The 115,343-nt window shown below is 72.8% G+C and carries 96 protein-coding genes (1 of these 96 running past the window's edge); 64 read left to right on the plus strand and 32 right to left on the minus strand.

What is annotated here, in order from left to right; translation table 11 throughout:
- Window positions 1-33 precede the first annotated feature (33 nt).
- From V1633_RS14205 to V1633_RS14215, 3 genes are all read left to right on the plus strand, one after another.
- A complete protein-coding gene (locus V1633_RS14205; protein ID WP_331215194.1) occupies window positions 34-7,404 on the plus strand; it encodes an amino acid adenylation domain-containing protein in 7,371 nt (2,456 codons plus the stop codon).
- 98 nt (window positions 7,405-7,502) lie between these two features.
- The gene (locus V1633_RS14210) at window positions 7,503-8,435 is read left to right on the plus strand and encodes an ornithine carbamoyltransferase (RefSeq protein WP_331214764.1); all 933 of its coding nucleotides are present in this window, start codon (window positions 7,503-7,505) and stop codon (window positions 8,433-8,435) included.
- 52 nt (window positions 8,436-8,487) lie between these two features.
- Window positions 8,488-9,771, plus strand: coding sequence for an MFS transporter (locus V1633_RS14215; protein WP_331214765.1), 1,284 nt, complete (start codon window positions 8,488-8,490; stop codon window positions 9,769-9,771).
- 67 nt (window positions 9,772-9,838) lie between these two features.
- Here V1633_RS14215 and V1633_RS14220 read toward each other — a convergent pair whose 3' ends face one another.
- From V1633_RS14220 to V1633_RS14230, 3 genes are read right to left on the minus strand one after another with little or no spacing between them, the layout of a single operon-like run.
- Window positions 9,839-10,600, minus strand: coding sequence for a DUF4097 family beta strand repeat-containing protein (locus V1633_RS14220; RefSeq protein WP_331214766.1), 762 nt, complete (start codon window positions 10,598-10,600; stop codon window positions 9,839-9,841).
- Window positions 10,600-11,244, minus strand: a complete 645-nt coding sequence (locus tag V1633_RS14225) for a response regulator transcription factor (RefSeq protein ID WP_331214767.1) — start codon at window positions 11,242-11,244, stop codon at window positions 10,600-10,602. Before V1633_RS14225 ends, V1633_RS14220 begins: the two co-directional genes overlap by 1 nt.
- A complete protein-coding gene (locus V1633_RS14230; RefSeq protein WP_331214768.1) occupies window positions 11,232-12,518 on the minus strand; it encodes a sensor histidine kinase in 1,287 nt (428 codons plus the stop codon). The genes V1633_RS14225 and V1633_RS14230 overlap by 13 nt, the downstream gene beginning before the upstream one ends.
- Window positions 12,519-12,651: 133 nt before the next feature.
- Between V1633_RS14230 and V1633_RS14235 the strand changes: the two genes are divergently transcribed.
- The 8 genes from V1633_RS14235 (at window position 12,652) to V1633_RS14270 (ending at window position 22,517) form a co-directional block, all read left to right on the plus strand.
- Window positions 12,652-14,835 carry an MMPL family transporter gene (locus V1633_RS14235; RefSeq protein WP_331214769.1) on the plus strand — a complete coding sequence of 728 codons (2,184 nt, stop codon included), beginning with the start codon at window positions 12,652-12,654 and terminating at the stop codon, window positions 14,833-14,835.
- Between the two features lie 191 nt (window positions 14,836-15,026).
- On the plus strand, window positions 15,027-15,968 hold the full coding sequence (locus V1633_RS14240; protein WP_331214770.1) for a TauD/TfdA family dioxygenase: 942 nt from the start codon (window positions 15,027-15,029) through the stop codon (window positions 15,966-15,968).
- Window positions 15,969-15,972: 4 nt separating this feature from the next.
- Complete coding sequence (locus V1633_RS14245) at window positions 15,973-17,895, plus strand: acyl-CoA dehydrogenase family protein (protein ID WP_331214771.1); 1,923 nt, start codon at window positions 15,973-15,975, stop codon at window positions 17,893-17,895.
- Window positions 17,892-19,613 carry an acyl-CoA dehydrogenase gene (locus V1633_RS14250; RefSeq protein ID WP_331214772.1) on the plus strand — a complete coding sequence of 574 codons (1,722 nt, stop codon included), beginning with the start codon at window positions 17,892-17,894 and terminating at the stop codon, window positions 19,611-19,613. The genes V1633_RS14245 and V1633_RS14250 overlap by 4 nt, the downstream gene beginning before the upstream one ends.
- 30 nt (window positions 19,614-19,643) lie before the next feature.
- Entirely contained in the window at window positions 19,644-19,907 is a 264-nt protein-coding gene (locus V1633_RS14255; RefSeq protein ID WP_331214773.1) for an acyl carrier protein, read from the plus strand.
- A gap of 329 nt (window positions 19,908-20,236) precedes the next feature.
- Window positions 20,237-21,247, plus strand: coding sequence for a 2,3-diaminopropionate biosynthesis protein SbnA (gene sbnA, locus V1633_RS14260; protein WP_331215195.1), 1,011 nt, complete (start codon window positions 20,237-20,239; stop codon window positions 21,245-21,247).
- Window positions 21,241-22,269, plus strand: coding sequence for a 2,3-diaminopropionate biosynthesis protein SbnB (gene sbnB, locus V1633_RS14265; protein ID WP_331214774.1), 1,029 nt, complete (start codon window positions 21,241-21,243; stop codon window positions 22,267-22,269). Before sbnA ends, sbnB begins: the two co-directional genes overlap by 7 nt.
- A 32-nt stretch (window positions 22,270-22,301) precedes the next feature.
- Window positions 22,302-22,517, plus strand: a complete 216-nt coding sequence (locus tag V1633_RS14270) for an MbtH family protein (protein WP_331214775.1) — start codon at window positions 22,302-22,304, stop codon at window positions 22,515-22,517.
- 148 nt (window positions 22,518-22,665) lie between these two features.
- Here the strand turns inward: V1633_RS14270 and V1633_RS14275 are convergent, their stop codons facing one another.
- Window positions 22,666-24,819, minus strand: coding sequence for an AfsR/SARP family transcriptional regulator (locus tag V1633_RS14275; protein WP_331214776.1), 2,154 nt, complete (start codon window positions 24,817-24,819; stop codon window positions 22,666-22,668).
- A 293-nt stretch (window positions 24,820-25,112) separates the two neighbouring features.
- A complete protein-coding gene (locus V1633_RS14280; RefSeq protein WP_331214777.1) occupies window positions 25,113-26,156 on the minus strand; it encodes a thioesterase II family protein in 1,044 nt (347 codons plus the stop codon).
- 448 nt (window positions 26,157-26,604) lie between these two features.
- Here V1633_RS14280 and V1633_RS14285 point away from each other — a divergent pair, with 448 nt between their 5' ends.
- Genes V1633_RS14285 through V1633_RS14355 form a run of 15 tightly spaced genes read left to right on the plus strand, consistent with a single transcriptional unit; the run spans window position 26,605 to window position 40,917 of the window.
- On the plus strand, window positions 26,605-26,874 hold the full coding sequence (locus tag V1633_RS14285; RefSeq protein WP_331214778.1) for an acyl carrier protein: 270 nt from the start codon (window positions 26,605-26,607) through the stop codon (window positions 26,872-26,874).
- Window positions 26,875-26,903: 29 nt separating this feature from the next.
- Window positions 26,904-28,157 (plus strand): beta-ketoacyl-[acyl-carrier-protein] synthase family protein, encoded by a 1,254-nt coding sequence (locus V1633_RS14290; RefSeq protein WP_331214779.1) that lies wholly within the window; start codon window positions 26,904-26,906, stop codon window positions 28,155-28,157.
- Window positions 28,154-29,320, plus strand: coding sequence for a beta-ketoacyl-[acyl-carrier-protein] synthase family protein (locus tag V1633_RS14295; RefSeq protein ID WP_331214780.1), 1,167 nt, complete (start codon window positions 28,154-28,156; stop codon window positions 29,318-29,320). Before V1633_RS14290 ends, V1633_RS14295 begins: the two co-directional genes overlap by 4 nt.
- Window positions 29,321-30,358: a beta-ketoacyl synthase N-terminal-like domain-containing protein gene (locus tag V1633_RS14300; protein ID WP_331214781.1), complete on the plus strand. Its 1,038-nt coding sequence runs from the start codon at window positions 29,321-29,323 to the stop codon at window positions 30,356-30,358.
- On the plus strand, window positions 30,355-31,113 hold the full coding sequence (locus V1633_RS14305; protein ID WP_331214782.1) for an alpha/beta fold hydrolase: 759 nt from the start codon (window positions 30,355-30,357) through the stop codon (window positions 31,111-31,113). Before V1633_RS14300 ends, V1633_RS14305 begins: the two co-directional genes overlap by 4 nt.
- A 42-nt stretch (window positions 31,114-31,155) precedes the next feature.
- Window positions 31,156-32,115 (plus strand): acyl-CoA thioesterase family protein, encoded by a 960-nt coding sequence (locus tag V1633_RS14310; RefSeq protein WP_331214783.1) that lies wholly within the window; start codon window positions 31,156-31,158, stop codon window positions 32,113-32,115.
- Window positions 32,116-32,119: 4 nt separating this feature from the next.
- Window positions 32,120-33,289 (plus strand): beta-ketoacyl-[acyl-carrier-protein] synthase family protein, encoded by a 1,170-nt coding sequence (locus V1633_RS14315; protein WP_331214784.1) that lies wholly within the window; start codon window positions 32,120-32,122, stop codon window positions 33,287-33,289.
- The gene (locus V1633_RS14320; RefSeq protein WP_331214785.1) at window positions 33,286-34,329 is read left to right on the plus strand and encodes a beta-ketoacyl synthase N-terminal-like domain-containing protein; all 1,044 of its coding nucleotides are present in this window, start codon (window positions 33,286-33,288) and stop codon (window positions 34,327-34,329) included. The genes V1633_RS14315 and V1633_RS14320 overlap by 4 nt, the downstream gene beginning before the upstream one ends.
- Window positions 34,326-35,180, plus strand: a complete 855-nt coding sequence (locus tag V1633_RS14325; protein ID WP_331214786.1) for an SDR family oxidoreductase — start codon at window positions 34,326-34,328, stop codon at window positions 35,178-35,180. Before V1633_RS14320 ends, V1633_RS14325 begins: the two co-directional genes overlap by 4 nt.
- A gap of 55 nt (window positions 35,181-35,235) precedes the next feature.
- Window positions 35,236-36,360 carry a beta-ketoacyl synthase N-terminal-like domain-containing protein gene (locus V1633_RS14330; protein ID WP_331214787.1) on the plus strand — a complete coding sequence of 375 codons (1,125 nt, stop codon included), beginning with the start codon at window positions 35,236-35,238 and terminating at the stop codon, window positions 36,358-36,360.
- The gene (locus V1633_RS14335; protein WP_331214788.1) at window positions 36,357-36,638 is read left to right on the plus strand and encodes an acyl carrier protein; all 282 of its coding nucleotides are present in this window, start codon (window positions 36,357-36,359) and stop codon (window positions 36,636-36,638) included. The genes V1633_RS14330 and V1633_RS14335 overlap by 4 nt, the downstream gene beginning before the upstream one ends.
- 23 nt (window positions 36,639-36,661) lie before the next feature.
- Window positions 36,662-37,576: a 3-hydroxyacyl-ACP dehydratase FabZ family protein gene (locus tag V1633_RS14340; protein WP_331214789.1), complete on the plus strand. Its 915-nt coding sequence runs from the start codon at window positions 36,662-36,664 to the stop codon at window positions 37,574-37,576.
- Window positions 37,577-37,585: 9 nt separating this feature from the next.
- Window positions 37,586-38,377, plus strand: coding sequence for a 3-oxoacyl-ACP reductase FabG (gene fabG / locus V1633_RS14345; protein ID WP_331214790.1), 792 nt, complete (start codon window positions 37,586-37,588; stop codon window positions 38,375-38,377).
- An 18-nt stretch (window positions 38,378-38,395) separates the two neighbouring features.
- A complete protein-coding gene (locus V1633_RS14350; RefSeq protein WP_331214791.1) occupies window positions 38,396-39,106 on the plus strand; it encodes a 2-hydroxychromene-2-carboxylate isomerase in 711 nt (236 codons plus the stop codon).
- 8 nt (window positions 39,107-39,114) lie between these two features.
- Complete coding sequence (locus tag V1633_RS14355; RefSeq protein WP_331214792.1) at window positions 39,115-40,917, plus strand: fatty acyl-AMP ligase; 1,803 nt, start codon at window positions 39,115-39,117, stop codon at window positions 40,915-40,917.
- Here V1633_RS14355 and V1633_RS14360 read toward each other — a convergent pair.
- On the minus strand, window positions 40,895-41,143 hold the full coding sequence (locus V1633_RS14360) for a hypothetical protein (protein ID WP_331214793.1): 249 nt from the start codon (window positions 41,141-41,143) through the stop codon (window positions 40,895-40,897). The two genes, V1633_RS14355 and V1633_RS14360, sit on opposite strands and share 23 nt — an antisense overlap.
- A gap of 463 nt (window positions 41,144-41,606) precedes the next feature.
- Here V1633_RS14360 and V1633_RS14365 point away from each other — a divergent pair, with 463 nt between their 5' ends.
- The 3 genes from V1633_RS14365 to V1633_RS14375 are packed head-to-tail and all read left to right on the plus strand — an operon-like array spanning window position 41,607 to window position 43,250.
- The gene (locus tag V1633_RS14365; RefSeq protein ID WP_331214794.1) at window positions 41,607-42,407 is read left to right on the plus strand and encodes a helix-turn-helix domain-containing protein; all 801 of its coding nucleotides are present in this window, start codon (window positions 41,607-41,609) and stop codon (window positions 42,405-42,407) included.
- Complete coding sequence (locus tag V1633_RS14370; protein ID WP_331214795.1) at window positions 42,398-42,589, plus strand: DUF397 domain-containing protein; 192 nt, start codon at window positions 42,398-42,400, stop codon at window positions 42,587-42,589. Before V1633_RS14365 ends, V1633_RS14370 begins: the two co-directional genes overlap by 10 nt.
- A gap of 31 nt (window positions 42,590-42,620) precedes the next feature.
- Window positions 42,621-43,250, plus strand: a complete 630-nt coding sequence (locus tag V1633_RS14375) for a hypothetical protein (RefSeq protein WP_331214796.1) — start codon at window positions 42,621-42,623, stop codon at window positions 43,248-43,250.
- A 44-nt stretch (window positions 43,251-43,294) separates the two neighbouring features.
- Here the strand turns inward: V1633_RS14375 and V1633_RS14380 are convergent, their stop codons facing one another.
- Entirely contained in the window at window positions 43,295-43,981 is a 687-nt protein-coding gene (locus V1633_RS14380; protein ID WP_331214797.1) for a hypothetical protein, read from the minus strand.
- A gap of 182 nt (window positions 43,982-44,163) precedes the next feature.
- Here V1633_RS14380 and V1633_RS14385 point away from each other — a divergent pair, with 182 nt between their 5' ends.
- The 3 genes from V1633_RS14385 to V1633_RS14395 all read left to right on the plus strand — a co-directional run bounded on the left by V1633_RS14385 (window position 44,164) and on the right by V1633_RS14395 (window position 45,745).
- Complete coding sequence (locus tag V1633_RS14385) at window positions 44,164-44,613, plus strand: Hsp20/alpha crystallin family protein (protein ID WP_331214798.1); 450 nt, start codon at window positions 44,164-44,166, stop codon at window positions 44,611-44,613.
- Window positions 44,614-44,792: 179 nt separating this feature from the next.
- Window positions 44,793-45,221, plus strand: coding sequence for a hypothetical protein (locus V1633_RS14390; RefSeq protein ID WP_331214799.1), 429 nt, complete (start codon window positions 44,793-44,795; stop codon window positions 45,219-45,221).
- On the plus strand, window positions 45,209-45,745 hold the full coding sequence (locus V1633_RS14395; protein WP_331214800.1) for a metallophosphoesterase family protein: 537 nt from the start codon (window positions 45,209-45,211) through the stop codon (window positions 45,743-45,745). Before V1633_RS14390 ends, V1633_RS14395 begins: the two co-directional genes overlap by 13 nt.
- Here the strand turns inward: V1633_RS14395 and V1633_RS14400 are convergent.
- The gene (locus tag V1633_RS14400) at window positions 45,708-46,163 is read right to left on the minus strand and encodes a GNAT family N-acetyltransferase (protein ID WP_331214801.1); all 456 of its coding nucleotides are present in this window, start codon (window positions 46,161-46,163) and stop codon (window positions 45,708-45,710) included. The genes V1633_RS14395 and V1633_RS14400 overlap by 38 nt on opposite strands.
- 141 nt (window positions 46,164-46,304) lie before the next feature.
- Between V1633_RS14400 and sthA the strand changes: the two genes are divergently transcribed.
- Together sthA and V1633_RS14410 are read left to right on the plus strand one after the other, a co-directional pair.
- On the plus strand, window positions 46,305-47,708 hold the full coding sequence (gene sthA / locus V1633_RS14405) for a Si-specific NAD(P)(+) transhydrogenase (protein WP_331214802.1): 1,404 nt from the start codon (window positions 46,305-46,307) through the stop codon (window positions 47,706-47,708).
- Window positions 47,709-47,805: 97 nt separating this feature from the next.
- Window positions 47,806-48,453, plus strand: a complete 648-nt coding sequence (locus V1633_RS14410) for a CHRD domain-containing protein (RefSeq protein ID WP_331214803.1) — start codon at window positions 47,806-47,808, stop codon at window positions 48,451-48,453.
- Window positions 48,454-48,702: 249 nt separating this feature from the next.
- On the opposite strand, the gene V1633_RS14415 is transcribed toward V1633_RS14410, so the two are convergent.
- Window positions 48,703-50,040, minus strand: a complete 1,338-nt coding sequence (locus V1633_RS14415; protein WP_331214804.1) for a glycosyltransferase — start codon at window positions 50,038-50,040, stop codon at window positions 48,703-48,705.
- Window positions 50,041-50,190: 150 nt separating this feature from the next.
- On the opposite strand from V1633_RS14415, the gene V1633_RS14420 reads away from it, so the two are divergent.
- From V1633_RS14420 to hpnH, 9 genes are all read left to right on the plus strand, one after another.
- A complete protein-coding gene (locus tag V1633_RS14420; RefSeq protein WP_331214805.1) occupies window positions 50,191-51,648 on the plus strand; it encodes a glycosyltransferase in 1,458 nt (485 codons plus the stop codon).
- Window positions 51,649-51,663: 15 nt separating this feature from the next.
- On the plus strand, window positions 51,664-52,506 hold the full coding sequence (locus tag V1633_RS14425) for a DMT family transporter (protein ID WP_331214806.1): 843 nt from the start codon (window positions 51,664-51,666) through the stop codon (window positions 52,504-52,506).
- Window positions 52,507-52,725: 219 nt separating this feature from the next.
- Window positions 52,726-53,655, plus strand: coding sequence for a squalene synthase HpnC (hpnC, locus tag V1633_RS14430; protein ID WP_331214807.1), 930 nt, complete (start codon window positions 52,726-52,728; stop codon window positions 53,653-53,655).
- A complete protein-coding gene (gene hpnD / locus V1633_RS14435) occupies window positions 53,652-54,530 on the plus strand; it encodes a presqualene diphosphate synthase HpnD (protein ID WP_331214808.1) in 879 nt (292 codons plus the stop codon). The genes hpnC and hpnD overlap by 4 nt, the downstream gene beginning before the upstream one ends.
- Complete coding sequence (gene hpnE / locus V1633_RS14440; protein WP_331214809.1) at window positions 54,527-55,876, plus strand: hydroxysqualene dehydroxylase HpnE; 1,350 nt, start codon at window positions 54,527-54,529, stop codon at window positions 55,874-55,876. The genes hpnD and hpnE overlap by 4 nt, the downstream gene beginning before the upstream one ends.
- Before the next feature lie 73 nt (window positions 55,877-55,949).
- The gene (locus V1633_RS14445) at window positions 55,950-56,987 is read left to right on the plus strand and encodes a polyprenyl synthetase family protein (RefSeq protein ID WP_331214810.1); all 1,038 of its coding nucleotides are present in this window, start codon (window positions 55,950-55,952) and stop codon (window positions 56,985-56,987) included.
- 1 nt (window position 56,988) lies between these two features.
- Complete coding sequence (shc, locus tag V1633_RS14450) at window positions 56,989-59,175, plus strand: squalene--hopene cyclase (RefSeq protein ID WP_331214811.1); 2,187 nt, start codon at window positions 56,989-56,991, stop codon at window positions 59,173-59,175.
- A complete protein-coding gene (ispH, locus tag V1633_RS14455; protein WP_331214812.1) occupies window positions 59,172-60,686 on the plus strand; it encodes a 4-hydroxy-3-methylbut-2-enyl diphosphate reductase in 1,515 nt (504 codons plus the stop codon). Before shc ends, ispH begins: the two co-directional genes overlap by 4 nt.
- Before the next feature lie 81 nt (window positions 60,687-60,767).
- Window positions 60,768-61,772 carry an adenosyl-hopene transferase HpnH gene (hpnH, locus tag V1633_RS14460; RefSeq protein WP_331214813.1) on the plus strand — a complete coding sequence of 335 codons (1,005 nt, stop codon included), beginning with the start codon at window positions 60,768-60,770 and terminating at the stop codon, window positions 61,770-61,772.
- Window positions 61,773-61,832: 60 nt separating this feature from the next.
- On the opposite strand, the gene V1633_RS14465 is transcribed toward hpnH, so the two are convergent.
- The 3 genes from V1633_RS14465 to V1633_RS14475 form a co-directional block, all read right to left on the minus strand.
- The gene (locus V1633_RS14465; RefSeq protein WP_331214814.1) at window positions 61,833-62,594 is read right to left on the minus strand and encodes an SDR family NAD(P)-dependent oxidoreductase; all 762 of its coding nucleotides are present in this window, start codon (window positions 62,592-62,594) and stop codon (window positions 61,833-61,835) included.
- A 325-nt stretch (window positions 62,595-62,919) separates the two neighbouring features.
- On the minus strand, window positions 62,920-63,768 hold the full coding sequence (locus tag V1633_RS14470) for a helix-turn-helix domain-containing protein (RefSeq protein ID WP_331215196.1): 849 nt from the start codon (window positions 63,766-63,768) through the stop codon (window positions 62,920-62,922).
- A 330-nt stretch (window positions 63,769-64,098) separates the two neighbouring features.
- Window positions 64,099-64,338: a DUF397 domain-containing protein gene (locus tag V1633_RS14475; protein WP_331214815.1), complete on the minus strand. Its 240-nt coding sequence runs from the start codon at window positions 64,336-64,338 to the stop codon at window positions 64,099-64,101.
- A 464-nt stretch (window positions 64,339-64,802) separates the two neighbouring features.
- On the opposite strand from V1633_RS14475, the gene V1633_RS14480 reads away from it, so the two are divergent.
- Both V1633_RS14480 and V1633_RS14485 read left to right on the plus strand, forming a co-directional pair.
- The gene (locus V1633_RS14480; RefSeq protein WP_331214816.1) at window positions 64,803-65,693 is read left to right on the plus strand and encodes a GGDEF domain-containing protein; all 891 of its coding nucleotides are present in this window, start codon (window positions 64,803-64,805) and stop codon (window positions 65,691-65,693) included.
- 1 nt (window position 65,694) lies between these two features.
- Window positions 65,695-65,976 (plus strand): hypothetical protein, encoded by a 282-nt coding sequence (locus V1633_RS14485; protein ID WP_331214817.1) that lies wholly within the window; start codon window positions 65,695-65,697, stop codon window positions 65,974-65,976.
- 60 nt (window positions 65,977-66,036) lie between these two features.
- Here the strand turns inward: V1633_RS14485 and V1633_RS14490 are convergent, their stop codons facing one another.
- Together V1633_RS14490 and V1633_RS14495 are read right to left on the minus strand one after the other, a co-directional pair.
- The gene (locus V1633_RS14490) at window positions 66,037-66,438 is read right to left on the minus strand and encodes a hypothetical protein (RefSeq protein ID WP_331214818.1); all 402 of its coding nucleotides are present in this window, start codon (window positions 66,436-66,438) and stop codon (window positions 66,037-66,039) included.
- Window positions 66,439-66,486: 48 nt separating this feature from the next.
- On the minus strand, window positions 66,487-66,639 hold the full coding sequence (locus V1633_RS14495; RefSeq protein WP_331214819.1) for a hypothetical protein: 153 nt from the start codon (window positions 66,637-66,639) through the stop codon (window positions 66,487-66,489).
- A 138-nt stretch (window positions 66,640-66,777) separates the two neighbouring features.
- Here V1633_RS14495 and V1633_RS14500 point away from each other — a divergent pair, with 138 nt between their 5' ends.
- The 5 genes from V1633_RS14500 (at window position 66,778) to V1633_RS14520 (ending at window position 72,556) form a co-directional block, all read left to right on the plus strand.
- The gene (locus V1633_RS14500) at window positions 66,778-67,767 is read left to right on the plus strand and encodes a hypothetical protein (RefSeq protein ID WP_331214820.1); all 990 of its coding nucleotides are present in this window, start codon (window positions 66,778-66,780) and stop codon (window positions 67,765-67,767) included.
- Window positions 67,768-67,772: 5 nt separating this feature from the next.
- Window positions 67,773-69,359 (plus strand): asparagine synthetase B family protein, encoded by a 1,587-nt coding sequence (locus V1633_RS14505; RefSeq protein ID WP_331214821.1) that lies wholly within the window; start codon window positions 67,773-67,775, stop codon window positions 69,357-69,359.
- Window positions 69,360-69,712: 353 nt separating this feature from the next.
- Window positions 69,713-70,969: a hypothetical protein gene (locus tag V1633_RS14510; protein WP_331214822.1), complete on the plus strand. Its 1,257-nt coding sequence runs from the start codon at window positions 69,713-69,715 to the stop codon at window positions 70,967-70,969.
- A gap of 238 nt (window positions 70,970-71,207) precedes the next feature.
- Window positions 71,208-71,813, plus strand: a complete 606-nt coding sequence (locus V1633_RS14515; RefSeq protein WP_331214823.1) for a response regulator transcription factor — start codon at window positions 71,208-71,210, stop codon at window positions 71,811-71,813.
- A 164-nt stretch (window positions 71,814-71,977) separates the two neighbouring features.
- Window positions 71,978-72,556 carry a response regulator transcription factor gene (locus tag V1633_RS14520; RefSeq protein WP_331214824.1) on the plus strand — a complete coding sequence of 193 codons (579 nt, stop codon included), beginning with the start codon at window positions 71,978-71,980 and terminating at the stop codon, window positions 72,554-72,556.
- Window positions 72,557-72,581: 25 nt separating this feature from the next.
- On the opposite strand, the gene V1633_RS14525 is transcribed toward V1633_RS14520, so the two are convergent.
- The 6 genes from V1633_RS14525 to V1633_RS14550 form a co-directional block, all read right to left on the minus strand.
- Window positions 72,582-74,063: a carbamoyltransferase C-terminal domain-containing protein gene (locus tag V1633_RS14525; RefSeq protein ID WP_331214825.1), complete on the minus strand. Its 1,482-nt coding sequence runs from the start codon at window positions 74,061-74,063 to the stop codon at window positions 72,582-72,584.
- Window positions 74,064-74,133: 70 nt separating this feature from the next.
- Window positions 74,134-75,972 carry an ABC transporter ATP-binding protein gene (locus V1633_RS14530; protein ID WP_331214826.1) on the minus strand — a complete coding sequence of 613 codons (1,839 nt, stop codon included), beginning with the start codon at window positions 75,970-75,972 and terminating at the stop codon, window positions 74,134-74,136.
- Window positions 75,969-77,831, minus strand: a complete 1,863-nt coding sequence (locus V1633_RS14535; protein ID WP_331214827.1) for an ABC transporter ATP-binding protein — start codon at window positions 77,829-77,831, stop codon at window positions 75,969-75,971. Before V1633_RS14535 ends, V1633_RS14530 begins: the two co-directional genes overlap by 4 nt.
- A gap of 75 nt (window positions 77,832-77,906) precedes the next feature.
- Window positions 77,907-78,035, minus strand: coding sequence for a SapB/AmfS family lanthipeptide (locus V1633_RS14540; RefSeq protein WP_101366223.1), 129 nt, complete (start codon window positions 78,033-78,035; stop codon window positions 77,907-77,909).
- Window positions 78,036-78,064: 29 nt separating this feature from the next.
- Entirely contained in the window at window positions 78,065-80,782 is a 2,718-nt protein-coding gene (gene lanKC / locus V1633_RS14545) for a class III lanthionine synthetase LanKC (protein WP_331214828.1), read from the minus strand.
- A gap of 884 nt (window positions 80,783-81,666) precedes the next feature.
- Window positions 81,667-81,873: a hypothetical protein gene (locus V1633_RS14550; RefSeq protein WP_331214829.1), complete on the minus strand. Its 207-nt coding sequence runs from the start codon at window positions 81,871-81,873 to the stop codon at window positions 81,667-81,669.
- 258 nt (window positions 81,874-82,131) lie between these two features.
- Between V1633_RS14550 and V1633_RS14555 the strand changes: the two genes are divergently transcribed.
- From V1633_RS14555 to V1633_RS14570, 4 genes are all read left to right on the plus strand, one after another.
- The gene (locus V1633_RS14555; RefSeq protein WP_331214830.1) at window positions 82,132-82,929 is read left to right on the plus strand and encodes a methyltransferase domain-containing protein; all 798 of its coding nucleotides are present in this window, start codon (window positions 82,132-82,134) and stop codon (window positions 82,927-82,929) included.
- 77 nt (window positions 82,930-83,006) lie between these two features.
- Entirely contained in the window at window positions 83,007-84,014 is a 1,008-nt protein-coding gene (locus V1633_RS14560; RefSeq protein ID WP_331214831.1) for a hypothetical protein, read from the plus strand.
- Window positions 84,014-84,667 (plus strand): hypothetical protein, encoded by a 654-nt coding sequence (locus V1633_RS14565; protein ID WP_331214832.1) that lies wholly within the window; start codon window positions 84,014-84,016, stop codon window positions 84,665-84,667. The genes V1633_RS14560 and V1633_RS14565 overlap by 1 nt, the downstream gene beginning before the upstream one ends.
- A 43-nt stretch (window positions 84,668-84,710) precedes the next feature.
- Window positions 84,711-85,640, plus strand: a complete 930-nt coding sequence (locus V1633_RS14570) for an inositol monophosphatase family protein (RefSeq protein WP_331214833.1) — start codon at window positions 84,711-84,713, stop codon at window positions 85,638-85,640.
- Between the two features lie 31 nt (window positions 85,641-85,671).
- On the opposite strand, the gene V1633_RS14575 is transcribed toward V1633_RS14570, so the two are convergent.
- From V1633_RS14575 to V1633_RS14585, 3 genes are all read right to left on the minus strand, one after another.
- Window positions 85,672-86,100 carry a hypothetical protein gene (locus V1633_RS14575; protein WP_331214834.1) on the minus strand — a complete coding sequence of 143 codons (429 nt, stop codon included), beginning with the start codon at window positions 86,098-86,100 and terminating at the stop codon, window positions 85,672-85,674.
- A gap of 225 nt (window positions 86,101-86,325) precedes the next feature.
- Complete coding sequence (locus tag V1633_RS14580; RefSeq protein WP_331214835.1) at window positions 86,326-88,050, minus strand: alpha/beta hydrolase; 1,725 nt, start codon at window positions 88,048-88,050, stop codon at window positions 86,326-86,328.
- Between the two features lie 144 nt (window positions 88,051-88,194).
- Entirely contained in the window at window positions 88,195-89,547 is a 1,353-nt protein-coding gene (locus V1633_RS14585) for an ArsB/NhaD family transporter (protein ID WP_331214836.1), read from the minus strand.
- Window positions 89,548-89,656: 109 nt separating this feature from the next.
- On the opposite strand from V1633_RS14585, the gene V1633_RS14590 reads away from it, so the two are divergent.
- Window positions 89,657-95,506, plus strand: a complete 5,850-nt coding sequence (locus V1633_RS14590; RefSeq protein ID WP_331214837.1) for a WD40 domain-containing protein — start codon at window positions 89,657-89,659, stop codon at window positions 95,504-95,506.
- Window positions 95,507-95,700: 194 nt separating this feature from the next.
- A complete protein-coding gene (locus V1633_RS14595) occupies window positions 95,701-96,858 on the plus strand; it encodes a glycosyltransferase (protein ID WP_331214838.1) in 1,158 nt (385 codons plus the stop codon).
- 112 nt (window positions 96,859-96,970) lie between these two features.
- Here the strand turns inward: V1633_RS14595 and V1633_RS14600 are convergent, their stop codons facing one another.
- From V1633_RS14600 to V1633_RS14635, 8 genes are all read right to left on the minus strand, one after another.
- Window positions 96,971-98,233 carry a nucleotide sugar dehydrogenase gene (locus V1633_RS14600; RefSeq protein WP_331214839.1) on the minus strand — a complete coding sequence of 421 codons (1,263 nt, stop codon included), beginning with the start codon at window positions 98,231-98,233 and terminating at the stop codon, window positions 96,971-96,973.
- Window positions 98,234-98,408: 175 nt separating this feature from the next.
- Entirely contained in the window at window positions 98,409-99,899 is a 1,491-nt protein-coding gene (locus tag V1633_RS14605) for a serine/threonine-protein kinase (RefSeq protein WP_331214840.1), read from the minus strand.
- A 46-nt stretch (window positions 99,900-99,945) separates the two neighbouring features.
- Window positions 99,946-101,052: an ABC transporter ATP-binding protein gene (locus tag V1633_RS14610; RefSeq protein WP_331214841.1), complete on the minus strand. Its 1,107-nt coding sequence runs from the start codon at window positions 101,050-101,052 to the stop codon at window positions 99,946-99,948.
- Window positions 101,053-101,113: 61 nt separating this feature from the next.
- On the minus strand, window positions 101,114-102,061 hold the full coding sequence (locus V1633_RS14615; protein ID WP_331214842.1) for a carbohydrate ABC transporter permease: 948 nt from the start codon (window positions 102,059-102,061) through the stop codon (window positions 101,114-101,116).
- A complete protein-coding gene (locus tag V1633_RS14620; protein ID WP_331214843.1) occupies window positions 102,058-102,978 on the minus strand; it encodes a carbohydrate ABC transporter permease in 921 nt (306 codons plus the stop codon). The genes V1633_RS14615 and V1633_RS14620 overlap by 4 nt, the downstream gene beginning before the upstream one ends.
- The gene (locus tag V1633_RS14625) at window positions 102,963-104,315 is read right to left on the minus strand and encodes an ABC transporter substrate-binding protein (RefSeq protein ID WP_331214844.1); all 1,353 of its coding nucleotides are present in this window, start codon (window positions 104,313-104,315) and stop codon (window positions 102,963-102,965) included. The genes V1633_RS14620 and V1633_RS14625 overlap by 16 nt, the downstream gene beginning before the upstream one ends.
- A gap of 188 nt (window positions 104,316-104,503) precedes the next feature.
- Complete coding sequence (locus V1633_RS14630) at window positions 104,504-105,397, minus strand: SRPBCC family protein (protein WP_331214845.1); 894 nt, start codon at window positions 105,395-105,397, stop codon at window positions 104,504-104,506.
- On the minus strand, window positions 105,394-105,744 hold the full coding sequence (locus V1633_RS14635; protein ID WP_331214846.1) for an ArsR/SmtB family transcription factor: 351 nt from the start codon (window positions 105,742-105,744) through the stop codon (window positions 105,394-105,396). The genes V1633_RS14630 and V1633_RS14635 overlap by 4 nt, the downstream gene beginning before the upstream one ends.
- Before the next feature lie 183 nt (window positions 105,745-105,927).
- On the opposite strand from V1633_RS14635, the gene egtA reads away from it, so the two are divergent.
- From egtA to V1633_RS14665, 6 genes are all read left to right on the plus strand, one after another.
- Window positions 105,928-107,157, plus strand: coding sequence for an ergothioneine biosynthesis glutamate--cysteine ligase EgtA (egtA, locus tag V1633_RS14640; protein WP_331214847.1), 1,230 nt, complete (start codon window positions 105,928-105,930; stop codon window positions 107,155-107,157).
- The gene (egtB, locus tag V1633_RS14645) at window positions 107,154-108,548 is read left to right on the plus strand and encodes an ergothioneine biosynthesis protein EgtB (protein WP_331214848.1); all 1,395 of its coding nucleotides are present in this window, start codon (window positions 107,154-107,156) and stop codon (window positions 108,546-108,548) included. Before egtA ends, egtB begins: the two co-directional genes overlap by 4 nt.
- Window positions 108,549-109,313: an ergothioneine biosynthesis protein EgtC gene (egtC, locus tag V1633_RS14650; RefSeq protein ID WP_331214849.1), complete on the plus strand. Its 765-nt coding sequence runs from the start codon at window positions 108,549-108,551 to the stop codon at window positions 109,311-109,313.
- On the plus strand, window positions 109,310-110,281 hold the full coding sequence (gene egtD / locus V1633_RS14655) for an L-histidine N(alpha)-methyltransferase (protein WP_331214850.1): 972 nt from the start codon (window positions 109,310-109,312) through the stop codon (window positions 110,279-110,281). Before egtC ends, egtD begins: the two co-directional genes overlap by 4 nt.
- Before the next feature lie 273 nt (window positions 110,282-110,554).
- Window positions 110,555-111,142 carry a TMEM165/GDT1 family protein gene (locus V1633_RS14660; RefSeq protein ID WP_331214851.1) on the plus strand — a complete coding sequence of 196 codons (588 nt, stop codon included), beginning with the start codon at window positions 110,555-110,557 and terminating at the stop codon, window positions 111,140-111,142.
- A 141-nt stretch (window positions 111,143-111,283) separates the two neighbouring features.
- Window positions 111,284-111,496, plus strand: a complete 213-nt coding sequence (locus V1633_RS14665) for a hypothetical protein (RefSeq protein WP_331214852.1) — start codon at window positions 111,284-111,286, stop codon at window positions 111,494-111,496.
- 129 nt (window positions 111,497-111,625) lie between these two features.
- Here the strand turns inward: V1633_RS14665 and nhaA are convergent, their stop codons facing one another.
- A complete protein-coding gene (gene nhaA, locus V1633_RS14670; protein ID WP_331214853.1) occupies window positions 111,626-112,969 on the minus strand; it encodes a Na+/H+ antiporter NhaA in 1,344 nt (447 codons plus the stop codon).
- Window positions 112,970-113,308: 339 nt separating this feature from the next.
- Between nhaA and V1633_RS14675 the strand changes: the two genes are divergently transcribed.
- Both V1633_RS14675 and V1633_RS14680 read left to right on the plus strand, forming a co-directional pair.
- Window positions 113,309-114,787 (plus strand): polysaccharide biosynthesis tyrosine autokinase, encoded by a 1,479-nt coding sequence (locus V1633_RS14675; protein WP_331214854.1) that lies wholly within the window; start codon window positions 113,309-113,311, stop codon window positions 114,785-114,787.
- A gap of 39 nt (window positions 114,788-114,826) precedes the next feature.
- Window positions 114,827-115,343: the beginning of a glycosyltransferase family 4 protein gene (locus V1633_RS14680; protein WP_331214855.1), read on the plus strand. It continues 728 nt past the right edge of the window; the window shows 517 of its 1,245 coding nt (coding positions 1-517); its start codon is at window positions 114,827-114,829; its stop codon lies off the right edge, out of view.

Below are 115,343 nucleotides of genomic sequence, written 5' to 3' on the forward strand. Positions count from 1 at the left end.
ACGGCGCGGGTGCATGAGTTGTTTGAGGCGCAGGTGGTGCGGTCGCCGGGTGCGGTGGCGGTGGTGTGTGGTGGTGTGGAGTTGTCGTATGGGGAGGTGAATGAGCGGGCGAATCGGGTTGCTCATTGGTTGCGTGGTGTGGGTGTGGGGCCGGAGTCTGTGGTGGGGGTGTGTTTGGAGCGTGGTGTTGATCTGGTTCCGGTGTTGTTGGGTGTGTTGAAGTCGGGGGCGGGTTATTTGCCGTTGGATCCGGCGCAGCCTGTGGAGCGTTTGGGTTTCATGGTGGCTGATGCGTCGGTGTCGGTGGTGGTGACGTCGTCGTTGTTGGTGTCGGTGTTGGGTTCGGTGTGGTCGGGTCCGTCGTTGGTGGTGGATCGGGATGTGTCGGTGTTGGCTGGGTTGCCGGTGTCGAATCCGGTGGTTGCGGGTGGGTCTGGTGATTTGATTTATGTGATTTATACGTCTGGTTCGACGGGTCGGCCGAAGGGTGTGTGTCTGTCGCACGCGAATGTGGTGCGGTTGTTGTCGGTGGCGGACAGGTATTACGGGTTTTCGGCTGATGATGTGTGGCCGTTGTTTCATTCGTATGCGTTTGATGTGTCGGTGTGGGAGTTGTGGGGTGCGTTGTTGCATGGGGGCCGGTTGGTGGTGGTGCCGGGTTCGGTGGCGCGTTCTCCTGATGAGTTTGTTGATTTGTTGGTTGAGCATCGGGTGACGGTGTTGAATCAGACGCCGTCGGCGTTTCGGTCGTTGGTGGGGTTGGCGGCTGATGGTGATCGGCGTTTGGATGGGTTGTGTCTGCGGGTGGTGGTGTTTGCGGGTGAGCGGTTGGAGGTTGGTGAGCTGGTTCCGTGGGTGGAGCGGTTCGGGCTTGGTCGGCCTCGTTTGGTGAATATGTATGGGATTACTGAGACGACGGTTCATTCGACGTTTTACGAGTTGTCGGCGGAGGATTTTGTTTCTGGTGCGCCGAATCGTGTGGGTGTGCCGTTGGATGATTTGGCTGTTTATTTGTTGGATGGTTGGGGGCATCCGGTGCCGGTGGGGGTTCCGGGTGAGATTTTTGTTGGTGGTGCGGGGGTTGCTCGGGGTTATTTGAATCGTGCGGGGTTGACGGCGGAGCGGTTTGTGCCGGATCCGTTTGGTGGTTCGGGTCGGTTGTATCGGTCGGGGGATGTGGCGCGGTGGCGGGCTGATGGTGGGTTGGAGTTTTTGGGTCGTGCTGATGATCAGGTGAAGATTCGTGGTTATCGGGTGGAGTTGGGGGAGATCGGGGCGGTGTTGGCGGGGCATCCGGGGGTCCGGGACGCCGTCGTCATCCTCCGCGACGACACCCTGGTGGGCTACTTCCTGCCCGCGACCACCCCGGCGACCGCCGACGCCGACCACCCGGCCGACACCCCACCCGGCAGCGCCGAGCTCGCCGAACACTGCCGGACGGCACTGCCCGAGTACATGGTCCCGTCGGCGTTCGTCGTGCTGGACCGGTTCCCGCTGACGGTGAACGGCAAGTTGGACAAGCGGGCGCTGCCGGCGCCGGACCAGGACGCCCTGCCGACCGGCGAGGTCTACGTGGCGCCGCGTGACGAGGTGGAGGAGCGGGTCGCGGCGATCTGGCGGGAGGTGCTCGGGGTCGAGCGGGTCGGGGTGCACGACAGCTTCTTCGACCTCGGCGGCCACTCGATCCGGGCCGTCGCCCTGGTCGGCGCCCTGCGCGAGGCCGGCTTCCCGGCCGGGGTACGGGACGTGCTGGAGGCCCGCACCGTCGCCCGGCTCGTCGAGGCGCTGGACGGCCGGGACGAGGCGCGGGTCGAACGGGCCGTGGCACCGTTCGACCTGATCTCCGCCACCGACCGGGCGAAGCTGCCGGTCGGGGTGGTCGACGCGTACCCGCTCTCCCAGGTGCAGCTCGGCATGCTGGTGGAGATGCTCGGCGACGCCGAACTGAACCCGTACCACACGGTCAACTCGTTCCGGCTGCGTGACGGGCGGCGGTTCTCCGCCCCGGCGCTGCGGGCCGCCGCCGACCTGGTCGCCGACCGGCACGAACTGCTGCGTACCTCGTTCGACCTGGAGACGTACGCGGTACCGATGCAGCTCGTGCACGCCGACGCGACGATCCCGCTGTCCGTCCGGGACCTGCGTGGGCTGGCGCCGGCCGAGCGGGAGCAGGCGGTCCGCGACTTCACCGAACGGGAGCAGGCCGAACCGTTCACCGTCGGGGACGCCCCGCTGCTGCGGCTGGCCGCGCACGTGGAGAGCGACGAGTCGTGGTGGTTGACCGTCACGGTGTGCCACCCGATCACCGAGGGCTGGAGCCACCGCGCGATGCTGGTCGAGCTGCTCGACGCGTACCAGCGGATCCGCGACGGCCAGGCACCCGAGCCGGTGGAACGGCCGGCGGTGCGGTACGCCGACTTCGTCAACGCCGAACTCCGGTCGATCGACTCGGCGACCGACCGCGACCACTGGCGCGGCATCGTCGAGCGGTACGCCCCGTTCGCGCTGCCCGCCGCCTGGGCCGACCCGGCCGGCCGGGTCAGCGACGGCTACTCGGTCACCGTGGTCTGGGGAGACCTGGACCGGGAGCTGCGCGCCCTGGCCGCCGCGGCCGGTGCGTCGCTGAAGAGCGTGCTGCTCGCCGCCCACCTCAAGGCGCTCAGCCAGCTCACCGACGAGCGGCGGTTCTTCACCGGCCTGGTCTACAGCGCCCGGCCGGAGGTGGCCGGCGCGGACCGGGTCTACGGCATGTACCTCAACAGCCTGCCGTTCGGCTACGACGGCACGGCCGCCACCTGGCGGGAGCTGGTCCGCGACGTCTACGCGCACGAGACCGCATGCTGGCCGTACCGGCGGTTCCCGATGCCGGTGATCCAGCGCGAGTTCGGCGACGGGCGGCGTCTGGTCGACGTCCGTTTCTCCTACCAGGAGGACTTCGAGGCGGTCGACACCGACCTGATCGACGTCGAGAACGGGCTCGGCGACGGCGCCAGCGAGTTCCCACTGGCGGTGGCGGCGGCGGACGGCGGTCTGATCCTCACCACCAACCGCCGGGCGCTCCGCCCGGAGCACGCCGAACGGCTCGCCGGGATCTACCGGGCGGTGCTGGAGGCGATGGCCGCCGACGTCGACGGCGACGCCCGGGCCAGCCAACTGCCGCCCGGCGAACGGGACCGGCTGCTGGTCACCGCCAACCGGACCGATCCGGCACCGGTCCGCCAGGCCGTGCACCAGCTCTTCGAGGAGCGCGTCGCGGCCAGCCCGGACGCCCTCGCGGTCCGCTGCGGCGAGGCACGGCTGACCTACCGGGAACTCGACACGCTGGCCAACCGGTACGCCCGACACCTGCGGGCACTCGGGGTCGGTCCGGAGTCGACGGTCGGGGTGCTGCTCGACCGGGGCCCGGACCTGGTCGCCACCCTGCTCGGGGTCTGGAAAGCCGGTGGCGCGTACGTGCCGCTCGACGCCTCCCACCCGGCCGAGCGACTGCGTTACATGCTGGAGAACGCCGGCGCCCGGCTGGTGGTCACCCAGCAGGCGTACGCCGACCGGTTCACCGTCGGGACGGTGCTGGTCGACCGGGACGCGGCGGCGGTGGCGGCCCACCCGGCCAGCCCGCCCGACGGCACGACCGACCTGGACGGTCTCGCGTACGTCATCTACACCTCCGGGTCCACCGGCCGGCCCAAGGGCGTCCAGGTGCCGCACCGGGGCCTGACCAACCACGTCCAGTGGGCCGCCGCCGAACTCGCCTCCCGGGGCGACCGGGGCGCGCCGCTGTTCTCCTCGATCGCCTTCGACCTGCCGGTGCCGAACCTCTACGCCCCGCTGGTCACCGGCCAGCCGGTGCACCTGATGCCGGCGGACGTGGAACTGGACCGACTCGGTGACTGGCTGGCCGGGGCCGGACCGTTCAGCTTCGTCAAGCTCACCCCCGGCCACCTCGACCTGCTCGCCCACCAGTTGACCGCCGAGCAGGCGTCCGGGCTGGCCGGCGTGCTGGTGGTGGCCGGCGAGGCGTTCACCCGGCAGACCCTGGCCCGGTGGCGCGAACTGGACCCGGACACCCCCCTGATCAACGAGTACGGCCCGACCGAGGCATCGGTCGGCACCTGCGTCCAGCCCGTCACCGGGGCACCCGAGGGTGACGTGGTGCCGATCGGCCGTCCGCTGCCCGGCATGACCATGTACGTGCTGGACCGCTGGCTCCAGCCGGTCCCGGTCGGGGTCCCCGGCGAGCTGTACGTCGGCGGCACCGGTGTCACCCGTGGCTACGCCGACCAACCCGGGCTGACCGCCGAGCGGTTCCTGCCCGACCCGTTCGGACCGGCCGGCGGTCGCCTCTACCGCACCGGTGACCTGGTCCGGACGCTGCCGGACGGCGCGGTCGACTTCCTCGGCCGACTCGACGACCAGGTGAAGATCCGCGGCTACCGGATCGAGCTGGGCGAGATCCAGACGGTGCTGCTGGCGCACCCGGCGGTCCGGGACGCGGTGGTGGTGGCCCGCGAGGTGGTCCGGGACGACACGCCGACCGGTGACCGGCAGCTCGTCGCCTACTGCGTACCGGCCGGGGACGGCGGCGACCTCTCCGCCGGGGTGCTCGCCGAGCACTGCGCCACCCGGCTGCCCGACTACATGGTGCCGGTGGCGTACGTGCCGCTGGAGCAGATCCCGCTGACCGCGAACGGCAAGCTGGACCGGCGGGCGCTGCCCGACCCGGAGTCCACCGGCGCACCCGCCGCCCGGGAGTTCGTCGGACCGCGTACCGACGTCGAACGGACCCTGGCGGAGATCTGGGCGCGGGTGCTCGGCCTGCCCCGGGTCAGCGTGCACGACAAGTTCTTCGAGCTGGGCGGCCACTCCATCCTGATGATCCAGGTGCTCGCCGCGGCCCGGCAGGCCGGCCTGCCGCTCGCGGTGGCCCAGATGTACCAGCACGAGACCGTCGCCGAGCTCGCCGCCGCGGTGGAGGCCGAGACGACACCGGCGGTCGCGGCGGTGACCGAACAGGGACAGGTGACCGGTGAGGTGCCGCTGACCCCGATCCAGCGGCGGTTCCTCGGCCTGCCCGGGGACCCCGACCGGTACGCGCAGGCGGGCCTGCTCGACGTACGGCCGTCGGCCGACGTGGACCGGCTCGCCGAGGCGCTGCGTACCCTCGTCGCCCACCACGACGCCCTGCGGCTGCGGGTCCGTGACGGCGTGGCGGCGATCGGCGCGGACGTGCCGGCTGACCTGCTCACCGTCGTCGACGTCGGGCAGCTGTCCGAGGCGGAGCGGGAGGCGGCGGTCCGGGAGACGGTCGAGCGGGCCGCCGAGGGACACGACGTCGCGGCCGGCCGGCTGGTCCGGGCCACCCTGCTGCGTGGCGGCGGCGACGGCGACCAGCTGCTGCTCGCCGTACACCACCTGGCGGTGGACATCGTCTCGTGGCAGATCCTGGTCGCCGACCTGAACACCGCGTACGCCGGGGAGCCGCTGCCGGCCAAGACGACCTCGGTCCAGCACTGGGCGCGCCGGCTCGCCGAGCACGCCGCCGGGCCCGAGCTGGCCGCCCAGGCGGCGTACTGGCTGAACCGGATGCCGGCACCGGAACCGCCGGTGGACCATCCGGACGGGACGGACCGCGCCGCCGACGCGCGGACCGTCACGGTCACCCTGCCCCGACACCTGACCGCCGCGCTCACCCACCAGGTGCCGGCCGCCGGACAGGTACGCGCCGAGGAGGTCTTCTACGCCGCGCTGGCCACCGCGGTGAGCGGCTGGACCGGCGGCAACCGGGTGCTGCTCGACCTGGAGGGGCACGGCCGGGAGGAGATCTTCCCGGACGTGGACCTGTCCCGGACCGTCGGCTGGTTCACCAGCCTCTACCCGGTCTCCCTCTGGCTGCCGGCCAGCGGCGGTCCGGAGGCCGCCCTGCGGGCCGTCCGTGACCAGCTCCGCGCCGTCCCGGACCGGGGCGTCGGCTACGGCCTGCTCCGCCACCTCAGCCCGGACACCGACCTGGCGGCGACCCTGGCCGAACTGCCCGAGCCGAGGATCCTGGTGAACTACACCGGGCACCGCGCGGTGGGCAGCCAGACCGGTCCGGCCGGTCCGGACGGCGGGCGACCCAGCGCGCCACAGTTCACCCTGCCCGCGCGCCGGCTGGTCAGCGCCCAGGACCCGGACCGGCCGCGGACCCATCCGCTGCAGGTCACCGCCGGTGTGCACGACCACATGCTGACCGTGCACTGGACCTACCCGGGCCGACGCTACGACGAGGCCACCGTCCGGCGGGTCGCCGAACGGACCATCGAGGCGCTGACCGCGTTGATCGGGCAGGCGGTGCCGAAACCGACGAGCGGACCGGTGGTGGCCGGCGACGCGGTCCGGGCCGCCCTCGACGAGTACGCGGTGCCGGGCGCGGCGGTGGCGCTGGTCCGCAACGGTGAACTCGTCTCGGCGGACGGCTACGGCAGCCTGACCGCCGGCGGTGAGGTCCCCACCACCGCGGACACCCTGTTCCAGGTCGGATCGATCAGCAAGCACGTCTGCGCGGTCGGCGCGCTACGGCTGGCCGCCGCCGGGCGGCTGGACCTGGACGCCGACGTCAACCGTTACCTCACCGCCTGGCGGCTGGACGCCCCCGGCCCGGTGACGGTACGCCAGCTGCTCAGCCACGTGGCCGGGCTGACCGTGGTCCGCAACAGCGGCCAGCTGCGCGGGGAACCCGGGCCGAGCCTGCTCGACCTGCTCAGCGGTCGGCCGCCGGCGACCACGCCGGCGGTCCGGGGCGAACTGCCGCCGGGCAGCCAGTTCCGCAAGAGCAACGGGCACTACTGGGTGCTGGAGCAGTTGCTGACCGACCTGACCGGGCAGCCGTTCGCCGAACTGATGCGCGAGCTGGTGTTCGCCCCGCTCGGCATGGACGGCACCAGCTTCGACCAGGCGTTCCCCGAGACGTCGGGCCGGCCGGTGGCGGTCGGACACGACGAGCGGGGCACGCCGGTGCCGGGCGGCTGGCGGGTCAAGCCGGTGCTCGCCTCGACCGGGCTCTGGGCCACCGCACCGGACCTGGCCCGGCTGCTCGTCGCGGTCCGCCGGGCGTACCTCGGTGAGGGGGACCTGCTGCCGCGGCCTTACGCCGAGCAGCTGCTGACCGCGATCCACCGGGACGCGCTCTACGGGCTCGGCACCTCGGTCGACGACACCGGTCGGGAGGTCGAGTTCGGACACGTCGGCGAGTCGGTCGGTTATCGCGCGATGATGCTGGGGCGGGTGCGCAGCGGCACCGGTTTCGTGGTGCTCACCAACGCGGACTCCGGCAAGGAGGTGCACAAGGTCGTCGCGCTCGGCGTCGGCCAGCAGGACGGGCAGCAGTTCGGCGTCGGCCAGGGCCGCACCGAACTGGGCTACTGACCGGGGGCCGGGCGACCGGGGCCCGGCCACCGGAAGACCACCGAGCCGGTCCACCGGGCCGCGCGGGAATCCGAGAGATCGGTCGGACGGGAGACACCGTGACACGTCATCTCATTTCCATCAGCGACCTGACCGACGACGACCTGCACGCCATCGTGCGGCGGGGGGCCGAACTGAGCGCCGGGACGGCAGAACCGTCCCGGGCGCTCGCCGGCCGGATCGTCGGCATCTACTTCCGGCGTACCTCCACCCGGACCAGGACCGCCTTCTCCAGCGGGGCGCTGCGACTCGGCGGGCAGATCATCGCGTACGGGCCGGACGACCTGCAGATCCGGACCGGTGAGACGGTGGAGGACACCGGACGGGTCTTCGCCGGCATGCTCGACCTGCTGGTGGCCCGGACCGCGGACAGCCCGAGCGAACTGCGCGCGTACGCCGGGCACGGCCGGATGTCGGTGGTGAACGCGATGACGTCCGACGAGCACCCCACCCAGGCGTTGACCGACCTGACCACCATGCTCGTCCACTTCGGACGGCTGGAGGGACTGCGGGTCCGGTACGTCGGCGAGGGCAACAACACCGCGACCGCGCTCGCGCTGGCCCTGACCCGGATTCCCGACACCGAACTCGACCTGCGCACCCCGCCCGGGTACGGACTGCCGGCCGGGCACCTGCGGGCCGCGTCCGACCAGGCCCGGCGGTACGGCGCCCGGATCACCGAACGGCACGACATGGCGGAGCTGAGCGACGGGGTGGACGTGGTCTACACCACCCGGTGGCAGACCACCGGCAGCAGCAAGGCCGACCCGGACTGGCGGCAGGTCTTCGCGCCGTTCCAGGTCGACGACGCGGTGCTCGCGGCCAGCCCGAAGGCGGTGTTCATGCACGACCTCCCGGCGCACCGGGGCGAGGAGGTGACCGCCTCGGTGCTGGACGGCCCGGCGAGCATCGCGTTCGGCCAGGCGGAGAACAAGATGCACAGCGCGATGGCGGTGCTGGAGTGGTGCGCTACCGGAGGGCGGGCCCGGTGAGCGGAGCGCGTGCGCGTGGCGGATCCCCGGGCACCGGCCGGAGGTGGCCACGGTGACCTCGTCGGTCGCGGCCGGTTCGGCGGCACGCCCGGAGCCCGGCGCCGAACCGCCGCTGCGGCGCAACCGGGACTTCCTGCTGCTCTGGGCGGGTGCGGGCTTCGCCGTCCTGGGGGCGCGGATCACCGCGATCGCGTACCCGCTGCTGATCCTCTGGCACACCGGCTCGATCACCGGGGCCGGACTGGTCAGCACCGCCGCCCTGCTGCCGATGCTGCTGGTGCAGTTGCCGGCCGGCCTGCTGGTGGACCGCTGGGACCGGCGTCGGTTGATGATCGTCGCGGACGCCGGCTGCGTACTGGTCACCGCCACGGTCGCCGTGGCGGTCTGGGCCGGCGCGGTCTGGGTCTGGCACCTGGTGGCGGTCGCCTTCGTCCAGTCGAGTCTCGCCATCGTGCACCAGTTGGCGGAGCGTTCGGCGGTCCGGCACCTGGTCACCCCCGGTCAGCTGCCCACCGCGCTGAGTCAGAACGAGGCGCGGCAGCGCGGCGCGATGCTGCTCGGCCGGCCGGCCGGTGGTGCCCTGTTCGAGCTGGTCCGCTGGGCGCCCTTCCTGGCCACCACGCTGGCCCACCTGGTCTCGCTGGTGTCGCTGCTGCTGATCCGTCGGCCGTTCCAGTCCACCGCGCCGGCCGGCGTTCCGGGCGCCGCCCGCACCCTTCGGGCCGACCTCGTCGAGGGGATCGGCTGGGTGTGGCGGCGACGCTTCCTGCGTACCGTGATGATCTTCATCGCGATCAGCAACATCCCGTTCGAGGGGCTGGCGCTGGCGGTGATGTACGTGGTCAAGCAGGACGGCGGTTCGAGCACCGTGGTCGGCCTGCTGGCCGGGGTGAGCGGGGTGGGTGGCCTGCTCGGCGCACTCGGCGGTACCTGGTGGCTGCGCCGGCTGGACCTGCGGGCGGTGGTGGTCGGCGGCCTGGCCGGCTGGGCACTGGTCATGCCGGCGATGGCGTTCACCCGCGACGTCTGGGCACTCGGGGTCCTGTTCGCGGCGATGAGCTACATCGGCGGGGTGTTCAACGTGGCCGGCGGGATCTACCTGGTCCGGATCACTCCGGACGCGCTGATGGGCCGGGTCGGCGCGGTGGCGACGCTGCTCGGCTCGGGCACCAACTTCCTCGGCCCGCTGCTCGCCGGCTACCTGCTCGCCGCGCTGCCGGTCGCCACCGCCGTCCTGGCGCTCAGCGGGGTGATGGTGGTGCTGGTCGCGGTCGCGCTGGTCAGCCCGGCGGTCCGGTCCGTGGTCGACACCCCGGAGGGCCGCCGCCTGAGCTGACCGCACCGGTGGACCGCCGCGGCATCGGCCGCGCGGGACCGGGCGGGGCGGCGGCCCGGTGGCCGGCTCAGCCGCCGGTGTAGGCCACCCGGACGTTGCCGTTGCCGGCCTGCGCGTCGATCCGGCGTGGCGCGGTCGGATCCTCCCGCACGGTCACCGTCCGGGTGCCGGACTCCGCGCTGGCGTGCAGGTTGTAGCCGTCCGGCGGCGGCACGGCGATGGTGATCGCGCCCGAGTCGGCCCGGGCCAGCACCGTGGTCGGTGGTGTCGCGAAGCGCAGCGCCACGTCACCGGAGCCGGACCGGGCCTCCACCCGGGCCGAGTGCAGGTCCGCCCCGTCGACCCGGCCGGAGCGGGCGTGCAGCCGAAGCTCGCCGGCGACGTTCTCCACCCGTACGTCGCCGTTGCGGCTCCGCAGATCCAGCGACCCGGTCACGTCCCGGACCGAGACGGTCCCGGAACCCGTCCGCACCGTCACCACCACCTCCGGCGGCACCGCGATCCGGTACGCCACCGCGCAGCCGGGCAGGCGTGGCCGGGTACCACAGTCGGCGGTGACCAGCAGACGGCCGTCGGTGTGCTGCTGCCGGACCACCGGCCGGCCGTACGACCAGGTGAGCCGTTGCTCGACGGTGGCCTGCCCGGGCGGCCCGGCGGTCACCTCGGCGCTGCCGTTGCCCAGTTCGACGGCGAGTTCGGTGAACGTCCCCTGGTACGCGGCCCGCTCGGTGACCGTCTGCCGGGCCAGCCAGGACCAGGCCGACACCCCGCCGGCCAGTACGGTGACCGCGGCCAGGGTGTGGCCGACCGGCCGCCAGAACCCGGCCATCACGCCTCCCGCAGGAAGTGCAGCACGGCGAGCACCCGCCGGTGGTCGGCGTCGGCGCTGCCCAGCCCGAGTTTGGCGAAGATGCTGTTGACGTGTTTCGCCACCGTGCTCTCGCTGACCACCAGCGCGGCGGCGATTCCGCCGTTGGACCGCCCCTGCGCCATCAACGCCAGCACCTCGGACTCCCGCTGGGTCAGCCGCTCCAACGGGTTGGCCCGGGACCGGATCAGGATCTGCGAGACCACCTCGGGATCCAGTACGGTGCCGCCGGCGGCCACCTGCCGCAGCGTGGCCAGGAACTCGGCGACGTCGGCCACCCGGTCCTTCAGCAGGTAGCCCACCCCGCGGGTCGGCCCGGAGAGCAGTTCGGCGGCGTACCGCTCCTCGACGTACTGGGAGAGTACGACCACGGCGGTCTCCGGAAACCGGGCGCGTACCGCCAGCGCGGCCCGCAGTCCCTCGTCGACGAAGGTCGGTGGCATCCGGACGTCCACCACGGCCAGGTCGGGTCGCTGGTCGGCGACCGTGGCGAGCAGTCCCTCGGCGTCGCCGCTCGCGCCCACCACGGTCTCCCCGGCCGACTGTAGCAGCCGGACCAGGCCCTCGCGGAGCAGGACCGAGTCCTCGGCGATCACGACCCGCATGGCAACTCCACAGTGATCCGCGTACCGCCGCCGAGCGGGCTGGTGATGTCCAGGGTGCCGTCCACCGAGCCGACCCGTTGGGCCAGGCCGTGCAGACCGGTGCCGATGCCGGGTCGGGCGCCGCCACGGCCGTCGTCGGTGATCTCCAGGTGCAGCCGGGCGGCACGCCGCTCCGCGGTGATCACCACACCGGTCGCCCCGGCGTGCCGGGCCGCGTTGGTCAGCGCCTCGGCCACCACGAAGTACGCGACCGCGCCGATCGCCGGCGGCGGCCGGTCCGGCAGGTCGACCCGGAGCCGTACCGGGACCGGTGCGCTCGCGGCCAGGCCGGAGAGCGCCGCGTCGAGTCCCCGGGCGTCGAGCACCGCCGGATGCAGGCCACGGACCAGCCGACGCAGTTCGGCGAGGGCGAGCTTGGCGTCCTCGTGCGCGCGGACGATCTCGGTGTGCACCGACTCCGGGACTCCGGCCGTCTCCTGGCGCAGCATGCCGAGGTTCATCGCCAGCGCGGTGAGTCGCTGCTGGGCGCCGTCGTGCAGGTCCCGCTCGATCCGGCGGCGTTCGGCGTCGGCGGCGTCCACCAGGGCGTCCCGGCTGGCGGTGAGCGCCTCGACCCGACGGCTCAGCCGCTCGGCCCGGCTCGGTCCGAGCAGCGCGGTGGCGGCCCGGGTGTCCAGGGCGACCAGTTGGGCCGCCAGCCAGCGCACGGTGAGGCAGCTGACCAGCCCGACACCGGTCAAGGCGACCAGGATCGCCGGCTCGCGTGGGCTGAGCCCGAGCACGTTGCGCTCCGGCAGCGTCCAGGCGTACGCCCAGACGGTGGTCAGGCAGAGGCCGACCGCCCAGCCGAGGGCACAGACCAGGAAGCTGACCGGGGCGAGGACGGCGGCGCCGAGGTGGTAGCAGAGCTGCCGCCAGGTGGTGGCGGCCCGGGTCTCGGCGAGCACCCGGCCGAGCCAGGTGGGCGCGGCGTACCGGTCGGCACGGGGCGGCACCGTCACGCCGAGGCATTCCGCGAACCGGGCCCGGTGCCACCGGGTGAACAGCCGGACGCAGGCCAGCAGCGCACCGAGCGTGGGCAGTCCGAACAGCGGCAGCACCAGCAGGGCGGGCGCGCTCAGGACGGCGATCGGCAGCCCGGCCGCCAGGTGGGCGGTGCCGCGCCAGGCGGCGTACCAGCCCTCGGCGCGCAGCGCGGCCCGGAGCAGGCCGGCGGGCCGGGCGGCGTACGGGCGGGCGGCCGGCCCGGTCGGGACGTAGCTGTCCGGAACCACCTGACCACCATAGGCAGTCCGGCCCGGGGTGACCATCCGGTCAGGACCCGGGCCGGTATGGAACCTGGTACCCAGAAGAAGACGGATACCGCCGTTACCGACTTCCGGCGTTTCGACCGGAAAACTCGACCACATGGTGGCACGCATAGGACGTTTCTGTTACGAGCACCGACGGCTGGTGCTGATCGGTTGGTTGGTGGTGATCGTGGCCGGCGGGGTGGCCGCCGGTCCGGTGCTCACCAAGGTGGGGTCGACCCGGGCCGTCCAGGGCACGGAGTCCGACGACGCACAGCACGTGCTGCGCGCCGAGGCCGCCCACGGCCTGCGGATTGTGACGCTGGTCGACGGGATCGACCCGGACGACGGCGCCGGCGCCGCCGCGCTGGCCCGGGCCAGCGCCGACGTGGCCGGACGACCCGACGTGACCGGGGTGGACACGCCGGTGGCGGCCCGGGACGGCGACGGCGCCAAACTGGTGGTCACCCTGGACCGGTTCGAGCGCGCCGACCGGGAGGCCGAAACGGCCGCGCTGGAGGCGGTACAGGAGCGGTTCCGCCAGCTCGAGGCGGAACTGCCGGGGGCCACGGTCCGGTTCGGCGGCGCGGATCTCGTGCCGCGGCAGGCCGGCGGCGCCTCGCAGACCGATCTCACCCGGGCCGAGATCCTCGCCCTGGGGCTGACCCTGATCGTGCTGATCCTCATCTTCCGGGGCTTCGCCGCCGGCAGCGTGCCGGTGATCGCCACGATCGCCACGATGACCGGTGCGCTGATCGTCGTGCTGGCCTTCTCCTACGTCGTCGACCTGGACAACACCGTGCTCAGCGTGGTGTCACTGCTCGGGCTCGGCCTCTCCATCGACTACGGGCTGCTGCTGGTCTCCCGGTACCGGGAGGAACTGGCGGTCGGTCTGACACCGCCCGAGGCGCTCGCCCGGACCTGGGCGACGGCCGGGCGTACGGTGGCCTTCAGCGGCCTGACCATCGTCTTCGCGCTGGCCGGTCTGCTGCTGTTCGACATGCCCCGGCTGCAGGCGATGGGCGCGGCCGGCATCTCCGCCGCGCTGCTGGCGATGTTCTCCGCGCTCACCCTGACCGCGGCACTGCTGCGGGTGTTCCGTCGGTTCGTCAAGCCGTCCCGGCGGGCGCTGCGCCTCACCGCGCTGGCGGCCGAGCGCGGCCAGTCCCGCGACGAGGTGGAACGGGGCTTCTTCAGCCGGGTGGCCCGGCTCGCCCAGCGCCGTCCCCGGCTGATCGTCCTCGTCGTCACCGTGTTGCTGCTGATCGCCGCGCTGCCGGTGCTGACCCTGTCCAGCCGGCTGCCGCAGCTCGCCGGCCTGCCCCGCACGATCGAGTCGGTGCAGGTGGCGGACGAGCTGAGCGCCCGGTACGGCGAGAGCACCTTCCCGGCCGTGCGGGTGCTGGCCCGGACCGACCCGGCCACCCTGGAGTCCTGGGCGCAGCGGTGGCGTACCGATCCGCTGGTCTCCCGGGTCGCCCCGGCCGAGGCGGAGGGGCCGAACCTGGCCAGCGTGGCGATCGACGTGTACGGCGACAACCAGTCCGACGCGGCGCGTGATCTGGCCCTGCGGATCCGGGCGGACCGGCCGCCGGGCGTACAGAGCTGGGTCGGTGGTGACGCGGCGATCCTGCACGACCTGATGGTCCGGATCGAGGCCGGGCTGCCCCGGGCGATCGGGCTGACCGTGCTGGTGATGGTGCTGCTGCTGTTCCTGATGACCGGCTCGCTGCTGGTGCCGCTGAAGGCGGTGCTGATGAACGTGCTCTCGCTGGCCGCGACGTACGGGGTGCTGACCGCGGTGTTCCAGCACGGCTGGCTCGCCGGTCCACTGGACACCCTCACCATCGGCGGCCTGACCCCGTACCTGATGGTCACGGTGTTCGCGTTCGCGTTCGGGTTCTCGATGGACTACGAGGTCTTCCTGCTCGGCCGGATCAAGGAGTACGTCGACGCCGGGCAGGACACCGACACCGCGGTCCGGCACGGGCTGCAGCGTACCGGCGGGGTGGTGACCGCGGCGGCGCTGCTCATGATGATCGTGTTCGCGTGTTTCGGTGCCGCCCAGGTCGGCGACATCGAGCAGATCGGGGTGGGCCTGTTCGTCGCCATCCTGATCGACGCGACCATCGTGCGCTGCCTGCTGGTGCCGGCGACGATGACCCTGCTCGGCCGCTGGAACTGGTGGGCGCCGGGGCCGCTGCGCCGGCTGCACCAGCGGGCCGGGATCCGGGAGGGCGAGGCGGCGGTCCCGGCCGGGCACCGGGACGCCGCGCTGACCGGCCCGGCCACCGGTCGGTAGTTGCGGAGCCGCCCGGCCACCCGTCCGTGATCCCCCGCACGGACGCGGTGGCCGGGCCTGCTCCCGGCGAATGTGCCGGTCGACCCGGTGTTGCACCTGGACAGGGAGGTATAGCCCGGGTATAGGAGCGGTCCGCATGCTGCCTCCAGCGTCATCGGCGCGTCGTGTCGTCTGGCGGAGAGGGGCAGAGCATGGCTGGCGTGGACACCTGGGCTCCACTGGAGATTCACCCGTTCGACGTCGCGGCGGAGCCGACCGCGGAGGGGTTGCGCGGTTTCCTCTCCGACACGGCGAAGGTCGACGAGCTGCTGGTAAACGAGAAGGCGCTGGTGTTCCGCGGTTTCGGGATCACCGAGCAGACCCTCGACCCGGTGCTGGACCTGGCGCTGCCGAACCGGCTGGCGTACGTGCACGGCAACACCCCGCGCACCAAGGTGGGCGACAACGTCTACACCTCCACCGAGTACCCGGCCGAGTTCACCATCTCGATGCACAACGAACTGTCGTACGCGCACACCTGGCCGGCCCGGCTGATGTTCTTCTGCCAGCTGGCCGCGACCACCGGCGGGGCCACCCCGGTGGTGGACGGGGCCCGCTGGCTGGCGGCGCTGGACCCGCAGGTGCGGGCGGCGTTCGCGGACGGGGTCTGCTACCGGCAGAACCTGCACGGCGGCCGGGGCTTCGGCAAGAGCTGGCAGGACACCTTCGAGACGAACCGGCGCGACGAGGTGGAGAGTTTCCTCGCCCCGACCGGAGCGACCTGGGAGTGGCGGTCGGACGGCAGCCTGCGGATCAGTCAGCTCCGTCCGTCGACGATCCGGCATCCGGTGACCGGGGTCGAGGTCTGGTTCAACCAGTCGGACCAGTGGCATCCGGCGTCGCTGGGTGAGGACACCGCGTCGGCGCTGGCCCAGATCCTGCCCGAGGACGAGCTGCCGCAGTACGTCACCTTCGCCGACGGCACCCCGATCCCGCCCGAGTACGTCATCCAGGTGCGCGACCGGGGCCTGGAGGTGGCGGTCAACGTGGACTGGCGCTCCGGCGACCTGCTCCTGATCGACAACATCCTGGTCGGGCACGGCCGGCGGCCGTTCACGGGCGCGCGGCGGGTGCTCGTGGCGATGTCGGACTGAGCCGGTGCCCGCCATCGACGTGCGGTCCGACGCTCCGGTGTCCCGCGACGAAACGCTGTCGCGGGACCGCCGGCGCGGCCCCGACAACCACCACGCCGGCATGGACCGGCTGGAGCGGGCGCTCGGGGATCCCCGCGACCCGGCCGGGATCTTCTCCTACGCGGGGGCGGTGGCCCTGGACGAGCGGAGCGAGTTCCCGGACCGGGCCTGCCGCCGGCTGGACGAACTGGGTGTGCCCCGCAGCTACGTACCGGCCGTGTTCGGCGGCGACCAGGTCGACTCCGAGCAGCTCCTGCAGGTGATCAGGGTGTTGTCCCGGCGGGACCTGACCCTGACCATCGCGCACTGCAAGACCTATCTGGGCGCGGTCTCGGTGTGGCTCGCCGGCACGTCCGAGCAGGCCCGCCGGCTCGCCGGCGAGGTGTCCCGGGGCGGGGTGGTGTCGTTCGCGCTCACCGAGCGGGCGCACGGCAGCGACCTGCTCGCCGGGGAGGTGTCCGCGACCCTCGAGGAGGGCGGCTACCGGGTCGACGGCGAGAAGTGGCTGATCAACAACGCCACCCGGGCACGCTGGATCTGCCTGCTCGCCCGCACCGACCCGAAGGGCGGGGCGCGCGGCTTCAGCCTGCTCCTGGTCGACAAGGAGGCGCTGCCGGCCGGTGCGTACCGGTGTCTGCCGGACGCGCTGACGCACGGGGTGCGCGGCGCGAACATCAGCGGCATCGGGTTCCACGACGCCCGGGTGCCGGCGGACGCGGTGGTCGGCCCGCCCGGCGCCGGCCTGGAGATCGCGCTCAAGAGCTTCCAGATCACCCGTACGCTCTGCGCCGGCATGTCGCTGGGACTGGCCGACCGGGCACTGCGGATCGCCACCGGCTTCGCGGCCGGGCACCGGCTGTACGGCCGTCCGCTGATCGAGCTTCCGCACGCCGGTCGCACCCTCGCCGAGGCGTACGCCGACGGGTTCGTGGCGGAGGCGACCGCGCTGGTCTCGACCCGGGGCATCCAGGCGCTGCCCGGGGAGCTGAGTGTCGCCTCCGCGGTGGTGAAGTACCTGGTCCCGACCCGGACCGACCGGACCGTCACCGAGCTGGGCCAGGTCCTCGGCGCCCGCGCCATGCTCACCGAGGACTTCGCCGACGGCGGCTTCCAGAAGACCCAGCGGGACCACCGGATCGTCGGCATCTTCGACGGCAACACCATGGTCAACCTGAATGCCGTGATCAACCAGCTGCCGCAGCTGGCCCGCCGGTACGCCAGCGGCACGGTCGACGGCGGGCTGGTCGCCGCCGCCACGCTCGACGCCGAACTGCCCACGCTGGATCCGGCGCGGCTGGCCCTCACCTCGCGTACCGGGTGCAGTCTGGTGCAGGGTCTGCCGGCGCTGCTCGACGAGGTGGCCGCCGACGCCGCGGTGCCGGACGGACTGCTCGGACAGCTCAAGCAGGTACGCGGCATCGTCGACGAGTTGCACGATCGGATCGGTGCGTACCGGCCGGCCGCCCGGCAGGTGCCGGCGGAGGCGTTCGAGCTGGCCCAGCGGTACGCGACCTGCTACGCCGTCGCCGCCTGCCTGCGGCTGTGGTGGCACAACCGGTCGACGGTCGGCGGCCCGACGGCCGGGCTGTGGGCCGACGCGCTCTGGCTCCGGGCGGCGCTGGCCCGGCTCCTCGACGACCTGGCGCCGGACCTGGACCGCCAGTTCGCCGACGCCGAGCTGTACGACCGGCTGTTGCCGTGGCTGCGCGCCCAGCACCGCGACCACCAGCTCTTCTCGGTGCTGCCCTGCCGCCTCGGCGAGGCCGCCGGTGAACACCCGGGGGAGGGCGTCGGTCGGCGGCTCGGCGCGGGCACCGGTCACCGGACCGGTGCCGGCCCGGGCGACGACCCGCACGCCGGCACCGGAGCCGGGGAGGTCACGCCGTGACGCGGCTGCTCGACCCGGCGCGGCAGCGGCCGGCCGGGTCCGACCTGGAACTGCTGCTCGGCGACCCGTGGGACGTCGACAACCCGCTCGGGCACGCCGCACTGGTCGCCGCCGACGAGCGCGGTGAACTCTCCGGTCCGGGGGAGCGGGCCCTGCACGACCACGGGCTGAACGCGGAGTTCGTGCCGGCGGCGCTGGGCGGTCGGTTCACCGGTGCCGACCGGCTGATGCGTCGGCTCCGCGCGGTGTTCCGGCGGGACAGCGCACTCGCCATCGGGTACGGGCTGACCAGCCTGATCGCGTCGGTTCCGGTGTGGACCGCGGGTCGGCCGGAACAGCGGGACCGGCTCGCCGGGCTGCTGCTGGCCGGCGGTCGGGCGGCGGCCTGCTACACCGAACTGCCGCACGGCACGGACTTCGGCCGGGCCGAGTTCGCCGCCCGGGCGGAGGCCGGCCGGCTGGTGCTGAACGGGCGCAAGGACCTGGTCAACAACGTCGGCCGGGCGGACATGTTGCTGCTGTTCGCCCGCACCGACGCCCGCCCCGGTAGCCGCAGCCACTCACACCTGCTGCTGGACCGGTCGGACCTGCCGCCGGACCGGGTCAGCTTCGGGCCCCGGTACCCCACCTCCGGGGTCCCTGGCTGTCAGCTCGGCGGGGTGGCTTTCGTCGACTGCCCGGTCACCCCGGACGCCCTGCTCGGCGAGGCGGGGACCGGCATCGAGACCGTGCTGCGCGGGTTCCAGGTGACCCGCAGCGTGCTGCCCGGCATGGTGGTCGGCTCACTGGACACCATGCTGCGCACGGTGACCCGGTTCGCGCTGGACCGTCGGCTCTACGGCGGTTCGGTGGCCGACCTGCCGCAGACCCAGGCCGTGCTGGGCGGGGCCTTCGCCGACCTGCTGGTCGCCGACTGCCTGGCCACGGTGGCCGCCCGGGCGCTGCACGTGCTGCCGGAACAGGCGCCGGTACTCGCCCCGGCGGTCAAGTACCTGGTGCCGAAGCTGCTCCAGGACGCGGCGTACCAGCTCTCGGTGGTGCTCGGTGCGCGGGGTTACCTGCGCGAGGGCGACTACGCGATCTTCCAGAAGCACCTGCGTGACCTGCCGGTGGTGACCCTGGCCCACGCCAGCTCCGCGGTCTGCCTGTCGTCGATCATCCCGTCCCTGCCGGTACTGGCCCGACAGGGCTGGGGCGTACCGGGTGAGGTTCCGGACCGGCTGTACCGGTTGGACGCGGCGCTGCCTCCGCTCGACTTCGCCGGCCTCGGGCTCGCCGCCCGCCGCGACGACGTCTGCGCCGAACTGCTCACCGCGCATCGTGAGCTGGCCGGAGCGGCGGAACTGCACCGGCTGACCGGGGTGTTCGTCGCCGAGTTGGGTCGGCTGCGCGAGCGCGCCCTGGCCCTGCCGCCCAGGGAACGTACGGTCACCGCCGGCCGGCCGAGCTTCACGCTCGCCGCCCGGTACACCGTGGTGCTGGGCGCCGCCGCCTGCGTCGGCGTCTGGCGGCACGCGCCGGCCGGCTCGTTCCTGGCCGAACCGACCTGGCTGGTCACCGCACTGGCCCGGCTGGCGGACCGGCTGGGCGCCGACGGCGGGCACCGGTGGAGCACCGGTGCGGACGCGGAGCGGTACCGCCGGCTCTGCGCGGAACTGCGTGACCGGGTGGCCGACGCCCGGTCGCTCGACCTGGCCTGCCGGCGACTCGCCGGCTGAGCGGCCCTTTCACCGAACGGAGTCAGCGGCATGTCCGACACCACCATCTCCCGTACCCAGGCGGTGGCCGGGTGGCTCACCGAGCGGGTCGCCTTCTACCTCGAGCGGCCGGCGGACGAGATCGACCCGGACGCGCCCCTGGTGGAGCTCGGGCTCGACTCGGTGTACGCACTCACCCTCTGCGGCGACATCGAGGAGCGCTACGGGCTCGTGGTGGAACAGACCCTGCCCTGGGACTACCCGACCGTCAACGCGCTGGCCGGCCACCTCAGCGAGGTGCTGGCCGGGGCCTGAGTTCCCCCGGGGCCGGGCGCCCCCCCCCCCCCCCCGGGGGGGGGGGGGGGCCCCGGCCGCCCCCCCCCCCCCGCCCCCCGCGGGGGGGGGGGGGCGGGCGCGGGGGGCCCCCCGGGCCCGGCCCCCCCCCCCCGCGCGGGGGGGGGGCGCCCGGTACCGGATCCGGCCCCCCCGACGCCCGGATATAGAAGCTCGATAGGCGCCGATCGCACGATCGAATCGGCCCATGGCTGTGGCTTATGAACCAGCGGGATGGGCCTTCGCGTCGGAGTCGACCGGACCCGGCAGTGCTGAGGGGTAGGCCTGTGGCGACACAACCGCTAGACGGAATTCTCGCGACGATCGGGAACACACCACTGGTTGAACTGCGTCGGTTGTACCCGGACACCGACACCCGCGTCTTCGCCAAGCTCGAGCGTGCCAATCCCGGCGGCAGCATCAAGGACCGCTCGGCGCTGAGCATGCTGCTGGACAAGGTCCGGGCCGGCGAGCTGACGGCCGGCCGGTCGGTGGTGGTGGAGTCCAGCTCCGGCAACCTGGGGATCGGGATGGCCCAGATCTGCCGCTACTTCGGCCTCAGGTTCATTTGCGTGGTGGACGCCAAGACCACCGAGCAGAACATCGCCATCCTGCGGGCGTACGGCGCCGAGCTGGAGGTCGTCACCGAGCGCGACGCGCTGACCGGGGAGTACCTGCCGGTCCGGATGCGCCGGGTACGGGAGCTGCTCACCGAGCTGCCCCACGCCTACTGGCCCAACCAGTACGGCAACCCGCTCAACCCCCGGGCGCACGAGAAGACCATGCGGGAGATCGACGAGGCGCTGAGCGGACGGATCGACTACCTGCTCTGCGCCACCAGCACCACCGGCACCCTCAGCGGCTGCGCCCGGTACGTGCGGGAGCACGGCCTGCGTACGGAGGTGGTGGCGGTGGACGCGGTGGGCAGTGTGCTCTTCGGGCAGCCGGCCGGTCGACGGCTGCTGCCCGGGCACGGTGCCTCGATCCGGCCCACGCTGCTCGATCCGGGCGACGCCGCCGAGGTCATCCATGTCAGCGACCTGGACAGCGTGGTGGGTTGCCGGCGTCTGGTGCTGCGTGAGGCGATCCTCGCCGGCGGCTCCTCCGGGGCCACCGTCGCGGCGCTGGACCGGCTGATCCGACGGGTCCCCGCCGGCGCCACCTGCGTACTCATCTTCCCGGACGGCGGAGACCGCTATCTGGGCACCATCTACTCCGACGCCTGGGTCAACCAGCACTTCGGCGAGGTGGCCCACCTGTGGAAGGACCCCGGACGGGTACCGGTCGGGGCGGCGCGAGCGGCGGGAGCGCAGGGATGCTGATCCTCGGGCACGACGACGTACGGGCACTGCTCGGCGGAGCCGAGCGGGAGGTCCTCGACCTGGTCCGCGAGACGTACCGGCAGCACGAGGAGGGGCGTACCGCGGTGCCCTTCTCGACGTTCCTGCGCTTCCCGGACTCGGAACGCAACCGGATCATCGGCCTGCCGGCGTACGTCGGTGGCGCCGAACCGACCGCCGGCATGAAGTGGATCTCGTCGTTCCCCGGGAACCTGGCCCTGGGCCTGGAACGCGCCAGCGCGGCGATCCTGGTCAACTCGATGCGGACCGGTCGTCCCGAGGCGCTGGTCGAGGGCTCGGTCATCTCGGCGAAGCGGACGGCGGCCAGCGCCGCCCTCGCGGCCGACCTGCTCACCTCGACCGCGCCGCCGCGCGGGGTGACGCTGTTCGGCTGTGGCGTGATCAACCGGGAGATCCTGCGCTTCCTCCGGGTGGCGGTGCCCTCCCTCACCTCGGCGACGCTCTACGACACCGACCCGGCCCGCGCGGAGGACTTCGCCCGGAGGTGCCCGGAGGTGGCACCCGGGATCACCGTCTCGGTCGCGACCGGCGCCACGGAGGCGCTCGCCGCCCAGCCGCTCGTCTCGCTGGCGACGACCGCGGTGCACCCGCATCTGGATCTCACGGAGTGCGGGCCGGGCAGCACGGTGCTGCACGTCTCGCTACGGGACGTGTATCCGGAGGCGATCCTGCGGGCGACCAACGTCGTCGACGACGTCGACCACGTGCTGCGCGAGCGGACCTCGTTGCACCTGGCCGAGCAGCTGACCGGCCGTCGCGACTTCATCTCGGCCACCATCGGGCAGCTGATCGCGGGTACCGCGGCGGTGCCCCGGGACCCGGACCGGACGGTGGTCTTCTCCCCGTTCGGCCTCGGCGCCCTGGACATCGCGCTGGCCGACCACGTGCTCCGGGCGGCGCGGCGGCTCGGTGCCGGCGTCGGCGTGCCCGGATTTCTTCCCGGCGACGTGACCGCCGCGGCGGTCACCGGGCCGGTGTCATGAGGGACAACCCGAACCACGAGGGAGGCGGCAGGATGGCCGACGAGAACAGCGAGAGCACGTACCGGGTGGTGCTCAACGAGGAGGAGCAGTACTCGATCTGGTGGAGTGACCGCGAGTTGCCCGCCGGTTGGCGGGCGGAGGGCACCGTCGGTACCCGCGAGGAGTGCCTGGCCCGGATCAACGAGGTGTGGACCGACATGCGTCCGTTGAGCCTGCGCTGGCGGATGGCGGAGACCGGCGCGATCTGACGGTCGGCCCGGAGCACGTGTGGTGGCCCTGACGGCGATCCGTCAGGGCCACCGCCGTCGTTGCGGCCGGGTCGGCGGCGGGGCGCCGAACCGAGGTCCCGTGGCGGCCCGTGGTCGCCTGGCCTTGACCAGGGCCGCCGGTGGTGGATCAGCCGGCGCGGGCCGGCCGACCCGGTTCCGACCAGCTCGGCGTCGGAGGATCGATGGCTCCCTCGGCCAGGCCGGTCACGTCGAAGAAGGACCGCAGCACGTCCGCGATGTCCCAGGCCACCTGGTGCCGACCGGTGGCCGAGGCCTGGTGCAGCAGCCCGACCAGCACGTCACGTTCACCCTCGAACCAGTTCCGCGCGGTCTCGGCGGCGACCGACTCGGCGTCCGAGCCGGACCAGCCGATCCTCGGCCGGACCAGCGCGGGAACGCTGAGCAGCTTGCGGGCCTTCAGGGCACGACCGAGCCAGGCGTCCAGACCCCGGTCGACCGCCACCCGCCGCTGTTCCCGGTTGTCCTCGCGGAGCGCCTGTTCCCGGGCGAAGACCGCGACCAGTGGTTGGAACCGGTAGCGGGGCCGCCCCTGGTAGATCAGGCCGACCTCCAGCAGTTGTGCGTCGACGAGGTTCTCCAGGATCTCCTCCACGCCGCGCTCCGGCCGGCCGAGCACGGCGGCCGCGGCCCAGGCCGGGAAGTCCGGGGTGTCGAGCAGGGCCATCTGCCGGAACATCCGGCGGCTCGACTCGTCGAGCCGTTCGTACGACAGGTGGAGACTGGTGCGCACGTCCAGTTCGCCGCAGCGCAGCTCGTCCAGCCGGCGGCTGCGGTCGGCGAGCCGGACGGCGAACCGGTCGAAACTCCACGTCGGCTTGGCGGCGATCCGGACCCCGGCGATCCGGACGGCGAGCGGCAGACCGGCGCAGAGCTCGACGATCCGCTGGGCCGGGCGGGGTTCCGCCGCGACCCGGTCCTGGCCGACGATCGCGCGGAGCAGGCCGAGGGCCTCGTCCGCCGCCATCGGTTCGAGACGGGTCACCTGGGCCCCGGGCAGGGCGGAGAGCCGGGTACGGCTGGTCACGATCACCCGGCAGCCAGGTCCGCTGGGCAGCAGCGGACGCACCTGTACCTCGCTGGCGGCGTCGTCGAGCATCACCAGGGTCCGCTGCCGGGCGAGCTGGCTGCGGTAGAGCTGGATCCGTTCGTCCAGTGAGGACGGTATGGCCAGTTCGTGCACGCCGAGGGCGCGCAGGAACCAGCCGAGCACCTCGAACGGGTTCTTCGGGTGCGGGCCCATCCCGTCCAGGTCCACGTAGAGTTCCCCGTCCGGGAACTCCCGCCGGCCGAGGTGGGCCACGTGCACCCCGAGGGCGGTCTTGCCGACCCCGGCCGCGCCGGTGATGAGGATCGGTGCCGGCAGGTTGGCGGCCCCGGCGGCCGGCGGTCGGAGCGCGGCGGTGAGCTGCGAGACCTCGGCCACCCGGCCGGTGAAGTCGACGGTACGCGGTGGCAGCATCGCCGGTCCGGTGTCGGCCCAGACCGCGCTGACCGGGTCCCGACTGTTGGCGGTGGCCCGGCCCTGGTCGAGGTCGCCGGTGAGGATGGCGTGGTAGACCGCGTTCAGCGTGGCACCGGGGTCCACCCCGAGCTCGTCGGCGAGGATCCGCCGTCCCTCCTGGTAGACGGCGAGCGCCTCGGCCTGGCGGTCGCACCGGTAGAGGGTGGTCATCAGTTGCGCGCGGAGGCGTTCCCGCATCGGGTGCTCGGTGACCAGGGTGCTGAGTTCGGTGACCAGCGGTCGGTGCCGGCCCAGCGCCAGCTCGGCCTCGATGCGACCCTCCAGGGTCAGCATCCGGGCCTCCTCCAGGTGCGGCAGTTCGGCGTCGGCGAGGTACTCGGTGACGTCGGCGAGGGCGGGACCCCGCCAGAGTTCGAGGGCCTGGCGGAAGTGGTCCGCCGCGGCCTCGAAGCGTCCGCCCTTGAGGTCGGCCTGACCCTGGCCGCTGAGCCGCTCGAACTCGTCGTAGTCGAACCGGGCCGCGCCGATGCGCATGCAGTAGCCGGGACGCTGCCGGATGATCTCGATGGTCGGACCGAGGTACTTGCGCAGCCGGGAGATGTAGGTGTAGATCTGCGCGTTGATCGTGCTCGGCGGGTGCCAGCCCCAGAGCAGTGAGCTGAGCCGGTCGTCGGAGACCAGCCCGCCGCGGGCCAGCAGCAGCGCGGTCAGCACGGTCCGTTGCTTCGAGCCGTCGAGGCTGGCCTCGCCCCCGTCGTCGCCGAACACCTTCACCGGACCGAGGATGGCGAATCGCATCTGTCGCTCCATCACCACTGTCGTCTCAGCAACTGGACGGATCGGCATGGCCGACCACCCCGCTGCCCGCTACCGGTGACGATGGCCGCGGCCGTCTCCCGCACGTGGAAGTTCCACACGGGTCAATCAATTGTGTGTGGACCGTTCGTCGCATCGCTTTCCCCCCGGTAAAGCAATATAGATTTTCGTGAATCTAATGATGCGGTGTGCGAGTGTCAAGGTCATCCCGATTTTCGGAAGGGAGCCGGCCCTGGTCTATCGGGCACCCGACACTGGCGATAGTGCGTCTCACGTCAGTCGGCTCGACGGCCCGTAATCCCGGCCAGGTGGCTCGCGATATTACTGACGAGTTTCTTTTCCTGCGGATCCAGATAGAAGTGCCCGCCGGGCAGGATGTGGACGGTGCAGCCGGCCGTCGTGACGTCCGCCCAACTCGCCATGTCGTCCGGTCGGTACGCCGGGTCGGCGTCGCCCAGGTAGCCGACGATCGGCGTGGTCACGGTGGGTGGCCGGTCCGGGCGGTAGGTCTCGATGAGCCGGTAGTCGGCGCGCAGCGCGGGCAGCAGCAGCTCCCGCAGATCCGGGTTGTCGTAGGCCGAGACGTCTGCCGCGCCCAGCGCGTGCACCTCGCGCACGAGTGCCTGGTCGTCTTGTTTGTGCAGGTGGCCACGGTTGCTCCGGGCCGGGGCGGGGCGTCCGGACAGGAACAGGCCGACCGGGCGGACCTCGTGCCGCGCCTCCAGTCGCCCGGCGACCTCGTGGGCGATCGCCGCGCCCATGCTGTGCCCGAACAGCGCGAGCGGACGGTCCGCGTACGGTAGCAGCGCCGCGCAGAGCCGGTCGGCCATCTCGTCCATCGTGGTGATGCACGGCTCGGTCAGCCGGTCCTGTCGACCCGGGTAGCACACCGCGAGCATCTGCACGTCCTCGGGCAGCAGTGGCGGCCATCCGCGAAAGGCGGTCGGCACCCCGCCCGCGTGTGGCAGGCAGATCAGTCGGAGAGTCGGGTTGTCGACTCGGCGGTAGGCACGAAACCACACGTCGCCCGAAATGCGGACGGCCTGATTTGTCGGCACAAACGTCACTTCCCCCAGCGGCCGTAGCAGTACGTGAGAAGGACTCACAAGTATCCGTCGCGTCGCCTTGGGACGGTTCCGCGAGGATCCTTCCGTCAGTTCCCTCGATCGTGGACAGCGTAGCCAACCTGTTCTCCGGGACGGCCGCCCGATGGCGCTTATGCGGGCATTAGCAGAATGAATTGCGACCGGTAAGGGTCTTGTGTCCGATGCGTCGAAGGTAGCCGTCCGGTTAGTCGTACGTTGCCGACCGATGTCCATGGACGGCCATCGTTGACCCGGGCGAGACACCGGCGCCGCGACCCGTTGTCGCTGTTGGCGATGGGCATTGCGGCCCACCCACCGGTCCTTCCCGCGACGGGCCCGGGCCGACCCGTGGCCGGCCGTCGCCGAGGGGGAGAACGGGCATCTGCGATTCGCGAATCCAAGACGGAGATGCCGCACGTTTCACCACATGAAATTAAGGGGTCTTGTGCACTCGGGTTGCCTGGTGTACGAGGCGGCTGTCCAGTCGCCCGTTCCCGACCACCCGGCCGCGACCGTACTCCGGCGCCGGGCGCACCGGGTCCGGGCCGCCGGGCGGCGACCACGCCCCGGGCACCGGCCGGCCCGCCTATAGGAAACGTATAGCCACCGATCCCAGGCTCAGTGTCGTCGGTACCCCGGTCCCGGGGTGCACCGCACCTGTACCCATTCCCGCGGAGGCGACATGACCAGCGCGAACCCCACCGTCACCCTCGACGACGAGCAGCGGCGGCAGATCAAGGACATCGTCTGCGAGATCCTCGAGATCGAGCCGACCGAGGTCACCGAGACCAGCCTGTTCAAGGAGGACCACGAGGCCGACTCGCTGCGGGCGATCGAGATCCTGGCCGCGCTCGAGCGGAGCCTGAACATCACGATCGACCAGGCCGAGCTGAGCCGGATGGTGAACCTGGCCGGGGTCTACACCGTCGTCACCGAGGCGTCCGCCCGCTGACCGCGGCCGGACGCCCGCGGGGGACTCCCATGAGCAGATCTCTGATCGACGCCGAACCGGCCGCCCGCCGGGTGGTCATCACCGGTATCGGCGCGGTGACCAGCATCGGCACCGGCGTGCACGAGTTCACCGCCGGACTGCGTGCCGGCCGCAGCGGTGTACGACCGATCACCGCCTTCGACACCAGCGGATACGCGTACGCCAACGGGTGTGAGGTGGCCGGCTTCGAGCCGGACCGGTGGATCCACGAGCAGAAGGTCGACGAACTGGGTCGGGCCAGCCAGTTCTCGGTCGCGGCGGCCCGGATGGCGGTCACCGACGCCGGCCTGACCCCGGCCGGGCTGCGGGAACGGCGGACGCTGGTCTCGGTCGGCACCACCGACGGCGAGTCCCGCGACCTCGACCAGCTCGTCGGTCAGCAGGTCGCCGCCGGTCCCCGCCAGTTGGACCCGGTGCTGGCCCGCCGGGCGGTGGCCGGTCGGCTCTCCGCCGGCATCGTCCGCGAACTCGGACTGGTCGACGTGGAGGCGGTCACCATTCCGACCGCCTGCGCGGCGGGCAACTACGGCGTGGGGTACGGCTTCGACGCGATCCAGTGCGGCGACGTCGACGTGGCGCTCTGCGGCGGCGCGGACGCCCTGTGCCGCAAGACCTTCACCGGCTTCTACCGGCTGGGCACCATCGCCCCGGAGTTCTGCCAGCCGTTCGACCGCAACCGCAAGGGCATCCTGACCGGTGAGGGCGCCGGACTGCTGCTGATGGAGAGCCTCTCCTCGGCACTGGGCCGAGGTGCCCGGATCTACGCCGAGGTGCTCGGCTACGGCCTCAGCTGCGACGCCCACCACCCGGTGGCGCCGGACCGGGACAGCATCGCCCGGTGCATCCGACTGGCCCACGAGAACGCCGGGATCAGCCCGGCCGACGTGGACTTCATCTCCGCGCACGGCACCGGCACCAAGGCCAACGACGTGACCGAGGCGGGCGCGATCCGCGAGGTGTTCGGCGCCGACGTACCGCCGACCATCTCGATCAAGGCGATGATCGGACACACCATGGGCGCGGCCAGCGCGCTGGCCACCGCCGCCTGCGCGATCGCGCTCACCGAGAGCTTCATCCCGCCGACCGTCAACCACGTGGAGACCGACCCGGCCTGCGGCCTGGACTGCGTACCGAACGAGGCCCGCCCGGCCCGGCTGAACGTGGTGCAGAACAACGCGCTCGCCTTCGGCGGCAACAACGCGGTGGTCATCCTGGGCCGCTACCCGGCAGGGGGCGCGGCATGACACGACGCGGTGCCGAACCCGGTGTCCTGATCACCGGTGCCGGGGCGGTGGCGAGCACCGGAGCGGCGACCGGCGAGATCTACCAGGCACTCTGCGCCGGCCGCAGCGGGCTGGCCCCGCTGCGCGGGTTCGATCCGTCCCGGTTCCGGGCCACCCACGCGTACGAGATCGACGACCGGCCGGGCCCCGGGGTGGACGAGCCGATGCGGGCCACCCGCTGGCTGCTCGACGCGGTGGCCGCCGCACTGCGCGACGCGGGACTCGACGAGGACCTGGGCGACACTCCCGTGCTGGTCGGCACCACCCTGCGTGAGTTGCGCTCGGTGGAACTGAGCTGGCGGGACCGGACCGCCGTCGACCCGCGTCGACTGCACTTCGGCGCGGCACTGCGCCAGCGGTTCGGTGCGGTCGACACGCACACGGTGGCGAACGCCTGCGCCGCCTCGCTGTACACCCTCGCCCTGGGGGTGGAGCTGCTGGCGGCCGGACGCGCCGACACGGTGGTGGTGGCGGGCACGGACACCATCACCGAGAGCACGTACGGGATGCTGGACCGCTGCTACCCGGAGGCGCCCGACCGGGTGCGGCCGTTCGACCGCAACCGCCGGGGCATGCTGCAGGGCGAGGGCGCGGCAGCGGTCGTGCTCCGCCGGGAGACGGCCGGTCACGCCGGCCAGGTGCTCGCCCGGCTGCGCGGGGTCGCGGTCAACTGCGACGCGTACCACCCGTCGGCTCCGGACGCCAAGAGCATCGCGCTGGTGATCCGGGAGGCGCACCGCCGCGCCGGGGTGAGCCCGGCCGAGATCGACCTGGTGATGCTGCACGGCACCGGCACGCCGCTGAACGACGAGGCGGAGGCGGAGGCGATCCGGGACGTCTTCGGCAGTCACGCCGGCAGCCCGCTGATGACCGCGATCAAGTCGATGCTCGGGCACACCGCCGGTGCCTCCGGCCTGCACAGCCTGCTCACCGCGGTACACGCGCTGCGGGCCGGCCAGGTGCCGCCGACCCTCGGGATCACCGACCCGATCGACGAGATCGCCGACTTCCGGCTGGTCCGGGACACCGCGGTCGGTGCCGGCGACGCCCTGCGCGTGGCGCAGGTCGACTCCTTCGGGTTCGGCGGCCTCAACGCCGTCGCGGTACTGGAGAAGGTGGCCTAGGTGGACGTGGTTGTCAGTGGTCTCGCCGCGGTCGGCGTCGGCCTCGACTCGGTGGCCGACCTGCTCGCCGGAACACCCGACGACGGGCGGCCGGGAGCCTGCCCGGCGGGCCCGGACACCGGCCCGGCCGGCGGGCCCGTCCGGCCGGCGGATCCCACCCGCCGGCTGTCCGGGCGCGGCATGCGCTACAAGGACCGGGCGACCAAGCTGGCACTGGTCGCCGGCCGGGACGCGCTGACCGACGCCGGCCTGCTCGCCGACGACCTGCTCACCGTGCCGGGCGAGTCGGTGGGGGTGGTGGTCAGCACCAACTACGGCAACGTCGACACGGTCTGCGAGGCGGTCGCGACGATCGCCGAGCACACCTACCTCGGCACCAGCCCGATGGCCCTGCCGGCCACCTCCAGCAACGTGACCGCCTCCTGGCTGGCGATCACCCACGGCCTGCGGGGCGCCAACCTGACCCTCTGCAACGGATCGACCTCCGGCCTGGACGCGGTCTTCTGGGCCGGCCTGCTGATCCGGTCCGGTCGGATCCGGGCCGCCCTGGTCGTCGGGGTCGAACCGGTGAACGATCCGGTCCGGTACGTGACCGGGGGCGGTGCCCCGACCGCCACGACGCGGCTGCTGGACGGCGCGGCGGCGGTGGTCCTGGAGTCGGCCGACGCCGCCCGGGAACGGGGCCGTGCCCCGCTGGTCGCCCTCGGGCCGTACGCCCGGCGGGCCGAACCGGCCGCGGCGGTCGCCGCGGTACGCCAGGCCGAACCCCGGCCGGTCGGACTCTGGTACGTGCCCGGGCCCGCCCCGTTCGGCGACGGACCGGGCAGCGGGGTCGGCCCGCCGGCCGCCCGCGTCCACGACCTGACCCGCCGGTTCGGCGACTGCTCCGGCGCGCTCGGCGTGCTGCAGTGCGCCGCCGGCGCCGCCTGGCTGGCCGCGCATCCGACCGAGGCGGTGCTGGCCACCGCCGGCACCGGCGACCGGGGCGGCGAGGACGCCGCCGCCGCGCTGATCCTCACCCCGGCGGGTACGCCGTGACGCTGTCGCCGGGACCCGACACCCGGCTCCGTACCGCCGTCCGGTCGGCACCGCCCCGGGCCCTGCTGCTGCCCGGGTTGGCCGGCAGCCCGGCGATCTGGCGGCCGTTCGCGCAGCGGGCCGGGACGTGGCTGGAGATCGAGACCGCCGCGCCGCCGTGGGTCGGTCCCGCCGGATGGGCGTACGACACCGACCCCGGCCGGCACGTGCTGGACGCGGTACGGGCCCTGCCCCGGCCGCCGGACCTGCTGGTGGCCCACTCGTTCGCCGCCACCCTGGTGCTGGACCTGATCAGCCGGGGCGAACTCGGCGAACCCGTGGCCCTGGTGCTGGTCTCGCCCTTCTACCGGCCGACCCCGGCCGCCTTCGACTGGCGCACGATCGCCGGCTATCTCAACGGCTTCCACACCATCCTGGACGAGGGGCTGCGGGTCGGCTCCGGTGGGCGGCTGGCGGACGACGTACGCCGGGCGATGGCGCGACAGGTGCGGGAGCGGGTCGGACCGTACGGCTGGGTCCGGTTCTTCGACCTCTATCTGCGGACGCCGTTCATGGACCTGGCCCGGGTCGACGCCCCGCTGTTGGTGATCACCGGGGACCGGGACTTCGCGGCCGGCGCCGACGACGGCCGGACGCTGGCCCGGGCGGTACCCGGCGCGCGGTTCGAGCTGTTCGCCGACTGCGGCCACTTCGCGATGGCCGAGCAGCCGGACCGGTTCGCCGCCCTGCTGCACGAGTTCGTCGAAACGCTCTAGTCACCCGACCACAGGCACCTCCCGACCATCCACGGAGCTGGAATGAACACAGTCACCGCCACCCACCCGGTCGTCGCCCCGGCCGAAACCGAGCCGACCCGGCTGGAGATCCGGCCGCGCTACGAGGGCTCGAACATCTGCACCTGGATCGGCTTCAAGCACGTCAACTACCTGATCGAGGAGGCCGTCCTCGACCATCTGCGGCGCAACGGGCTGGCGCCGGGCTGGCTCTACGAGCGGTACGCGCTCGGCGTGGACCTGGTCGACATCGACACCCGGATCCTGCACGCGTACCACATCGACGACGTGGCCGTCGCCGAGGTGCGCCGCGACCCGAAGGTGCCGGACGAGCTGGCCTTCAACGTCGTCCTGAGCAAGACCGACGCGCAGACCACCCGGGCGGCCAGTGCCAAGGTACGGGTCAGCCTGCGGCACGACCCGAGCACCGGGCCGGCCGAGCCGGTGCCGGCCGCGATCGCCGACTACACGGTGGAGAAGCTGGGCCGGGCGCTGCCGGGTGCACCACAGCCGGTGCGGGTGACCGGGCGGGACCCCGGCGAGGTGCTCACCGAGGGCCGCAACGCGTACGCCTGGAAGTGGCGCATCCCGTACCCGTACTGCCACTTCACCAAGCGGGTGCAGATGTCCGGCTACCTGCGGCTGATGGAGGAGGTGGTGGACCTCTTCCTGGCCGACCGGGGCGTCTCCATCCGGACCCTGCTGGTCGAGCAGAACTGGATCCCGGTGGTGCCGCACTCCCGGATCACCATCCTGGACGAGGCGCTGATGGAGGAGGACGTCTGGACCGTCTTCACCGTGGAGGACGTCTTCAAGGGACTGACCTACACCGCCCGGATGGACTGCTACGCGGCCCGGGACGACCTGCTGGTGCCGGTGGCCACCGGGCGGATCACCCACGGGTACGCGGTCATCGACAACCGCCGGGACTGGCACCTGGTGCCGTTCGACGACCGGATGAACGCCGCGCTGGAAGGCAAGTAGCGCCGTGACCGACGTCCTCGTCACCGGAATCGGTGCGGTCAGCTGCCACGGACGCGGCGCGGCCGCGTTGTGGCACGCCATGCTCGACGCCCAGGTGCGGCTGCCGGACCAGCCGGCGGACCCGCTGGCGCACATGGCGCTGCCCCTGATCTACCTGGTGCCCGAGGAGCACGTCGCGGCGGAACACCCCGGCCGGGCGGCGCAGTTCGCGGTGGCCGCCGCCGCCGAGGCGCTGCGCGACGCCGGACTGACCGGCCGGGAGAACACCCGGTTCGGTGTGGTGGTGGGCAGTTGCATGGGCGAGGCCGGGTTGCGGGAGGCGGACCGCTACCCGGCCTCGACAACCACCGGTCGACGCCCGGCCTTCCAACTCGCCACGCACCTGGGCGCCTGGCTCGGCGGCTTCGGCGCCAACTCCAGCATCGCCAACGCCTGTTCCGCCGGGCTGTTCGCGCTCTGCACCGCAGTCGACATGCTGCGCTGCGGCGAGGTGGACGTGGTGCTGGCCGGCGGGGCGGACGCGTACTCCCGGGTAGCGCTCGGCTGCTTCAACCGGCTGGGCGCGGTCGATCCGGTCCGCTGTCGGCCGTACGACCGGCACCGGGCCGGCACGGTCTTCGGCGAGGGGGCCGGAATGCTGGTGCTGGAGTCCCGGGAGCACGCCCGGGCGCGGGGTGTCGACACCGGTTACGCCCGGGTGACCGGCACCGGCTGGAGCTGCGACGCGCACCACCCGACCGCGCCGGAGCCGGCGGGTGACCAGATCACCCGGGCGATGCGCGAGGCGCTGACCGAGGCCGGCGACGACGGGGTCGGTTGCGTGGTGCCGCACGGCACCGGTACCCAGCTCAACGACGTGATGGAGAGCGGCGCCCTGCACCGGGCGCTCGGCCCGGCGGCCGGCTCGGTGCCGCTCTACAGCCTGAAGGCACTGATCGGGCACACCGGGGGCGCCGCCGCCGGCCTGGCCGCCTGCGCCGCCGCGCTGATCCTGCGGCACCGGGTGGTGCCGCCGAACGTGCCGTTGGACGAGCAGGACCCGGCCTGCCCGGTCCACCTCCCGGTCGGCGCCGGCACGGCGCTCGACGTCGACCGGGTGCTGGTCAACGCGTACGGCTTCGGCGGCACCAACGCCTCGGTCGTGCTCGCCACCGACTGTGGGAGCGCACGATGATCGCCCCGGTCGGGTCACCGCGGACCACAATGGACGCGCCGTCGCGGAGCACGCCGGTCGGTCGGCCGGTCACCGACGCGGTGGTCACCGGGATCGGCGTGGTGGCCCCGGACCGGCCCGGCGAGCCGTGGTTCGACCCCCGGGCCGAGTTGGGCCCGCGTGGCTACCGGTACGCCCCGCCGGCCACCCAGTACCTGCTCGCCGCCACCCGGCGGGCGGTCGCCGACGGCGGGCGGCTGGACCGGCTGCCGCCGGAACGCCGGGGCGCCGCGGTGGCCACCAACGGCGGGCTGGACCCGCTCTTCGGCGAGATGGACCGGATCGTCACCGGTGCCGACGCCACCGAGCTGAGTCCGGCGCTGGCGCCGTACTTCGCGATCAACGTACTGGGTACCCGGCTCGTCGCCGAACACCAGCTGAGGGGTTTCCACCTCACGCTCACCTCGCCCGGGGTGGCCGGTTTCGAGGCGGTCGAGGCGGGCTGGCGCGCCCTGGCCGTGGGACGCTGCGACACCCTGCTGGTCGGCGTCACCGAGGACGGCGCCGAGCAGGGCGCGGTGGCACTGGTGCTGGAGCCGGCCGGCGCCGCCGCAGGCAGTGGCCACGGTCGGCTCCGGGCGGCCACCCTGTTCGTACCGCCGGCCGCCGTGCACGACCGGGTACGGCTGACCGCCGCGCTGGACGGGGCGCTCGGCCGACTCGCCGCCCCGGGCGCGCTGATCGCCCCGGCCACCGGGTCGGCACTGACGCACGCCGACGGCGGCTCCCCGGTCGAGTGGTCAGACGACGCGGCGCCGGTCGAGTTGTTCGGCGACGGGTCGGCGGTCGCCGCTGCCGTCGGAGCCGCCGCCGCCGAACTGACCGGTGTGGCCCCGGTGGTCCGACCGGTCGGCGCCGGTTGCCTGGCGCCCGTGTTGCGGGCCGCCCGACTGTTCGCCGGGCCACCGGGCGAACACCGGCTCGTCGTCGCCACCGGCGAGGGCAACGTCGCCGTCGTCCGAGTCTCCGTCGCCGCCAGAGCCACCCGGGAGGGATCGTGATTGTTTCACTGCGCGGCCGTTGGTCGCTGGTCCTCGGTGCCTCCAGCGGCATCGGCAGGGCGATCAGCCTGGCCCTGGCCCGCGAGGGCGTACACGTGGTGGGTCTGCACTTCGACACCGCCGAGCGCGCCGACGGCGTCGCCGACCTCGTGACCGAACTGCGCGGGTACGGCGTACAGGCGCACTTCGTGAACGCGAACGCGGCCAGCCCGGCGACCCGGGCCGAACTGGTACCCGTGATCGCTGAGCTGACCGACGGGGCCGGTCTGCACGTCCTGGTGCACTCGCTGGCGTTCGGCACCCTGGTCCCGTACCTGCCCCGACCGGGGTACGACGGCGGGATCGCCCGCCGCCAGCTGGAGATGACCCTCGACGTGATGGCGCACAGCCTCGTCTACTGGACGCAGGACCTGCGTGCCGCCGACCTCCTGCCGCCCGGCGCCAAGATCTACGCGATGACCAGTGCCGGGGTGCACCAGAAGCTGCCCAGCTACGGTGCCGTGTCGGCGGCGAAGTCCGCCCTGGAGTCGCACGTCCGGCAGCTCGCCTGCGAACTGGCCCCGGACGGGGTCGCGGTCAACGCGCTGCGGGCCGGCGTCACCGTCACCCCGGCGCTGACCCGCATTCCCGGCAGCGCCGACTTCGTCGAACACGGCGCGGACACGAACCCGCACGGCCGGCTCACCCGCCCGGAGGACGTGGGCGAGGCGGTGGTGCTGCTGTCCCGTACCGACTCGTCCTGGATCACCGGCAACACCATCGGCGTGGACGGTGGGGAACTGCACGCGGCGGCCGGTGCGTGGCGCCGACCGCCGGCCAAGGCCGACGCCGAGGCCGAGATCCGAACCTGAGTCGGGCCGGACCCGGGCCGCCCACGGCCCGGGCCGGGTCATGGAGGAGGAAGACATGTCCCGAACCGACCTCGTCGTCTCCGGCTGGTCGGCCGTGTCACCGTACGGTCTGGGCGCCGAGCCGTTCGCGGCCGGGCTGCTGGCCGGTGACCAGACCGTCGGCCAGCTGGACCCGGAGGTCTGGCCGGTGCCGGACGACCGGGCGGCCCTGGTGCCCGACTTCGACATCCCGACGGTGCTCGGCACCAAGGGCACCCGGTCGATGGATCGGATCACCGGCCTGGCGGTGAGCACCGTCGGCCTGCTCTTCACCCGGTACGGCCCGAAGCTGGCGGACCGGCCGGAGGACGTCGGCCTGGTGCTCGGCACCGGCTCGGGCAGCGTGCAGAGCATCATGGACTTCACCCGGGACTCGCTGACCGGCGAGAAGCCCTTCCACGTCGACCCGGCCCGCTTCCCGAACACGGTGATGAACTGCGCGGCCGGTCAGAGCGCCATCCGGCACCAGCTCAAGGGGCCGAACACCACGGTGTCCGGCGGGGCGCTGACCGGTCTGCTGGCGCTGAACTACGCCAGCCGCCTGCACCGGCGCGGACGTTCCGAGGTGATCCTCTGCGGCGGGGTCGAGGAGTACTCCGTGCAGCGGAGCTGGCTGGAGTGGCACGCCGGCGACGGCGCCGCCCCGACCCTCGGCGAGGGCTGTGCCGTACTGCTGCTGGAGTCCGGGGCCAGCGCGCAGCGGTACGGCCGCCGGCCGCTGGCCACCGTGCTCGGCGCCTGGTTCGGCGCGTTCCCCGACCGGTCGCCGGACCGGGCCCGGGAGGTGCTCGCCGGCTGCGTCAGCCGGGCGCTGCGGGACAGCGGGGCCGCCGGGTCACGGGTGCGGCTGGTCGCGCCCGCCTTCCCGGCCGGTCCGCTCGGTGACGCCGAGCGCGGGGCGTTGTCCGACGTCCTCGCCGACGACACGGTGGTCCGGATCGAGTGTCGCGACCTGCTCGGCGACACCGCGGCTGCGTCCGCCTCCTTCCAACTCGCCGCGCTGCTGGCCGCCGCCGGGGCACGACCCGATCTCGCCGGCACGCTCGCCCTGGCCACCTCGGTCGACCAGGAGGGCACCGTCGGCTGCGCCCTGCTGCGGATCGGATCCGCGGCACCCGTCAACGAAGGGACCGAACCATGACCGACCAGCTCGCGACGACGGTGGAGAACGACCGCCCGCTGGACAAGGAGGACCTGCGTCGGCTCATCGCGGACGTACTCGACGTGGAGACCGACGAGGTGTCCGACCAGGCGCACTTCGCCGACGACCTGGACGTCGACTCGCTGATGGCGCTGGAGATCGCGGTACGCCTGGAGAAGGCGTACGGCGTGAAGGTCGCCGAGACGGAGATGGCGGCGATCACCACCCTGGACGGCACGTACGGGCTGCTGGAGCGCAAACTCCAGGGCACCGCGTGACCGCCCGGGCCACTCCGGCCTCCGTGGCCGTCACGGTGACCGCCCGCACCTCGACGACGGCGACCGGCACCGTCCTGATCGATCCGGCGGACCCGGTGTTCGCCGGGCACTATCCGGGTTTCCCGGTGCTGCCCGGCGTCTACCTGATCGAGTTCGCCGACCAGACGCTGCGCGGCTGGCTCGACGCGGACGGGTCCGACGGCACGGTCGAGCTGGCGGCCGTCGAGCGGTGTCGCTTCCTCCGGCCGGTGTACCCCGGTGACACCCTCACCGTGGAGCTGACCGTGGACCGGACCGAGGACGGACTGCGCTGCTCGGCGGGGGCCCGGACCGCGACCGGTCCGGTCGCCGACATCCGGCTGCGCTACCGGGCGGCCGGCGCCGACCCGGACCAGCCGACCGGATCCGACCGGCGCGACGCCGACCGGTCCGACGAGGTCGCGGGGCTCTCCGCCGGCCCGGCACAGATCCGGCGAATCATCCCGCACCGGTACCCGATTCTCCTGGTCGACCGGGTCACCGAGGTCGTGCCGGGGAGTCGGCTCACCGCCCGCAAGGCGATCACCAGTGCCGAGCCGGCGTACGCGCGGATGGACGAGACGGCGGGGCCCGGCGGGTACGCCTATCCCGTCCCGCTGCTGATCGAGTCCTGGGCGCAGGCGGCGGTGCTGCTCGCCGTCTGGGACACCCCGAACCCGGACGTGCTGGCCGGCAAGGTGGAACTCGCCGGCGCCATCAACAACATCCGGGTCGCCGGCCCGGTCCAGCCCGGCAGCGTGGTGGAGCACCGGGTCGAACTGGTCCGGGCGGTCGGCGACACGTCGATCCTGGCCGGGGAGACCTGGTGCGACGGCCGCCTCGTGCTCGCCGTCCACCACTTCGTGCTCGCGCTGCGCTCGATCGACGTCCTGCGCCCGGCCGCCGCCGCGACGTCCTGAGGAGGAGACATGTCCACATCGCACAGTCGCACGACGCCCGGGGACCCCGGTGCCGACGGGGCACCGTCGACCCCGGTCGCGGTGGTGACCGGGGGATCCCGGGGGATCGGTCGGGCGGTGGTCATCCGGCTGGCCCGTGACGGGTTCGACGTCGGGTTCTGCTACCGGGCCAACGACGAGGCCGCCGAGCTGGTCGCCAAGGAGGCCCGTGAGTACGGCGTACGGGTGCTGGCCCGCCGGGTGCACGTCGCGGACCGGGCGGCGGTCCGGGGCTTCGCGGACGAGGTGGAGGCGGAACTTGGCCCACCGACGGTGGCGGTGACCGCGGCGGGCATCGTACGGGACCGCCCGCTGGCGACGATGAGCGATGAGGAGTGGGACGAGGTGCTACGGGTCAACCTGGACGGCACCCAGCACCTGTGCCGGTCGGTCGTGTTCGGGATGATGAAACGTCGCCGGGGTGCCGTGGTCACCCTCTCCTCGGTCGCCGGTGTGGCCGGCAACGCGACCCAGACGAACTACGCCGCGGCGAAGGCCGGCATCATCGGCTTCACCAAGGCCCTCGCCAAGGAAGTGGGCCGGTACGGGATCCGGGCCAACGTGGTGGCGCCCGGCTTCATCACCACCGACATGACGGCCGGGCTGCCCGAGAAGATCACCCGCGAGATGCTCGCCCGCGCCTCGCTCAACCGGTTCGGCACTCCGGCGGAGGTGGCCGAACTGGTCTCCTTCCTCGCCTCGGACCGTGCCGCCTACATCACCGGTCAGGTCGTCCAGGTCGACGGCGGTCTCGCCCTCTAGCAACCCCCGGGAGCGTTCATGCTCAAGTTCTACTTCTCCCTGCGCAGCCCGTACTCGTGGTTGGCGTACCGGGACCTCGGCACGCGGCACCGGGAACTGGCCGGTCGGCTGGAGTGGATTCCGTTCTGGGAACCGGACGAGGTGAGCCTGCGGATGCTCACCGACGCGGGCGGCAAGTTCGTCTACACCCCGATGTCCCGGGCCAAGCACCTGTACGTGCTGCAGGACGTCCGGCGGCTCGCCGCCGAGCGGGGCCTCGCCTTCGCCTGGCCGGTCGACCGGGCCCCGTGGTGGGAGGTGCCGCACCTCGGCTATCTGGTCGCCAAGCGGCACAACCGGGGACCGGAGTTCCTGGAGCACGCCTACCGGGCGCGCTGGGAACAGGGCCGGGACGTCTGCGACCGGTCGGTGGTGGCCGACATCGGCGAGACGGTCGGCGTCGATCCGGGGGAGGTACGCGACGCGGTGGAGAACCCCCGGGTCCGGGCCGAGGGCGTGGAGGCGCTGCTGTCGATCTACCGCGACGGGGTCTTCGGGGTGCCGTTCTTCGTCCGGGGTTACGACCGGTACTGGGGGGTGGACCGGCTCTCCACGTTCGCCGCCGCGGTCGAGGGCGCCGACGCCGACGCCGAGGCGGCCGCCCGGCGGACCCTGAGTGCGGTCGCCGCCGTACCCGGGCGGGACGACGACCGGGCCACCGACGGCGGTCACGCCGGCGGTTGTGGCTGAGGTGCCTGATGACCCTCTTCGTCACCGCGCTCGGTGAGGTTGTCGCCCGGGTGCCGGACAAGCCCGCCGTGCTGTTCCACCGGGCCTCCGGGGTCGAGTCGCTGACCTACCGCGAGCTGGACCGGGCGGCCCGGTCCGTGGCGGTCTGGCTGCGGGACCGGCTGCCCGCCGGGGACGCCCGGGTGGTGCTCGCCCACGCCCCCGGGCTCTCCTTCGTCACCGCGTTCGTCGGCTGCCTGTACGCCGGCGTCACACCGGTGCCGGTGCCGCCCCCGACCGGTCACCGGCATCAGGTGGTGCGCAGTGCGGGCATCGTCGCGGATTCCGGTGCCGCGATGGTGCTCACCGACCCGGAGAGTTTGCCGGCGGTGCTCGCCTGGCGGGACGCCTCCGGTCTCGGCGACATCCCGTGTGCGGGTCCCGCCACGACGCCGGACGCGGGGGAGTCCGACCCGGACCGCTGGCGCCCGCCGGATCCGGACCCGGACCGGGTGGCGTTCCTGCAGTACACCTCGGGGTCGACCAGTGCGCCCAAGGGCGTGATGGTGGGCCACGGCAACCTGGCGCACAACATCGGGTTGATGCGCGACTGCCACGGTTGGCACGGCGACCTGGTGTTCTGCAGTTGGCTGCCGACGTACCACGACATGGGTCTGATCGCGATGCTGCTGACGCCGCTCTGTCTGGGCGGTACGGCGGTGCTGCTGCCCGCGATGGACTTCCTCAAGCGGCCGTACCTCTGGTTGGACCTGATCAGCAGGTACGGCGCCCAGGTGAGCTGCGCGCCGAACTTCGCCTACGACCTGACCGCCCGGCAGGTCGGCGACGAACAGCTGGGCCAACTGGACCTCTCGCACTGGCGGTACGCCTGCAACGGCTCGGAGCCGATCAACGCCGGCACCCTGGAGCGGTTCGCCGCCCGGTTCGCCCCGGCCGGGTTCCGCCGCGCGGCGCTGCTGCCCGGGTACGGGCTGGCCGAGGCGACGCTCTACGTCTCCGGTACCCGGGTCGACTCGCCACCGGTGGTCCGCCGGGTGGACACCGCCGCGCTCGCCGCCGACCGGCTGGTGGCATCGGACGGCGTCGCGTCGGGGGACCCGGTCGGCGTGACACCGGCCGCGCTGCCCGGTCCGGACGGTCCGGTGCCGACGACCGAGCTGGTCAGCAGTGGGGTGGTGCGGGGGATCGAGGTACTGGTGGTCGACCCGGCCACCGGTGTGGTGCTGCCGGACGGGCAGGTCGGCGAGGTCTGGATCGGCGGCGGGAGCGTGGCGTCGGGCTACTGGCGGCGGCCGGACGAGACCGCGGAGACGTTCGGGGCGCGTACCGCCGACGGGGCCGGACCGTTCCTGCGTACCGGTGACCTCGGCGCGTACCTGGACGGCGAACTGTTCATCACCGGCCGGCGCAAGGAGATGTTGATCGTCAACGGCCGGAACCTCTACCCGCACGACGTGGAGCGGGAGGCGGCGGAGGTCCATCCGGTCTTCGCCGAGCTGCCGACCTGCGTCTTCTCGGTGCCGGGCCGGCAGGGCGAGGCGATCGTGCTGGTGCAGGAGATCCGGTCGCGCGGGCTGACCGGAGACGACCTGCACGGCTACGCCCGGACGGCGAAAACGGCGCTGGGCGCCCGGCTCGGCGTCCGGGTGGGCAACGTGGTGTTCGTCCGTCCGGGCCGGATCCTGCGGACCAGCAGCGGCAAGATCCAACGTCGCGCCATGCGGGACCGGTTCCTGGCCGGCACGCTGGAGTCGTTGCACGAGGACCTGGATCCGGAGCTGCGGGTAGTCACCTCGGCACCCAGCCGATGAACCGGGCGTACAGCTCGCGCGGGCTCGGGCCACCGGACTGGTACAGGAGGTGCAGGTCGCTGGTGGCGTCGTAGAGCATCGTGCAGAGGTAGACGGAGAGCGCGACCCGGTTGCCGACGTACTCGGTCAGCAGCGTCTCCCGGGCGGCGTCGCACGGCCAGGCGGCGGCGCAGGCCCGGCACGACCAGAGCGGCCGTCGCGGCAGGTGCGGCGCGTCGGTGGTCACGCTCGCTCCCCGGGTACGTCGTGCCGTCCGCCCCCTGGTCGAATCGTCTGGTACGTCCGCCGCTGGTTGAGCCGGGCGCCCCGCGCGGACAACGCTGGGGGAGCCGGCGGGGGACAGGGCGGTGGTGTCGGCGGGGCGGCCTGGTCAGGGCAGCGCCACGGGTGCCCGCAGCGGCAGTGGCGCCAGAGTCGACGCCAGTCCCGGTGGTGCCGGGGTGAGTGCCGGACGGAGGTGCTTCGCCGTCTCCACCACATCGAGGTGCTCCTTCGCCGCTGGTCGGGTGGGGCCGCTCCGGCTTGCCGGCCGGAGCGGCCCGGTGGCGGCGCACCGGCCGGAGGCGATGGGGAAGCCCCGGTGCGTCGCTGCCCCCTACTTTGGTGACGGTGTCGCTACTCTCGGAAGGATTCGTCCGTCTACCGGTTGTCCGTAGGGGCCCGGAACCCTCCTGTGTAGAGGTGCGTAGATGACTCATCCGCCGACGTTGGAGCTGTTCGCCGAGGAGCTGCGGCTGGCCCGGGGCGACGCCGGGCTGTCGCAGGAGGAACTGGCCGTCGAGATCAGCTTTTCCGCGTCCCTGGTCGCCGGGGTCGAACAGTGCCGGCGGATTCCGCAACCGGAGTTCACCGCCCGGTGTGAGCGGGTGTTGAAGACGGCTGGCCGGCTGGAACGGATCCGCAAGCGGATCGGCCGGGAGGTGATCCTGCCCTGGTTCCGGGAGTGGGTGCTGCTCGAACGCGAGGCGACCATGCTCCGCTCGTACGAGCCGCTGGTGGTCCCCGGGCTGTTGCAGACCGAGGAGTACGCCCAGGCGTTGCTCGAAGGGGCCAGCCGGTTCACCGTCGCCCAACTCGAACAGCAGGTCGCCGCCCGGGTGGAGCGGCAGGCGGTGCTCGACCGGGTGCCGCCGCCGACGTTCGTCGCGGTGCTCGACGAACAGATCCTGCACCGCCCGGTCGGCGGTCCGAAGGTGATGGCCGGCCAGCTCCGGCACCTGGTCGAGGCGGTCCGCCGGCCGTGGGTGCACCTCCACGTGGTGCCGATCGCCACCGGGGCCTACCCCGGGTTGAACGGCGCGTTTGTGCTCGCCACCCCGCCGGAGGGTGAGGATTCGGCCTACCTGGACAACCAGCTCCAGGGCTACGTGGTGCAGCGCCGAGCGGACGTACTATCGCTGGCGGAGACCTGGGAGGTGGTGCGGTCCCAGGCGCTGTCCCAGGAGCAGAGCGTGCGGATGATCGAGGAGGCGGCTGAACGATGGAGCTGACCGGCGCCCGGTGGCGCAAGAGCAGCCGGAGCAGCGGTAACGGTGGCAACTGTGTGGAGGTGGCGGACAACCTCCCCGACATCGTCGGTGTACGGGACAGCAAGGACCCGTACGGGCCGGCACTGACCTTCACCCCGGTCGCCTGGCGGGCCTTTGTGGTCAGGGTGGCCGCGACCCGCTGACCTGCTGGGATCGACGGCGACGGGGAAGTTGATGGACGAGGCGGGCCGCGCCGCCGCGCTGGCCGAGATCCGGCGCAAGCTGGCGCTGCTCAAGCAGGTCGAGGCCGAGCACGGCTTCGGTGTGGTGATCGAGGAGCAGACCGCACCGCTGGAACCGATACCGGAGCTACCGGCCGGCGTGATCGAGGTCTACCGGGTCGTCCGACGGCTGGAGGGCAGCTACTTCCGGTTCCGGCAGCCGCCGGAGATCGCCAGCCCGGCCGCCTTCCGGGACCGGGAACTCGTCCCGTACGACCTGCTCGGTCATCCGTTGAGCATCGGCTGGGAGATCCGGGACATCCCGGCGGACCTGGTCGCCGAGCGGGACGTCGGCCAGCCGATCTACCTGGACGTCGACGAGGGCTACGTCTACCACGTCAACACCGACGAGTACGTCCTCCACGTCAAGGGCGCGTACGACGGCGACATCGAGGTCGACGAGTTCGCCCCGGACATCGTCAGCTTCTTCGACACCTGCGTGCTCGGTCCGGACTATCCGGACGTCGTCGAGACGGTCTGCGGCCCCTTCCACCGTGACCACCGGGTCCGCAAGGGACGCTTCAAGGGCCAGTACACCGACACCTGGCTACGCCTCCTGGTCGCCGCCGGCCTCGCCTCCTGACCCGGCGGCCCGGCCGGACGGCGGCCACGCCCACCACCTGCCGGTCAGGGGCGGCCGGTACGTCGCTCCAAGCTGCTCTGCCGTACCGCGTCGACGCGTTCGCCCACCGCGTCGACCCGGGCGGCGAGTCCGGGATGGTCGGTACGCAGATGACGGCCGGTCTCGGCGATCAGGTGGACCAGGTCGGTGGGGTCGCTGGTGCCGAGCGCGTGGTGCAGCCGGTCCAGGTCGATCCGGGCGGTCGGGGCGAGATCGGTCAGCGCGGTGATCTGACCGGCGAGTTGGCGCAGGTCGGCGCCGTTGTCCCGGGCCCATCGGGCGACCGCGCGGTCGCCGGCCCGGCGGTCCCGTTCGGCGCGTACCCGGTCGTCGCGGGTCCGGGGCGGCTCGCCGACGTCGGCGGGCCGCAGTCGTAGGTAGCGCCGTTCGGCGGCCTGCCGGCTCGCGACGCCGAGCGCCGGGGCGAGATCCGCCCAGCTCGCGCCCCGTTCGCGGGCGGCCGCGATCAGCCGTGGCTCCCAGGTCTCCAACTCGGCCCGGAGGTGGCGCAGCAGGACGAGGGCGTCGAGCACCTGGGCCGCGGTCGGTTCGCCGACGGTGTCCCCCGGGGTCCGGGGCGCCGGGGGCAGTTGGTCACCGACCCGGCTGGTGACGGCCCGCACCTGGTCGAGTGCCCTGCTGGTGGAGAGCCCGGTCCCGTCCGGGACGTCGCTGCTCGCCTGTTTCGCCACCCTGCCCACCGCCCTTCCGCTCGTACGTCGGCCGGAACGGCTCACCATGCTCCGCCGCCGGTCGGATCCTTCAGCTTGTCATCGGTGTGATGACGAACCGCTTGTCGTCGTTCCGATGACATGGTACAACCGAGGTGTCGCGCATTGACAACACTGTCAACTGAGCCAGGAGGTGGTTTGAGATGTTGATGCGCACCGACACCTTCCGCGAACTGGACCGCCTTGCGCAGCACGCTTTCGGCAGCCTGAGCACCGGGACATGGTCCCGCCCGACGGCGATGCCGATGGACGCGTACCGCACCAACGACGAGTTCGTCGTGGCGTTCGACCTGCCCGGGGTCACCCCGGAGGCCATCGAGATCAACGTCGAGCGCAACATGCTGACCGTGCGGGCCGAGCGTCGGCCGCTGCACCTCGACCGGGACACCCAGGTCCAGATCTCCGAACGGCCGCTCGGCGTCTTCTCCCGTCAGCTCTTCCTCGGCGACGCGCTGGACACCGAACGGATCGAGGCCGACTACGACAACGGTGTGCTGGCCATCCGGATCCCGGTGCGGGAGCAGGCGAAGCCGCGCCGCGTCACCGTCTCGGCTACCTCGGCCGGTACCGAACAGAAGGCCATCAACGCCTGACCCGTGACGGGGCCGGTCGGTTCCGGTTTCCGGATCCGCCGCGCGCACGCGGTTCGGGCCCACGTACCGCACTCGTCACGAAGGCGACGCGGACAGGCGACGGACCGGCGGTTCGCCGGTCCGGAGCCGGCCGGCGGCAGGGGGTGGTGAGCATGGACAGCGGTGTCCGAGTCAGGTCCTTGACGACCCGTGAGGTCCTGGAGGCTTTTGTCGAGCTGGTTCAGCACGACGACGACCTGATGCGGGCGGAGTTCGAGGCGCTGGTCGACGCCGGCTGGCACCAGCCACCACCCCCGCCGCCGGCCCGGCCGCAGCCAGTCCCACGACCGCCGCTGTGGCCGGTCGGGTCCGCGTCCGGCGACCTCTCCGGGCCGCTGGACCCCATGACGCGGGGCGCCCGCTGGTGCCGGCAGCGGGGACCGCCGACCAGGTGGGCGGCGTCGCCGCCGACCAGGTGGGCGGCGTCGCCGCCGACCGGGATCCGACCGGCCGTCGTATCCGCCCGCCGGCCCGGTCCGCCCGGCGCGGGCCGGGCCGACACCACGACCGCGCCGGTACGTCCACGTCGCGATGCCGCGGTGGATAGTCTGGAGGCGTGCGCCTCGTGATCATGGCGGACACGCACGTGCCGAAGCGGGCCCGGGACCTCCCGGCCCCACTGTGGGCCGCCGTTGACGACGCCGACGTGGTGATCCACGCCGGTGACTGGGTGGACGTCCCACTCCTGGACAACCTGGTCGCGCGCAGCGCGCGGCTGATCGCCGTGTACGGCAACAACGACGGTCCGGAACTGCGGGCCCGGCTGCCCGAGGTGGCGCGTGTGGAGTTGGCCGGCCTGCGGGTCGCGGTGGTGCACGAGACCGGCCCGGCCGGTGGGCGGGAGCGCCGCTGCGCCGCCCGGTTCCCCGACCGTGACCTGCTGGTCTTCGGGCACTCGCACATCCCGTGGGACAGTGTCGCCCCCGGTGGGCTGCGGCTGCTGAACCCCGGCTCGCCGACCGACCGGCGGCGTCAGCCGTACGCCACGTACCTCACCGCCACGGCGGCCGACGGCCGGCTCGACGACGTGGTCCTGCACCGGCTGCCACGGCCCGCTACGACGCCCCCGCCGAAGCCGGCTCACGCACCATGAACACGTCCACCGGCTCCTCGGTCTCCACGGTGAACCCGTACCGCTGGTAGAGCCGGCAGGCCGGACTGCCTCGAAGCACCTGCAGCCGGACCCGGATCCCGTCGCGGTCGCACTGCTCCAGCAGCCCGCGCAGTACGGCGGTACCGATGCCGTCGCCCTGCAGGTGCGGGGCCAGGTAGAAGTGCTCCAGCCAGTGCGCGTCCTCGGCCGGTCGCAGCGCCACGGAGCCGGCGAACGCGCCGGCCACCTCGATCACCCAGGTGTGTGCCGGCACGAACCTGTCCCGAAGTCTCTGCCGCACCCGCTGGTCGTCGTACCGCCCGAGCCGTTCCAGATCCGCCCGCAGCACCACGGCCCGCAACTCGGCGATGGTCTCGACGTCCGCTGTGGAAGCCTGCCGAATTCTCCAGTCCGCCACGATCCTCAGCCTATCCGCCAAGGTTTCCGCAGCTCCTGGTAACCCTCCGGGCGTGGTGCCGGCAACCGGGGAGTGGGGTCGGTGCCCAACCGGCCGTTCGGCCCGGAGCGTTTCGATCAGCCGGCTGCCACACTGAGATCCGTGCATGATTTTGACGTCCTCGTCCTCGGATCCGGGCCGGGCGGCCAGAAGGCCGCGATCGCGGCGGCGAAACTCGGGCGCCGGGTAGCGGTCGTCGAGCGGCAGCACATGGTCGGCGGCGTCTGCATCAACACCGGCACCGTGCCGTCCAAGACGCTGCGCGAGGCGGTGCTCTATCTGACCGGCCTCAGCCAACGGGAGGTGTACGGCCAGAGCTACCGGTTGAAGGACGACATCACCATCGGTGACCTGACCGCCCGCACCCAGCACGTGATCGGACGCGAGATCGACGTCGTGCGCAGCCAGCTCACCCGCAACCGGATCCGCCTGCTCACCGGCACCGGCCGATTCCACGACGCGCACACCGTCACGGTGACCGACCCGGCCGGACGCGAGTCCACGGTGACCGCCGACCGGATCATCATCGCGGTCGGGACCCGCCCGGCCCGGCCGGAGAGCGTCGACTTCGACGAGGCCACGATCATCGACTCGGACGGCATCCTCAACCTGGACCGGGTGCCGAGCTCGATGGTCGTCGTCGGTGCCGGGGTGATCGGCATCGAGTACGCCTCGATGTTCGCCGCGCTCGGCACCAAGGTCACCGTCGTCGAGCGACGCGACCGGATGTTGGAGTTCTGCGACCTGGAGATCGTCGAGGCGCTGAAGTACCACCTCCGGGAGCTGGCGGTCACGTTCCGGTTCAGTGAGGCGGTGGCCGCCGTGGAGCGGCACGCCCGGGGGGCGATCGCCGTGCTGGAGAGCGGGAAGCGGATCGCGGCCGACACGGTGATGTACTCCGCCGGCCGGCAGGGGCTCGGGGCCGACCTCGACCTGCCCAACGCCGGGCTGGCCGCGGACCCACGCGGGCGGATCGAGGTCGACGAGCGGTTTCGCACCGCCGTACCGCACATCTACGCGGTCGGTGACGTGATCGGTTTCCCGGCGCTCGCCTCGACCTCGATGGAACAGGGTCGACTCGCCGCGCACCACGCCTGCGACGAGCCCGCCCGGAACCTGTCCGACCTGCAGCCGATCGGCATCTACACCATTCCGGAGATCAGCTTCATCGGGCGGACCGAGGACGAGCTCACCCGGGACAAGGTGCCGTTCGAGGTGGGCATCTCCCGGTACCGCGAACTTGCCCGGGGCCAGATCAGCGGTGACTCGGACGGGATGCTCAAGCTGCTGGTCGCCCCGGACACCGGCCGGCTGCTCGGGGTGCACATCTTCGGCACGGGAGCCACCGAACTCGTCCACATCGGGCAGGCGGTGATGGGCTGCCTCGGCACGATCGACTATCTGGTCGACGCGGTCTTCAACTATCCGACGCTGGCCGAGGCGTACAAGGTCGCGGCGTTGGACGCGATGAACAAGATGCGGCACCTCGCCCGACTTCGCGACTGACTGTCCACGATCTGTCACTGTCGGTCTATGGTGCTGTCGTCTCCGGTCCGTTACTCAGGGTAGTGGAGTGACCTGTGGCCGGCTGGGGGCGAGGGCGATGATGGGCGGACGATGGCACGGGCTGGCGGCCGCGATGGTCGCCGTACTGGCCGCCGGGGTGGGCACGGTGCGGCTGGCGTACGAGAACGCCGAGCGGTACGACAACGGACGGCTCATCGGCGACCGCACCGCCGCCGAACGGTTGGACGAGGGGAGGTCCGGCGACACGCGGTTCGCCGGCCACGACAGGCGGGGTGGCTGGAACGTCTTCCGGGAACGGTTGACCGGTTTCGCGGAGGACCCGCTGGCTGTCTCCACCGCAGGCAACGGCCACTTCTCGGCGACCGTCGAACGGTCGGCCGAGGAGATCACCTACCAGCTCAGCTACGCCGACCTGGCGGGCGACGTCACCCAGGCGCACATCCACTTCGGTGGCCCCGCGCAGAGCGGCGGCATCAGCGTCTTCCTCTGCACCAACCTCGGCAACGGGCCGGCGGGTACCCAGACCTGCCCGGCCGCGCCCGCCACGGTCACCGGCACCATCCGGCCCGTCGACGTGGTCGGTCCGGTCGCCCAGGGCATCTCGGCGGGGGAGTTCGCCGAACTCGTCACCGCGATCCGGGCCGGCACGACGTACGTCAACGTGCACAGTTCGCGTCATCCGGGCGGCGAGATCCGGGCCCAGCTCGGCCACCATCGGCACTGACCGACCGCGGTCGACCCGGCGGCTGTCGGCCCGGCCCCTCGCCGGTCGCGGGCAGTCGTCGTCGGCCGGCCTCCGGCGGCACCGGCGCGATCCACTCCGGACGATCGCCGGCTCCGGGAACTCCGTCGATCCGTACGATCCGCGCTGTTACCACGGGTGCTATTGACGAGGCGCCGCGTCATGGTTAAGGTCCGGTAACTTTGTGACCCCGGCCACAGTGGTCGCCCAGAGCTGGCCGCGGTCGACCGGTCAACGGGCCAGCCGGTCGATCGCGGCCACCATCGCGGCGGCCCCGTCCTCCCCGGCCATCCGGTCGGCGATCAGCCGGGCCCGGGTGCCGAAGACCGGGTCGGTCACCGCCGCCCGGATGGCGTCACCGAGCCGAGCCTCGTCGAGCCGCCGAAACGGGATCACGTCCGGACTCACCCCGAGCCGGGCCAGCCGGGCGGCCCAGAACGGCTGGTCGGCCAGCATGGGCACCGGCACCGCCGGCACACCGGCGCGGAGCCCGGCACCGGTGGTCCCGCAGCCCCCGTGGTGCACCACGGCGGCCATCCGGGGAAAGAGCCACTCGTGCGGCACCTCGCCGATGGTCAGTACCTGGTCGTCGCCGTCGTCGGGTCCGCCGTCCGGGTCCTGTCCACCCTGCCGTCCGGAGCCGACCTCCGGGGCGGGCCGGTCGTGGCCGACCAGCCCCGGCTCAGATGCCGTCGCCGGGCCGACACCCTGCACCACCGCGCGCACCCCGGCCCGGCGCAGCGCGTGGCGGACCATCGTGTAGAGCCGGCCGCCGTTGTCGGCCAGGCTGCCGAACCCGACGTACACCGGGGCGTCGCCGGCGGCGAGGAAGGCCCGCAGCGCGGCGGGCGGTTGCCAACCCGCCGGCGTCGCCGGCCACCAGTAACCGACCACGTCCAGTCCCGGTCGCCAGTCCGGCGGGCGGGGGAGCACGGTCGGACTGAACCCGTGGCTGACCGGCCAGCCCCGTGCCGTGGCGTGACGGTCCAGGCCGGCGAGGTCGCACGGCGGAAGGCCCAGCCGGGACCGGAGTCCGCGCGAGGCGTCCGCGTACACCCGACGGACCAGGAGCTGCCCGAGCCGGCCGGCGGCCCGGTTGCCCCAACCGCCCAGCGTCCGGACGCCGAGCACGATCGGGGGAAAGGCCCGGGTCGGATCGACCGGCTGGAGGAACACCCCGATGCTCGGCACCCCGAGATACTGCGCCACCGAGTAACCGAGTGGTGCGGTGGTGGCGGAGAGCAGCAGTACGTCGGCACCGAGCCCCGCCGCGGTCGCGATGCTCTCGCCGAGCCCGCCGACGAACCGGCCGCCGAGCCGGACGAACTCCACCAGCCCCGGCGCGCCCGGTACCCCGATCCGTCGTGGCCGGGACGGCGCCGCGTTCCGCAGAGCTGACAGGTCACCCGACACCGGACGGAAGTCCAGGCCGGCGCCGGTCACCAGATCGGCGTACGGATCCGGCGCGGCGAGCGCCACCCGGTGACCGGCCGCCCGCAGGCGGGCGCCGAGACCGGTGTACGGGGCCACGTCACCCAGCGAACCGGCGGTGACGATCAGAACCCGCATCCGACCTCCCTGCGGGCTGGTACGGGGCACGCGTAACCGCAGTGTAGGCACGGCCGACGGGCCGTCGGGTCGCGAACGGGATGGTGGCCCGAAGGCCATGCCAGGCCGACAGGAGAGGAATCTTCGTACTCTCGGCGGGTAGAAGGCCGGATGACCTCTACTCCCGGATGGTTCCGGACGAACCGCGAGGAGGCCGCCGAGCCGCCGTCCGGTGGCGCCGGAGGGCAGCGTCCGCGCGTATTGATCATCTACGCCAGCGCGGGTGCCGGACATGACGGCGCGAGTCGGGAACTGGCCCACCGGTTGCGGGAGCGCGGTCTGCTGGCCGACTGCGTGGACCTGGCCGACATCTTCCCCTGGCGGCTCGGCCGGCTGCTCCGTGGCACCTACCACGGCATGCTGAGCCGGCTGCCCTGGATCTACGGGCTGCTCTTCTCCATCGGTGGCAACTTCAGCCGGGCCGCGCCGATCACCCGTGCCCTGCTGCGGCCGGTCTGGCCACGGGTGCTGGAGGCACTGCCGGCGGACACCCGCGCCGTGGTGTCGACGTACCCGGTGGTGAGCCAGATCGTCGGGCCGCTGCGACGCGAGGGTCGGCTCGCCGTACCGGTCATCACCTATCTGACCGATTTCGCGGTGAACCCGATCTGGGTCTCGCCCGGAGTCGACGTGCACTGCGCCGCGCACGTCACCACCCGGGCCGAGGCCCGGGCGCTCGGCGCCGGCGAGGTCCGGGTCGCCGGCCGGATGGTCTCGGCCGCCTTCCGGCCCGGGGACGAGGAGGAGAAGCGGCGAGTTCGCGAACGACTCGGGCTCCCGGTCGACGCCCGGCTCGCGCTGCTGGTGGCGGGCTCGTGGGGGGTCGGCGCGGTGGCGCGTACCGCGGCGGAGATCGCCGACACGGGGGTGGCGGTCCCGGTCGTGGTCTGCGGCCGGAACACCGCGCTGTACCGCCGGCTGCGGCGACGCGGCACCGGGTACGTCTTCGGCTGGGTCGAGGACATGCCGGCGCTGCTGCGGGCCGCCGACGTACTGGTGGAGAACGCCGGCGGCCTCACCGCACTCGAGGCGATGGCCTGCGGGCTGCCGGTCGCGACGTACCGGCCGATCCCCGGGCACGGCCGGGCGAACGCCGCCACCATGGCCCGGGCCGGCGTCGCGACCTGGGTACGCCGGCGCGCCGACCTGGGGCCGACGCTGCTGCGGCTCGCCGACGGAACGGGCGGACAGCGGCAACGGAGCGCCGGGCTGGCGCTCTTCGACACCGACCCGGCGGGGGTGGTCGCCGACATCGCCCGGGGGATCACCGCCTCGGCGACCCCGTCCCGGCTCGCCGAGGCCGGCCCGGCCGGTCGACCGCCGCTCGGGCCGGTACCGGTCGACGATCCGGTGCTGCGGGAGAGCGCGTCGTTCCTGGAAACGTCGGTACCGGTCGAGGGGGCGGTACCGGCGGAGGTGCGGGCCGGGCTGGCGGCGGCGACCCCTCGTCGGACCCTGACCAGGTGGGTCGGGCTGCGGGCCGGGATGGCCCGGCTCTGGACCGGTGTGGACCAGCCGCACCGGGACGGTGGCAACCGGCCGGCGAACCGGCCGGACCGTCGCGGCTGAGGTGTCGGTGGCCTGGTGAACACCATCGCCATCGTGCTGGGGCTCGCCTCGGCCGCCTGTTTCGCGGTCAGTTCGGTGCTGGAGCAGCGCGCGGCCAAGCAGGAGAAGCCGACCCGGACGATCGACCCACGGCTGCTGATCCGGCTGGTGCGCCGGCCGCTGTGGCTGCTCGGCTGGGTGCCGGACGCCGTCGGCACCCTGCTGCAGGCCATCGCCCTCCGGTTCGGCGCGCTCGCCCTGGTGGAGCCACTGCTGGTCAGCGGGCTCTTCATGGCGATCCCCCTGGAGGCGGCGCTGGAACGGCGCCGTCCGCACCGGCGCGACATGCTGGTCGTGGTGATCGGTGTGGTCGGGCTGACCGCGTTCCTCGCCACCGCGAACCCCCGGGGCGGGGTGGAGGAGCCGAGCGCGTTGGCCTGGATCGGGGTCGGCGCCGCCATCGGCGCCCTCGTCGCGCTCTGCCTCGTCGTCGCCTGGCGCACCCAGAACGCGGCCCGGGGACTCGTGCTGGGCATCGCGACCGGACTGCTCTACGCACTGGCCGCCGCGCTACTCAAGAGCGTGACCGAGAAGTTGCCCGACGATGCGGCCGGGGTGGTCACCGACTGGCACCTCTACGTGCTGATCCTGGTGGGCGGAACGGCGCTGACCCTGAACCAGAACGCCTTCCAGGGCGGGCCGATCGCCGCCCCGCTCACCGCCATCGCGCTGCTCGACCCGTTCACCAGTGTGCTGATCGGCGTCACCGCCTTCCAGGAGGAGCTCTCGCTCGAGGGGCCGAGGCTGCTCATCGGACTACTCGGTGTGGTCGCCATGAGCCTCGGTATCTGGCTGGCCCGACGTACCCAGTCAAGCTGACACGCCGGTCAGTCGGTCTGGCCGGCAGGCGGCCGACCCGTCGCGTTCCGACTGCTTCGGACACGCCAGAGAGGATTTCGGCAGGCCGCACCGCCGAGGGTGGGAAGTTGGGTACGCTCAGTGAAGATTACTTAGCGCGAGCGATGGGTTACCACCAATCCGGCGCGACGGTCCGGCCGGGCTCGACGAGTCGGCCGGGACCTCGCGAGAGGCGGCAGCGTGCTTGATCTGACCGACGATGCCCCCGGCCATCCGTCTGCGGATCGGCCGGGCGAGCGCCGGCCGCCGGAGACCGTGCTGGCCGGTGAGAACTTTCCCGTCGCGTTGCGTGTCCTTCCGGCACGGATCCGCCGGCACCTGCTCGCCCTCTACACCTACGCCCGATACGTCGACGACCTCGGCGACGAGCCGGACACCGCCGGGCGCGACGAGGGGCCCGAGGCTCGCCTCGCCGCCCTGCGGCGCTTCGAGCGCGAGGTACGGGCGCTGTACGACGGCCGGCTGCCCCGCCACCCGGTCCTGCGCCGCCTGGCGCCGACCGTGGTCGACTGCCGGTTCCCGCTCGATCCGCTGCTCCGACTGATCGAGGCGAACCGCCGTGACCAGCTGGTCACCCGCTACCCGACGTTCGGCGCCCTCGTCGAGTACTGCCACTTCTCCGCCGACCCGGTCGGTGAACTCGTCCTGCACATCTTCGGTGCCGCGTCACCGGCCCGGATCCCGCTGTCCAACCGGATCTGCACCGCCCTGCAGATCGTCGAACACCTGCAGGACGTCGCCGAGGACCGCCGTCGGGGCCGCATCTACCTGCCGACCCGCGACCTGGCCGCGGCCGGGGTGCCCGAGGAGGCATTGGACGCGCCACGGGCCGACGAACGACTCCGGAAGGTGATCCGCCGGCAGGCGGACCGGGCCGCCGAACTGCTCGACTCCGGCGCGCCCCTGGTCGGCGACCTGCGCGGCTGGGCCCGGCTGGCGGTCGGCGGATACCTCGCCGGAGGACGCGCCGCGCTCGCCGCGCTGGCCCGGGCCGACCACGACCCGCTGCCCGGCCCGCCCAAACCGACCCGGTCCGGGATCGCGGTCGCCTGGCTCCGGTCGTGGCGGGTACCCGCCGTCGCCGCACAACAGGGCGGAGCGGGCGGATGAGCGGCGACGCCGGGCTGGAGCGCGCCTACCGGGAGTGCGCACGGGTGACCCGTACCCAGGCCCGCAATTTCTCGTACGGCATCCGCCTGCTCCGGCCCGACCGGCGGGCCGCGCTCTGTGCCGTGTACGCGGTGGCCCGGCGCGTCGACGACATCGGCGACGGCGACCTGCCCGCCGCCACCCGACTGGCCCGGCTCGACCAGGTCCGGGCGGCGCTGCACCGGCTGCCCGACGCCGGAGGCGACCCGGTGCTGGTCGCGCTCGCCGACGCGGCGGCCCGGCTGCCGATCCCGCTGGCCGCCTTCGACGAACTCGTCGACGGCTGCCTGGCCGACGTCCGGGGCACCCGCTACGAGACCTTCGAGGAACTGGTCGGCTACTGCCGCTGCGTGGCCGGCTCGATCGGCCGCCTGTCGCTCGGGGTCTTCGACCTGCGGCCCGGCGCCGACCGGTCCGAGGCGGCCGAACTGGCCGACACCCTCGGCGTCGCCCTGCAACTGACCAACATCCTCCGCGACATCGTCGAGGACCGCGGCGTGGGTCGGATCTACCTGCCCCGACGCGACCTGGACCGGTTCGGCTGCACGCTGGACCTGGACGCCGACGGCGGGCTGGCCGATCCGTCGGACCGGTTGGCGGCACTGGTGCGCTGGCAGGCCCAGCGGGCCGACCGTTACTACCGGACCGGGCTGCGGCTGCTGCCGTTGCTGGACCGGCGCAGTGCCGCCTGCGTGGCGGCGATGGCCGGGATCTACCACCGGCTGCTGACCCGGATGATCACCGACCCGTTGGCGGTCACCCGACACCGGGTCGCCCTGTCCGGCTGGGAGAAGGCGTACGTGGCGGCGCGGGCGATGACCCGGAGCGGGTCGTGAGCGCCGAACAGGTCTGCGTCATCGGGGGCGGCCTGGCCGGCATCGCCTCGGCGGTCCGGCTGCTCGACGCCGGGCACCGGGTCACCATGCTGGAGGCGCGTCCGGCGCTCGGCGGGGCCACCTACTCCTTCCACCGGGGCGAGCTGACCGTGGACACCGGCCAGCACGTCTTCCTCCGCTGCTACCAGCAGTACCGCGACCTGCTGGACCGGCTCGGCAGCACGGACCGGGCGACCGTGCAGGACGGATTCGCGGTGCCCATCATCCGGGCCGGCGTACCGCCGCACCTGCTGGCCCGCAACCGTCGACTGCCCGCCCCGGCACACCTGCTGCCGGCACTGCTCGGCTACCGCCCGCTGAGGTTCGGGCAACGGATCGCGGCGGTCCGGGCCGCCGCCGCGCTGCGTGGGGTCGACCCGGACGACCCGGCCGCCGACCGGGTCAGCTTCGGCGCCTGGCTCGCCGCGCACGGCCAGGACGGGCAGACCGTGCAACGTCTCTGGGAACTGATCTGCACCGCGGCGCTGAACGCCCCGCCGGACCGGGCCTCGCTCGCACTGGCCGCCCGGGTCTTCCGCACCGGGCTGCTGGACCGGGCCGACGCCGCCGACCTCGGCCTGCCCACCGTGCCCCTGGCGGACCTGCACGGCACCCCGGCCGCCGCGTTGCTGCGCCAGCGCGGCGCGACGATCCGCACCGGGGTACGCGTGCACCAGATCAGGGCCGAGGGGAACCGGTTCCGGATCGTCGGCGAGGGCGGTGCGCTGACCGCGGGCGCGGTGGTGCTGGCCGTACCGCACTCGCAGGCGGCCCGCCTGGTGCCGTCGGAAGCCGCTCCCGACCGGGCCCGCTGGGCTCGGCTGGGTGCCGCGCCGATCGTCAACGTGCACGTCCACTACCGGGAGCGGGTCACCGAACTCAGCTTCGCCGCCGGACTGGACACACCGGTGCAGTGGGTCTTCGACCGCACCCCGCCCGGTGTGTCCGGGCAGTACCTGGTCGTCTCCATCTCCGCCGCCGAGCAGGTGCTCGCCACCCGGGCGAGCGAACTGGTCCGGACCTACCTGGCGGCCCTGGCGGAGGTCTTTCCGGCGGCCCAGCGGACACAGGTCCGGGACGCGTTCGTCACCCGGGAACCCCGGGCGACGTTCCGGCAGGTACCCGGCTCGCGGAGTTCCCGGCCGCCGGCGCAGACCCGGTCTCCCGGGCTGGCACTGGCCGGCGCGTGGACCGACACCGGGTGGCCGGACACGATGGAGGGCGCGGTGCGCAGCGGCCAGCGGGCCGCCGACGTGGTACTCGCCCACCTCGGGTCGACATCCGACCCGACGGAGGTGACGGCATGACCGAGCGGAGCGAGGGCGTCGGAGGGCTCAGTCGACCAGGTCATGGCGACGACGAGCGTAGCGAGGAGACGACATGACCATGATGCTGCCCAGCATCCTCACCCAGGTGGACGAACTCGTCCAGCCCGAGATCCGGGCGGCGCTGGAGCGGATCGACGAGCGCACCCGGCTCGTCGCCGGATACCAACTGGGGTACTGGGACGCGACGGGTGCGCCCACCGGCCGGGGCGGCAAGGGGCTGCGGCCGGCGCTGGCCCTGCTCTCCGCCCGGGCCGCCGGCCAGCCGGTCGAGCGTGGCCTGCCGGCCGCGGTGGCGGTGGAACTGGTGCACAACTTCTCCCTGCTGCACGACGACGTCATCGACGGGGACCTGGAACGGCGACACCGGCCGACCGCGTGGGCGGCGTTCGGCGTCGGTCCGGCGATCCTCGCCGGCGACGCCCTGCTCGGCCTCGCCGACGAGGTGCTCTGCGCCGCACCGGACGTGGATGTGAACCGGGGGTTGTCGACCCTGCACACGGCGGTCCGCCGGCTGATCGCCGGCCAGGCGGCCGACGTCGAGTTCGAGAACCGCGCCGACGTCACCCTGGACGAGTGCCTGGCGATGGCCCGGGACAAGACGGCCGCCCTGCTGGCCTGCTCGGCGACGCTCGGCGCGGTCGTCTGCGGCGCGCCGCCGGCGGTGGTCGACGGACTCGACCGGTACGGCGAGCGCCTCGGCCTGGCCTTCCAACTCGTCGACGACCTGCTCGGCATCTGGGGCGAACCGGCGGTGACCGGCAAGCCGGTGCTGTCCGACCTGCGGGCCCGGAAGAAGTCGGTGCCGGTGGTCCGGGCTCTCGGCGTGGACGGACCGGCCGCTACCCGGCTCGCCGAGCTGTACGCCAGCCCAGGCGACCTCTCCGCCGCGGACCTCGCCCTGGCGGCCAACCTGATCGAGGAGACCGGAGCCCGGGACTGGACCGAGAAGCAGGCCGACCGGCTGCTCACCGAGGCACTGGCCGAGTTGGACCAGCTCGGCGAGGTGGGCTCGGCGGCCGGTGCGGACGTACCCGGGGTGCACGCCGACCTGGTGGCGATCGCGCACTTCATGACGGGACGGGACTACTGAGATGGCCGGACTGTTATCCACCGACGACGTCACGGCGGGATCCGAAACGGCCGCCGCGACGGTCGGCACCCCGGCCGCCCCGGGCGCGGCCGGTGTCTCCCCGGCGCTGTGGGCACAGGCCCGGGTGACCCTGGACCGCGCCCGTGACCTGCTGCTCGCCGGCCAGCAACCGGCCGGCTGGTGGCAGGGCGAACTGGAGACCAACGTGACGATGGAGGCGGAGGACCTGCTGATGCGGCAGTTCCTCGGCATCCTCACCGCCGAGCAGACCGTGCCGACCGCCCGGTGGATCCGGTCGAAGCAGGGTGCGGACGGCGCCTGGGCGACCTTCCACGGCGGACCCGGCGACCTCTCCACCACGATCGAGGCGTACGCGGCACTGCGGCTGGCCGGCGATCCGACCGAGGCCGAGCACATGGTGCGGGCCCGGCGGTTCATCCTCGCCCACGGTGGCATCGAGCGGAGCCGGGTCTTCACCCGGATCTGGCTGGCGCTGTTCGGCGAGTGGTCGTGGGACCGGCTGCCGGCGGTGCCGCCGGAGGTCGTCCTGCTCCCGCCGCGTTTCCCGCTCAACGTGTACGACTTCGCCTGCTGGGCCCGACAGACCATCGTGCCGTTGGCGGTCGTCCGGTCCCTGCGCCCGGTGCGTCCGCTCGGCTTCTCGCTGCGTGAACTGCGTACCGGCCGGCGACCCCGACCGGCGCCGTCGCTGCGCCGCCGCGCCGGCTGGATGCACCGCCTCGACACGGTGCTCCGGCGGTACGAGCGTCACCCGGTCGGCCCGGTACGCCGCAACGCGCTGCGTCGGGCCGCCGAGTGGATCATCGCGCGTCAGGAGGCCGACGGTTCGTGGGGCGGAATCCAGCCGCCCTGGGTCTACTCCCTGATCGCGCTGCACCTGCTCGGCTATCCGCTGTCGCACCCGGTGCTGCGGGCCGGCCTGGCCGGACTCGAACGGTTCACGATCCACGAGGAGACCCCGGACGGCCCGGTACGGCGACTGGAGGCGTGCCAGTCACCGGTCTGGGACACCGCGCTCGCGGTGGTCGCCCTCGCCGACGCCGGGTTGCCGGCTGGACATCCGGCGCTGACCCGGGCCGCCGAGTGGCTGCTGGAGGAGGAGATCCGGGTGCCGGGCGACTGGACGGTACGTCGACCCGGTCTGGCCCCGAGCGGTTGGGCCTTCGAGTTCGACAACGACGGCTACCCGGACACCGACGACACGGCCGAGGTGCTGCTGGCACTGCGTCGTACCGGGCCGGATCCGGCGGTGCGGGCGGCGGTCGTACGCGGGGTCGCCTGGTTGCGCGGGATGCAGTCGGCGGACGGCGGCTGGGGCGCGTTCGACGCCGACAACACCCGGGCGATCGCCCGGGACCTGCCGTTCTGTGACTTCGGTGAGGTGATCGACCCGCCGAGTGCGGACGTCACCGCCCACGTCGTGGAGGCGCTCTGCGCGGCAGGGCTGACCGACTCGCCGACGGTCCGGCGTGGCCTGTCCTGGCTGCTGCGCAACCAGGAGGCGGACGGCTCCTGGTTCGGCCGGTGGGGCGCCAACCACGTGTACGGCACCGGGGCGGTGATTCCGGCCCTGGTCGCCGCCGGGGTACGCCCCGACGACCCGGCCATCGTCCGGGCCGTCTGCTGGCTGCACCGGCGGCAGAACCCGGACGGCGGCTGGGGCGAGGACATGCGGTCCTACCGGGATCCGATGTGGCGCGGGCGGGGCGTCTCCACCGCCTCGCAGACCGCCTGGGCCCTGCTGGCGTTGCACGCGGCCCGCTCCGCCGACACGGCCTCGGTGGCCCGTGGGCTGTGCTGGCTGGTGGAGACCCAACGTCCGGACGGGGGCTGGGACGAGCCGCAGTACACCGGCACCGGCTTCCCGGGTGACTTCTACATCAACTACCACCTCTACCGGCTGGTCTTCCCGGTCAGCGCGCTCGGCCGGCTGTTGCGTGAGCCGGCCTGGCTCGGCCTCGACCCGGCTGCGGACGTCGACCCGTCCGACGACACCGAACCGTCCGGGGCTGACACGTCCGCTCCGACGGACGGGGCGGAGCCGGCCGGGTCGGCCCGGCCGGGCGAACGGGTCGCGCTGGTCGACCGCGTCGCGCCGGTCGACCGTGGCCAACCGGCGACCCGGCGCGCACCGGTCGAGCTGGTCGATCAGGGAGAGACCAGTTGACCGGCGGCGACTGGGTGCTGTTCGCGCCCATGCGGATGGAGGCCCGCGCGCTGCGCCGGGGCCTGCCGGCGGGCGCCCCGCTGCGTCGTACCGGACGGGGTCTGACCCGGGCCGGGCGGTCCGCCGTCCGGCACCGGGACGCCCGTGCCCTGGTCGTGGCCGGGATCGCCGGCGGGCTCACCCCGACGCTGCGCCCCGGCGACGTGGTGGTCGCCACCGAGGTACGCCGTGCCGACCAGCCCGACGAACCGCCGGTGCCCTGCCCGACGGCCCCGCTGGTCGCCGCGACACTGCGCCGGCGCGGCCTCACCGTCCACCTCGGACCGGTGGTGACCAGCCGGCGGCTGGTCGACGGCGCGGACCGGGCACGGCTCGCCGCGACCGGGGCCCTCGCCGTGGACACCGAGTCGGCGGCGCTGCTGGCCTCGGCCGCCGGCCGGCCGGTGATCTGCGTACGGGTGGTCGCCGACGTCCCGCCGCAGCGGCTCTACCGGCCGCTGACCTGGCGCCGGGTCCGGGCGGCCCTGCGGACCCTGCCGAAGGTGGCACCCGCGCTCGTGGAGTGGGCCGAGGCGAGCACGGTACGCGAGATCGTGCTGGCCGCACCCCGGTCGTTCTGCGCCGGGGTGGAACGGGCGATCAGCGTGGTGGAGCAGGCCCTGGACCGGTACGGCCCACCGGTGTACGTCCGCAAGCAGATCGTGCACAACGTGCACGTCATCGCCGACCTGCAGCAGCGGGGTGCGGTCTTCGTCGACGAGCTGACCGAGATTCCCGACGGTGCCGTCACGGTCTTCTCCGCGCACGGTGTCGCGCCCTCGGTGCGGGTCGCCGCCGCCGACCGGGGACTGCCGGTCATCGACGCGACCTGCCCACTGGTGACGAAGGTGCACAGCGAGGCGCGTCGGTTCGTCGGCCGGGGCAACACCGTCCTGCTGATCGGGCACGCCGGGCACGAGGAGACCGAGGGCACCCTCGGCGAGGCGCCCGGTCAGATCACCCTGGTGGAGAACGTGACCGACGCCGAGCGGATCGAGGTCACCGACCCGGACCGGGTCTCGTACCTGGTACAGACCACGCTCGCGGTCGACGAGGTGGCCGGGGTGCTCGACGTGCTCCGGCGGCGGTTCCCGGCCCTGACCGGTCCCTCCTCCGACGACATCTGCTACGCCACCACCAACCGGCAGGCGGCACTGCGGGAGGTCGCGGCCGCCGCCGACGTGGTGCTGGTGGTCGGCTCGGCGAACTCCTCGAACTCCCGCCGGCTGGTGGAGGTGACCGAGCGCGGCGGAATCCCCGCCTACCTGGTCGACGACGTCGGCGACGTTGATCTCCGCTGGCTCGCCGGGCGGCGGACGATCGGCGTGACCGCCGGTGCCTCGGCCCCGCCCCGACTGGTCGACGAGACCGTCGCGGCGCTGGCCGGGCTCGGCGCCCACGCGGTACGGGAGCACACGACCCGGACCGAGGACGTGCATTTCACCCTTCCCAAGGAGATACGGACACCATGACGGGGAGCATTCAGCGAGGCGGTGCGACGTGCGGCGGTTCAGCCGTACGACCGGGGGCGCGAGCGGGAGCGGAGTGCTGACATGGGTATGCCACTGCTACAGAGCATGCGGATCGGGCGTTATCTGGTCGGGCAGAAGGTGCGTCGGCGGACCCACTTTCCGCTGCTCCTCGAACTCGAGCCACTGTTCGCCTGCAACCTCGCCTGCGCCGGCTGCGGCAAGATCCAACATCCGGCCGACGTACTGAAACGGCGGATGCCGGTCGAGCAGGCCGTGGCGGCGGTCGAGGAGTGCGGCGCGCCGATGGTCTCCATCGCCGGCGGAGAACCGTTGATGCACCCGGACATCGACAAGATGGTCAACGAGCTGGTCAAGCGCCGCAAGTACGTCTTCCTCTGCACCAACGCGGCGCTGCTGCGCAAGAAGCTGGACAAGTTCACCCCGTCCCGCTACTTCTCGTTCGCCGTGCACATCGACGGGCTGAAGGAACGGCACGACGCCTCGGTCTGCAAGGACGGCGTCTTCGACGAGGCGGTCGCCGCGGTGAAGGAGGCGAAGCGTCGCGGATTCCGGGTCACCAGCAACACGACGTTCTTCTCCACCGACACCCCGCAGACCGTGATCGAGGTGCTCGACTACCTCAACAACGAACTCGCCGTCGACCAGATGATGCTCTCCCCGGCGTACGCCTACGACAAGGCGCCGGACCAGGAGCACTTCCTCGGGGTGACGGAGACCCGGGCGATGTTCCGCAAGGCGTTCGCCGACGGGCGTCGGAAGAAGTGGCGGCTGAACCACTCGCCGCTCTTCCTCGACTTCCTGGAGGGCAAGATCGACTTCCCCTGCACCGCGTGGGCGATCCCGTCGTACTCGCTCTTCGGCTGGCAGCGTCCCTGCTATCTGCTGGGCGACGGCTACGCGAAGACGTACCGGGAGCTGATCGAGACCACCGACTGGTCGGCGTACGGCCGGGGCAAGGACCCGCGCTGCGCCAACTGCATGGCCCACTGCGGGTACGAGCCGACCGCGGTGCTGGCGACCATGTCCTCGCTCCGTGAGTCCATCCGCGCCGTCCGCGCCAACTGAGGTGCAAGGAAGGGCCCCTTATTATCGCTTTCTGTTGTACAGGGGGCCCTTCCTAACACCTCAGCCGTAGCGGTCGGCGAGCCGGCGGTAGGTGGCCGGCAGGGTGGCCCGGACCATGATCGGCAGGTACATCCAGCGGGGCAGGCACACCTCGTGCCGACCGCTGAACATCCCGGTCAACAGGGCGGCGGCGGCCTGGTCCGGGGTGACCGGTCGCGGGCGCCGTCGCGGGTAGGGGCGACCCCGACGGACGAAGAACGGGGTGTCCACCACCGCCGGCACCAGTTCGGTGACCACGATGCCCCGGCCCGTCGTCTCCTTGCGGAGACTGTCGGCGAAGACGCTGAGCCCGGCCTTCGTGCCGGCGTACACCGCTTCTTCCCGTACCCCCAGCCGGCCGGCGATGGAACCGACGAAGCCGATGTGCCCGGCACCCCGGGACAGCATGCCGGGCAGGATGGCCCGGGAGAGCAGCATCGGGGCGGTCAGGTTGGCCGCGACGAGCGCCTGGATCTGTCCGTCGGTCATCCCGGTGAGCGGGCCGGCCCAGCCCTGGCCGGCGTTGTTGACCAGGACGTCCACCCGTCCCGCGACGTCGAGCACCCGGTTGGCCAGGGCCGCCGTCAGGTCCGGGTCGGTGAGATCGCACGGGATCGCCGTACCCTCGGCGGCGTCGGCGACGGCGGCGAGCCGGTCGGGGTCGCGGCCGGTGACGAATACGCGTGCTCCGGCGGCGGCCAGCCGGGTCGCGGCCGCCGCCCCGATGCCGGAGGAGGCCCCGGTGACCAGGGCGACGGTGCCGTCGAGCCGAGGTGGTCGCATACCGGTAGTGTCGCCCATCCGGTGCCCCCGGACCGGATGGAGCGCCGAACCGGACGCAACGCCGGACCGCCTCCTGGCCGTGCCGACGGGTCGCTCCTCGGTCGTGCCTGACGGGTCCGGCCGGGCGCCGCTGCTGGCCGGCGCGGGGGTCGGGCCGCCGCGCCGCTGGCGGGTCAGGTTGGGCCGCGGTGCTGTTGTCGGGCCACCGCGCCGCCGTCGGGTCAGGTCGGTCAGCACTGCCCGCGCGGGCTCAGACCGCAGCGGGGCTCAGGCGGTGAGCCCGGCCCGCACCCGAGCTCAGCCGGTGGGGCCTGGTTGGTGAGGTTCAGCTGGCGGGGGAGGCGAGATCGCCCAGTACGCTCCGCAGGAAGTCCAGGGTCATCGTCGGCGGATCGGCCTCGACGCAGAGCCGTTCCATCGCCGCGGCGTAGTAGTCAACGTCATCGCGCTTGTCCAGGTAGAGGGCGCTGGTGAGCTGTTCCATGTAGACCACGTCCGGCAGTTCCTGGTCCGGGAACCGCAGCAGGCTGAACGCGCCACCGGCGCCCGCGTGCCCACCGGCCCGGAACGGGATCACCTGGATGGTGACGTTGGGCAGCTTGCTCGCCTCGACGAGGTACTCGATCTGCCCTCGCATCACGTCGACGCCACCGATCGGCCGGCGCAGCGCCGCCTCGTCCACGACCACCCACAGGTGCGGCGCGTCGGGGCGCCGCAGGATCTTCTGCCGGTCCATCCGGAGGTTGACCCGTCGCTCGATCTCCTCCGCCGGGGCCCCGTCGTGGGCGAGCAGTACGACGGCCCGGGCGTACTCCCGGGTCTGCAACAGTCCCGGGACGTACTGCACCTCGTACGTCCGGATCAGGGTGGCGGCCGTCTCCAGGCCCAGGTAGGACTGGAACCAGTGCGGCAGCACGTCGCCGTACCGGTGCCACCAGCCGGGATTGTTGGCCTGGCGGGCCAGGGCGAGCAGAGCGGCGCGTTCGCTCTCGTCGGTCACCTGGTAGAGCGTCAGCAGATCCGCGACGTCACGCTCCTTGAACCCCACCCGACCCAGCTCCATCCGGCTGATCTTGGATCCGGACGCCCTGATCTCCCAGCCCGCGTCGTCACGGCTGACGCCCGTGGCTTCGCGCAGCTTGCGCAGCTGGCTGCCGAGTAGGATGCGTAGCACGGTCGGCCCGCCGGCAGCGCCGCCCTCGACGGCCGGCCCGCCGGCGAGTGACGTTCCGCCGTCGCCCGCCGCCTCACCGTCCTGGGCCGATCCATGGCCGGATCGCGCAATGGTCACGTGCCGCCTCCGCATGCTCGACACAGCCCGCCAAGGCTGGGCCAAGTCCGTCGGTAAGCATGCCATGGCCGCAGGGTGAGGAGGAAAGGCCCCGGGGGCTATTTTTCCCCCCGTCCGATCGGTTGCCGAAGGCCTGGGTCCGCCGGGCCGGGTGTGTCGCCGGGGCCGGCGGCCTGGTGTGGATGGTGGGGTCGGCGGCCGGTGTGGACGGTGCTACGTGATCAGGTGGTCGAAGTCGCCGTCCCGGGCGCCGAGGATGAAGGCCACGATCTCGTCCGTGGTGTAGATCAGTGCCGGCCCGTCGGGGTCCCGTGAGTTCCGGATCGCCACGCCGGCGCCGCCGGGCAACTGGGCCATCTCGACACAGTTGCCGCTCGGGTTGCTCCGGCGGCTCTTCTGCCAGGTCAGAGCCGGCAGTTCATGGGTGGACATGCCGTTGTAGGTGTGATTCATCGCCAGTCTTTCTGGAGATCCCGGAAGGGCGGTGGGAGGGCGTCGCGAAGCCTGGACGTGGTACCGATCCTCCCCGTGACGCGTCCTGAGCCATGACGGTGAACCGTCGACAGGTCACGCGTGCATGACCATCTGCACGTGCATCCGCTCTTGCGTCTGCACCTGACAGCGAGCATGATAGCGCCTGTACGGGTGTGTCCGTTTGTTCACTTTTCGTAACGGAGGCGCGGGACAATTGCCAGCGAAGCGGGGGAGTGGGAACGGGGCGGCAGGCCCTCTCGTGCGGCGCGGCCTGCGGCGATGGCAGTCAGCGCACCGCAACGAACCGGTTCCCGCCCGTGCTCGGACAGGCGAACTTTCCTCACGGAGGGTGATCGACGATCGGGTGCCACCGGCCATCGGACGGGGTGCCGACGGTGCGTGCCACGTGTCGCCGAGCCGGGCCTCCTGAGGGGACGAGCACTGTGGACCCGCTCACCCTCGCGGCCGGAGCCGCCGCGGTCGCCGGGATCGGCGCCGCCTGGGGAATGCGCAACCGGGTCCGCGACGCCCAGGCGGAGGTGGTCCGGCTGCGTGCGGAACTCCGGGCGGAGCGCCATGCCGCCACCCACGACCCGCTCACCGGCCTGCCCAACCGGCGGGCCTTCTATCAACTCGGTGGCGCGCTGGTGGCCGACCCTCGGCGACCTCCGCTTGTCGCGGTGCTGCTCGACCTCGACAACTTCAAGCAGATCAACGACCGGTTCGGACACGCGGTCGGAGACCAGGTGCTGATCGCCGTGGCCTGGCGGTTCGCGGCGTACGCGGACAACAACGCGATTCGCGTCGGGGGCGGTGCGGGCCCGCTGGGCAGCGGCGCGGCCCAGGTCCGGAGCAGGGCGGGCCAGCTGGGAGAAGGTACGACCCGGGCCGGCGCGAATCTTGTCGCCCGGCTCGGCGGAGACGAGTTCGCGGGTCTGCTTGTCGGCGTCCAGGGTGACGGCCGCTGGCTGCACCAGACGGCCCGACGGCTCGCCGAGCTGGTCTCCGCGCCGATCCAGCTGGCTGAACGGGATCTTCGGGTGACCGCGTCGATCGGGGTGGCGCCCGTGCACGGCTGTGCGCAGCTCGCCGAGGTGCTGAATCTGGCCGACGCCGCCATGTACCGGGTGAAGAGCGGACGGGCCCCGATCAACTCCGCCGATGACGACGGCTTCCGTGGCCCGCGCTCCGCCGCCCCGTTGTCGCCCGGGTACGGCCCGGCCGCGTCCCGGGCCGGCGTCGCGGGCCGCCCGCAGGTCCGACCCCCCGATCCGTCCGGTCCACACCGGGAACTGATCGAGATGACACCGGCCGCCGATGCAGGAGGACAGTGAGATGCCAGTCCCCACCGTGGATCCGCACCGACGCGATCCCGCCGAGATCGATCCCACGGGCAGTTACCGGCCCACCGACCCGGTCTGGGTCTACCGGTCGGGGACCTGGCGGGCCGGGGTGGTCGAAGCCGCCTCGGCGCTCGCGGCCACGGTCACCTACCGTCCGAACAGCGCCCGGGGCACCGGCGTCGACACCCTGACCGCGCAGTACATGATCCGCCGGGCGGACCCGGATCCGCTGCTCGACAGTTCGCCGATCCTCGGAGCTCCCGCGCGGCGCTGACCCCCGGCGCCGCCGGCTCGGTCGGGAGTTCCGCGGACGGGCCCGGCGGGGCGGCGGAGATCACCGCGGCCGTCGGCGCCCCAGGTACGCCCCGAGCCCCGCCACCAGCACGGTGCCGACCGCGGAACCGAAGGCGACCAGCGCGGCGCCGATCGGCCACAGCCCGTCTGAGCCCGGGTCGGTGGCGGCGTCGACGCTGAACGACGCGGTCAGGACGGCTGGCACCACCAGGGTGGCCAGCCAGGGACGGCCACGCCGTCCGGCTTCGAACGTGAGTACGGCGAGTACCGCGCCGAGACCGAGCACCTGCCACGCCTGGTACGGCCCGGTCTCGGCGCCTGTCACCGGGTCGACGTCCCGCTCGGTGTCCCAGCCGAGGAACGCCCAGTACGCGGCGAGGGTGACGCCGCCGAGGATCACGGTCCAGAGTGCTACGGAACTCGGACGCCGGGGTTCGGTCATGGTGTCGACCCTCTCGCGACGGGACGCGTCGGGCACGAGTATCCCTACTCATGTTCCGCCCCGCATGTCGGCGGTCGGCGTGCCCGGGACGGGTGCGTACGGCGAGATGCCGGCGTACCAGCCGAGGTCGAGCGGGGCGAACCCGTGGCGGGTGACGAAGCCGTTTCGTGACGGCCCGGCGACGCGGGAGATCAGGGACATACCCGGCCCGGTCGGAGTGGTTCGCCAGCATGGCAGTATGCCGCGAATCGGAATAATCCGCGTTTTAGGATTTATCCGGTGATAGCGTGCAACCCAGCGGCGTTGTCTGCACCACATCGAAGCCGGGGGAGTCCGGACATGCCTAGCCACGAGGTCGCCCCCAGCCACGAGGTCGTCCGGCACGGCGACGCCCGGACGGTGATCGACGCGCAGCGCCCCGACCACGCCGGCCCGGCCGACGCCGTCCGCGACGGTACCGTCCGCGTCTCCCTGTCGGACCTGGTCAGATACCGGGCGGCGGTGGCCGACCTGCTGTCCGAGGTGGCGACCCGCCCCGGTCCCGACGATCTGCCCAGACTGGAGGCGGTGCTGGCCGAACGGCTGGCCGGCCGGGAGATCAGCGCGGTACTCCGCCGCCTGCCCGGCGGCGCCCTCGACGCCCAGGCGCGGCTCCGGCTGGAGATCCGCGACTACCGACCGAACAACCGCAGTTCGGCCCGGGACCTGACGGCGCTGATCAGGATCTACCTGCTGTCCCGGATCGACGTGCTGTGGTGGGGCCATCTGCCCGGATACCGGACGGACACGGAGTTGCGCGACGCACCGGAGCTGATCGACCTCGAGCCGCTGCGGCGTGCCGGCCTGCTCCGGTTCCGGTACCGCCGGCAGACCGGCCACCCGCTGGTCCGGACCACCCGGGCGGTCGAACGCCGGATCTGGCCGCACCGCCGGCCGCCGGGTGCCGGACTCCGTTCCACCTGGACCCGTCCGGAGGCGGTGGCCCTGTTGAACCAGCTGGCCGTCGACCTCGCCCGGCGTCCCACCGGCCCCACCCCGCCGCTCTGGGTGACCAGCCTGACCCGCAGCCTCGAACACCAGCACCGGCTCCGGGCACTCGGGTACGCGGCGATGCTGCCCAGCGGCCACTGCCTCGGGTACGCGATGGACGTGGAGATGTCCTGGTTCCGCCGGTTCGACGCGCACGGCGTACTCACCGCGCTACTGCGCGAACGTCAGGGCTGGGGAGACGTCAACGTGATCGACGAGGGCCAGTCCTGGCACATCTGCGTCAGCCCGCGCGCCGCCGTCCGGCTGCGCCGCGACTTCCTGACCGCACTCGGGGGGTGACCGACATGTCCGGCATCGCAGTTGTCCTCGGTACCGGCGCCGACCGGACCAGCTTCCACCGGATGCTGGCGACCCTGGCACCCCGGGGCGACCTCGCGGAGACCCGTCTGCAGGCCGACCTGCTGGCCGGGGTGCAGCGGCTGCGGATCGTCGACCGGGAGCGCGCCCGGCAGCCGTGGCTCTCGGCGGACGGCCGCTGGCTGCTCTGCTACGACGGCGAGGTCTACAACCACCGGCAACTCGCCGCCGAACTGAGCGGGCTCGGACACCGGTTGCGTAGCGAGAGCGACACCGAGGTGGTGCTGGAGGCCTTCCTGGCCTGGGGGCCGGCCGCGGTCCGGCGACTGCGCGGCGACTTCGCCCTCGTCATCGCGGACACCGTCAGCGGACGGGTCTACCTGGCCCGGGACCCGCTCGGCGTGAAGCCGCTCTACTGGGCTCGTCACCTGCGTCGGCTGCACGTCGCCTCGGAGGTCAAGGCGCTGGTGCCGCTCGGCGCGACGATCCACGAGGTGCCGCCGGGACAACACGGCTGGGCCGATGCCGGGCGCGGCCCGGACCTGGTGCCGTACCTGGACCTCGCCATGTTCGGTGCCGGTCGGCCGGCGGTCAGCAACCCGGCCGAGGCGGCCCGGCTGCTCCGCGAAGCGCTGTGGGACAGCGTCCAGGCCCGGGTCGCGACCGACCTGACCGTGGGCGTGACCCTCTCGGGCGGTCTGGACAGCGCGCTCATCCTGCTGCTCGCCCGCCAACTGCATCCCGACTGCGTGGCGTTCACCGTCGGCGCCCCGGACAGCGAGGACCTGGTGTACGCCCGTCGGCTCGCCACCGATCTCGGGGTGCACCACGAGGTGATCGAGGTGCATCCCGGGGACGTCGGTCGCGACGACGTCCGCGAGGCGATCCGGATCTCCGAACTGACCGAGTACGGGGACATCATCAACGCCGTCGTCTCCGTGCCGCTGTTCCGTCGGATCCGTGACCTCGGGGTACGGGTGGTGCTCACCGGTGACGGCGCCGACGAACTCTTCGGCGGCTACCCGGCCTACCACCAGGTCAACCCCGACGCGGCCAATCGGCTCTTCCTGCACAGGATCAGGAACCTCGGTCGTACCGAGCTGCAACGGGTCGACCGGGTCGGCCTCGGGCACGGAGTGGAGCCGCGGATGCCGTTCCTCGACCCGGCCGTGCTCGACCTCGCGGCCCGGATGCCGAGGACCCTGAAGATCCGGCACGGGCAGGAGAAGTGGATCCTCCGGTACGCGTTCGCCGACCTGCTGCCGGGCTACCTCCGCGACCGGCCGGGGCGGCCGATGTCGTCCTCGTCCGGCCTGCACGAACGGGTGCGTCTGCACCGGCCGTCCTTCGCCCGCCACTACCGGTCGTGCGGCTATGAACTGTGGGAGCCGATGTGTCGGGACTTCGACACGGTACTCACCAGGTGCGGTCACGACCTGGACCGGGCACTCGCCGAGGACCGGGCCGGGCCGGACTACACGATGTTCGAACGCGCCCGGGATCTGGCCGAGGCCGCCAGGTGGAGCGTCGCGCCGGTCGTCCGCCGACTGACCGGGTCGGACCGGCGGGCGTGACCGGTTCGGAGTGACGGGTCTGACCAGCACGGCCCGGCCGGGTCTGACCCGTTCGGAGTGACGGGTCTGACCAGCACGGCCCGGCCGGGTCTGACCCGTTCGGAGTGACGGGTCCGAGCAGGACGCCCGACCGACCGCGTCGGACCGACGTACCCGATCGGTCACCGACCGGGCGACCGTCTGGGCGTACTGCCGGTGATGCCCGATTTGGCGATCGGCTTCCGTCACCGTGTCCGCGAGCCGCGACCGGGCTCACCACATGCGGCGTGATAGACACGGCGTTACGCTTTCGTACCTGTCCGCCTCATCGAAGGGCCCCTCTCGACATGGCAGCGGTGTCAGCAGCGCGGCGTGTGCCGACGTGGTCCGGACGGGCCGGCGGCCCGGTCGTCCGGCTGCTGGCCCGGCTCGCCCTGCTGGCCGGCTTAGCGGTGGTCGGCTTCTTCGTCACGGCCATGCTGGACGGACCCGCGTCCGCCGGCGACCGTTCCGGGCGCCACGACGGATCCGGACTGCTCGGCCGAGTGGTCGACGCGGAGCCGCTCACCCGGCGGCTGCCGGACCGGGTTCCGCCACCGAGAACGACCGTGGACCGGAAGCCGCCGGTACGGCTCTCGGACCGGGTGCCTCCCATGCGCGTCCCGGACCGGGTACCGCCGCCGAGGACGACCGTGGACCGGAAGCCGCCGGTACGGGTCCCCGACCGCACGCCCTCCGTACGGGTTCCTGACCGGAGGCTGCCGGTGCCGATCCCCGACCGGACGGAACGTACTCCTGACCGGACGCCGCCCGGCCAGGTTCCGGAGCGGGGCTCGCCGGTGGGCGAGCGGGACGGCGGGCCGGAGCGGGTGTCGCTTCCGCTCCCGGTCCGGTCCCCGGTCATGGATGAGTTGGTGCCCGGCGTGCTGGGCACGGTTCCGGCCGCGGTGCGGACCTCCCGAGTGTCGACGGCGGGCGGCGTCTCCGTGGTGGTGCTCGCCGGGCCGTCCGTGGATGTCACGGCTCCGCTGGCGCGGGCCGTGCCGACGCTGGTGGCGGTGGTCCCGGCCGCGGTGACGGGAGCGCCGACCGTGGCGGCGGTCGTGCTGACGGCGGTACCGACGGTGGCGGCGGCGGTGGGGCATGGCATGGTCGCCGTGGCGCCCCGGGTGTTGTCCGCCGTGCCGGCGACGTCCGCCGGTGCCGGATCCCACCGGTACGACGTGGTGCTGCTCCAGCGGGCCGGTCCCGACCTGCCCGTCGACCCGCGCCCCGGGCCGGTCGTACCGGCCGCACCGGCGTCCGGGAAGGTGGCCGTACCGTGGTCGGAGTCGGCGCCGCCACCGGCCTTGCCCTGGCCACCGGCGGCGGTGGCCGCCCCGGGCGGGTCCGCCTCACCCGGGCGTCCGGCCACGGATCCCACACCGGCCGCCCCCGTCCGACCCCGCCCACCGGACGGTGCGGGCCCCACCGGACAACGACTCGGCCAGGCGGGCGGCGGAGTCGGTCAGTCGGTGGCGCTGCCCGCCGGAATCCTCGGGTGCCCCCCTCCTCGCGCGCATCCGAACACGTTCCACGTCGACGCGTACGGTGCTGGCCGGTGGCCCGCCGTACCCGCCCTGCCCGGCTGACCCGGCTGCGGACGGCCCCTGGCGCCCCGGGGCCGGTGACCCTCTTCCGCTGAGTCCCCCCGGCGACCCGGAGGGCACTCGGAGATCTTCCACCGATCGTGTGGCGTCGGCTGTCGGTCCATTCGGCGGCCCGTTCGACGGTGACACATCCAACGGGCTCGTGATCAGTGCCGCCCGGACGCACCGGGCGGACACCGAGGTTGTCGCAAGGCTTGGGTACCCAGATCGGAGTGACCTCATGATCCGCGTGGTGATCGTGGAGGAAATGGGTTTGTTGCGGGGAGCGCTACGGGCAATGTTGTCGAGTGAGGACGACCTGGAGGTGGTGGCCGACCTCCACGAATCAGGTGACCTGGTGGGGGTTGTCCGGATGCGGCGACCGGACGTGGTCGTGGTCGACCTGGACCTGCCGGACGTCGACATGCTCGCCGTGCTGGCGCGGCTTGTCGTGGAGGCACCGGACAGCGCCGTGTTGGCGTTGAGTGCCCACCTGACGCCGGAGGCGTTGCAGCGGGCGTTCCGGGTGGGCGCCCGGGGGGTCGTCGACAAGGACGTGCCGCCGGCGGAACTGACCCGGCTGGTACGCGCCGTCGCAGCCGGCGAGCGGGTGGTCGATCCGGGTGCCGCGGTGGCCGCGCTCAGGCCGTCCGAGGGTCCGCTGACCGAGCGGGAACTCGAGGTGCTGCGGATCGTCGCGGAGGGACTGCCGCTGAAGGAGATCGCCCGACGGTTGTTCCTCGCGCACGGCACGGTACGGAACCACCTGTCGGTGATCATGCGTAAGACCGGGACGCGTAACCGCCTGGAGGCGGTCCGACAGGCGCAACGCGCCGGCTGGCTCTGAGCGGCGGTGATGACGGGTCGGGTGCCGTCGACGAGGCTGGACCGGATCGACGGCGCGCGGCTGCTCCAACGGGCGCGTCCGGCGCGCTCGTGTTTGAATGTTTACGCGTAGTGATCTCGTGATGACAAGTGGCAGGGGGGAACGTGATTCGTACGCTGCTTGCGTTGAACGGCGCTCTCATCCGTGGCGCGCTGGCCTTCGTACTGACCACTCAGGAGGACATCGAGGTCGTCGCAGAGGTGGAACGGGCCGAGGACATCGCCCCGGCACTCCGGGCGCAGCGCCCCGACGTGGCTGTCGCGGACGTCAAACTCTTCGGTGCCGGGATGCTCTCCGGTCGGACCGTGGCCACCGAGCCACCACCGGTGCTGGTGCTGGTCGACCCGCGCCGGCCCCGGGTGCTGGGGGACGCGCTGCGGGCGCAGTGTCAGCGGCTTGGTTTCCTGGGCAGCGACGCCGCGCCCGAACGACTCGTCGACGCGGTACGGCGGCTCGCCAGCGGCGGCTCCGTCGTCGACGCCGACCTGGTCGTGGCGGCGTTGAGTCGGGACAACCCGCTGACACCACGCGAGGTGGAGGTGTTGGAGATCGCCGCCGAGGGGTGGCCGGTCATGGAGATCGCCAGCAAGCTGTCCCTGTCGCCGGGAACCGTCCGTAACCACCTGTGCCGGATCGCGGGCAAGACCGGGGCCCGGACCCGGATCGAGGCGGTTCGGATCGCCCGGGAGGAGGGCTGGATCTGAGCCGGCCCGGGCGACCCGGGCATCATCACAGCACCGGCACCCCGGTCCGCTCGGCGAACCGGCGGGCCTGTTCCCGGTCGTTGACCAGCGGTTCACCCTTCAGGTTGAGGCTGGTGTTGAGCAGGATCGGGCAGCCGGTGCGTCGTTCGAACTCGCCGAGCAGGTCGTACAGGCCCGGGTGCTGGTCGCGGGTGACCGTCTGGACCCGGCTCGTGCCGTCGACGTGCACGACGCCGGGAAACGCGCGCGGGTCCCGGCACCGGGCGGTGAACTGCATGTACGGCGAGGACCGCACCGGCATGTCGAAGTACCTGTCCGCGAGTTCCTGCCGCACCACCGGCGCGAAGGGCCGGAACGGTTCGCGTCCCTTCACCTGGTTGACCCGGTCCCGGCTGTCCGGGGGGCGCGGATCGGCCAGCAGCGACCGGTTTCCCAGTGCGCGCGGGCCGAACTCGGCGCGTCCCCGGGCCACCCCCACCAGCCCGCCGGCCGCCAGCGCCCCGGCCAGTTCCGCGACGGGATAGCTCCCGGGGATCATGGTGCCGAGGTACGGGCCGGTCCAGCGGAGCTGGCGGCCGAGCAGTGCGGCCGCCGCGCCGAGACTGGAACCGGCGTCCCCCGGGTTCGGCATCAGGGTCACCCGGTCGAAGCCGGAGTGTCGGGCCAACACCTCGTTGACGACGCAGTTGAGCCCGAGGCCGCCCATCACGGTGAGGGTGTCGCCCGTCACCCGGCCGCGCAGCCACCGGGCCGCGGTTAGCAGGACCTCCTCCGTCACCACCTGGATGCTCGCGGCCAGGTCCGCCGGGTCGGCGGAGGGCAGCCAGTCGCCGATGCCCCGGTGTACGTTGCGGCGTAGCCGGTAGGTCGGTGGGGTCAGCTCGATCAGTTCCTCCTTGATCCGGTCGACGTGGCGGGGCCGGCCGAGTGCGGCCAGACCCATCACGATGAACTCCTCCTCGTTCGGGGTGAAGCCGCACCGGCGGGTGAACGCGCTGTAGAGCAGCCCGAGGCTGTGCGGGTACCGGCACCGGGCGTACACCCGGTGGCGGCCGTGCCGGAACTCGCCGAGGGTCAACGTCTCGAATTCGCCGATCGCGTCGGCGGTGAGTACGGCGGTGTGCTCCGTCCCGCTGGTGAAGTGGCCGGCGGCGGCGTGCGAGTGGTGGTGGCCGACGTGGTGGACCGGTACGCCACGCAGTTCGGGCAGGCCGAGCCGGGCCAGGTAGCGCCGGGGCAGGTCCGTACGGGACACCGCGTGGCGCAGTTGGCCGGCCCGGAGGTGCCGGAGCTTCTTGCGCAGCGGGCGTTCGTACCACGCGATCGCGTCCGGGCGTCCAAAGGCGAGCGCCTCGGCGAGCAGGCCGGGTGCGAGTTCCGGGTCGTTCTTGCGCCGTGAGTAGCGTTCGGCGTGCCCGGCGAAGAGGATCTCGTCGTCCCGGACGACGCAGGCCGCGGCGTCGTGGGAGAGGGCGCTGAGCCCGAGTACGTGGGTCAGTCTCGTCACCGGTCCGTCCGCACCGCCGCCCGTGTCCGCCGTCCGTGTCCGCCGTCGGGGCCGTCGGACACCCCGACAGTTATCGAAGAGAGTCTATCCACTTCGGGTCGGTGTCGGCACCGTCGCGCCGGTCCGTCGATCCTGCCCACCCCGCCAGCTCGGCCCGGTTCCCGTCCGGCCCGCCGTGCCAGTGGCCGACCAGGTCCCGGTAGGTCGCCGACTCGGCCAGGAGCTGGTCGTGCCGCCCCGACCTCGGCCGGCCGCCGTCCAGGACCAGGACACGCCGTGCCCGCAGCGCGGAGCTGATCCGGTGTGCGACGACCACCAGCGCGCCGGGCCGGGCCGCGAAGGCCAGTTCCACCGTCGCCTCCGCCGCCGGGTCCAGATGGCAGGTCGCCTCGTCGAGGATCGCCAGCGGGGCGGGGGAGAGATAGGCGCGGGCCGCCGCGATCAACTGCCGCTCACCGGCCGAGAGGGTCCCGGGGTCCAGCCCCGCGGCCAGACCGCCGAGCCGCTCCACCAACGGACGCAGCCCCAGCCGCTCCACGACGGCCGCCAGCTCGGCGTCCGCCGCATCCGGCCGCAGGTAACGGAGGTTGTCCCGCAGCGTGCCGGCGAAGACGTACGCCTCCTGCGGGATGAGCACCCGACGGGCGGCCAGGTCCGCGGGACCGGTGCCGTCGACCGGGGACCCGGCCAGCCGGACCACTCCGCGCTGCGGCCGGAGCAGCCCGGCGAGCACCGCGGCCAGGGTGGACTTCCCGGCACCGCTCGGCCCCACCACGGCCAGGTGGTCCCCGTCCCACAGCGTCAGGTGAAGATCGTCGAGCACCGGGCGGGCGTGCGCCCCGTACCGGAGGCTGACTCCGAGGAGTTCGGCGCGCGGCAGCGGACCCGACCCGGGGACCTCGCTCGGCTCCGGCGATGGTGGCGTGCCCGCCTCCGCGGGTGAGGGCCGGGACACGGCCGGCAGCGTCGTGGCGGCGAGGATCCGGTCCAGGGTCACCGCGAACCGCAGCCCGCCGCCGGCCACCCCCTGCACCAGCGCGTGCAGCGCCGGCTGCAGGCCGGTCGCGACGTACACCAGGGCACCGAGCACGGCGCCGGCGGTGAGTCCGGAGCGGACCAGCCACGGCGCGGCCAGCAGCAGGGCCGCGAGCGGAAGCCAACCGCCGACCGCCAGACTCAGGCTGCGCAGCGCGGCCATCCGGGCCAGGGCCCGCTCGGCCGCCGCCTGCCGGTCCACCTGTCGGCCCACCCGCCCGGCCACGACCTCCTGCCCGCCGCAGGCGGTCACGTCCCGGTGGCCGGTCAACGCGGCGCCGGCCTCGGTGCCCAGCCGCTCGTCCGCCCGGACGTACGCCCGCTGTCGGCCGATCATCGCCGGCAGGGTGGCGGCGAACAGCAGCAGACCGGCGGCCAGCGGCACGGCGACCACGGCCGCGACGAGTGGAGTCAGCGAGAGCAGGCCGAGCAGTGCCGCTCCGGCGGTGAAGAGGAAACCCCGGACCACCATGACCAGTCCGGCGAAGGTGTCCCGGACGATCTCCACCTGGTGGGTCAACCGGGCCACCGCGGCGGTGTCCGGGCGGGCCCCGGCGGCCGTCGAGTGGTGCAGCGCACCGGCGACGACCCGGTGCGCCAGGTCGTCGCGGACCGGTTCGACGATGTCGCCGAGGCAGGCGTACGCCCGGAAGGTGCCGATCGCGCCGACCCCGACCGCGACGGCGAGCACCGCCAGCCAGGCCAGTCCGACGCCGGGCCGGCCGGCCAGGAAGCCCTCGTCCACGGCGCGGGCGGTCAACTGACCGGCGAGCAGTGCCGGCAGCGCCTCGGCGGCCGACCACGCCGCGAGCCGGCCGAGCGGGCGGGCCCGTTGCCGCAGTGCCCCGGCGGTGAACCGCAGGACGCCGTTCACCGGACCGCCTCCGCCGGTTCGCCGGCCGACCCGTCCGGTGCCGTCGCGCCGGCCGACCCGTCCGGTGCCGTCGCGCCGGCCGACCCGTCCGGTGCCGGCTCGGGTTGGAAGATCGCCTGGTAGGCCGGGTCCTGCCACAGCTCCCGGTGTCGGCCGACCCCGCGCAGCCGTCCGGCGTCGAGCCAGGCGACCAGGTCGGCGGCGGCGGCGGTCGCCGCCCGGTGGGTCACCACCAGCCGGGTACGGCGGTCCCGGTGCGTGGTGACGGCCCGGGTGATCCGGTGCTCCGTGGCGGTGTCCAGACTCGACGTCGCGTCGTCCAGGATGAGCAGCCGGTCGGCGAGCAGGGCACGGGCCAGGCCCAGTCGTTGCGCCTCGCCGCCGGACATCGGCGCGTCGACGAGTCGGGTGGCGTACCCGTCGGGCAACCGCTCGACGAAGTCGTGGATGGCAGCGGCCCGGGCCGCATCGGCGAGCTGTTCCGTCGGCTCCCCGGTCCGCGGACCGGCCGCGCACGGTTCTCCGGGTCCGGCGGTGGACGGTTCTCCGGCTCCGGCCGCGCCCGGTTCTCCGGGTCCGGCGGCGCCGAGGACGATGGTGTCCGCGATGGTGTCGCCGATCAGGACGGGACGCTCGAAGCCGTACCCGACCGCGCGGCGGAGCACGTCACGGCGGAGTTGACCCAGCGGCACCCCGTCGAGCAGCACCTCGCCGGCGTCCGGGTCACGCAGTCGTCCGGCGACCGCCGCCAGGGTGGACTTGCCCGCGCCGGAGGGACCGACCACGGCCACCGTCGCCCCGGGGGGCACCCGCAGGTCGACGGCGTCCAACACCGGACGGCCGTCGTCCGCGCGGACGGTCACGCCGGCCAGTACCAACGCCCCCGGTCCGGGCGGCAGCGTCGCGGTGCCGTACGCCAGCACCGGTTCGGTGAGCACGGTCGCCAGCCGCTGCGCGCCGGCTCGGGTGCGGATCAGCCGGTTCAGCGTGGCGACCACCGCGCCGAGGCCGGCACCGAGCGCGGCGTACTGCATCGCCGCGAAGAGTTGTCCCGGGGTGAGTCGTCCCTGCGCCACCGACCAGCCGCCGACCGCGACCACCGCGAGTTGCAGCAGCGGCGCGATCGCCGCCGTCCGGGCGGAGGCCCGGGCCAGCGCCGCCCAGGTACGGGTGCCGTGCCGGCCCAGTTCGGGCAGCGGCGCCAGGATCCGGTCGAGTTCGACACCGGCCGTGCCCGCGGCGGCGATGGTACGGGCGCCGTGCAGCGCCTCCGCCAGCCGGCCGGCGATCCGTCCCTGTGCGCCGAGATAGCCGGCGGCGGCGGCGGACGCGTCGGTGAGAAAGGTACGCAGGCCGGCGGCGAGCACCAGCAGTCCGGCGACGAACGTGGCGGCGAGACGCCAGTCGAGCAGGGCGAGCGCGACGACACTGCCCAACGACGGGAGCAGGGCGGTGAGGCCGAGGACAACGGTGGCCCCGGCCTGGCCGGCGTCGGCGGCCTGGCCGACGAGCCGTCCGATCAGATCGCCCACCGGGTGTCGGGCGGCGGCCCGTGGGTCGAGCGCGAGCAGGTGGCGGAGCAGTTGGTGCCGCAGCCGCGCGGTGGCCCGGGCGGTGCCGGTACCGGTGGCCAGGTTGCTCAGGGTGTCGGTGGCGACGATCACCACGACCAGCGCACAGGCGACCAGTGGCCACCAGCGGTCCGTCTCGCCGAGCGCGGCGTCCACAGCCAGGCCGAGCACGGCGGGGAGCAGTAGTTCGGCCCCCGCGCCGAGCAGCGCGACGACGGCGAGCGTGACGGTCCAGCCGCCTCCGTACCGGATCGCCCGTCGGAGTAGCCGGTCGCCGTCGCTGGGCATCTCATCACGCTCCCGTTACAGGGGGTTGCCCTGGGTGGGCACGTACACCCACCCAGGGCCCCGGACGCACACTGCTCAGTTGCAGGTCGTCACGGACAGCGAGCTGTCGCCGCAGAGCAGCAGGCTCGCGCGGCTGCCGCCGCCACCGCCGCCACCGCCGGTGCGGTCGGCCAGCTCCATGCCCTGAAGGTCGAGAAGCGCCATGTTGTACACCTCCCCTCGAGGTATCGGTTTCAACGTGCCCCCCGCTCGCGCGGGGGGAGCTCGGTCGCGCCGGTGAGCGGCGCGAGGAACGGCAGGGTCGTCGGCCGGCCGGACCACGCCGCGCCGGTGGTGAGCAGTACGCCCGCCGCGCCGGTGGCGAGGTCCATCGACAGCCGCAGCAGCTGCTCGCCGGGGAAGGCGAGGAAGCCCTGGTACGGCATCGCGTGCCAGGCCAGCCGGGAGACCTGCCGGTGCAGTTCGGCCCGGTCGGTGGCTCCGCCGTCGGTGGTGTCACCGGCGACGGGTCCGGTCCCGGCCGTGCTGCCTGTCCCGGCGACCCGGGCGGCCAGGTAGGCGATGATCCCCGCCCGCCCGGCGAACAGGCCGGACTGGGCGTAGAACGGGGCCCGGGCCGCTTCTCGGATGGCGCCCGCCGAGGCCGCCAGATCAGGCTCGGAGCGGTGCCGCAGGTACTGGTCGAGGACGATTCCGATGCCGACACTGCCGTGTGCCAGGTACGGCATCGTCCGCCAGCCCTCGTTGACCTCCAGCGCGCCGTCCGGGCGCAGTACGCACCGGCGCAGGTCGTGCCGGAGTGCGGCACCGGCCCGGTCGAGCAGTGCGCGGTCACCGGTCAGTTCGTACAGTCGGAGGAACATCAGGGCGGGGCCGCTGCGTCCCCGGGTCAGCCCGGCGTACGGGTGCTGCCCGCCGCTGATCTCCGACCCGGTGACCGGGCCGTCGTTCTCCGGGCCGGCTGGTGGCACCGGCTCACCGAGTCGTTCGGTGACCAGTTCGGCGGCGCGCCACGCGGCGTCCCGCAGGACCGGCTCGCCGGTGCGGCCGGCGAACTCGGCGAGGTTGAGCGCGATGCCGGAGAGTCCGCTCGCCAGATCCGGGCCGAGGTCCTGCCACGGTTCCCGCAGGCAGATGTCGAGTACGTCGAGGGCCTCCTGCCGCCGGCCGAGGCCGTCCAGAGCGAAGGCGACCCCGTGCAGTCCGTCCCAGAACCCGCACCGGGTCCCGGAGGCAGGGCTCAGGGCCTGCTTCACCAGCCACTGCGTGTGCTCCTCGGGGGGCTCCGCACCGGCGAGGAGCAACGCGTGCAGTACGCCTGCGGCGCCGTACCCGAGGTTGAGCCCGCCGGTGCGGAACTGGTCGATGTCGCCGGGGAAGAGCCGGTCGTCGCGGCCGGGAGTGGCGCTGGCCAGGATGGCGCCGGCGAGTCGGTCGCGTATCCCGGGCCAGCCGGTCGCACCGGAGGCGAACGCCTCGGCGCCCGGGACCGGAACCGTCCGTCCGACCGGCTGGTCGCCGCCGTCGTCGGTGTCGGTGGCCTCGCCGCCGCGGATCTCCTCGACCGCCCGGTCGAGGAAGTCACGCGGGACGGGGAACTGCGCCGCGATGATGTCGGCGAAGTGGGCGGCCTTGGCCGGGGCGAGCCGGACCAGCGGGGTAAGCGGCAGGAACAGCGCGAGTCGCAGGCAGGCCAGGGCGTACCGGTCCACGGCGGGCCCGGTCCGGTCGCGCGGGGCGGCGAAGCCCTGGTTGCGCAGGGCGGGCCGGGTCGCCTCGGTGACCGGCGCGGCGACCTCGAAGTCGACCAGGGTCACCCGGTCGTCCGGGCCCACCATGATGTTGAACAGGTGCAGGTCGCCGTAGACCACGCCGTGTGCGGTGATCGCGTCGACGATCCGTTCGACCTGCTCGTGGATCCGTATTGCCCAGTCGGTGTACTCGGCCAGCCGCTCCGCCGTGCTCTCCGGGTCCACCAGCGGATACCGCTCGACCAGGAGCTTGTTCAGCGCGCGACCCTCGATGTACTCGAGTGCGAGGAAGTGGTGGTCGCCGAGGACGAACTGGTCGTGTACCCGGGCCACCTGGGGTACGCCGGCGAGCCGGCGCAGCATGTCGGCCTCGCGGTTCAGTCGGGCCACCGCGTCCCTGCCGTCGGCGTCCAGACCGGCGTGCGGCCGGGCCTCCTTGAGTACGACCTGGGTGTCCGTCCGGGTGTCCCGGCCGACGTAGAGGCCGCCGCCGTTCGAGAAGTGGATGACCCGCTCGATCCGGTACGGCAGGTCGGTGGTGGAGACGGCACCACGGGCGGCGAGGTGCGGCTCGAGGAAGGCGGGCAGGCTCACCCAGTCGGGCACGTGGAACACCGGGTCCCGGCGGTCCGGCACCAGCGTTCCGGTGCCGTCCTCGATGGCCGGCACCACCTGGCCGTCGTCGGAGAGGCAGTAGCGCGCCGCGAAGCCGCCGTACCGGACGTACACCGGGCCCGTCCCGTACCGCAGGTCACTGAGGATGTACGGGCCGGCCTCGCCGTCGAGTCGTTCGGCGAGCTCCTTGCAGGCCAGTTCGAGTTCGGCCTCGTCGCGGGGGTAGACGGTGACGAACTTGCCGCTGGAGCCGCGCCGGGCGTACTTCGAGTTGCGCATCAGGAGCATGCGGGGGCCGCGCAGGAACTTGAAGGAGAGGCCGCGTGGTACGCAGTAGTCCCAGACGCTCGCCAGCACCCGCTCGGCGTTGGCCAGCCCGGCCGAGATGTGGATCTTCCAGCCCTGTTGCGGCAGGGATCCGCCCTCGGGTCCGTAGATGAACCAGTCGTCGCTCGGCTCGCGTCGCCAGCCCGCCGGGATCGGCCGGTCCGCCACGGCGAAGCCGTCGGTGACGGCGGTGGTGGTGCTGAGAGAGTCGTAGAACAGCGGGTCGACCGCGCAGTAGGCGTCGTAGCGTTCGTCCATTGTCGCGGCTCCTCGGCTGGTACCTGGGGACCTCTGTTTCATCGACGTATCCGAGTCTCCTTGGCTGCTCCGAGTTGTTACTAGTGTGTTAAGTCATCCCCGGGAGTGCGTCGTGCACGGGTACTTATGACAAATGTCAGGGGGGCGAGACAATTGATGGGCACCTATATCGACATGTCCGGATAGTGTAGCGCGACCGGGTGTGACGTGAGTCGTCTGATCGGCTGGTCCGATGTGGCTGGATACGTCGGACACGGGGTCACCTGGCCCCCGGACCGGGAAGTCTTCGGGCCAATGCGAATATGTCGCGGATTACCCGCCTCCGTGCCTCAGGTGCGGCCTCCACCTGCGGTGGATCCAGGTGGACGATCGCGTGCACAAGAGGTGAACCGATCTCGCGGATTTGCGGCCGACGTCGTGCCGGAATTGACGACGGACAATGATCAACATCGTCATGGCGTTTCAGGAAGTGTTGTTTTCGACAGCTTCGACGCGGCGCTGTGTCCGCCCGACGGTCGCCGCTCCACGCCCGGTTCGTGGTCGAGCGCGCGATATGCGCGGCGGCGGGGAGGCCGCGGAAGAAATTGTCACCGCAGGCCGCTGTCCGAACGGACGGCCGGCATGCGGAGGGGGCGCCGGAAAGTCGGACCGCCGGGTGGGAGAAAGTCCGCCTGTCGGTCGGGGAGGGCAGGCCCTACGGGGCACGGGAACGACAACTCCGGCCAACCCTGTCACCGGCGGGTGACGATCGGTACCGGTGCGAAGGACGGTTGGCTCGGTCGGGACGTCACCGTCCCGACCACCCGCACCCCCTCCGAGATGGGTCCGTGTTCCGCCGGTGCGGATCGCGGGTCGGCAGGGCCAGATCCGGACCGGCCGTCAGCTCACTGCGAGGGCTGCGGCACCTCACACTCGATCTCGGGGTTCGCGCCGACGTAGTTCAGCGGCCCCGCGATGACGGTCACCACGGTGGTACCCGCCTCGGCACAGTTGTTGTTGTCCCGGTCGAAGTAACCGCGTTGTCCGGCGGCGATCGCCCCGATGATCAGCCAGATCACCACGATCACGCCGCCAATCGATCCGTAGCGCACGATGGCCTCCTTGCAGGGGAACGGGGTCGACAGCCGGCGGCCCCGCCGACTGTCGACGAACCTGATACCCGTCGCCGCGCGCTCCGCAAACGCGGCGCTGGCCCGCCGGGTCGTCCGGCCCGAGGCGACCCCCCGGGGCCTCGGTGGTCGTGTTGCCACGCCACCGTGCGGGATCCGCCGCCGGGGGCCGCCCGCGTGTTTCGATGTGGACCAGGAGGCGTACCGGAGAAGTGGCGCCGGTCGGACAGTGGAGGACCGATGCGGGAGTCACCTTCCCGATCCACCCCGCGGAGCGTCGAGGCCGATGGGCGGCTGGTCAACCGGGACGGCTACGGCGACGGCACGGCGGTCCGCCGGTACGTCGCCGACCCGTACCACCGGGTCCGCCGGGAACTCGCGGTGCGGATGCTGCTCGACGGGGTCCGGTCGGGCGGGAACGGCGTGGCGGGCCGGGACGCCCCGGCGGGACGACCGGCGGCCGGGGCGCGGCGGCCGGTGCTCGAACTCGGCTGCGGACCGGTGAGCATGCTGGCGGACGTACCGGATCCGCCGTGGCCGCCGCTGGTCGCGGACCTGGCCTTCGACGCGGTGGTCGCGGCCCGGTGGCCCGCCGTCGGCGCGCTGTGCCTGGATGTCACCCGCCCGTTGCCACTGCGGGACGGCGCCCTGGCCGGCGTGCTGATGGGGGAGCTGATCGAGCACGTCTACGACCCGCTCGCGTTGCTGCGGGAGTGCCGCCGGGTGCTCGCCCCGACCGGACTGCTCGTGCTGACCACGCCGAACCTGGCGGGGCTGCAGGACCGGTTCAGTTTCCTGCTCGGCCGGGCACCCCGGCAGGTCAACCCGGCCCACCCCTATCTCCGGATGCACATCCGCCCGTTCACCGTGTCACTGCTGCGCGACGTGCTGCGTCGGGCGGAGCTGGAACCCGTCCTGGTCCGGTCCAACTACGTCGGCTGGCGGCTGCGCGGCGGCCGGTGGGTGAAGTCGCGTACCCTGGCCCGACTTCTGCCGGGGCTCGGCGGGTCGTTGGTGGTCGCCGCCCGTCCCCGGTGACATGTCACCGTCCATCGTAATTGTCCTCAATTGACCGGCGACTATCATGGGTGGATCGTCGTCGGCCGGGAGTGAAAATGGCGCGCCTCATCAGCTGGGTCGCCAGCAACCTGGATGCCTTCTTCGGACTGGCCATCGCGCTGACCGTGGCCATCCTCGGAATCATCGACGACGTGCCGCAGGACGTGGTCAACAGCGTGATCCTGCTGATCCTCGCGCTGCTCGCCCAGGCGCTGCTCCGGGAGCGGTGGCGGCGGGACACGGCGGAGAAGGCGGGCCGCCAGATGCTGGCCGAGAGCAACGCCCGGCTCGACGAGTTGGTGCCGCACCTGGCCCAGATCACCGCCGAGGACGGGGTGCTGGCCGGGGCCCGTTCGGCGATCAACAGCGCCTCGATGGTCCGGGTGCTCAACGGAGCCGAGGTGGGCGCGGCGCACGCCGAGGCCCGGGCCCAGACCGACCGCTGGCGGTTCAGGGGCGGCACCGGCACGTACACCCGCGCGGTCACCCTGCCCGAGTGCATCGAGCACGCCCGCCGGCGCAACGGCACACTCGACTTCGGAATCGAGATCATCGACCCGACCGACGAGCAGGTCTGTGAACGGTACGCACAGTTCCGGCGCAGCCTCTCGCCACGGCCGGACGCCACCGGGGAGCGCTGGACGGTGGACCGGACCCGCAAGGAGTCCTACGCCACCGTGCTCGCCGCCTGCTGGCACCAGCAGCGTTCGGGACTGCTCAACATCGACGTACGACTGTCGAACCGGATGAGCACCTTCCGATACGACCTGTCGTCCAGCTGCGTCATCATCACGCAGGAAAATCCGCAGACTCCGGCACTTCGCATCGATCGGCGGGAAATCTACTACCACCGTTATAGCATCGAGCTTCAGTACAGCCGCGAGCAGAGCCGTCGGGTCCCGATCGAACAGGCGAGGCAGGTGCAGCTCGACGACGAGCCGTCGGTCGAACAGACCCGGAGGCTCTTCGTGGCGCTAGGTCTGCCCCTTCCGCGCGCCTACGGCGATCGGGAGGTCTCGGACATCATCGTCAAGGCGATCCAGGCGAGGAACCCCTACGAGTGATGAACTATCCCGAGCTCTACCAGGAGATCGGCCGTGGCACCGGCAGCCGCCGGGTGCACGCCTGGGTGATCGACGTGCTGACCGAGATCGCGGACGGTCGCCGCCACCTCAGGGCCGTCCGCCATCCGCTCGGGTTCATCTGCCTGCCGATCGACCGCAGCGGCGAGGACGGCATCTGCGTCCACCTCTGGGCGGCGGACCGCCCGGCCGTCACACCGGTGACCTCCGGTATGCACTCGCACAGCTGGGACCTGCTCAGCCAGGTCCTGTACGGCGAGGTGCGCAACGAGATCATCGAGGTGACCGAGTCCGCCGTCGAGCCGACGCACCGGGTGCACGAGGTGCACAGCCGAGGTGACCTGGACGAGATCCGGCCGACGCCACGACTGGTCCGGGCCCGGCTCGGCGCCGTGGAACGGCACTCCGCCGGGGCCAGCTACACGTTGTCGGCCGGCAGCTTCCACACCTCGGAGGTGCCCGACGGCGCGGAGGCGGTCACCGTCGCGCTCGGCCGGACCGCACCCGGAGCACACGACCTGAGCCTGGGGCCGCTGCACGGGCGCGTCGAGCGGAGCCGACGGGTCCGCTGCGACGCGGCGGAGACCGCCCGCGCGGCCCGGGGGATCGCCGAACGGGTGGCGGCGCACGCATGACACGTGACGAGCGGTAGACCCGCGGCGAGGCTGGAGGAGTCCGATGGCGCGTACGTGGACCTGGACGGGGACCTCACCCGATCTCCGGGAAGCCCAACAGTTCGCCGTCGAGGCGGCCACCGCGGCGGGCCGGTTGCTCCGGGAAGGGGTGCGCGGCGACATCAACGTCCGCGCGAAAGGCCCGGGTGATGTGGTCACCGACCTCGACTTCGCCGCCGAGCGACTGCTTGTCGACCGGATCCGGGAGCGTTTCCCGGACCACGAGATCTTCGCCGAGGAGGGTGGCCGGTACGCGGCCGCCGAGGACACCTGGACCTGGCTGGTCGACCCGCTCGACGGGACCAACAACGTCGCCATCGGACTGCCCGCCTACGTGGTGGGGCTCGCGCTCTGCGCGGACCGGGTCCCGGTGCTCGGCGTGGTGCACGACCCGATCTCCGGGCGCACCTGGTCGGCGGTACGCGGCCACGGCGCCGTGGTGCACCCCGGCGCGGCTCCGGACAGCGGCGCTCCGGCCGACCCCGTCCCGCTGCGGCTGCCGCACCGGCCCGTGCCGACCGCCCCGGTGCTGGCCTGGACCCAGGGCCACGACGTACGCCGCGACGACAGCACCCTGCGCGCGCTGAAGGTGGTGCTGGACGGCACCGCCCGTCGGGTCCTGCAGCTCTGGGCGCCGCTGCTCTCCTGGGTCATGCTGGCCCGGGGCGACATCGACGGGATCGTCGGCTACCGGCCGGAGGCGGTGGACCTGCCGGCCGGTGTGCTGCTCGCCACCGAGTCGGGGATGGTCGTCCGCGCCCTCGACGGCACCGAGTTCGACCCCCGGATCGGCGTGCCCGCCGAGCGGCGCAGCTTCGTGGCCGGCCCGCCGGAGACCATCGACCGGCTGGTCAAGCTCGTCACGGCCGCCCAGTGGATCGAGCCCGAGATGCGGCGGCTCACCCCGGTCAGCCTCTCCAGCGTGGGTTGGTGACCGGCCCGCTCACGGTCGACGAGGTCGGGATTCAGCAGATCCAGCAGTAGAGACCGCCCCTGGTGCGTTCCGCGTCCGCGGACAACGCCGCCACCTCACCGAGCAGCTCGTGGGCCAGCTCATCCTCGATGTCCTCGCCCTCCTCGGCGCGGAGCGCGATCCACCGCCCGACGGCCCGTTCGAGTGTGTCGTCGTCGGCTTCGGCCAACGCCTTGGTGAGCTCGGGCGGAACGAGCAGCACCACGGGCCCGTCAGCACCGCTGAGGATGTCCGGGCCCCCGGCGTCGCCGACTTCGTCGAGGTCCCGGTTCAACAGGATGCTCTCCCACTCCTCGAGCGTCAGCCAGACGTCGAAGTTGCCGTAGGTCGCCTGCCGGAGGTCCGCTCCGGGACCTCCTTCCGCGACACCGGCGGCGACCGCGTCGTCGGGGGCGACGAAGAACCTGATGATCGAGCTCATCCGCTGATAGTGCCAGTCGTCCGCTGCCCGCTGCCTGCTGGCGGAGCGGCGCCGGAACGTCGGGGGCCCCCCGGGCCCCCCCCCGGGCCCCCGGGGGCCCGGGGCGGGCACCGCCCCCGCCGGTGCCCGCTGTGGGGGGGGGGCCCGGGGGGGGGGGGGGGGGGGGCCGCGGCCCGGGGGGGCCCCGGGGGCCCCCGGGGGGGGCCCGGGGGCGACCGTGGGCGGTCAGCGGACCGGCTGTCCCGGGTTGACCAGCGCGATCCGCTCCCGTACCGCCTCGCGCAGCTCGGGCAGGCTCTCGGCGGACAACCGCGCCGCCGGGTCGAGCGTGCGGTTGTCCCGCTTCACCGGGCCGGCGACCGGGTACACCTCGGTCTCACCGGGCAGCGGCAGGCCGGGGCAGGTCGCGTCCGACGGGCGCGAGTTGTGCAGCAGGAAGACGTTGACCATCCCGTCGACGCACGGGTTGCCGTCGACCGCGTACTGGCCGTGGAAGGTGGCGTCGTCGACCGAGACCATGCTGACGCCGGGCGCCGCCCGTACCGCCGCCCGGGCCTGCTCGTAGCCGGTCTGCGGGTCGAACTCGGCCTGCACGACGAGGATCTTCGAGGCGACCTCGGCGGGCAGGTTCGGCAGGGTCTGCCGGGGCGGATCGGACCAGAAGGCGCACGGCTCGGAGATCCCGTACGCCCAGCCGAACAGCGGGTAGCGCGGGCCCTGCCGGTCGCTGAGGTTGCGGTACCAGGTGGCGGAGCGGGTGGGCTGGTCGCCGCAGGCGACCGCGGCCCGGGTGAGCGGGAAGGTCACGTAGTCGTCGGGAGCCTCGGCGCTGATCGTCCGCACCGTCAACTCCGCGAGCGGTACGCCGTACTCGGCCCGGGCCAGCCCGTCCAGCTCGGTGCGCAGGGTCTCCGGTACCCCGGCCCCCGGGCTCTCCCCGTTCATCTCCTGGGCGGCCAGCGTGAAGAGCAGGGTGGCGAGGAGCCACCGGATCTCGCTGCCCATGCCGACGAAGACGCCGTCGTAGGTGTCGCCGGAGATGCCCACGGTCTTGGCGTAGGCACGGGCCTGCTCCCAGGTCCGGGCCGCCTCGGCCGGGGTGTCGCCGACGATCTCCGGGAACTGGCGCGCGGTCCAGGGCAGGTAGACGTCGTCGAGCTGCCGCTGCCCGATCATCGGGAACGCCTCGAAGGCGGCCTGCAGCCGGCCCTGCCAGTTGACGCTGGAGTCGAGCACCATCTTGCCGGTGCTGGCCGGGAAGAGCGAGGCGTACTTGGCGCCGAGCCAGGTGCCGTAGGAGTAGCCGACGTAGTTGAGCGTGGGGTCGCCCAGCAGTCGCCGGATGAGCTCCATGTCGTGCGCGGTCTGCCAGGTGGTGACGTACCGGGTCAGCGCCTCGCTCTGGCATGCCTCGGCGATGGCCCGGGGTGCCTTCTGGTGCTCGGTGATGCTCTCCCGGGACCGGTCCCGGGCGTCGAGGTCGGTCCGGGTGGAGAGGCGGCCGGTCGGAATCTCGCAGACCAGGCCCAACTGCTCCGGGGCGGTCCCGCCCTCCTGGCCGGTGCCGCGCGGGTCCATGCCGATGAAGTCGTAGCGCTGGTTGACGGCCGGCTGGAGCGCGGCCAGGAACCCGGCCAGGGAGGTGCCCTGACCCCCGGGGCCACCCGGGTTGAGCAGGATCGCGCCGAGCCGCTCACCGGTGGCCTTCGCCCGGCTGACCGAGACCCGCAGGTCGACGCCGGCGTCCGGCGCGGCCCAGTCGCGGGGCACGGTGACGAGGGCGCACTCCGTGGGCCGCATCCCCTCGACCGGCGTGAACAGACAGGGCCCCCAGGCGATCTCCTGGTCCAGATAGGGGTCGAACGGGTCGGCGGCCTGGGCGGCCACCGGGGTGGCGAGCAACGCGAGGATGGTCGCCGAGGTCACCACACTTCTGACGAGGCGGCGCACGGTACTCCTTCCAGCAGGAATCGGATGAAGAGAGCGTAGCCAGCCGTTTCCGGACCCGTCATCATCACTGAGGTGCGGGTGGCTTCGTCGGCCTCATCCTTCCGACCGAGACCGCGGGGCGCCCGAGGCGCCCGCGGGGACCACTCAGGAGACCAGCAGCAGGGCGCCGACGGTGGCGGCGGTGCAGCAGACCGCGAGCACCAGCCCGGTGGCCATGAACCGGCCCAGCGGCACCCGGACCCCGTAGGCGGCGCAGCGCTCGTACCAGATCAGGGTGGCGAGTGAGGCCCACGGGGTGGCCAGCGGCCCGACGTTGGTGCCGATCAGCAGGGCGAGCAGTTGGGTGTGGTTGGCCTTCGGGATCGCCGCCTCGCCGGCGACGTACGCCGGCAGGTTGTTGACCACATTGGACAACGTGGCGCCGGTGGCACCGGCCCGCAGCGCGCCCAGGGCACCCGGGTCGGCCCCGACCAGAGCGGTGACCAGCTCGTCGAGGCCGTACCGGCCGACCGTCTGCAGCACCAGGAAGAGACCGGTGACAAAAATCAGCAGCCGCCACGGCACCAGGGCCAGAGTCAGCCGATCCCGGGCCCGGAACAGGAAACCGACGAGCACGATGCCGGCGGCGACCGCCGAGGCGAGCCCGATCTCGACCCCGAACAGGATGCCGGCCACGAAGAGCAGACAGGCGGCGAACGCCGTACGGTAGAGCACCGGGTCGGCGGGAGGCGCCGGGACCGGCGGGGTGAACCGGTCGGCGCCGCGCCGGCCCCGCCGCCAGTACCAGCCCCAGAGCGCGACCATGGTGACCGTGATCGCCACCAGCTGCGGCAGCCACATCCGGGCGGCGAACGAGACCGGTTCCAGGTTGACCCGACCGGCGGCGAGGATGTTGGTCAGATTCGACACCGGCAGCAGCAGACTGGCGGTGTTCGCCAGCCACACCGTGGTCATCGCCAGTGGCACCGCCGGAATGCCCAGCCGGACGGCGAGCGCGAGCATCACCGGGGTGAGCAGGACCGCCGTGGTGTCCAGGTTCAGCGCGATCGTGGTCACCGAGGCGAAGAGCACACAGAGCAGGAACAACGCGGGGTAGCTGCCGCGCGCGGCGGCGGCCAGCCGGGCGGCGATCACGTCGAAGACCCCGGCGGTGGCGGTCAGCTCGGCCACGATCACGATCGTGCCGAGGAAGAGCAGGATCGGCATGATCCGGGCCATCGTCGCGTCGGCCTCGGCGGCCGGCAGCAGCCCGGTCAGCACACCGAGCACACCGGCGGTCAGCAGTCCGACCGCGATCCAGTCGAGCACCCCGAACCGCCGCCACCACGGCGGGCGTCGCCGACGGCCGTCGTCGCCCCCGACCCCCGGGTCCTCGGCGCCGGTCGGCGGTCGTGGTGTGACGTCGGCCCGGAACGGCGGCCCGGTGACCGGGGTGGGGAGGGCGTCGGGTTCTCCCGGCGCGACGGAGGAGGACGGGCCGTCCTGGTCGATGCCCACAGAGCAGGATCTTCGCACACCACGACGGCCTGCCGTCCCGGCGCCGCCGGCCCGCCTCCCCGAGGTCGCGGTACGCCGGGAAGCTCCCCGTCCCCGGCATACTGTCCGGATGGTAGGTCGCGTGCCGTCAGCCCGGGCCGAACGCCCCATCGACTTCTTCATCAGCTACTCGCCCGCCGACGAGCGCTGGGCGACCTGGCTGGCCTGGGAGTTCGAGGCGGCCGGCTACCGGACCATGTTGCAGGCCTGGGACTTCGTGCCCGGCACCAACTTCATCGACTTCATGGACCGGGGTGTCCGGGAGGCGTCGGTGGTGGTCGCCGTCCTCTCCGAACGGTACCTGCGGTCGACCTACGGCAAGCTGGAGTGGCAGGCGGCGCTGCGGGCCGACCCGACCGGTGTCGGCAACAAGCTGGTCACCGTCCGGATCGAGGACTGCCCGCTGGACGGGCTGCTCGCCACCATCACCTACGTCGACCTGGTCGGCGTCGTCGACCCCGTCGAGGCCCGCGACCGCGTCCTCGGGCGGATCCGCCAGGCGCTCGACGGGCGGGCCAAACCGGTCGAGCGGCCGGGCTTCCCGGCGGGGCAGCCGGGCACCCCCGGCATCGGGGTGCTGGAACAGGTGACGACCGGGGCGAGGCGGGGACACATCCGGTCCCGGCGTACCCCGATCAACCCGCCGCCCTTCCCGCCGACGGTGGGTGCCGGTCCGGGCACCCGTACGGCGGTGACCGTGCTGCAGGTGGCCGGTCCCCGGTTCGGCCGGGGGCTGATCGAGCCGGGCGCGCCGGTGACGCCGGGCGAGCTGCAGGAGAACATCATGGGTGAACTCACCCTGTTGATGAACGACGGCGTGCCCCGGCCCGACCTGATCGTGGTGGCCGGCAACCTCACCGAGTCCGGCAGCGCCCGGGAGTTCGAGGACGCGCTGAGCTTCCTCACCGGCCTGCGGGTGCTGGTCGGACTGGAACCGCACCGGCTGGTGGTGGTTCCCGGCCCCCGGGACATCACCCGGGCGGCGAGCCGGGCCTACTTCGCCACCTGCGAGGCCGACGACGTCGACCCGCAGCCGCCGTACTGGCCGAAGTGGCGGCACTACGCCCGGCTCTTCGACGAGGTCTACCAGGGACTGGACGAACCGATCTTCGACAGCGAGCAGCCGTGGACCCTGTACGCGGTGCCGGACCTGCAGGTCGTGGTCGCCGGACTGAACTCCACGATGGCCGACAGCCACCGGGACGAGGACCATTACGGGCACCTCGGGGAGGCCCAGGCGAGCTGGTTCGCGCAGTGGCTGCGGCCGTACCAGCAGACCGGGTGGCTGCGGCTCGGGGTGATGGCACACACCCCGGGCGACGGTGATCCGTACCCGGCCGGCGCCGGCTCCGCCGCCGAGGCGACGCTGCGCGACGGCACCACCTTCGGCCGGCTCGTCGCGCCGATGCTGAACCTGCTGGTGTCCGGCGCGGCGGCGCCGGGCAGCCCCGGCGACCGGGACCTGCCGCTCGCGCCGGCGGTGACCGGCGGACGTGCCCAGTTGCTCCGGATCGGCGCGACCGGCCTGACCCGCTGGGTACTCGGTCGGGACGACCGGTACGACGCCGGTGAGGAGATCGGACGGCGCTGGTCGAGGGTCGAGGCGACCTTCGGCACCACCGGACCGACCCAGGTACCCGGCCAGCGGACGTCGGGTCCCGGCGAGCTGACCGCCCAGGGGCTCGGTCCGGCCGGCCCGGAGCTGCCACCCGAGCGGGCCGAGCACCGGGCGGACGACCCGGACCAGCTCGTCGACCCCGTCGACGAGCTGCTCGGTCGGATCACCGAGGTCTGTGAGGCCCGGCACGACCGGGTGCTGATCCGGCGGATCGACGGGCGGCGCGCCGAGGGTGAGCGGCCGCACCTGTTCGTCACCTACCGCGAGGACGGCGTCGTCCGGCAGCAGCGGATCGGGGTGAGTCTCGGGCCGCCGAGCCCGGCTGAGATCGACGAGTTCGCCCGCCGGGTGCACGCCGCCAATCCGGAGATCGGTTCGGAACTGGTCTACGAGGGTCCCCGGCTGCCCCGTGCCCAGTACGACGAGGCGCTGCGCCGGGGCGTACGGGTGGTGAACCTGACCGAGTTCCAGGGCCTGCTCGACCTGCGCGACTACGTCGCGGCGCAGACCGCCCGACTGCAGGCCGACCAGCTCTATCCGCCGCAGCTGTACGTCCCGCAGCGGTACCGCCATCTGGTCGGCGGGGAGCAGGGGGTGCGGGAGGACGTGGTCGAGGAGCTGCTGGGCATCCTGACCGAGCCGGACGGTCGGTTCGTCCTGGTGCTCGGCGACTTCGGCCGGGGCAAGACGTTCGCGTTGCGTGAGGCGGCCCGTCGACTGCCGACCGCCGCCCCGGATCTGATCCCGATCCTGGTGGAGCTGCGCGCGCTGGACAAGGCGCACTCGGTCGACGGCCTGGTCGCCGCCCACCTGGCCAACCACGGCGAGCAGGTGATCGACCTCAAGGCGTTCCGGTTCATGCTCCGGCAGGGGCGGATCGTGCTGCTCTTCGACGGCTTCGACGAACTTGTCGCCCGGGTCACCTACGACCGGGCCGCCGACCACCTGGAGGCGCTGCTGCAGGCCGCCGACGGGGCGGCGAAGGTGGTGGTGAGCAGTCGTACCCAGCACTTCAAGACGACCTCCCAGGTGTTCACCGCGCTCGGTGAGCGGGTCGGACTGCTGCCGCACCGCCGGGTGCTCACCATCGAGGACTTCACCCCGGGCCAGATCCGCACCTACCTGCGGCACCGGTACGGCGGTGACGAGCAGGCCGCCCAGGAGCGGATGGACCTGCTGCGCGGGGTGCGGGACCTGCTGGGGCTCTCCCGTAACCCGCGGATGCTCGGCTTCATCGCCAACCTGGACGACCGGCGGCTCGCCGCGGTCGCCGGGGCGAGCGCGTTCAGCGCGGCCGCGCTGTACCGGGAGATCCTGGAGTCCTGGCTGGACTTCGAGGAGCGGCGGACCCGGGACGTGCCGGGGGCGCCGGTCAACCTCGGCCGGGCCGAACTGTGGACCGCGGTGACCCGACTGGCACTGCGGCTCTGGGAGAGCGGCGATTCGTACCTGCGGCTGGCCGAGATCGCCGAGGTCGCCGACACCCTGACCGATCTGGCGGAGTTCCGGCTCTCCCGCCAGCAGGCGGCGCACGCGGTGGGGGCGGGCAGCCTGCTGGTCCGTACCGACGAGGGTTTGTTCGGCTTCATCCACGCCTCGGTGGTGGAGTGGCTGGTGGCGAACGACCTGGCCACCCGGCTGAACCGGGGTGAGTCCCCGAGCGGGCTGTCCCGACGTCCGCTCTCCCAGCTCACCGTCGACTTCCTGGCCGATCTCGCCGATGCCGCGCGCTGTGAACAGTGGACGGCGGAGGTGCTCGGCGACGACTCCCCGGCGGCCGAGACGGCCCGTGCGAACGCGCTGCGGCTCAGCGCCCGGTTGCGGCTGCCGGCCCGGGCCGACCTGCGCGGCGCGGTGCTGCGCGGCGAGGACCTCTCGCACCGGGACCTGGCCGGCGCCGACCTCGGCGAGGCCGACCTCAGCGAGGCCCGGCTGGTCCTCACCAACCTGCAGGGGGCCAACCTGCGGGGCGCCCGGCTGGCCGGCGCCCGGCTGGACCAGACCAACCTGGCCGAGGCCGACCTGCGCGACGCCGACCTCGGTGGTGCCCGGCTGCTCCGGGCCGATCTGCGCGGCGCGTCGGTGCAGGGCAGCCGCTGGCACCGGGCGGCCCTGATCGACGTGACGGCCGACCCGGCGCTGCTGCTCGCCCCGGAGTTGCGGGCGGCGGTCGTCGCACCCGGCCGACCGGTGGTACCCGGGCTGGCCCCGCCGGCGGTCGGCGTCGGCTACGGCTTCGAGGTGGGCCGGATCCCGGACCCGGCGGCGTACAGTCCGGACGGGGCGACGCTGGCGGTCGGCACCGACGACGGCGGGGTGCTGATCTGCGACACCGTCGCCGGGCTGCCGGTGCGGACCCTGCAGGGTCACCGGGGCCGGGTCTACCTGGTCGACTACGACGTCGCCGGGGGCCAGTTGGTGACCGCCTCGGCCGACCTCACGGTCCGGCTCTGGGACGCGGATCACGGCGATCTGCGGCACGTCCTGGAGGGGTTCCGCGACTGGATCTGGCCGGTGACGGTGGGGCCGGGCCGGGGCGCGCTGGCCGTTGGTGACGCCGCCGGGGTGGTCCGGGTCTTCGACACCGCGACCGGCGAACTCCGCCACGAGCTGCCCGGGCACGCCTCGCCGATCTGGACCGCCGCGTTCAGTCCGGACGGGACACTGCTGGTGGTGGGTGACAGCGTCGGCACCGTGCGGGGCTGGGACCTCGACACCGGCGAGCCGCGCTACGAACTGCGGGACGCGGAGGTCGGCTACCGGTTGCGGATCGGTCCGGGCGGCGCGCTGCTCGCGGTCGCCGGCCAGGGTGGCCGGGTCCGGATCCGGGACGCCGTCACCGGCACCGAGCGGCTGGTGCTGCGTGGCCACGAGGCGGACGTCTACGCGCTGGACTTCACCGCGGACGGCAGCCTGCTGGCGACCGGGGACACCTCCGGCGGGGTGCGGCTGTGGGAGCCGGCGACCGGGCGACCGGTCCGGGCCCTTGCCCGGCAGGGCGGTGCCATCTACAGCGTGCGGTTCAGCGGCGACGCCGCCACCTTGGCCACGGCCTCCAGCGACGGCGGGGTACGGCTGTGGGACGTGCCGAGCGGACAGCTGCGGCACGAGTTGAGCCGACACCGGGGATCGGTCTGGCCGGTCGCCTTCCACCCCTCCGGCGAACAGTTGGTGACCAGCAGCAACGACGGCACGACCCGGCTGTGGGACGTGGCCTCCGGGCAGTGCCAGCACACCCTGCGGGGGCACGGCCGGCGGGTCACCTCGGTCGCCTTCCGGGAGGACGGCTCGACGTTGGCCAGTTGCGGAAACGACGGTGTGGTCCGGTTGTGGGACCCGCGCGGCGGGCGCTGCGTACGGGAACTCGCCGGGGCCGCGGACCGGCTGATCTCGGCCGTCTTCTGTCCCGGTACGCCGCTGCTCGCGGCGGCCGGCGGTGACGGCGGTGTCCACCTGTGGAACGTGGAGACCGGGTTCGACGAGCGGGAACTCGACGTGGACACCGACCACGTGTGGGCGGAGGCGTTCAGTCCGGACGGTGACGTGATGGCCACCGCCAACGACGACGACACGGTACGGCTCTGGTACCGGACCACCGGTCGGCACATCGGCACGCTCACCCCGCACCGGGGCCGGGTCCGCTCGGTCGCGTTCAGTCCGGACGGTACGACGATCGCGACCGGGTGCGACGACCGGCTGGTCCGGCTCTGGGACACCGCCACGGGCACCTGCCGGACGGTCCTGGAACACCACACCGACCGGGTCTACGCGGTGGTGTTCAGCCCGGACGGTCGGCTGCTGGCCAGCGCGAGCAACGACGGCACGGCGGCGATCTGGGACACCGGCACCGGTAGCCGGCTGCGGGTCCTCACCGCGCACACCGGTCGGCTCTGGACCGCCGCGTTCAGTCCGGACGGAAATCTGCTCGCGACGGCCGGTGACGACCTGGTGATCCGGCTCTGGGATCCGCGTACCGGGCGGCGGCACGGCATCCTGGCCGGGCACAGCCGGCGGGTCTGGTCGGTGGCGTTCAGTCCGGACAGCACACTGCTGGCCAGCGCCGGCGACGACGGCACGGTGCGGCTGTGGGACGTGGCCGACCCCGGGCACGCCCAGCCGCGGATGACCCTGATCGGCCTGAAGGACGGCTGGGCGGCGTTGAGCCCGGACGGCCGGTACAAGTTGGAAGGTGACAGCGTGGGTCAGTTCTGGCACGCCATCGGCACCTGCCGGTTCGAGATCGGCGAACTTGACGCGTACCTGACCCAGGTCCGTCGGCTTCCCTCCGAGGCGCCTTTCTAGACGTTCCCCGGTCTCCGTCGGCAGTTATGCCGATAACACGCTCATCTGGCCAGATAAGTTGTATAACGGGACCAACAGTGAAATTCCGGCATCCTGGTCGGACGGTGGGAGGTGTTCCGCCGTGCGGAGGTGCCGGGACTCGCGAAAGGTCAGAGACCATGCGACCGCTTCGGGTGTTGCGGATCATCTCCCGGATGACTGTCGGGGAGGCCGCCCCGCAGGTCGGCGCGCTGCTGCGCGGACTCGATCCGGACCGGTTCGAGCAGCGGCTCTACGCCGGTCCGGTCGAGCCCGGCGAGCCCGACTACCGACGGCTCCGGGCCGCCGACGTACCGGTCCGGGTGCTGCCCGAACTGCGGCGTACCGGCCGGCCGGCCGACCACCTCCGGGCGCTGGCCGCCCTGGTCACCGCGATGCGCGAGTTCCGACCGGATCTGGTGCACAGCCACGATCCGCTCAGCGGCGTCCTCGGTCGGGCCGCCGCCGTGGCGTGCCGGGTGCCGATCCGGGTGCACAGCTTCCACGACCACCCGCGGGCGCACCGCCGGTCGTCGACGTCCCCCCGGCAGGTCCCCGCCGTCGAGTGGGCGTTCGCCCGGACGAGTTCCGCCCTGGTCGCGGTGAACGCCCAGGTCCGCGACGAACTGCTGGCCGCCCGGATCGGTCGCCCCGACCAGTACACCGTCATGCCGCCGGGAGCCAGCCTGTCGCCCGTACCGGACCGGGCCGAGGCCCGGCGCCGGCTGGGCCTGGCGGAGGCGGGACCGGTGGTCGCCTCGGTCGGACCGGTCAACGCGGTCAAACGGCTCGACCGGGTGCTCACCGTGGCCCGGGCGGTCCGACGGCGGATGCCGGACGCCCGGTTCGTGATCTGCGGCGAGGGTGACCGGCTCGCCGAGACCGTCGCCGCCGCCGAGGCCGACAACCTCGCGGTGACCTTCCTGCCCTGGCGGCCGGACGTCGAGACGGTCTACGCCGCGGCCGACGTCGTGCTGCTGACCTCGGACCACGAGGGCACCCCACTGGCCCTGATCGAAGCCGCCCAGGCCGGCCGGCCGGTGGTCGCCACCGACGTCGGCGGCGTGGCCGAGGTGGTTCGGCACGAACGGACCGGACTGCTCTGCGACCGCCGGGACCTCGACGGTCTGTGTCGGGCGGTGCTGCGGCTGCTCGGTGACGCCGAACTGCGGCGGCGGATGGGGTGGGCGGCGGCGGCCGACACCCGGGAGGCGTTCGGCACGCCACGGCTGGTGGCCGCCACCCGCGACCTCTACCACCGGCTCGCGATGGCCCGGGGCGGTTGGACCCCGGAGTACGCCGAACCGGTCCCCATGCTGGCCCGGGCCCGCTGAACGCCCCCGGTCGCCGGCAGGGCACGACCCTGGTCACCGGCTCGGCACGCCCCCGGTCGCCGGCAGGGCACGGCCCTGGTCGCCGGGTCGGCCCGGACGACGGTGGGTCAGGTCAGAGCCGTTCCACGTCCGGCCCGGCGCACCGGTCGCGGCTGTCGAAGACGTACCGGGCGGTCCGCCCGACCATGTCGTAGTCGAGGCCGTCGTGGTCGGTCACCACCACCACCGCGTCGGCGGCCCGGACCTCCTCCTCGGTCAACTCGACGACGGTCACCCCGGCCGGGACGTGCCGCGGGTCGGCGTACGGCTCCACCGCCCTGATCCGCGCCCCGAGGGCCCGCAGCCGGTTGGTCACGTCGACCGCGGGGGAGTCCCGGAGATCACCGGTGTTCCGCTTGTACGCCAGCCCGATCACCAGCAGACTCGCGCCCCGCAGCGCCCGCCCCCGGGCGTTCAGGCCGGCCATCACCCGCTGTGTCACGTACTCCGGCATCGAGTGGTTGATGTCGCCGGCCAGTTCGATGAACCGGAACTGCCGTCCGAGCCGGCGTTTTACCTGCCAGGACAGGTAGCAGGGGTCGATCGGCAGACAGTGCCCACCGGTACCCGGTCCCGGGGTGAAGGACATGAAACCGAACGGTTTGGTGGCCGCCGCCCCGATCGCCTGCCAGACGTCGATGCCGAGTTCGTGGCTGAACACCGCGAGCTCGTTCACGAGTGCGATGTTGACCTGACGGAACGTGTTCTCGATCAGTTTGGTCAACTCGGCGACCCGGGGGGAGTCGACCGGCACGGTCCGGTCCACGATCCGCCGGTAGAACGTGTCGACCCGGGCGAGTGCCGCCGCGTCGAGACCGGAGACCACCTTCGGGGTGTTCTCCAGCCGCCAGGTCTGGTTGCCCGGGTCGATCCGCTCCGGGCTGTAGCCGAGGTGGAAGTCGCCCGGGCTGCGCAGCCCGCTGCCCTGCTCCAGCAGCGGCCGGAGCAGTTCCTCGGTGGTACCGGGATAGGTCGTCGACTCCAGGATGACCGTGCAGCCGGGGCGGACGTACGGCCCCAGCGCGGTGCCGGCCTGCTCGACGTAGCTGAGGTCCGGTACGCCGTCCCGCAGTGGCGTCGGCACACTGATCACACAGACGTCGAAGTCCTTCGCGTCCGCGTAGTTGACGGTCGGCAGGTAGCGTCCGGTCGCCAGGGCGGCGGCGAGCCGGCTGTCGGTGATGTCCTCGACAAAGGAGTGCCCGCTGCCGAGTTGCCGGATGCGGCCGGTGTCGACATCCAGGCCGACCACGTCGAGCCCGGCCTCCACGGCGGACACCGCCAGCGGAAGGCCGACGTACCCCTGGCCGATGACAACGAGCTTTTCCCTGGTCATCCGGGCTCCCACGGTGGGCGACAACGTGGGCACACCATAGGATGATTTATCAGTGATCACATTGGAAACGCGGATAAAGGGAACTATCTCGCGTATCTTCCCGCCGACCCGCCGACCCGCCGACCCGCCGACCCGCCGACCCGCCAACCCCCGGGCAGACCGGGTCGCGACCTGCTCAGTCCTGGTCGGGGTCGACCCCGCCACTGGGTGGATCGGCGGGTCCCGCCGGCGTGGTCGCCGGCGGCTCGGTCGGCTCGGCCGGCGTTGTCGGCGCGACGGTCGGCTCGCCTCCGGGTTCGGTGTCCGGGCTCGACGCACTCGGGCTCGGCGTCGGAGTGGGACTCTTCGAACGGTTCGGCCGGACCGGCGGATCGTTCTCCCCGTCCGACTCCGCGCTTTTGGTCTCCTCCGGGTGGCTCGGCTCCTCGCTGGGGCCCGCCGTGGCGGTCGGCGATGCCGGCGGGTTCGTCGCCGGGGCGCCGTCGGGCAGTTGGAACGCGATCAGGGCGGTGACCGCCGCGGCCACCACCCCCACCGCGCCCGCGACCCCGGCCAGGGTCAACGGGCCGACCCCGGACCTTTCGGGCCGGCCGTCGGTCAGCGGAGCCACCGGATCGCCGACCAGCGGAACCACCGGATTGTCGGCCAGCGTGTTCGTGGTCTGACCCATTCGTCCGGAACCGCCACCGGTGGTCGTTCCGCCGACACCGTCCGAGACCGCGACCCCGTCCGCCGTCCCGCCCGGGATCGCCACGACCCCCTCGGCGTCCTCCCCGTCCCCGTCCCCGGCAGCCACCGCGACGACCGCCGGCGCGGCGGCACCGGCCGCGACGACGGTCGGATGACTCGCCGCCGCCCGGGCCGCCCGGGCGAAGGCCGCCGCACTCGGGTAACGGTCGGCCGGATCCTTCGACAACGCCCGGCCGATCAGCGCGGTGACCGGCTCGGGTACGTCGTCGGGCAGCGGGGCGGGCTCGTCGTGCAGGTGCTTCACCGCGACCTGCAGCGGGGTGTCGCCGGTGAACGGTGGGTCACCGGCGACACACTGGTAGGCGACCGCCCCCAGGGCGTAGATGTCGGTGGCGGCCGAGACGGGTCGACCGGCGGCCTGCTCCGGGGCCATGTAGAGAGCGGTGCCGGGCACCGCGTTCGAACTGGTGATGCTGGTGATCTCCACCGAGCGGGCCACCCCGAAGTCCAGCAGCCGTACCGTGCCGTCCGCCTGCACCAGCAGGTTGCTCGGCTTGACGTCCCGGTGCACGATCCCGCCGAGATGCGCGGCGTGCAACGCCTGTGCGACCTGGGCGACCACCCGTAGCGTCTCGGCGAGACCCAGTCGCCCGGCCGCCCGGATCCGCTCGGAGAGCGGTTCGCCGTCGACGTACTCCATCACCAGGTAGTCGGCCCGACCTGTCGGCTGGTTGTCCTCGCCGTAGTCGTAGACCTGCACGATGCCGGGATGCCGGAGGGCGGCCAGCATCCGCGCCTCGGCACGGAACCGGGCGATGAAACCGGGATCGGCGAGCAGCGCAGGCAGCAGCACCTTGACCGCCACCTGGCGACCGAGCACGACGTCCGTGCCACGCCACACGTCACCCATCCCGCCGGTGGCGACACGCTCGTCCAGACGGTATCGGCCGCCCAGCACGACTCCCGATTCCAACACGTGCACACCGTACCCAGCGGTACCTTCGGGTACGCAATCGCGCCGGTCACGTCCTGCGGGTAGGCTGGTCCGGCAGTCGTACGGCGGTCGAGTCGGGCCGGTAGAACCGCATCCTACCGGGGTCGACGGCCAGCCAGACCGGGCTCCCCGGCCCGATCCGGAAGGTCGGCGGCGTCTGCACCTTCAACTGCCGACCCGCCAGGTCCACGGTGAGCAGGATCGCCGCGCCGGTCGGCTCCACCACCTCCACCCGGGCCGCCAGCCGGTCCGGCCCGTCGGCGTCGAAGACCTCGATGTTCTCGGCCCGTACGCCGACCGTGACCTCGTCGTCCGGGTGCTCCGCCAGTGCGGCCGGGGCGGCGGTGCGCTGGTCCCCGATCCGCAACGCCGGCCGGTCGCCCGAACGGTCGAGCCGGGCCGGGAGGAAGTTCATCGGCGGTGCGCCGAGGAAACCGCCGACGAACTGGTCGGCGGGCTCGTCGTACACCTCCAGCGGTGGACCCACCTGGGCGATCCGGCCCTCCCGCAGCACCGCGACCCGGTCGCCGAGGGAGAGCGCCTCGGCCTGGTCGTGGGTGACGTAGACGGTGGTGGTGCCGAGCCTGCCGACGATGCGCTTCAACTCGGTGCGGAACTCCATCCGGAGCAGTGCGTCCAGATTGGACAGAGGTTCGTCCATCAGCAGCACGTCGGCGTCGACCACGATGGCCCGGGCCACCGCCACCCGCTGACGCTGCCCGCCGGAGAGCTGGGCGGGGTACCGGTCCAGGTAGTCGGTGAGGTGCAGCAGTTCGGCGGCCTCGGCGACCCGCCGGTCGATCTCCGCCTTCGGCGTCTTCCGCATGGTCAGCCCGAATCCGATGTTCTGTCGGACCCGCAGGTGCGGGAAGATGGCGTACGACTGGAAGACCATCGACAGACCGCGCTCGCGGGCCGGCAGTTCGGTCACGTCCCGGCCGCCGATGTGCACGCTCCCGGAGTCCGGGGTCTCCAACCCGGCGATCATCCGGAGCAGGGTCGTCTTGCCGCAGCCGCTGGGGCCGACGAGCACCAGGAACTCCCCGTCGCGTACCTCGAGGCTGATGTCGTCGGTGGCGCGCGTCCTGGTCCCGGGGTACGTCTTCACCAGGTCCCGCAGCACGATCTGTGCCAACGTCCGTCCTTTCCTCGGTGCCGCCCGAACCGTCGTCGGGCCGCTGTCGCGGTCGACCCGGTCAGCGGATCGTGGTTCCCCACATGTTCAACAGGTAGCGGCGCATGAAGGCGATGAAAACGAGCGCCGGCACGACCAGCGCGAACCCGCCGGCGAACCGGAACGCCAACGGCGAGTCGGCGAGCGTCGAGAGCACCTGGGCCGGCAGGGTACGTCGACCCAGGGTCAGCACCGCCGCGCCGAGCACCTCGTTCCACGAGGTGACGAAGGTGAAGATGGCGGCGGCGGCGATCCCGGGCAGCGCCTGGGGGAGCACCACCCGCGCGAACGCCTTCGACGCGGTGGCGCCGAAGACCATCGCCGCCTCCTCGTGCTCGACCGGTACCGCGACGAAGATCGCCGAGGTGATCAGCACCGTGGTCGGCAGGGCCAGCGCGGTGTGCAGCAGCGCGACCGCGTACGTGGTGTCGTACAGCCCGGTGGCCAGGAAGACCCGGGCCAGCGGAACGGACAGCACCACGATCGGCAGGGCCCGGGTGAGCAGCAGGAACAACTGGTACGGCTGCCGTCCCCGGAAGGCGTACCGGGCCACCGCGTAGCCGGCCGGCACGCCGAGGGCCAACGACAGAACGAGGCTGAGCAGCCCCACCTCCACCGAGTTCTGGAACCCGGCGATCACCCCGGTGGTGTCCAGGAAGACCCGCATCGTCTCCACCGACGGAGCGGTCGGGACCAGCGGCAGCGGGAACTCGTTCAGCGACTCGCGGCTGGAGAGCGCGGCCAGCGCGATCAGGTAGATCGGCAGTCCCATGAAGAGGGTCACCGCGACACAGACGACGTGCAGCACGACGGTCCGGCGCCGGGCGGCCCGGCCGCGCCGCACCGGTCGGCGCGGCGGCCCCACCGCCCCGCCGTCCGCCGAACCGACCGGCGGCGCCGGCCCGTCGTCGCCCGGCGCCGGTCCGGGAACGTGTCCGGGGCGTTCCGGCGCCACCGACCCGCCGCTCACCGGAGGCCCCCGGCCGCCGGGTCGCGCAGCACCCGCAGGTAGACGATCGCGGTGCCGATCGACATCAGCAGGATCACCAGTGCGATCGCCGCCGCGACCCCCTCGTTCTGCAGGGTCACGTACCACTGGTACGTCTCGCCGACCAGCAGCGGAAAACTCCGGCCGGTGAGCGCCTGGGCGACGGCGAAGGTCTGCAACCCGAGGATGGTCCGCAGGATCAGCGCGACCTGCAGGCTGGGCCGCAGTTGCGGCAGGATCACGTACCGGAGCCGCTGCCAGTAGGTGGCGCCGAAGACCGCCGCCGCCTCGTCGTAGTCCCGTGGCACGTTCTGCAGTCCGGCGACCACGATCACCAGTACCAGTGAGGTGGCCCGCCACAGTTCGGCCAGGAGCACCGCGACGAACATCGTGCTCTGGTTGTCGTACGACAGCCACGCGTACCCGTCGCCGAGGCCGAGCCGGGCCAACAGCGAGTTGAGGTACCCCCGGTCGGCGAAGATGGCCAGCCAGACCAGTCCGGCGGCGAGGTCGCTGATCGCCAGCGGTACGCACCAGACGTAGAAGTAGAACGACGAGAGCTTGGGACGTTCCCGCAGCAGCAGCGCCATGGTCAGGGCGAATCCGAACTGCAGCGGGATGAGGACGACGATCAGCAGCGCCGTGTTGCGGGCGGCGTCCCAGAAGTACGGGTCGTCGACCATCCGGCGCAGATGGGCGAGGGTCGCGCCGTCCTGGTCGGTGAACGCCTGCGCCACGCCGACCACGATCGGCCAGAGGAAGAGCGCGGCGAGGAACACCACGGAGGGAGCGACCAGCAGCACCGGCGTCGGGATCCGGGCCCGCCGTCGACGGCGGGCCGGTGCGGACGGGGCCGGGGGTGCCGTCGCCTCCGGTGCGCCGGTCACTGCACCCGACACGGCTGCCCCGCGACGACCGGGTCCGGGCGCCAGCACGGCACCTTCACCTCGTCGAGGATCTTGTTCAGCTCCCGGGCCTGCCGGTCCAGCACCTGCTGCACCGGGCGGCGGTCCAGGCAGATCTCCTTGAAGCAGTTCTTGAAGATCTGCGACACCTCGCCGTCCCGGGCGCCCAACCCGACCGGCGGCAGCGCCACCACGGCACCCTCGGCCTCCTGCTGCCGGCGTACCGCCTCGGCCTCGAGCGCGATCGCCGGTGGCAGGTCGGCCGGCAGGGTGGTGTTGACGACCGGGAAGAACGCGTTGCGGCGCAGCACCTCGACCTGGACCTCCGGGGCGGTGAGGGTCTCGATCACCTGACGGGCCCGGTCCGCCTCGGGCGCGCCCTTCGGAATCGCCAACCCGGCGACCACGAGCATGTAACCCAGTCCCTTCGGGCCGCGCGGCGCCGGCGCCATCACCCAGTCGTCCGGCTTGTCGGCCGGGGCGGCGACCAGCCGGGCGACGTGGTCCCAGGCGACCAGCACCTCACCGCGCTGCAGCGGCTCCTGCATGTTGTCGAAGTTGGTCGACGCCGGTGCGGTCTGCGCCCAGAGCTGGGTCATGTACCGCCACGCCTCGGCCGCGTCCGGACCCCGGAAGGTGGTCATCTGGCCGCCGGTGAAACTCGGCAGCAGGTAGCCCTGGAAGAACCGGTGGTAGAGACCCTTCGGGCCGCAGGGCAGGCCGAGCACCGGCTTGCCGCCGTTGCCCCGCCGGGCGTCGGTGACCCAGGTCAGGAACTGGTCGTAGGTCAGGTTCTGCACGTCGGCCCCGCTCGGCAGCCACTGCAGAGCCCGCTTGTGCACGGCGAGCACGTACGACGCCTGCATCCACGGCAGGTACGTGGTGGCCCCGCCGCCCAGCCGGCCCAGTTCGGCGATCTCCGGCGGGAACTGCCGGTCGGCGAGTTTCGTCGCGAGTTCGTCCAGGTTGACCAGTCGCTCGGCGTGCGGGGCGAGGTCGCCGTGCAGTCCGCCGGCGAGACTGACCTGGACCCGGTTCGCCGCCGCCTGGGAGGTGAGGGTGGAGGCGAAGACGTTCGGCTCGACCGGGTTGTACGACACGGTGGCGCCGGTGACCCGCTCCCGGAGGATCTGCTCGAACCGTTGGCGTTCCTCGACCGGGGTGAACTGGGTGGAGATGAAGGTGACCGCGCCGTCGGCGTCCGAGCCGGTGGTCGACGCTCCGCCGCAGGCGGTCAGCAGCGGGGCGGCCCCGGCGGCGAGGCCGAGCCCGAGCAGTCTGCGTCGGTCGATCCCGGGCCCCCCGGTGGCCGGCTCTGCGTGTCGTGCCATCGTGCCTCCCCGTGGTGGTGGTGGCCGACCCGGTCAGCTGCCGCGGACCGGAGCCGGCTTGAGCGGAGTGTCACAAGTGCACATATTCGCAAGCATGGTGTCAAGTCGTGGGCACGTCGCGGCGGCGGACGGATCACCGGACCGGGTGACCCGGTGAACCGGGGCCGGCCCAGAAGCCGTGGTGGGGGTCAGTCGGCCGGGCGCTCCGCCAGTTCGGCGAGCCGGTGGGCGAGCGGCTCGATCCGGGCCCGCCAGACGGTCAACGCGGCCGTCCGGTCAGCGACCGCTTCGGCCGGCCCGGTCTGCACGAGGACGAGCCGGGCGCCGTGTCCGGTGCCGGCGGTGAGTTCCCAGCGGATTCGGCCGAGCGGACGCCCGGTGGCCGGCCACGCGTATTCCAGCAGACGGGGAGCGTCCAGGGCGGTGATCCCGCCGGCCGGGAACGCCTCGGTGGTGAACCCGGCCGGCGGAACGTCGCCGACCGTGGCCGGTCGGCCGGGGTCCGGTCCGAGCAGGGTGGCCCAGACGGTCTCCGCCGGTTGGGTCAGCTGACGGGCGAACCGCACCCGCCAACCGTCCGGTGTCGCCTCGACGGTGCCGTCGGCCAGCCCGAACGCCTCGACGTACGACTCGTGCAGCAGTGCGGAGGGGCGGTGTTCCGGGCCGGCGGGGCGGCCGTCGACGATCCGCTCCAGTTCGTCCAGGCAGGTACGCCAGCCGGAGGCGTAGCTCGCCGCCGCCGGTCGGTCGTCGAAGGTGTGACGGAACACCAGCAGGCAGCCGGTGTCCTCCGGACGCACCTCGATCCGGAACAGGTCGTCGTCCCAGGTGAAGGCGAACAACCGGGGTGGTTCGTACGCGGTGACCAGCCCGACGGACTCGGTGGCCGGATCGGTCCCGCCGCCGAGGCTGAAGACGATCCGGCCGCCCGGGCGCGGCTCCAGCCGTACCTCGGCCGGGAACCACCGGCTCAGGTGCTCCGGTTGCGTCACCGCCGACCAGACCTTCTCCGGCGGATGCGCCAGCCGTCGTTCGATGTGTAGTGTCTGCCGCCCGTCGACGGTGTCCAACCGCTCGCTCACTGCTTCTCCTCCGGTCGGGTGTCGGTGGCCGGTTCGGTGACGTCCGGCATGGTGTCCAGGTGGCGTTCCAGCGCGTCGAGGCGGCCGGCCCACATCCACCGGTAGGGCGTGAGCCAGGCGTCGAGTTCGGCGAGGGGCTCGGGGCAGAGTTCGTACCAGCGGCGTTGGGCGTCGGGGCGGACCCGGACGAGTCCCGCGTCGCGGAGCACCCGCAGGTGTTTCGAGGTGCCGGGTTGGCTGAGTCCGAGCTGCTCGGTCAGCTCGTTGACCGATCGTGGGCGTTCCCGGAGCAGGTCCAGGATCCGGCGTCGGGTCGGTTCGGCGATGACCTCGAACGGGGTGGCCATGCCGCCGAAAATACCAAGTCAGTAATATGCCAGGCAAGTTATATAACTGACCGGGTGGGCCACCGGTCGTCGAGGGCGGTCGTGGGGTCGGCCGGAGACGGTTGCCGAAAACCCGGGGTAGGAACGGGGGATCGGGGTAAGGAGAGGCGGTCGTCAGGAGGGAACGCGGAGGAGGCCCGGGCGTTGAACTCGTCGGACCTGGACAGTGGCACGATCCTGCGGACGGTCGCCGACGCGGAGGGGTACGTCGCCCGGATCTGTTTCAAGACCGGACCGCCCACCCTGGTCGGCGTCGAACTCGAGTGGACCCTGCACGACGCCGCCGAACCGACCCGCCCGGTCACTCCGGACCGGCTCCGGGCCGCGCTCGGCGCGCATGCCCCGACCACCCTCGCACCGGACGGCCCGGTCACCGCGTTACCCGGCTCCGGCACGGTCAGCGTCGAGCCCGGCGGCCAGGTGGAGATCTCCACCGCACCCCGTCGGTCGCTCCGCGACCTGCACGAACACACCAGCACCGACATCCGGCACCTCAGCGGGCTGCTCGCCGCCGACGGGCTGGCCCTCGGCCGCACCGGAATCGACCCCTACCGGGCTCCGACCCCGGTCGTCGACACCCCCCGCTACCGGGCGATGCGATGCGCCTTCGACCGCTTCGGCGCGGCCGGCCGGACGATGATGTACAGCACCGCCGGCCTGCAGGTCTGCCTCGACGCCGGTACCGCCGACCAGGTCGTCGACCGTTGGGTGGTGGCGCACGCGCTCGGGCCGCCGTTGCTCGCGGTCTTCGCCACCGCACGCCGGCACCGGTGTCGGGAGACCGGCTGGGCGTCCGCCCGGATGGCCGCCTGGTTGTGCATCGACCCGGCCCGGACCCGCCCGGCCTGGTCGCCGTCCGCCGCCGTCGACCCGGCCACCGCCTGGGCCCGCTACGCACTGGCCGCGCCCCTGCTCTGCGTACGCCGGGACGGCGACGACTGGGCCGCGCCGCCCGGGGTCAGCTTCCGGGACTGGCTGGCCGGGGCGCTGCCCCGGCCGCCGACCACCGCCGACCTGGACTACCACCTCAGCACCCTCTTCCCGCCGGTACGCCCGCGCGGCTACCTCGAACTGCGCTATCTCGACGCCCAGCCGGACGGGGAGTGGATCGCCCCGGTCGCGTTGCTCAGCGCGTTGCTCGACGACGACCGGACCCGCGACGCCGCCCGAGCGGTGGCCGAGCCGGTCGCCGGCCGGTGGGCGGAGGCGGCCCGGCGTGGACTGCGGGACCCGGTGCTGGCCCGGGTCGCCGACGAGGTGCTGGACCTGGGCCTGCGGGCGCTGGACCGGACCGGTCTGCCGGTGCCGGTGCGGACGGAGATCGAACGGATCGTGGCGGGCCGGCTGGCCGCCGCGCGGGAGGGAGGACCATGAGCCACACCGAAGAGCTGACCGGCACCGGCGAGCGGACCGGCGTCGCGGAACTGGCCGGGTCGGGCGAACGGCTGCGCGGACGGATCCACGCGGAACTGACCCGGGCGCGGCGGCGCAGCCAACTGCTCACCGACGCGGTCGACGAGCACGACCTGGTACGCCAGCACTCGCCGATCATGTCGCCGCTGGTCTGGGACCTGGCCCACGTCGGCAACCAGGAGGAACTGTGGCTGGTCCGGGACGTCGGCGGCCGCGACCCGGTCCGCAGCGACATCGACGACCTGTACGACGCCTTCAAACACCCCCGCCGGGACCGTCCGGCGCTGCCGCTGCTCGGACCGGTCGAGGCCCGCTCCTACGTGGCGACCGTCCGGGACAAGGTCCTCGACCTGCTCGACGGGGTCCGGTTCGGGGACCGTCGGCTGCTCGCCGACGGATTCGCGTTCGGCATGATCGCCCAACACGAGCAGCAGCACGACGAGACGATGCTCGCCACCCACCAGTTGCGGGTGGGACCGCCGGTGCTGACCGCGCCGCCGCCACCACGGGCGACGGTACCGGTCGCCGGTGAGGTGCTGATCCCGGCCGGCGCGTTCGTGATGGGTACCTCGACCGACCCGTGGGCGCTGGACAACGAGCGTCCGGGGCACCGGGTGGAACTGCCCGCGTACCTGATCGACGCCGCCCCGGTGACCAACGCGGCGTACCTCGCCTTCGTCGCCGACGGCGGGTACGCGGACCCGCGCTGGTGGAGTGAGGCCGGGTGGCGGCACCGGTGTGAGGCCGACCTGGTCGCGCCGATGCACTGGCGGCGGGACGGCGCGGACTGGGGCTACCTGCGGTTCGGCCGGTTCTCGCCACTGATCCCGGACGAGCCGGTGGTACACGTCGGCTACCACGAGGCCGAGGCGTACGCGGCGTGGGCCGGGAAGCGGCTGCCGACCGAGGCCGAGTGGGAGAAGGCGGCCCGCTGGGACCCGGACACCGGCCGGTCCCGCCGCTATCCGTGGGGTGACGGGGAGCCGACGCCGGAGCACGCGAACCTGGGACAGCGGCACCTGACACCGGCGTCGGTCGGGGCGTACCCGGCCGGTGCCTCGCCGCTCGGCGTACACCAGTTGATCGGGGACGTCTGGGAGTGGACGTCCAGTCCGTTCCAGGGCTACCCGGGGTTCGCGGCGTTCCCGTACCGGGAGTACTCGGAGGTCTTCTTCGGCCCGAGGTACCAGGTGCTGCGGGGTGGCTCGTTCGGCACCGACCCGGTGGCCTGCCGGGGCACCTTCCGCAACTGGGACCTGCCGATCCGCCGGCAGATCTTCAGCGGGTTCCGCTGTGCCCGGGACGCCGGCCCGGAGCGGGCGTACCCCGGTGACCTGGGCCGGACCCGCTGAATGTGCCGCCATCTCGCCTATCTCGGGCCGCCGGTCCCGTTGGCCGCGCTGCTGTTCGACCCGCCGCACTCGCTGGTCCGGCAGTCCTGGGCGCCGCGTGACATGCGGGGCGGCGGCACGGTCAACGCCGACGGCTTCGGGGTCGGCTGGTACGGGGCCGACCCGCTGCCGGTGCGCTACCGCCGGGACCGTCCGATCTGGTCCGATCCGGCGCTGCCGGCGTTGGCCTCGGCGACGGTTTCCGGCGCGGTGCTGGCGGCGGTCCGCTCGGCCACCGTCGGGATGCCGGTGACCGAGTCCGCCGCCGCGCCGTTCGCCGACGGGGCGTGGCTGTTCAGCCTGAACGGGGCGGTTGTCGGCTGGCCGGACTCGGTCGCCGGGCTGGCCGGCCGGCTACCGGTCCGGGACCTGCTCGTGCTGGACGCCCCGACCGACGCCGCCGTGGTGTGGGCGCTGCTGCGGCACCGGCTGCGGGCCGGCGCCTCCCCGGCCGACGCGGTACGCGACACGGTCGGTGAGGTGGCCGCCGCCGCGCCCGGCTCCCGGCTCAACCTGCTGCTCACCGACGGGCACCTGGTGGTGGCCAGCACCGCCGGCCACGCGCTGTCGGTACGCGGCGGCGGGGGATCGGTGCTGGTCTGCTCCGAGCCGCTGGACGACCGCCCGGACTGGCGTCCGGTGCCCGACGGACACCTGGTGGCGGCCACCGCCGACCGGTGCGAGATCCGACCGCAGGACTGGCTGATCGAGGGGGGAAGACGGTGACCGCCGAACCGCTGGAGATCCATCTCACCGACGAGGACCTCGGCCGGGCGTTGCGTGCCGACGTCCGGGCCGGGCTGACCGCCGTGCCGAAGTGGCTGCCGCCGAAATGGTTCTACGACGCCCGGGGCAGTGAGCTGTTCGAGCGGATCACCCGGCTGCCTGAGTACTACCCGACCCGGACCGAACGCGCGGTGCTGGCCGAGCACGCCGGACAGATCGCCCGGATCACCTCGGTCAAGACGCTGATCGAGCTCGGCTCGGGCTCCTCGGAGAAGACCCGGCTGCTGCTCGACGCGCTGACCGGGCGGGGTGACCTGGGCACCTTCGTCCCGTTGGACGTCTCGGTCAGTGCCCTGCGCCAGTCGACCGCACAGATCGCCGCCGACTATCCGGGCCTGCGGGTACGCGGCATCGTCGGCGACTTCACCCGGCACCTGGACCGGCTGCCGACCGGCGGCCGACGGCTGGTGGCCTTCCTCGGCGGAACGATCGGCAACCTGACGCCGGACGAACGCGCGACGTTCCTGCGGTCGACGCGGACGGCCCTGGAGCCGGGCGACTGGCTGCTGCTCGGCACCGACCTGGTCAAGGATCCCGGGGTGCTCGTGCCGGCGTACGACGACGCCGCCGGGGTTACCGCCGAGTTCAACCGGAACGTGCTGCGGGTGCTCAACCGCGAGCTGGGTGCCGACTTCGACCCGGACGCGTTCGACCATGTCGCGCTCTGGGACCCCGGGCGGCGCTGGATCGAGATGCGGCTGCGGGCCCGGTCGCCGCAGCGGGTCCGGGTCCCCGCCCTCGACCTCGAGCTGGACTTCGCCGAGGGCGAGGAGCTGCGCACCGAGATCTCGGCGAAGTTCCGCCCCGAGGACGTGGACGCCGAACTGGGTGCCGCCGGCTTTCCGGTCCGTGCCCGGTGGACCGACCCGGACGGGTGGTACGCGCTGACCCTGGCCCAGGCGACCTGAGCCGACGGCGCCCGCGACGGGCCGGCACTGTCCCGGACCGACCGGCACGGTGACCCGCGACACCGCCGTGCGGCCCCTCCGACCCGGTCCGGTAGGCTGACCGGCAGCGAAGGGGAGTAGCTCCCAACGTCGTGGTCGACACACTGGCGCGTGCTGCGCGCCCGGCCACGCGGCCTCGGTCTCCACCGGGGCGGGCGAGACCTTCGGCTCAGGCAGTAATGCCGGGTCGAGGTCGCCGTACCCCTGTCCCGGCGTCGACCGGGAAAGGGAGTCATGGAGGATTTCAGCGCCGCTCTGGCGATCAGTTTCGGTGTCATCTTCGTCGCCGAGTTGGGTGACAAGTCCCAGTTGATGGCACTGACCTTCGCCACCCGATTCAAGGCGCTACCGGTACTGATCGGCATCACCGTGGCGACCTCGGTGGTGCACCTCGCCTCGGTGGCGCTCGGCGTCGGCCTCGGCGCGGCGCTGCCCACCGGGTGGATCGCGCTGCTCGCCGGGGTGGCCTTCCTGGGCTTCGCGGCCTGGACGTTGCGTGGCGACAAGCTCACCGAGGAGGAGCGCCGCAAGGCGGACCGGACGACCCGGTCCGCGATCATCGCCGTCTCGATCGCCTTCTTCCTGGCCGAACTCGGCGACAAGACCATGCTCGCCACGATCACCCTGGCCACCCAGCACGGCTGGTTCGGCACCTGGCTCGGCTCGACCGTCGGCATGGTCGCCGCCGACGCGCTGGCCATCGCGGTCGGCCGGATCCTCGGCCGCCGTCTTCCGGAGCGGACCATCCGGTACGGCGCCAGCGTGCTCTTCGCGATCTGCGGGTTGTGGCTGCTGTTCGACGCCATCCGTCAGCTGACCTGAGTTGGCCGGCGGGGCCGGTTCGTCAGCCGGCCGCACCCGGTGGCACGGCACCGGGTGTGCCTCGCCCGCCAGTTGGGTACGCCGTACGGACCCGGGACGGGAATTTTGTCCGTTGCCGGCCGGGAACGGAGGACAATCGGGATGAGCAGGCACGACGAGCCCAACGAGTACGGTTTCGCCGGGGACGCGACCGCGCCCGAGCCGGAGCCCCCGCACGAGCGGGACGTGGTGAAGGAGGAGGCCGAGGAGGCCGCGGTGCCGGGTTCGGACCTGTCCCGCGAGTTCCGTGAGGCGCTCGCCGACTCGGAACTGGACGACGACGGGGACGCCGACCAGGGCAGGCCGGCCCGCTGACCGTTGGACCCGGCCGGCCCGCACTCCGCTGGGGCGGCCGGCCGGGTCGGTGGCTACTCCGGCCCGGCCGGTGGACCACTGCTCCGGTCCGGCCGGCGACCCCGATGTTCCGGCCCGTTCGGCGACCGGCTACTCCGGCCGGCCGGGTGACCGTGGCTCAGGCTCGGTCCGCTGGTAGACGTCCGGTACGCCGTCCGCGTCCTCGTCCCGGGTCTCCGCCTCGTGCAGCCGCCGGTACGTGACGTTCCGGCGGGTCAGCACCACCGACGCCAGCAGTGCCGAGGCCAGTGACCCGGCCAGCACGGCCGCCTTCACCAGGCCGCCGGTCTCGGTGCCGGTGCCGAAGGCGAGTTCGCCGATCAGCAACGAGACCGTGAAGCCGATGCCGCCGAGCAGGGCCACGCCGAGCAGGTCCGGCCAGCGGATGCCCTGGTCGAGTTCGGCCCGGGTGAACCGGGACAGCAGGTACGTCGAGCCGAAGATGCCGAGCGCCTTGCCGACGACCAGGCCGGCGACGATCGCCAGGACCACCGGCTCCCGGACCAGCGCGCCGAGGTCGGTGCCGCGCAGGGTCACCCCGGCGGCGAAGAACGCGAAGACCGGTACCGCGACACCGGCCGAGACCGGCCGCCAGCGGTGTTCGAGGTGCTCCGCCATCCGGCGCGGTTCGCCGGGGCGGGTGAGTACCGGCACGGTGAAGCCGAGCAGCACACCGGCGACGGTGGCGTGGATCCCGGAGGCGTGCATCAGCACCCAGCCCAGTACGCCGAGCGGGATCAGCAGCCACCACCAGGGCCGGCGCAGCTGCACCAGGAGTCCGAAGAGAGCGATCGCCAGCAGCGCACCGAGCAGCGGCACCGGCTCCAGGTGGTCGGTGTAGAACACCGCGATGACCCCGATCGCCCCCAGGTCGTCCACCACGGCCAGGGTGAGCAGGAACGCCCGGAGCCCGTGCGGCAGGTGTGAGCCGATCAGGGCGAGGATCGCCAGCGCGAACGCGATGTCGGTGGCCATCGGGATGGCCCACCCGGCGTACCCGGCACCGCCGCGGGCGGCGAGCACCGCCACGTAGACCAACGCGGGCAGGACCATCCCGCCCAGCGCCGCCACCACCGGCACCACGGCCCGACGGGGATCCCGCAGATCCCCGACCACGAACTCCCGTTTGAGTTCGAGGCCGACCACGAAAAAGAAGATCGCCAACAGTCCGTCGGCGGCCCAGGCGCCCAGGCTGAGGTCGAGGTGCAGGGCGGCGCCGCCGGGCCAGGGGACGTACCGGCCGAGGGCGCCGTAGCTCGCCGCCCAGGGGGAGTTCGCCCAGACCAGGGCGATCACCGCGCCCAACAGCAGCAGTCCGCCACCGACCGTCTCGGTGCGCAGCACCGTGGCGACGTACCGGGCCTCCGGCCACGAACTCCGCTGGAAGAAGCGTCGTACGGCGCCGGGCGGCGGGACGGGACGGTGATCGGGCATCCGGGGGCCACCTCGGCTTTCGGGCAGGCTGCGGTCTGTGCCGACCAGACTTCCCGGCGCTCCTGGTGATCACCCTACCCGCCGGGCCGTGGTGACGCCGGACGAGCCCGTCCGGGTTGTCCGCCGAGGCCGGTCGGAGATCGTGTCCCGCTCGTCGCCTTCGACACTTGTTGGCCCTGGTTGCGTCGACTGCGGCTACCGAGGGCGTTCAATCATCTACATTCGGTAGGAAACGTCGAGCGACAAGTGTGAACTTTTCATACTGTCGCATTTTTTCCGAGCACTAGAGGTCTTTGGCACCCCGCGACCGGTTGGTGCTGAGACGGGAGGCCTGGCCTGATGGAGTTGCACAGCTACCTGCGCGCGCTGCGCCAACGCTGGTGGGTGGTACTCGCGACGGTGATGGTCGCGCTTGGTGTCGCCGGGTTCCTGACGGTGCGCGCCACACCGCAGTACGCCTCCTCGGTGACGTTCTTCGTCACCTCGCCCGGACAGGGCATGAGTGACGCGTACCAGGGTGGCCTCTTTCTCCAGCAGCGGGTCAAGTCGTACGTCGACCTGCTGACCAGCGACCGGCTGGCGCAGACCATCGCGGCGGAGGAGCGGGTGGGGCTGACCGCCGACGAGGTCCGGTCGCGGGTCACCGCCCGGGTCGAGGCGGACACCGTGCTGCTCTCCGCGACGGTCGTCGACAGCGACCAGGCCCGGGCGCTGCGGCTGACCGAGGCGCTGGCGGCGCACTTCGTGAAACTCGTGCAGACCATCGAGACCCCGCCCGGCGCCAAGGACGCGCCGATCAAGATCGAGGTGGTCGGCGGCCCCCGGGCCGGCGCCGAACCGGTCTCCCCGCGCCCGATGCGCAACCTGGTCCTGGCCGGCCTGCTCGGCCTGGTGCTCGGGGCCGGCCTCGCGGTGCTGCGCGGGCTGACCGACACCACGGTCCGGGACGGTGAGGCGCTCCAGGAGGCCACCTCGGCACCGCTGCTGGGCAGCATCCCGTACGACGGACAGGCCCGGACGAGCCCGCTGATCGTCGGTGCCGCCGCCCAGACGGCCCGGGCCGAGGCGATGCGCAAACTGCGGACGAATCTCCGCTTCGTCGACGCCCAGGAGCCGGCCCGGGTCATCGCGGTCACCAGCGCGGTGCAGGCCGAGGGGAAGTCGACGCTGGCCTGCAACCTGGCGATCACCCTGGCCGAGGCGGGCTGGCAGGTCCTGCTGGTCGACGCCGACCTGCGCCGCCCCCGGGTGGCGGGTTACCTCGGCATGCCCTCCGGTGCCGGCCTCACCGACGTCCTGATCGGCGAGGTCGCGGTGGAGGACGTGCTGCAGCCCTGGGGCGACAAGTCGCTCCTCGTCCTGCCCGGCGGATCCGTACCGCCGAACCCGAGTGAGCTGCTCGGCTCCAAGGCGATGGCGGACCTGCTGTTGTCGCTGCGCGAACTGACCGACATCGTCATCATCGACACCCCGCCGCTGCTCGCCTTCACCGACGGGGTGGTGGTCGCGGTGCAGGCGGACGGGGCGTTGCTGGTCTCCCGGGGCGGCAAGACGCCACGGGCGCAGAGTGCCGCCGCGGCGCGGGCCCTGCACTCCGTCTCCGCCCGCGTGCTGGGCTGCGTGCTGAACATGTCGAGAGAGAACAAGATCGATGTTGAGCAGTACCGCGCGTACCGGCGGGGTGTGCCGGCGGAGAACCTGCTCGGGACGACGCGGGACGAGTCCCGGGACGGCTCCGACCTGGTGCGGGTCCCCCCGAACGGCGCCGGCCTCGGACTGCCGGTGGACACCGAAGAGTTCAGCCGGGTGTCGCGATGAGTCGTGGCGCCGGCTGGTGGGGTGAGCGGGGGATGAGTGATGAGGATCGGGGTTATCTCGTACTGGTATCCGCCGGAGCCGGCGTTCATACCCGGGTGCCTGGCCGAGGAACTGGCCGAGCGGGGCCACGAGGTCCGGGTGCTGACCGGGTTCCCGAACCACCCGACCGGACAGGTCTATCCCGGTTACCGGCAACGGTGGCGGGACCAGGCCGAGGAGCGCGGGGTCACCGTGCGCCGGGTGCCGAGCTACGTCAGTCATGACGGTACGGCCGCCCGGCGACTCGCCCGGCAGGTGACGTACGCGATGAGCAGTGCGCTGACCGCGCCCGGTTATCTGGCCGGCGTCGACGCGGTGTACGTCTACTTCCCGCCGGCCGGCGCCTACGCGGCGGCCGCCCTGCTCCGGCTGTTGCGGCGGATCCCGGCGGTGGTACACGTCCAGGACGTCTGGCCGGAGGCGGTCACCACGGGTTCCCCGGCCGGCCAGGACAGGCCCGGCACGATGATGCACGGGCTGCTCGGCCGGACCATGCGGGCCATCTACCGGTCCGCCG

The organism is Plantactinospora sonchi, from assembly GCF_036422035.1.
In the GTDB taxonomy this organism is placed as follows: Bacteria; Actinomycetota; Actinomycetes; order Mycobacteriales; family Micromonosporaceae; genus Plantactinospora; species Plantactinospora sonchi.

Coding starts and splice junctions, on each gene's coding strand:
- V1633_RS14220 (WP_331214766.1), bottom strand. CDS start 10,600: ATGGCCGGGTTCTGGCGGCCGGTCGGCCACACCCTGGCCGCGGTCACC.
- V1633_RS14225 (WP_331214767.1), bottom strand. CDS start 11,244: ATGCGGGTCGTGATCGCCGAGGACTCGGTCCTGCTCCGCGAGGGCCTG.
- V1633_RS14235 (WP_331214769.1), top strand. CDS start 12,652: ATGGTGGCACGCATAGGACGTTTCTGTTACGAGCACCGACGGCTGGTG.
- V1633_RS14240 (WP_331214770.1), top strand. CDS start 15,027: ATGGCTGGCGTGGACACCTGGGCTCCACTGGAGATTCACCCGTTCGAC.
- V1633_RS14255 (WP_331214773.1), top strand. CDS start 19,644: ATGTCCGACACCACCATCTCCCGTACCCAGGCGGTGGCCGGGTGGCTC.
- sbnB (WP_331214774.1), top strand. CDS start 21,241: ATGCTGATCCTCGGGCACGACGACGTACGGGCACTGCTCGGCGGAGCC.
- V1633_RS14270 (WP_331214775.1), top strand. CDS start 22,302: ATGGCCGACGAGAACAGCGAGAGCACGTACCGGGTGGTGCTCAACGAG.
- V1633_RS14275 (WP_331214776.1), bottom strand. CDS start 24,819: ATGCGATTCGCCATCCTCGGTCCGGTGAAGGTGTTCGGCGACGACGGG.
- V1633_RS14280 (WP_331214777.1), bottom strand. CDS start 26,156: ATGGACATCGGTCGGCAACGTACGACTAACCGGACGGCTACCTTCGAC.
- V1633_RS14285 (WP_331214778.1), top strand. CDS start 26,605: ATGACCAGCGCGAACCCCACCGTCACCCTCGACGACGAGCAGCGGCGG.
- V1633_RS14290 (WP_331214779.1), top strand. CDS start 26,904: ATGAGCAGATCTCTGATCGACGCCGAACCGGCCGCCCGCCGGGTGGTC.
- V1633_RS14295 (WP_331214780.1), top strand. CDS start 28,154: ATGACACGACGCGGTGCCGAACCCGGTGTCCTGATCACCGGTGCCGGG.
- V1633_RS14310 (WP_331214783.1), top strand. CDS start 31,156: ATGAACACAGTCACCGCCACCCACCCGGTCGTCGCCCCGGCCGAAACC.
- V1633_RS14320 (WP_331214785.1), top strand. CDS start 33,286: ATGATCGCCCCGGTCGGGTCACCGCGGACCACAATGGACGCGCCGTCG.
- V1633_RS14330 (WP_331214787.1), top strand. CDS start 35,236: ATGTCCCGAACCGACCTCGTCGTCTCCGGCTGGTCGGCCGTGTCACCG.
- V1633_RS14335 (WP_331214788.1), top strand. CDS start 36,357: ATGACCGACCAGCTCGCGACGACGGTGGAGAACGACCGCCCGCTGGAC.
- fabG (WP_331214790.1), top strand. CDS start 37,586: ATGTCCACATCGCACAGTCGCACGACGCCCGGGGACCCCGGTGCCGAC.
- V1633_RS14350 (WP_331214791.1), top strand. CDS start 38,396: ATGCTCAAGTTCTACTTCTCCCTGCGCAGCCCGTACTCGTGGTTGGCG.
- V1633_RS14355 (WP_331214792.1), top strand. CDS start 39,115: ATGACCCTCTTCGTCACCGCGCTCGGTGAGGTTGTCGCCCGGGTGCCG.
- V1633_RS14365 (WP_331214794.1), top strand. CDS start 41,607: ATGACTCATCCGCCGACGTTGGAGCTGTTCGCCGAGGAGCTGCGGCTG.
- V1633_RS14370 (WP_331214795.1), top strand. CDS start 42,398: ATGGAGCTGACCGGCGCCCGGTGGCGCAAGAGCAGCCGGAGCAGCGGT.
- V1633_RS14375 (WP_331214796.1), top strand. CDS start 42,621: ATGGACGAGGCGGGCCGCGCCGCCGCGCTGGCCGAGATCCGGCGCAAG.
- V1633_RS14385 (WP_331214798.1), top strand. CDS start 44,164: ATGTTGATGCGCACCGACACCTTCCGCGAACTGGACCGCCTTGCGCAG.
- V1633_RS14410 (WP_331214803.1), top strand. CDS start 47,806: ATGATGGGCGGACGATGGCACGGGCTGGCGGCCGCGATGGTCGCCGTA.
- V1633_RS14415 (WP_331214804.1), bottom strand. CDS start 50,040: ATGCGGGTTCTGATCGTCACCGCCGGTTCGCTGGGTGACGTGGCCCCG.
- V1633_RS14420 (WP_331214805.1), top strand. CDS start 50,191: ATGACCTCTACTCCCGGATGGTTCCGGACGAACCGCGAGGAGGCCGCC.
- hpnD (WP_331214808.1), top strand. CDS start 53,652: ATGAGCGGCGACGCCGGGCTGGAGCGCGCCTACCGGGAGTGCGCACGG.
- V1633_RS14445 (WP_331214810.1), top strand. CDS start 55,950: ATGACCATGATGCTGCCCAGCATCCTCACCCAGGTGGACGAACTCGTC.
- shc (WP_331214811.1), top strand. CDS start 56,989: ATGGCCGGACTGTTATCCACCGACGACGTCACGGCGGGATCCGAAACG.
- hpnH (WP_331214813.1), top strand. CDS start 60,768: ATGGGTATGCCACTGCTACAGAGCATGCGGATCGGGCGTTATCTGGTC.
- V1633_RS14465 (WP_331214814.1), bottom strand. CDS start 62,594: ATGCGACCACCTCGGCTCGACGGCACCGTCGCCCTGGTCACCGGGGCC.
- V1633_RS14475 (WP_331214815.1), bottom strand. CDS start 64,338: ATGAATCACACCTACAACGGCATGTCCACCCATGAACTGCCGGCTCTG.
- V1633_RS14485 (WP_331214817.1), top strand. CDS start 65,695: ATGCCAGTCCCCACCGTGGATCCGCACCGACGCGATCCCGCCGAGATC.
- V1633_RS14490 (WP_331214818.1), bottom strand. CDS start 66,438: ATGACCGAACCCCGGCGTCCGAGTTCCGTAGCACTCTGGACCGTGATC.
- V1633_RS14495 (WP_331214819.1), bottom strand. CDS start 66,639: ATGTCCCTGATCTCCCGCGTCGCCGGGCCGTCACGAAACGGCTTCGTC.
- V1633_RS14500 (WP_331214820.1), top strand. CDS start 66,778: ATGCCTAGCCACGAGGTCGCCCCCAGCCACGAGGTCGTCCGGCACGGC.
- V1633_RS14505 (WP_331214821.1), top strand. CDS start 67,773: ATGTCCGGCATCGCAGTTGTCCTCGGTACCGGCGCCGACCGGACCAGC.
- V1633_RS14515 (WP_331214823.1), top strand. CDS start 71,208: ATGATCCGCGTGGTGATCGTGGAGGAAATGGGTTTGTTGCGGGGAGCG.
- V1633_RS14535 (WP_331214827.1), bottom strand. CDS start 77,831: ATGCCCAGCGACGGCGACCGGCTACTCCGACGGGCGATCCGGTACGGA.
- V1633_RS14540 (WP_101366223.1), bottom strand. CDS start 78,035: ATGGCGCTTCTCGACCTTCAGGGCATGGAGCTGGCCGACCGCACCGGC.
- lanKC (WP_331214828.1), bottom strand. CDS start 80,782: ATGGACGAACGCTACGACGCCTACTGCGCGGTCGACCCGCTGTTCTAC.
- V1633_RS14555 (WP_331214830.1), top strand. CDS start 82,132: ATGCGGGAGTCACCTTCCCGATCCACCCCGCGGAGCGTCGAGGCCGAT.
- V1633_RS14560 (WP_331214831.1), top strand. CDS start 83,007: ATGGCGCGCCTCATCAGCTGGGTCGCCAGCAACCTGGATGCCTTCTTC.
- V1633_RS14565 (WP_331214832.1), top strand. CDS start 84,014: ATGAACTATCCCGAGCTCTACCAGGAGATCGGCCGTGGCACCGGCAGC.
- V1633_RS14570 (WP_331214833.1), top strand. CDS start 84,711: ATGGCGCGTACGTGGACCTGGACGGGGACCTCACCCGATCTCCGGGAA.
- V1633_RS14575 (WP_331214834.1), bottom strand. CDS start 86,100: ATGAGCTCGATCATCAGGTTCTTCGTCGCCCCCGACGACGCGGTCGCC.
- V1633_RS14590 (WP_331214837.1), top strand. CDS start 89,657: ATGGTAGGTCGCGTGCCGTCAGCCCGGGCCGAACGCCCCATCGACTTC.
- V1633_RS14595 (WP_331214838.1), top strand. CDS start 95,701: ATGACTGTCGGGGAGGCCGCCCCGCAGGTCGGCGCGCTGCTGCGCGGA.
- V1633_RS14600 (WP_331214839.1), bottom strand. CDS start 98,233: ATGACCAGGGAAAAGCTCGTTGTCATCGGCCAGGGGTACGTCGGCCTT.
- V1633_RS14625 (WP_331214844.1), bottom strand. CDS start 104,315: ATGGCACGACACGCAGAGCCGGCCACCGGGGGGCCCGGGATCGACCGA.
- V1633_RS14635 (WP_331214846.1), bottom strand. CDS start 105,744: ATGGCCACCCCGTTCGAGGTCATCGCCGAACCGACCCGACGCCGGATC.
- egtB (WP_331214848.1), top strand. CDS start 107,154: ATGAGCCACACCGAAGAGCTGACCGGCACCGGCGAGCGGACCGGCGTC.
- egtC (WP_331214849.1), top strand. CDS start 108,549: ATGTGCCGCCATCTCGCCTATCTCGGGCCGCCGGTCCCGTTGGCCGCG.
- V1633_RS14660 (WP_331214851.1), top strand. CDS start 110,555: ATGGAGGATTTCAGCGCCGCTCTGGCGATCAGTTTCGGTGTCATCTTC.
- V1633_RS14665 (WP_331214852.1), top strand. CDS start 111,284: ATGAGCAGGCACGACGAGCCCAACGAGTACGGTTTCGCCGGGGACGCG.
- nhaA (WP_331214853.1), bottom strand. CDS start 112,969: ATGCCCGATCACCGTCCCGTCCCGCCGCCCGGCGCCGTACGACGCTTC.
- V1633_RS14675 (WP_331214854.1), top strand. CDS start 113,309: ATGGAGTTGCACAGCTACCTGCGCGCGCTGCGCCAACGCTGGTGGGTG.